This is a genomic window from Gemmatimonadales bacterium (genome assembly GCA_019637315.1).
Taxonomy (GTDB): Bacteria; Gemmatimonadota; Gemmatimonadetes; order Gemmatimonadales; family GWC2-71-9; genus SHZU01.
The window spans coordinates 1-115343 of sequence record JAHBVU010000010.1 but is presented as its reverse complement, the minus strand read 5'-3'; the positions used below and the strand labels follow the sequence as shown (position 1 = coordinate 115343).

97 protein-coding genes and 5 tRNA genes (1 of these 102 running past the window's edge) are annotated in these 115343 nt (G+C 65.7%); 38 read left to right on the top strand and 64 right to left on the bottom strand.

All coding sequences use genetic code 11. From position 1 onward, the window contains the following. The 6 genes from KF785_11365 to KF785_11340 all read left to right on the top strand — a co-directional run. Positions 1-1020, top strand: the 3' portion of a protein-coding gene (locus KF785_11365) for an alanyl-tRNA editing protein (protein ID MBX3147354.1). It extends 201 nt beyond the left edge of the window; 1020 of the gene's 1221 nt are visible here — the last part of the coding sequence; its start codon lies beyond the left edge, outside the window; its stop codon occupies positions 1018-1020. Continuing rightward, positions 1017-1667 (top strand): phosphatase PAP2 family protein, encoded by a 651-nt coding sequence (locus tag KF785_11360; GenBank protein MBX3147353.1) that lies wholly within the window; start codon positions 1017-1019, stop codon positions 1665-1667. Before KF785_11365 ends, KF785_11360 begins: the two co-directional genes overlap by 4 nt. Then, positions 1667-2266: an SCO family protein gene (locus KF785_11355; protein ID MBX3147352.1), complete on the top strand. Its 600-nt coding sequence runs from the start codon at positions 1667-1669 to the stop codon at positions 2264-2266. Before KF785_11360 ends, KF785_11355 begins: the two co-directional genes overlap by 1 nt. Further along, positions 2263-3084 (top strand): cytochrome c oxidase assembly protein, encoded by an 822-nt coding sequence (locus KF785_11350; protein ID MBX3147351.1) that lies wholly within the window; start codon positions 2263-2265, stop codon positions 3082-3084. Before KF785_11355 ends, KF785_11350 begins: the two co-directional genes overlap by 4 nt. A 38-nt stretch (positions 3085-3122) precedes the next feature. After that, positions 3123-4088 (top strand): CopD family protein, encoded by a 966-nt coding sequence (locus KF785_11345; GenBank protein MBX3147350.1) that lies wholly within the window; start codon positions 3123-3125, stop codon positions 4086-4088. Positions 4089-4293: 205 nt separating this feature from the next. After that, complete coding sequence (locus KF785_11340; GenBank protein MBX3147349.1) at positions 4294-4959, top strand: hypothetical protein; 666 nt, start codon at positions 4294-4296, stop codon at positions 4957-4959. Between the two features lie 24 nt (positions 4960-4983). Here the strand turns inward: KF785_11340 and KF785_11335 are convergent, their stop codons facing one another. The 4 genes from KF785_11335 to KF785_11320 all read right to left on the bottom strand — a co-directional run bounded on the left by KF785_11335 (position 4984) and on the right by KF785_11320 (position 11863). Then, entirely contained in the window at positions 4984-6405 is a 1422-nt protein-coding gene (locus KF785_11335; GenBank protein ID MBX3147348.1) for an APC family permease, read from the bottom strand. A 58-nt stretch (positions 6406-6463) separates the two neighbouring features. After that, entirely contained in the window at positions 6464-7426 is a 963-nt protein-coding gene (locus KF785_11330) for a 3-keto-5-aminohexanoate cleavage protein (GenBank protein ID MBX3147347.1), read from the bottom strand. A 33-nt stretch (positions 7427-7459) separates the two neighbouring features. Next, positions 7460-8425, bottom strand: a complete 966-nt coding sequence (locus tag KF785_11325; GenBank protein ID MBX3147346.1) for a hypothetical protein — start codon at positions 8423-8425, stop codon at positions 7460-7462. 102 nt (positions 8426-8527) lie between these two features. After that, positions 8528-11863 (bottom strand): PD40 domain-containing protein, encoded by a 3336-nt coding sequence (locus KF785_11320; protein MBX3147345.1) that lies wholly within the window; start codon positions 11861-11863, stop codon positions 8528-8530. A 108-nt stretch (positions 11864-11971) separates the two neighbouring features. Here KF785_11320 and KF785_11315 point away from each other — a divergent pair, with 108 nt between their 5' ends. Further along, entirely contained in the window at positions 11972-12649 is a 678-nt protein-coding gene (locus KF785_11315) for a GntR family transcriptional regulator (GenBank protein ID MBX3147344.1), read from the top strand. On the opposite strand, the gene KF785_11310 is transcribed toward KF785_11315, so the two are convergent. The 4 genes from KF785_11310 to KF785_11295 form a co-directional block, all read right to left on the bottom strand. After that, positions 12646-14772, bottom strand: coding sequence for a penicillin acylase family protein (locus KF785_11310; protein MBX3147343.1), 2127 nt, complete (start codon positions 14770-14772; stop codon positions 12646-12648). The two genes, KF785_11315 and KF785_11310, sit on opposite strands and share 4 nt — an antisense overlap. A gap of 148 nt (positions 14773-14920) precedes the next feature. Then, positions 14921-16738, bottom strand: a complete 1818-nt coding sequence (locus KF785_11305; protein MBX3147342.1) for a hypothetical protein — start codon at positions 16736-16738, stop codon at positions 14921-14923. Further along, the gene (locus KF785_11300; protein MBX3147341.1) at positions 16735-18228 is read right to left on the bottom strand and encodes an amidohydrolase family protein; all 1494 of its coding nucleotides are present in this window, start codon (positions 18226-18228) and stop codon (positions 16735-16737) included. Before KF785_11300 ends, KF785_11305 begins: the two co-directional genes overlap by 4 nt. A 106-nt stretch (positions 18229-18334) precedes the next feature. Further along, positions 18335-18946: a hypothetical protein gene (locus tag KF785_11295; protein ID MBX3147340.1), complete on the bottom strand. Its 612-nt coding sequence runs from the start codon at positions 18944-18946 to the stop codon at positions 18335-18337. A gap of 209 nt (positions 18947-19155) precedes the next feature. Between KF785_11295 and KF785_11290 the strand changes: the two genes are divergently transcribed. From KF785_11290 to KF785_11280, 3 genes are all read left to right on the top strand, one after another. Continuing rightward, positions 19156-19404 carry a hypothetical protein gene (locus tag KF785_11290; protein ID MBX3147339.1) on the top strand — a complete coding sequence of 83 codons (249 nt, stop codon included), beginning with the start codon at positions 19156-19158 and terminating at the stop codon, positions 19402-19404. Positions 19405-19492: 88 nt separating this feature from the next. Further along, positions 19493-20428, top strand: coding sequence for a hypothetical protein (locus KF785_11285; GenBank protein ID MBX3147338.1), 936 nt, complete (start codon positions 19493-19495; stop codon positions 20426-20428). Between the two features lie 38 nt (positions 20429-20466). Then, the gene (locus tag KF785_11280; protein ID MBX3147337.1) at positions 20467-21897 is read left to right on the top strand and encodes an amidohydrolase family protein; all 1431 of its coding nucleotides are present in this window, start codon (positions 20467-20469) and stop codon (positions 21895-21897) included. A gap of 25 nt (positions 21898-21922) precedes the next feature. Here KF785_11280 and KF785_11275 read toward each other — a convergent pair whose 3' ends face one another. Genes KF785_11275 through KF785_11265 form a run of 3 tightly spaced genes read right to left on the bottom strand, consistent with a single transcriptional unit; the run spans position 21923 to position 25352 of the window. Further along, a complete protein-coding gene (locus KF785_11275) occupies positions 21923-22768 on the bottom strand; it encodes a glycosyltransferase (protein ID MBX3147336.1) in 846 nt (281 codons plus the stop codon). An 8-nt stretch (positions 22769-22776) separates the two neighbouring features. Further along, on the bottom strand, positions 22777-24090 hold the full coding sequence (locus tag KF785_11270; GenBank protein ID MBX3147335.1) for an APC family permease: 1314 nt from the start codon (positions 24088-24090) through the stop codon (positions 22777-22779). Continuing rightward, positions 24087-25352: an amidohydrolase gene (locus tag KF785_11265; protein ID MBX3147334.1), complete on the bottom strand. Its 1266-nt coding sequence runs from the start codon at positions 25350-25352 to the stop codon at positions 24087-24089. Before KF785_11265 ends, KF785_11270 begins: the two co-directional genes overlap by 4 nt. A gap of 183 nt (positions 25353-25535) precedes the next feature. On the opposite strand from KF785_11265, the gene KF785_11260 reads away from it, so the two are divergent. Genes KF785_11260 through KF785_11245 form a run of 4 tightly spaced genes read left to right on the top strand, consistent with a single transcriptional unit; the run spans position 25536 to position 30477 of the window. Further along, on the top strand, positions 25536-26846 hold the full coding sequence (locus KF785_11260; protein MBX3147333.1) for an aminotransferase class I/II-fold pyridoxal phosphate-dependent enzyme: 1311 nt from the start codon (positions 25536-25538) through the stop codon (positions 26844-26846). Positions 26847-26858: 12 nt separating this feature from the next. After that, positions 26859-28232, top strand: a complete 1374-nt coding sequence (locus tag KF785_11255; protein MBX3147332.1) for a carboxypeptidase regulatory-like domain-containing protein — start codon at positions 26859-26861, stop codon at positions 28230-28232. Next, on the top strand, positions 28229-29506 hold the full coding sequence (locus KF785_11250) for a trypsin-like peptidase domain-containing protein (GenBank protein MBX3147331.1): 1278 nt from the start codon (positions 28229-28231) through the stop codon (positions 29504-29506). The genes KF785_11255 and KF785_11250 overlap by 4 nt, the downstream gene beginning before the upstream one ends. Continuing rightward, complete coding sequence (locus KF785_11245; GenBank protein MBX3147330.1) at positions 29494-30477, top strand: FHA domain-containing protein; 984 nt, start codon at positions 29494-29496, stop codon at positions 30475-30477. The genes KF785_11250 and KF785_11245 overlap by 13 nt, the downstream gene beginning before the upstream one ends. Before the next feature lie 4 nt (positions 30478-30481). Here the strand turns inward: KF785_11245 and galE are convergent, their stop codons facing one another. From galE to KF785_11215, 6 genes are all read right to left on the bottom strand, one after another. Then, on the bottom strand, positions 30482-31492 hold the full coding sequence (galE, locus tag KF785_11240) for a UDP-glucose 4-epimerase GalE (protein ID MBX3147329.1): 1011 nt from the start codon (positions 31490-31492) through the stop codon (positions 30482-30484). Between the two features lie 156 nt (positions 31493-31648). Continuing rightward, positions 31649-32068, bottom strand: a complete 420-nt coding sequence (locus KF785_11235; GenBank protein ID MBX3147328.1) for a hypothetical protein — start codon at positions 32066-32068, stop codon at positions 31649-31651. A 113-nt stretch (positions 32069-32181) separates the two neighbouring features. Next, positions 32182-32865 carry a response regulator transcription factor gene (locus tag KF785_11230; GenBank protein ID MBX3147327.1) on the bottom strand — a complete coding sequence of 228 codons (684 nt, stop codon included), beginning with the start codon at positions 32863-32865 and terminating at the stop codon, positions 32182-32184. Further along, complete coding sequence (locus KF785_11225; protein MBX3147326.1) at positions 32865-33641, bottom strand: hypothetical protein; 777 nt, start codon at positions 33639-33641, stop codon at positions 32865-32867. The genes KF785_11230 and KF785_11225 overlap by 1 nt, the downstream gene beginning before the upstream one ends. A gap of 14 nt (positions 33642-33655) precedes the next feature. Further along, entirely contained in the window at positions 33656-34351 is a 696-nt protein-coding gene (locus KF785_11220; protein MBX3147325.1) for a hypothetical protein, read from the bottom strand. Positions 34352-34359: 8 nt separating this feature from the next. Then, positions 34360-34767, bottom strand: coding sequence for a hypothetical protein (locus tag KF785_11215; GenBank protein MBX3147324.1), 408 nt, complete (start codon positions 34765-34767; stop codon positions 34360-34362). A 279-nt stretch (positions 34768-35046) separates the two neighbouring features. On the opposite strand from KF785_11215, the gene KF785_11210 reads away from it, so the two are divergent. From KF785_11210 to KF785_11195, 4 genes are read left to right on the top strand one after another with little or no spacing between them, the layout of a single operon-like run. Further along, a complete protein-coding gene (locus KF785_11210) occupies positions 35047-35715 on the top strand; it encodes a TetR/AcrR family transcriptional regulator (protein ID MBX3147323.1) in 669 nt (222 codons plus the stop codon). Positions 35716-35717: 2 nt separating this feature from the next. Beyond that, the gene (locus KF785_11205; GenBank protein MBX3147322.1) at positions 35718-36845 is read left to right on the top strand and encodes an efflux RND transporter periplasmic adaptor subunit; all 1128 of its coding nucleotides are present in this window, start codon (positions 35718-35720) and stop codon (positions 36843-36845) included. Continuing rightward, positions 36842-40009, top strand: a complete 3168-nt coding sequence (locus KF785_11200; protein MBX3147321.1) for a multidrug efflux RND transporter permease subunit — start codon at positions 36842-36844, stop codon at positions 40007-40009. Before KF785_11205 ends, KF785_11200 begins: the two co-directional genes overlap by 4 nt. Next, positions 40006-41448 carry an efflux transporter outer membrane subunit gene (locus tag KF785_11195; protein MBX3147320.1) on the top strand — a complete coding sequence of 481 codons (1443 nt, stop codon included), beginning with the start codon at positions 40006-40008 and terminating at the stop codon, positions 41446-41448. The genes KF785_11200 and KF785_11195 overlap by 4 nt, the downstream gene beginning before the upstream one ends. A 95-nt stretch (positions 41449-41543) precedes the next feature. Here KF785_11195 and KF785_11190 read toward each other — a convergent pair whose 3' ends face one another. From KF785_11190 to KF785_11160, 7 genes are all read right to left on the bottom strand, one after another. Continuing rightward, entirely contained in the window at positions 41544-41876 is a 333-nt protein-coding gene (locus KF785_11190) for an XRE family transcriptional regulator (GenBank protein MBX3147319.1), read from the bottom strand. A 137-nt stretch (positions 41877-42013) separates the two neighbouring features. Then, entirely contained in the window at positions 42014-42355 is a 342-nt protein-coding gene (locus KF785_11185) for a type II toxin-antitoxin system RelE/ParE family toxin (GenBank protein MBX3147318.1), read from the bottom strand. A 438-nt stretch (positions 42356-42793) separates the two neighbouring features. Next, a tRNA-Lys gene (locus tag KF785_11180) sits at positions 42794-42866 on the bottom strand. 19 nt (positions 42867-42885) lie between these two features. Next, positions 42886-42957: transfer RNA gene (locus KF785_11175), tRNA-Glu, on the bottom strand. Between the two features lie 17 nt (positions 42958-42974). Continuing rightward, positions 42975-43047, bottom strand: a tRNA-Glu gene (locus KF785_11170). A gap of 30 nt (positions 43048-43077) precedes the next feature. Next, positions 43078-43150, bottom strand: a tRNA-Trp gene (locus tag KF785_11165). Between the two features lie 38 nt (positions 43151-43188). Then, positions 43189-43262, bottom strand: a tRNA-His gene (locus KF785_11160). 328 nt (positions 43263-43590) lie between these two features. Between KF785_11160 and KF785_11155 the strand changes: the two genes are divergently transcribed. From KF785_11155 to KF785_11140, 4 genes are all read left to right on the top strand, one after another. Next, entirely contained in the window at positions 43591-45729 is a 2139-nt protein-coding gene (locus KF785_11155) for an Ig-like domain-containing protein (protein ID MBX3147317.1), read from the top strand. A gap of 59 nt (positions 45730-45788) precedes the next feature. Beyond that, positions 45789-48191: a response regulator gene (locus KF785_11150; protein ID MBX3147316.1), complete on the top strand. Its 2403-nt coding sequence runs from the start codon at positions 45789-45791 to the stop codon at positions 48189-48191. A 94-nt stretch (positions 48192-48285) separates the two neighbouring features. Beyond that, positions 48286-48786 (top strand): sigma-70 family RNA polymerase sigma factor, encoded by a 501-nt coding sequence (locus KF785_11145; protein ID MBX3147315.1) that lies wholly within the window; start codon positions 48286-48288, stop codon positions 48784-48786. Then, on the top strand, positions 48773-49864 hold the full coding sequence (locus KF785_11140; protein ID MBX3147314.1) for a zf-HC2 domain-containing protein: 1092 nt from the start codon (positions 48773-48775) through the stop codon (positions 49862-49864). Before KF785_11145 ends, KF785_11140 begins: the two co-directional genes overlap by 14 nt. 83 nt (positions 49865-49947) lie before the next feature. Here KF785_11140 and icd read toward each other — a convergent pair whose 3' ends face one another. The 4 genes from icd to KF785_11120 form a co-directional block, all read right to left on the bottom strand. Continuing rightward, positions 49948-51165: an NADP-dependent isocitrate dehydrogenase gene (gene icd, locus KF785_11135; GenBank protein ID MBX3147313.1), complete on the bottom strand. Its 1218-nt coding sequence runs from the start codon at positions 51163-51165 to the stop codon at positions 49948-49950. Further along, positions 51162-51755: a YceI family protein gene (locus tag KF785_11130; GenBank protein MBX3147312.1), complete on the bottom strand. Its 594-nt coding sequence runs from the start codon at positions 51753-51755 to the stop codon at positions 51162-51164. Before KF785_11130 ends, icd begins: the two co-directional genes overlap by 4 nt. Before the next feature lie 20 nt (positions 51756-51775). Further along, positions 51776-52651 carry a sulfurtransferase gene (locus KF785_11125; protein MBX3147311.1) on the bottom strand — a complete coding sequence of 292 codons (876 nt, stop codon included), beginning with the start codon at positions 52649-52651 and terminating at the stop codon, positions 51776-51778. Positions 52652-52724: 73 nt separating this feature from the next. Next, positions 52725-53279 (bottom strand): hypothetical protein, encoded by a 555-nt coding sequence (locus tag KF785_11120; GenBank protein MBX3147310.1) that lies wholly within the window; start codon positions 53277-53279, stop codon positions 52725-52727. A 66-nt stretch (positions 53280-53345) separates the two neighbouring features. Between KF785_11120 and KF785_11115 the strand changes: the two genes are divergently transcribed. Next, the gene (locus KF785_11115) at positions 53346-54956 is read left to right on the top strand and encodes an O-antigen ligase family protein (protein ID MBX3147309.1); all 1611 of its coding nucleotides are present in this window, start codon (positions 53346-53348) and stop codon (positions 54954-54956) included. 9 nt (positions 54957-54965) lie between these two features. Here KF785_11115 and KF785_11110 read toward each other — a convergent pair whose 3' ends face one another. Both KF785_11110 and sseA read right to left on the bottom strand, forming a co-directional pair. Further along, positions 54966-55202 carry a hypothetical protein gene (locus KF785_11110; GenBank protein ID MBX3147308.1) on the bottom strand — a complete coding sequence of 79 codons (237 nt, stop codon included), beginning with the start codon at positions 55200-55202 and terminating at the stop codon, positions 54966-54968. A gap of 196 nt (positions 55203-55398) precedes the next feature. After that, positions 55399-56250: a 3-mercaptopyruvate sulfurtransferase gene (gene sseA, locus KF785_11105; protein ID MBX3147307.1), complete on the bottom strand. Its 852-nt coding sequence runs from the start codon at positions 56248-56250 to the stop codon at positions 55399-55401. A gap of 58 nt (positions 56251-56308) precedes the next feature. Between sseA and KF785_11100 the strand changes: the two genes are divergently transcribed. Then, positions 56309-56722: a SufE family protein gene (locus KF785_11100; protein MBX3147306.1), complete on the top strand. Its 414-nt coding sequence runs from the start codon at positions 56309-56311 to the stop codon at positions 56720-56722. 17 nt (positions 56723-56739) lie between these two features. On the opposite strand, the gene serC is transcribed toward KF785_11100, so the two are convergent. The 4 genes from serC to KF785_11080 all read right to left on the bottom strand — a co-directional run bounded on the left by serC (position 56740) and on the right by KF785_11080 (position 61037). Further along, on the bottom strand, positions 56740-57831 hold the full coding sequence (gene serC, locus KF785_11095) for a 3-phosphoserine/phosphohydroxythreonine transaminase (protein MBX3147305.1): 1092 nt from the start codon (positions 57829-57831) through the stop codon (positions 56740-56742). Between the two features lie 11 nt (positions 57832-57842). Beyond that, positions 57843-59069 carry a DUF1015 domain-containing protein gene (locus KF785_11090; protein MBX3147304.1) on the bottom strand — a complete coding sequence of 409 codons (1227 nt, stop codon included), beginning with the start codon at positions 59067-59069 and terminating at the stop codon, positions 57843-57845. A gap of 85 nt (positions 59070-59154) precedes the next feature. After that, positions 59155-60615, bottom strand: a complete 1461-nt coding sequence (locus KF785_11085) for a beta-lactamase family protein (GenBank protein ID MBX3147303.1) — start codon at positions 60613-60615, stop codon at positions 59155-59157. Positions 60616-60824: 209 nt separating this feature from the next. Continuing rightward, positions 60825-61037, bottom strand: coding sequence for a hypothetical protein (locus tag KF785_11080; GenBank protein ID MBX3147302.1), 213 nt, complete (start codon positions 61035-61037; stop codon positions 60825-60827). Positions 61038-61112: 75 nt separating this feature from the next. On the opposite strand from KF785_11080, the gene KF785_11075 reads away from it, so the two are divergent. The 3 genes from KF785_11075 to KF785_11065 all read left to right on the top strand — a co-directional run bounded on the left by KF785_11075 (position 61113) and on the right by KF785_11065 (position 64696). Then, positions 61113-61388 carry a DUF485 domain-containing protein gene (locus KF785_11075; protein ID MBX3147301.1) on the top strand — a complete coding sequence of 92 codons (276 nt, stop codon included), beginning with the start codon at positions 61113-61115 and terminating at the stop codon, positions 61386-61388. Next, positions 61385-62941, top strand: coding sequence for a sodium/solute symporter (locus KF785_11070; protein ID MBX3147300.1), 1557 nt, complete (start codon positions 61385-61387; stop codon positions 62939-62941). Before KF785_11075 ends, KF785_11070 begins: the two co-directional genes overlap by 4 nt. A gap of 135 nt (positions 62942-63076) precedes the next feature. After that, positions 63077-64696 carry a beta-lactamase family protein gene (locus KF785_11065; GenBank protein ID MBX3147299.1) on the top strand — a complete coding sequence of 540 codons (1620 nt, stop codon included), beginning with the start codon at positions 63077-63079 and terminating at the stop codon, positions 64694-64696. Positions 64697-64804: 108 nt separating this feature from the next. Here KF785_11065 and KF785_11060 read toward each other — a convergent pair whose 3' ends face one another. The 8 genes from KF785_11060 to KF785_11025 all read right to left on the bottom strand — a co-directional run bounded on the left by KF785_11060 (position 64805) and on the right by KF785_11025 (position 75597). Next, on the bottom strand, positions 64805-66157 hold the full coding sequence (locus KF785_11060; GenBank protein ID MBX3147298.1) for a RagB/SusD family nutrient uptake outer membrane protein: 1353 nt from the start codon (positions 66155-66157) through the stop codon (positions 64805-64807). A gap of 31 nt (positions 66158-66188) precedes the next feature. Next, positions 66189-69155, bottom strand: a complete 2967-nt coding sequence (locus tag KF785_11055; protein ID MBX3147297.1) for a SusC/RagA family TonB-linked outer membrane protein — start codon at positions 69153-69155, stop codon at positions 66189-66191. 227 nt (positions 69156-69382) lie between these two features. After that, positions 69383-70093 (bottom strand): GntR family transcriptional regulator, encoded by a 711-nt coding sequence (locus tag KF785_11050; protein MBX3147296.1) that lies wholly within the window; start codon positions 70091-70093, stop codon positions 69383-69385. A gap of 107 nt (positions 70094-70200) precedes the next feature. Next, the gene (locus KF785_11045; protein MBX3147295.1) at positions 70201-71769 is read right to left on the bottom strand and encodes a serine hydrolase; all 1569 of its coding nucleotides are present in this window, start codon (positions 71767-71769) and stop codon (positions 70201-70203) included. Continuing rightward, positions 71766-72197 carry a cytochrome c gene (locus KF785_11040; GenBank protein MBX3147294.1) on the bottom strand — a complete coding sequence of 144 codons (432 nt, stop codon included), beginning with the start codon at positions 72195-72197 and terminating at the stop codon, positions 71766-71768. The genes KF785_11045 and KF785_11040 overlap by 4 nt, the downstream gene beginning before the upstream one ends. Next, the gene (locus tag KF785_11035; protein MBX3147293.1) at positions 72194-72535 is read right to left on the bottom strand and encodes a hypothetical protein; all 342 of its coding nucleotides are present in this window, start codon (positions 72533-72535) and stop codon (positions 72194-72196) included. The genes KF785_11040 and KF785_11035 overlap by 4 nt, the downstream gene beginning before the upstream one ends. A 27-nt stretch (positions 72536-72562) precedes the next feature. Then, on the bottom strand, positions 72563-74503 hold the full coding sequence (locus tag KF785_11030; protein ID MBX3147292.1) for an ABC-F family ATP-binding cassette domain-containing protein: 1941 nt from the start codon (positions 74501-74503) through the stop codon (positions 72563-72565). Continuing rightward, positions 74500-75597, bottom strand: a complete 1098-nt coding sequence (locus KF785_11025) for an alanine racemase (GenBank protein MBX3147291.1) — start codon at positions 75595-75597, stop codon at positions 74500-74502. The genes KF785_11030 and KF785_11025 overlap by 4 nt, the downstream gene beginning before the upstream one ends. A gap of 90 nt (positions 75598-75687) precedes the next feature. Between KF785_11025 and KF785_11020 the strand changes: the two genes are divergently transcribed. Then, positions 75688-77370: a CocE/NonD family hydrolase gene (locus KF785_11020; protein ID MBX3147290.1), complete on the top strand. Its 1683-nt coding sequence runs from the start codon at positions 75688-75690 to the stop codon at positions 77368-77370. Positions 77371-77730: 360 nt separating this feature from the next. Continuing rightward, positions 77731-78195: a hypothetical protein gene (locus tag KF785_11015; GenBank protein ID MBX3147289.1), complete on the top strand. Its 465-nt coding sequence runs from the start codon at positions 77731-77733 to the stop codon at positions 78193-78195. 15 nt (positions 78196-78210) lie between these two features. Here the strand turns inward: KF785_11015 and KF785_11010 are convergent, their stop codons facing one another. Next, positions 78211-80550, bottom strand: a complete 2340-nt coding sequence (locus tag KF785_11010; GenBank protein ID MBX3147288.1) for a DPP IV N-terminal domain-containing protein — start codon at positions 80548-80550, stop codon at positions 78211-78213. Between the two features lie 145 nt (positions 80551-80695). Between KF785_11010 and bla the strand changes: the two genes are divergently transcribed. Then, entirely contained in the window at positions 80696-81673 is a 978-nt protein-coding gene (bla, locus tag KF785_11005; protein MBX3147287.1) for a class A beta-lactamase, read from the top strand. 77 nt (positions 81674-81750) lie between these two features. Here the strand turns inward: bla and aceA are convergent, their stop codons facing one another. Both aceA and KF785_10995 read right to left on the bottom strand, forming a co-directional pair. Next, a complete protein-coding gene (gene aceA, locus KF785_11000; protein ID MBX3147286.1) occupies positions 81751-83037 on the bottom strand; it encodes an isocitrate lyase in 1287 nt (428 codons plus the stop codon). A gap of 17 nt (positions 83038-83054) precedes the next feature. Beyond that, complete coding sequence (locus KF785_10995; protein MBX3147285.1) at positions 83055-84611, bottom strand: hypothetical protein; 1557 nt, start codon at positions 84609-84611, stop codon at positions 83055-83057. A gap of 202 nt (positions 84612-84813) precedes the next feature. On the opposite strand from KF785_10995, the gene KF785_10990 reads away from it, so the two are divergent. Further along, the gene (locus KF785_10990) at positions 84814-86307 is read left to right on the top strand and encodes a helix-turn-helix domain-containing protein (protein ID MBX3147284.1); all 1494 of its coding nucleotides are present in this window, start codon (positions 84814-84816) and stop codon (positions 86305-86307) included. A gap of 68 nt (positions 86308-86375) precedes the next feature. Here KF785_10990 and KF785_10985 read toward each other — a convergent pair whose 3' ends face one another. From KF785_10985 to KF785_10960, 6 genes are all read right to left on the bottom strand, one after another. Next, positions 86376-87872 carry a serine hydrolase gene (locus KF785_10985; GenBank protein MBX3147283.1) on the bottom strand — a complete coding sequence of 499 codons (1497 nt, stop codon included), beginning with the start codon at positions 87870-87872 and terminating at the stop codon, positions 86376-86378. Positions 87873-87944: 72 nt separating this feature from the next. Then, positions 87945-89087 (bottom strand): membrane dipeptidase, encoded by a 1143-nt coding sequence (locus tag KF785_10980; protein ID MBX3147282.1) that lies wholly within the window; start codon positions 89085-89087, stop codon positions 87945-87947. A gap of 41 nt (positions 89088-89128) precedes the next feature. Beyond that, entirely contained in the window at positions 89129-90613 is a 1485-nt protein-coding gene (locus tag KF785_10975; protein ID MBX3147281.1) for a serine hydrolase, read from the bottom strand. Between the two features lie 85 nt (positions 90614-90698). Continuing rightward, positions 90699-92078, bottom strand: a complete 1380-nt coding sequence (locus tag KF785_10970; protein ID MBX3147280.1) for an amidohydrolase family protein — start codon at positions 92076-92078, stop codon at positions 90699-90701. Positions 92079-92238: 160 nt separating this feature from the next. Then, on the bottom strand, positions 92239-93471 hold the full coding sequence (locus KF785_10965) for a hypothetical protein (protein ID MBX3147279.1): 1233 nt from the start codon (positions 93469-93471) through the stop codon (positions 92239-92241). Between the two features lie 17 nt (positions 93472-93488). Next, entirely contained in the window at positions 93489-94133 is a 645-nt protein-coding gene (locus KF785_10960; protein ID MBX3147278.1) for an autotransporter domain-containing protein, read from the bottom strand. A gap of 416 nt (positions 94134-94549) precedes the next feature. Between KF785_10960 and KF785_10955 the strand changes: the two genes are divergently transcribed. Continuing rightward, positions 94550-95293, top strand: coding sequence for an aldolase (locus KF785_10955; GenBank protein MBX3147277.1), 744 nt, complete (start codon positions 94550-94552; stop codon positions 95291-95293). A gap of 3 nt (positions 95294-95296) precedes the next feature. Here the strand turns inward: KF785_10955 and KF785_10950 are convergent, their stop codons facing one another. The 3 genes from KF785_10950 to KF785_10940 form a co-directional block, all read right to left on the bottom strand. Next, positions 95297-96751 carry an amidohydrolase family protein gene (locus KF785_10950; GenBank protein ID MBX3147276.1) on the bottom strand — a complete coding sequence of 485 codons (1455 nt, stop codon included), beginning with the start codon at positions 96749-96751 and terminating at the stop codon, positions 95297-95299. Positions 96752-96851: 100 nt separating this feature from the next. Then, positions 96852-97271: a hypothetical protein gene (locus KF785_10945; protein ID MBX3147275.1), complete on the bottom strand. Its 420-nt coding sequence runs from the start codon at positions 97269-97271 to the stop codon at positions 96852-96854. After that, entirely contained in the window at positions 97264-97710 is a 447-nt protein-coding gene (locus KF785_10940) for a MaoC family dehydratase N-terminal domain-containing protein (GenBank protein MBX3147274.1), read from the bottom strand. Before KF785_10940 ends, KF785_10945 begins: the two co-directional genes overlap by 8 nt. Positions 97711-97926: 216 nt before the next feature. On the opposite strand from KF785_10940, the gene KF785_10935 reads away from it, so the two are divergent. Continuing rightward, entirely contained in the window at positions 97927-98262 is a 336-nt protein-coding gene (locus KF785_10935; protein MBX3147273.1) for a hypothetical protein, read from the top strand. 17 nt (positions 98263-98279) lie between these two features. Here the strand turns inward: KF785_10935 and KF785_10930 are convergent, their stop codons facing one another. Next, positions 98280-99329, bottom strand: a complete 1050-nt coding sequence (locus KF785_10930; GenBank protein ID MBX3147272.1) for a beta-lactamase family protein — start codon at positions 99327-99329, stop codon at positions 98280-98282. Positions 99330-99547: 218 nt separating this feature from the next. Between KF785_10930 and KF785_10925 the strand changes: the two genes are divergently transcribed. Further along, positions 99548-100330 carry a prephenate dehydrogenase gene (locus KF785_10925; GenBank protein ID MBX3147271.1) on the top strand — a complete coding sequence of 261 codons (783 nt, stop codon included), beginning with the start codon at positions 99548-99550 and terminating at the stop codon, positions 100328-100330. Between the two features lie 21 nt (positions 100331-100351). Here the strand turns inward: KF785_10925 and rocD are convergent, their stop codons facing one another. From rocD to KF785_10905, 4 genes are all read right to left on the bottom strand, one after another. After that, entirely contained in the window at positions 100352-101560 is a 1209-nt protein-coding gene (gene rocD / locus KF785_10920) for an ornithine--oxo-acid transaminase (GenBank protein ID MBX3147270.1), read from the bottom strand. Further along, positions 101557-102429 carry a pyrroline-5-carboxylate reductase gene (gene proC, locus KF785_10915; protein ID MBX3147269.1) on the bottom strand — a complete coding sequence of 291 codons (873 nt, stop codon included), beginning with the start codon at positions 102427-102429 and terminating at the stop codon, positions 101557-101559. Before proC ends, rocD begins: the two co-directional genes overlap by 4 nt. A gap of 193 nt (positions 102430-102622) precedes the next feature. Further along, positions 102623-104704 (bottom strand): cation:proton antiporter, encoded by a 2082-nt coding sequence (locus KF785_10910; GenBank protein MBX3147268.1) that lies wholly within the window; start codon positions 104702-104704, stop codon positions 102623-102625. 68 nt (positions 104705-104772) lie between these two features. Further along, entirely contained in the window at positions 104773-106467 is a 1695-nt protein-coding gene (locus KF785_10905) for a beta-lactamase family protein (protein ID MBX3147267.1), read from the bottom strand. A 191-nt stretch (positions 106468-106658) separates the two neighbouring features. On the opposite strand from KF785_10905, the gene KF785_10900 reads away from it, so the two are divergent. Genes KF785_10900 through sulP form a run of 3 tightly spaced genes read left to right on the top strand, consistent with a single transcriptional unit; the run spans position 106659 to position 111489 of the window. After that, a complete protein-coding gene (locus KF785_10900; GenBank protein MBX3147266.1) occupies positions 106659-107180 on the top strand; it encodes a sigma-70 family RNA polymerase sigma factor in 522 nt (173 codons plus the stop codon). Further along, on the top strand, positions 107180-109798 hold the full coding sequence (locus tag KF785_10895) for a serine/threonine protein kinase (GenBank protein ID MBX3147265.1): 2619 nt from the start codon (positions 107180-107182) through the stop codon (positions 109796-109798). Before KF785_10900 ends, KF785_10895 begins: the two co-directional genes overlap by 1 nt. Positions 109799-109800: 2 nt before the next feature. Further along, positions 109801-111489, top strand: coding sequence for a sulfate permease (sulP, locus tag KF785_10890; protein MBX3147264.1), 1689 nt, complete (start codon positions 109801-109803; stop codon positions 111487-111489). Positions 111490-111517: 28 nt separating this feature from the next. Here the strand turns inward: sulP and KF785_10885 are convergent, their stop codons facing one another. Further along, positions 111518-111757 (bottom strand): (4Fe-4S)-binding protein, encoded by a 240-nt coding sequence (locus KF785_10885; GenBank protein MBX3147263.1) that lies wholly within the window; start codon positions 111755-111757, stop codon positions 111518-111520. Between the two features lie 391 nt (positions 111758-112148). Between KF785_10885 and KF785_10880 the strand changes: the two genes are divergently transcribed. Beyond that, the gene (locus KF785_10880) at positions 112149-112472 is read left to right on the top strand and encodes a hypothetical protein (protein MBX3147262.1); all 324 of its coding nucleotides are present in this window, start codon (positions 112149-112151) and stop codon (positions 112470-112472) included. Between the two features lie 36 nt (positions 112473-112508). Here the strand turns inward: KF785_10880 and KF785_10875 are convergent, their stop codons facing one another. The 4 genes from KF785_10875 to KF785_10860 all read right to left on the bottom strand — a co-directional run. Then, positions 112509-113735 (bottom strand): FAD-binding oxidoreductase, encoded by a 1227-nt coding sequence (locus KF785_10875; protein MBX3147261.1) that lies wholly within the window; start codon positions 113733-113735, stop codon positions 112509-112511. Positions 113736-114122: 387 nt separating this feature from the next. Beyond that, on the bottom strand, positions 114123-114548 hold the full coding sequence (locus KF785_10870; protein MBX3147260.1) for a hypothetical protein: 426 nt from the start codon (positions 114546-114548) through the stop codon (positions 114123-114125). Positions 114549-114567: 19 nt separating this feature from the next. Beyond that, complete coding sequence (locus tag KF785_10865) at positions 114568-114885, bottom strand: hypothetical protein (GenBank protein ID MBX3147259.1); 318 nt, start codon at positions 114883-114885, stop codon at positions 114568-114570. A gap of 215 nt (positions 114886-115100) precedes the next feature. Next, a partial coding sequence (locus KF785_10860; GenBank protein MBX3147258.1) for a hypothetical protein occupies positions 115101-115343 on the bottom strand: 243 nt, incomplete at its 5' end.

Genomic DNA, 115343 nt, shown 5'->3' with positions numbered 1-115343 from the left:
GAGGATGGCGCCGTGCTGCACCTGCTCGAAGGGCCGATCGGGCCCGGGCCGGTCGCGGCAACGATCGACTGGGACCGCCGGCGCGACCACATGCAGCAGCATACCGCGCAGCATATCCTGTCGCAGGCGTTCATCCGGATTGCCGACGCACCGACGATCGGATTCCATCTGGGCCAGGATTACGTCTCGATCGACCTGGACACGGCCGATCTCGACGAAGCCAAACGGAGCGCGGCCTTTGAGCTCGCCCAGGAGGTCGTCGAACGCGCCACTCCCGTCCGGTCCTGGTTCCCGAACGATGCGGAGCTGGCGTCCATCCAGCTCCGGAAGGCGCCCGATGTCGACGGCCCGATCCGGCTCGTGGCCATCGGGGATTTCGACATCTCGGCATGCGGCGGCACCCACGTAGCCAATGCGGCCGAGATCGGCCTGATCCACTGGCTTCGCACCGAGCGACTGAAGCGCGGCGTGCGCATCGCGTTCCACGCCGGCACCCGCGCTCAACGTGACTACGAACTCAAGCAGCGTATCACGACCGGTCTCGGCGCGGCGCTCAGCTGCTCCCTGATCGAGCTGCCCGACGCGGTCGCTCGCCTGCAGGGAGAACTCCAGACGGCCCGCCGGGACATCGCGCGCTATCGTGACGAGGCCTTGGGCCGAGAAGCCGCAGCACTGGCCGCGTCTGCCGCGATCGGGCCGGCCGGGACTCGCCTGCTGCTGGCTGCCTGGGCCGGACGTCCGGTCGATGAGCTCCGTGCCCTGACCCTCAAGGCCACCGCCCTCCCCGGAGTCATTGCCTTGTTCGCCAGCGCCTCGACGGACCGGACCCAGCTGGCGTTCGGACGGTCCGACGACGTTGCGGTCGACCTCAAGCCGGCGCTCGATGCTGCGCTTGCTGTGCTGGGAGGTGGCAAGGGCGGTGGGTCGCGCTTGATCCAGGCGGGTGCGGCCGCGGCCCCGCTCGAGACAGTCCGGCAGGCGCTCGACGCCGCCGCCCGTCGGCTGGACGGTGCCGGATGAGCCGGCTCGATGCTACAGGCAGGCCCGGGTGGCTGTCTCGTCCCGCCCTGATGCTGATTGCCGCTCTGGGGCTCCTGCTCGCTGCGCACTTGCTCGACGCTGCCGCCCTCACCCACCTCCGATACCCTGCAGCCAACGACCGTGACTGGGGCCGCCTGCTCCGGATCATGGGGTTCGCTCCGACCTGGATCCTGGTGGCCGCCGCGTTCTGGATGCATGGGCACGGCGGCACCGACGACGCGAGCATTGCCGCGCGCGACACAGCCTTGGCCATCCTGGCCGCGATCGCGATCGGCGGCCTCGGCGCCGAGGCGCTCAAGCTCCTGATCCGGCGGGAGCGCCCGCTGCCGACCTTCGAAGGCTACTCCTTTCGGGCGTTTGCTGATCGTCCGTTCAACACCGGCCGCCTGGGGATGCCCAGCAGCCATACCATGGTGGCTTTCGCCGGCGCCGCCGCGCTGGCGTCCCGCTACCCGCGGACCGGCTGGGTCGTGCTCGGCATGGCGGCCGGCTGCGGCCTGACCCGGATCTTTGCCGGTGCCCACTTCCTGAGCGACGTGGTCGCGGCCGGCATCGGCGGCACCATCGCCGGCGTGGCCGCGACCCGCTGGGTCGCCACCCGCCGGCGGCGAGTCGGGCTCGCCTGATGCGGTACGCGCTGCTCGCCCTGGCCCTGCTCCTGGCCGGCTGCCGCGATCCGATCCCGGAAGTCGCGGGGGACATCTCGGGCCACCCGCTGCCCAGGCCGGTGCCCCGCCCGGATTTCGTGCTGACCGATATGAACGGCGGCAGCTACGATTTCGGCAGCCGAACGCGCGGCCGCCTGACCCTGCTGTTCTTCGGCTACACCCACTGCCCCGATGTCTGCCCGGCTACCATGGAGAATCTCGGCGCGGTCATCCGACGAATGCCAGCCGTTGAGCGCGCCCGGCTGGATGTCGTCTTCGTCACGACCGACCCGGAGCGAGATACGGCTGCGCGGCTGCAGCAGTGGCTCGGCCGGTTTGACGCCGAGGTGGTGGGCCTGACAGGCACGATTGCGGACGTCGAAGCTGCCCAGCGAGCTGCACGGGTCGGCGTCGCCATCCGCGATACGGCCAGCGGCAACTATGCGGTTGCCCACGCGGCGCAGGTCCTGGTCTTTTCCCCAGACGATTCGAGCCACGTCGCCTACCCGTTCGGAACCCGGCAGGCGAGCTGGGCCGCTGACATTCCCAAGCTTCTCCAACGCTGGACAGGATCATGACGTGGTGGTGCGCGGCAACCGGTTTGCCCTGGTCGTGGAGCTGGCAAGCGTACCCCGGCGTCTGGATCTTCATTGCCCTGCTCGGCTTCAGCTACTGGCGTTTTGGACGCACCCCGGCGGACACCCGCGCCACTCGCTACTTTCTGAGCGGGCTGCTGACCCTCTGGATTGCCCTCGACTGGCCGCTCGGAACCCTCGGCACCTACCTCGCCAGCGCGCACACGGGACAGTTCATCCTGATCACCCTCGGTGCGCCGGGGCTGCTGCTGCTTGGCCTGAGGCCGCGACTGGCCGCGCTGGCATCGGCCGATACCTTTGCGGCGCGAACGCTGCGGTTTCTAGCCCGACCGGCACCGGCCTTCGTCGGGTACACCACGCTCATGCTTGGTACGCATCTGCCCGACATTGTCGATCCGTTCATGGCCACCCAATGGGGCAGCTTTCTGATCGACATGCTGTGGCTCCTGGCCGGGCTGTTCCTCTGGTGGCCGGTGACTGCGCCCGATGGATTCCGTCGCCTCGCGCCGCCCGCGGCGATGGGCTACCTCTTCGTGCAGACCATTCCCGGTACCGCTCCGGCCGCGTTCCTGATCTTTTCGCAGTACCCCCTGTACCGCCTCTACGAACTGGCGCCCAGGGTCACGGAGGTGCTGACACCCCGCTATGACCACCAGGTTGCCGGACTCCTGATGAAGATCGTCGGCGACCCCGTCGTCTGGATCGGCATTACCATCATCTTCTTCCGCTGGGCCAACGCCGAACGTCGGGCAGACCGCTCCAGAACCCGAACCGAGGCGGCGGAACCGCGGCCTGGCTGACAGTTCAGCCAGGCGCTGCCCGCCGCCGAGAGATTGCCATGGATTGGGATTCCACCCTGCTGCCACCTGCCTTGGCCCGCTGGCTGGGCTACTCGGCCGCCTTCCTCATCATCGGCGCGGCCGCCTTCCGCGGAATCGTGTTGCCGCGGGCCGCACGCCAGGGAGGCGACCCGACGCCGGCCGCGCGGAGAGCCGTGACGATCGCGCGCCTGGCCAGCGTGCTGCTCGCGGTTGCGCTCCTGGGGCGGTTGTACTTTCAGGCGCGGTCGCTGATCGACCCGGAGGAGCCGGTTACCAGGGACATCCTTCAGGCAATCCTGCAAGGGCAATGGGGCAAGGGCTGGCTGGCGCAAGCAGGGGCTGCGCTTGCCGCGCTGATCGGCTGGCGCCTGGCGGGGCGAAATCCTGCGTCGCCGGCGGGAACTGTGGTCAGCAGTATCGCGGCGGTCCTGTTGGTGCTGACGATGCCTCTCACCGGCCATGCCGTCGGCCTGCCCGCCGCCGGACAGCTCGGCTACCCGATGACGACGCTGCACGTCGGCGCCGCAGCGGTCTGGCTCGGAACCCTGGCCGTGATGGTGCTAGCCGCGCTGGGCCGCCGATCGGACCCCGCGCCCATCGCAACTGGTGCGCTGATCAGCGCCTTCTCACCGCTCGCGCTCGCCACTGGGTTGGCCGCGATCGTCGCGGGCATCATCGTGACCTGGCGCTATGTTGGCGCGCTCGACCCCTTTCTCACCACCGACTACGGTCGAGTCCTGCTGCTCAAGATCGGCCTGCTGGCAATCGTTGCACTGCTCGGCGCCTACAACTGGCGGGTCGTGCTGCCCCGCCTCCGGCGCGATGACAACACCCCGATCCGACGTTCGGCCTCGATCGAGGTTGGCATTGGAGTGCTGCTGCTTGCTGTGACGGCCCTGCTCGTTTCGTTCGGCGCCCCTGCCGGCTTGAGCGATGATGAGGGCAGCAGCGAGGAGTACCAGGAGACCGCCGTCCTGCCGTAACCACCCCTCGATTGGCGTAGCTGACAGGCAAACCTTGCCGCCAGCACGCCATTCCTTCCTCTCCAAGCCCGGAGAATCCGGGTTAACGCCGCCTTTCCGGACACTTCCGCCCTGGCCCCGAGCTTGCTGAACATGACTGCGACTGCCCTGCCCGACCATACCGGTCGGAGTCCGAGGCACCGGTCAATACTACAAGGCTCCGTCGATGATCAATCGCGCAACTCTCGGCACGCTGGCGCTCGGTGCGCTACTGACTGCTGCTCCTCTTTCGGCCCAGAACGGCCTGGCCGTTCGCGCCAGCACGTTAGGCCTGGGTGGCGAGCTCTCCTTTCGCAGTACGCCATCGGTCAGCATCCGGATCGGCGCCAACGCATTGTCGCTCAGCCGCGATCTGACTGTCGACGAGATCGACTATCGTGCCAAGCCCGCGCTCAAGAGCGCCACGGCCATTCTCGACCTGCATCCCATGGGCGGCAGTTTCCGGATTTCCGGTGGTGTCATCTGGAGTGACAATCGGGCCGACATCGAAGCGAGGCTGAACGGCCCCGTCACCATCGGCAACCGGACCTATACCCCGAACGAGGTTGGATCGCTGACGGGTGGGATCGAGTACGAGAAGCGCTGGGCCCCGTACCTGGGCATCGGAGTCGGCGGCGGCGGGAAAGTATCGCTCCTGCTGGACGCCGGCGTCATCTTCAGCGGACACCCCACGGTTGCGCTGTCTGGCACGACCAACCTGACCGGACCGGAGCGCGACATCTTCAATGAGAACGTCGAGCGCGAAGTGGCCGAGTTCCAAGCCGAAATCGACCGGCGCTCCTACCTCAAGTTCTATCCGGTCGTATCCCTGGGGCTCCGAATCCGCCTCTGAGACGGGGACGCCCCGGCTGTTTCGTCAGGGCTGGCCCATCATGATCCGCGCGCGCTCCTCGGGCGAAAGCTCGGCACGGGCGCGCGCGGCCGCGCGCCATACGCCCACGCCGATCAACGCCCAGAGAATCACGATCGCCCACTCCAGCGGGAACGAACGACCGGCATCGATCCAGTGCTGCCGGAACGAGCTCACCAGCAGGGTCAGGCTCCCCGCCGCAGCCAGGATGGCCACCGCCGGACCGCCAGGCAGCCGATAGGGCCGCGGCCGATCAGGGTCGAGCTGCCGGAGCCGCGGCAGCGACAGGCACGCAAAGAAATAGGCCAGTGACACGGCGGCCGAGCCGACGCTGACGATCGGGACGACGCCGCCTCGGCCAAGGAAGTTGAGCCCGATGCCAAGTCCCATGATAAAGACGATCGCGACGACGGGCGCCCCGGTCCGGGGGTGGAGCCGCTCGAAAGCCGGGCTCACCATGCGGGCTCGGCTCATGGCAAAGAGCAAGCGGGACCCCGCGAGCGACGCGCCGTTGCCCACCGTGAGGATACCGAAAACCCCCGAGACGAGGACCACCCTGGTAAAGAACTCGTTACCGAAGCGAAGCTTGAACGCGGAAGCGGCCGGAAGCTCCTGGGTGAGAATCGACTGCCAGGGTGTCACCATCCCGATCGCGAAGGCAGCAATCGCGTAGTAGGCTGCCGCGGCCAGCACCACCGCGACTACGATCAAGCCGAGCACCCGGGGCGAAGCACTGGGCGACCGCTCCTCGAAGAGCTGCGGAATCTCGTTGAACCCACTCAGGAACCACGGCACCGTCACGGCCACGGCCAGCATGCCAGGCAGCATCGATCCGCTCGACGAGGCCACGAACGGCGGCTCGAGATTGCCCAGCGACCCACCGAAGAGACCGGCCCCGATGAAAAGCAGCGAGATGGCGACTTTGCCGTAGGTCATCCAGTCCTGGAACTTCGCAGCGCCGTGCACACCCCGGTAGTTGAGAAACGCGAGCCAGACCGTCCATCCCAGCGAGATGAGCAGGCTGACCAGGTGCACGTCGTGCCCGCGCCAGCTGTAGAGCAGCGGCCCGCGAAATCCGGGAAACAGCACATCGAGCATCCACGCCAGCGTGATCGAGATGTAGGGAATCACCGCCGTCATCGTCAGCATGAACGCCCAGCCGACGAGAAACGCCGTCCGGGGCCCGAAGGCACGTTCGACGTAGACCACCTCCCCGCCTGCCACCGGGTACGCCGCCCCCAACTCCGCATAGCAGAGGCCTACCAGCGTCATCAGCAGACCGCCGACCAGAAGCGCGATGACGGTACCGACTGGCCCGGCGCTCTGGAACCAGATGCCGAGATAGACGATCCAGCCGACCCCGACGATGCCGCCGAAGCCGATCGAGAAAAACTGGATGGGGCCAAGCGACTTCTTGAGGTCGGTCATAGGTGCGTGCGAACCGGTGAGCGGTGGAGGTGCGGAACGAGGCTGAACAGGCGTCCGATCAGTAGCTCGACGGCGTCGCCGAGAGACCGAGCATCCGACGTGCCTCGGCAGGCGTCGCGACACCGCGGTTGAGCTCTTCGGCCAGCCGCGCCGCGCGCTCCACCAGCTGCGCGTTGCCGGTCGCCTTCTGGCCACGACGGTAGTAGACGTTGTCCTCGAGCCCGACCCGTACGTGCCCACCAAGCAGCATGGCAAAAGTCGTCATCGGCAGCTGATGCGGACCGATGCCCGAGGTCAGCCAGAGCGTGTTCTCAGGAAACTCGCGCACCAGATGGACCACGTTCTCGAAGGTCGGCCAGCTCGAGGTCTGGTACCCCATCACCGTCTGGATCCAATAGGGCGCCTCGACCACCCCGGCCTGAATCAGATCCCGAATCACCCACGCCCCGCCGGTATGGTACGTCTCCATTTCCGGCTTGATGCCCCACTTCTTCATTTCCTGCGCAAACTGGTTGACCAGCTTGTAGCTGAACGGCAGGCACTCGTCGTAGAGCATTTCCTCTCGCGGGAACGGGAGCGGAGGCTTCCGCGCCGCAAGCTTGAACTTGCTCATGTCCGGCGTCAGGTTGAGCGAGGCCACTTCCGGGCGGGCGGGCAGGCACTGCAACCGCTCCTCCATGGTCATGGACGGGCCGCCACCGGTCGTGTTGTTGATGATGATGTCGGGGCACCGCTCCCGGATCTTTCGGTTGACCTCGAGCCAGACTTCGGTTGTCGTAGCCGGCCGGGTGTGGTTCTCGGGACTGCGCGCGTGGACATGGACCATCGACGCGCCAGCTCGGTACGCGCCATAGACCGAGTCCGCGATTTCATCGGCCGTCTCGGGCAGATGATCATTGGATTCCTTACCCTGCACCCCACCGTTGCAGGCACAGACAACGATGACCGGCGGCATCTTTCCGACGCGCTCGAGATACTCGTACGCATCTGCGTAGCGCCAGAGATAATCGTAGTTCGACATGCGAGTTGGCAATTCTGTGATTGAAGGTTTGGGTTACGACCGAGTCGGCCGGCGGGACCGGCGGCTCGCTGTCCGAGATTGTCGTGACACACCCGAGGACGGGCGCTGGGTCGACTTGAGCGATCGAATCGCCTCGACCATTCGATCACGGCGAGTTCGCTGCGTCGAGAGCGGCTCAGGTGCCAGTCGACCGGTCTGCCGGCCGATCCGCTTGAGCAACGGCCGCTCCAATCGTACTGCAACATTCAGATCGCGCCAGAGGGCGGCGTAAGACGGTCCGTACATCGTGAAGTACTCTTCGACGCCGCGATCGGCGTTGGTATTGGCAACGCCGAACGGCCCCATCAGCGCCCATCGGAGACCCAGGCCGTCCCGAATCGAATCCTCGACGGCCTCGACGTCGCAGACGCCGCTTGCCACGAGATCGATGGCCTCGCGAACCAGGGCCGCCTGCATCCGGTTGAGCACGAACCCCGGCGCGTACCGGTGCAGCAGCACCGGAGTCTGCCCGAGTTCGCGCATGAAGCCCACAACGTCCTTCGTCACACGCGGTGAGGTCTGCTTACCGCCCAGAATCTCAACGGCGGGAATGACGTGCGGAGGGTTGACCGGGTGGACCACGATGCAACGCCGAGCCCCAGCCAGCCCGCGGGCAATCTTCGTCATATCGATGGCTGAGGTGCTGCTGCCAATCACGGTTCGTGCGGGAGCGCAGCGGTCGATTGCCTGGTACAACGCTCGCTTGGCTTCGAGCGACTCCGGGCCGCTCTCCTGAACATAGTCGGCGCCAGCCAGCGCCTCTTCCAGCGAACCGGCCGGCCGCACCCGTGCCAGGACCGTCCTGGCCCTGGCCGCCGAGAGCGTTCCCTCGGCCACCCTCTCGGCCAGATCCTCCTGCAGCCACTCCAATGCCCTCCGGACTCGGTCGGGGTCGGCATCGTAGACCCGGACCTTGCAGCCGGCCCTGGCAAACACCTGAACCCAGCTGCGGCCAATCACACCCGCTCCAATTACCGCGACCGATTGGAATCGCGGCCCTGCTCGAACGCCTCGCTTCGCTCCTGACGCCTTCGGCGCTCGTTCAGCAGTCTTCATCACACGTTAGTTCCATGGTGGGAGGTATGACGCGCGGACCGGCCAGAGCGTGGCCAGCGTTGCGCCGTCGTAAAGCCAGCCGCCTTTCATCACATACGCGATGTCTGCGGTCCGGCGGATATCGGCAAGCGGATCGCCGTTGAGCACGATCAGATCGGCCAGCTTGCCGGGCACAATGGATCCGATCTCGGATTCGAGGCCGACGAAGCGCGCCCCGTGCATCGTGCCGACCGTCAGCACTTCGAGCGGTGTCATGGCCTCGGCCAACGCCCATGCCTCCCAGTGCGTCCCGATCCCGGGCTGCTCGCCGTGCTCACCAAGCCCGCTGTAGGCCCCGGCACGCATCATCTCGGCTGCCGTTTCGGCCATGAAGGGAAAGGAGAACTCCGACTTCGGCAAGACCCGCTCTCCAGCCGTCATTCGGGCCAAGGCGGCACGTGGAAAGACCCGGAGAAACTTGGCATCCCGGTCGAGCCCGGCCCGAGGCCGGTAGTACGTCTTGGCGCCGTTGACATGCCCGGCAACGATAACTGTCGGCGGATTCTGGATCCCGGCCTGACCAAAGAAGGTGACCACATCCCGGTAGACCGGAAACGGCGCGATCAGGTGCTCCCAGCCGGTCTGACCATCCAGCGCCAAGCCGACATCGAAATAGAGCGGCCCGCCCTCCCCCGTCTGGGTAATCCCCCGCGCCCGCGCGGCCTGAAGCAACAGCTGGTGCTGACGCCGGGAGGTCTGCCGAAAGTTCTTGATGCTCACCGCGCCCTGATCGGCACGGCGGTTGATCTCGAACGCCGCTTGCTCAGCATTCGCGATCTCGACCTGGTCGCCCCACGCCACGCCGCTGGAAATCAGGATATCGGCGGTCGTGTAGGTCCGCGGCCCGATCATCCGCCCGGCATCGACCAGCTCGGCCAGAGGAAACACGGAGCGGGGTGAGGCGGACGGATCCACAATGGTCGTGACACCGTAGGCCAGCGCGGACGCGGAGGCGGGACGATGAAAGGGAATGACGCCGCTCGCTTCCGTGGTATGGTGGGCATGCACGTCGACGAGACCGGGAATGATCGTCTTGCCACGCACGTCGACGACCCGGGACACCCCGGTCGTGTCGCAATCGCCGACGCAGGCAATCCTCGCCCCTCGCACCACCACGGTTCCAGATGGAATGACCCGGTCGCCGTCGATCGTGATGATCCGGGCGCCGACCAGCGCAATCGCGCCGGAGGGCAAAGGCCTCGGCACGTCGAGCGCGATCGGTACCACCGTCACGGTACCGCGCTCGACGTCATAGGTGACATACCGGCTGCCGCTGCTCAGCTCGAGCGTGGTGGCGTCGCGCCAACCGGGGTAACTGCCGCCCAGGTCGCCGACTCGAGTGCGACCCGGCACCGCGACGTTCGGGTCGGTCGTGATGGCCGAGTCGGGTGACGCGAGGGCGCGCAGGTCCTGGACCCAGACGCTGCCCGCCGTTTCGAATGCCAGCCACCGCCCGTCCGGCGACAGGGCCGGGTGACCGAACACGCCCGCTCGCCGCGCAGGAAGCGTTGCTACTGGTTGCGCAGATCCGCCGGCCAGCGGAATCCGACTCACCCGGACCACCTGCCGGAGCGTCTCCTCGGAGGGAAAGGGCTTGTACAAGCTGCCCAGGCCCGCCGCATTCTCGAGCTGATCCGCAACGCTCACGTCGGCGCCGAGATTGAAGAGCTGGCGCGGCTCACGGACGGAACCGAGCGGCGCGCCCGCCGCACCATCCGGGCCGATCCGGACGATCTGCCACCCGCCTCGCGCATCCCACCCGTTCCAGTCGGGAGCACGCGACCCGGGCCCGCGCACCACGATCGGTCCCTCCGCGGTGAGCACGGGAGAGTAATATTCGCCGGCATCGCGTGTGACTCGGACCGGCGCACCACCGGCCGGAGCGACGGTCCAGACCTGCCCCCGCGACCGATCGTCCCAGGTCGCATAGATCAAGCGATCCCCGCCCGGTGACCAGCGCGGGGTCAGCACGACGCCCGTCGTCGAGTCGCCCGCGAGCGCACGCGGCACGCCCGATGGCAGATCCATCACCCAGAGCCGCCCGACCGCGACAAACGCCAGCTGCTTGCCGTCCGGCGAACCGGCGGGCCACTGAATTGCCCGCGCGCGAAAGCCTGTGTCGGCAATGGTGACCCGGCTGCGCGGCTGCTCGGACATGACCCGGTGGACCCTGGCCGTGAACGGAATGGTGACGACGGTACCAGTTGCCACGTCGACCTTCCGCAGCTTGCCACCTTCCGAGAGAATGATCGCCGAGCCGTCCGGGGTCCACGCGTACGCCGGTACCGCACGATACCCGTACTGCGCATTGACCTGGGTCAGATCCTTGGTAATCGGGGCCAGCAACCGCCGTTCAGCGCCATCCCTCAAGTCACGCACCACCAGCACCGTGCGCGGGCGAAAGGTGTGGCCGCGATACTCCATCGTCTCGTCCGGCTCCTCGAGCGCAAATGCCAATCGGCTGCCGTCGGGAGAAAGCGCAGGTACCAGCGCCGCCGGAGGATCGATTCCCACATCCGCCGCATAACCGGTGTTCCGGAGCGCCTCGATCGCCTGGGGAGACAACTCGGCCGGTTCGTTGCTGCGGACGTTCTCGATCCGCCCCGAGGCCAGTTCGAGCCGCTGAATCCGGTGTCCGGCGGCCAGCAGGCCCAGGCCCTCACCGGTCGAGTACGAGACATGAAAGTAGAGATAGCGGCCGGTCGAATCGAACGCCGGCGCCTCGTAGTGGGTCAACTGCCCGCCAAGCAGTCGCGTCGGTGCGGTGCCGTCGAGCGGCAACCGCCATAACTCGGAGGTCTGCCGGTGCCAGCCGCGACCCGGCGTACGGAAGGTCCGGACCGCCACCAGGCTCTGACCATCCGGCGCCCATGCCGGGTCCGTAAAGCGGGTGGCCTCATCGGCAAACACAGAGCGGGGGGCGGTTCCATCGGCAGCCATCACCCAAACGTTGTTCTGCCCACCCCGGTCCGAAATGAAGGCAATCGACTTCCCATCGGGCGACACTGCAGGATCGAAGTTGAGGGCGTTGCCCCCTGACTCGGTCAGCACCGTCGCCTCTCCCCCCTGGATCGGAACCCGATAGATCTGCGCCAGCAAGTCGAACACGATCCACTGCCCCTCGGGCGTCACATCGACCGACATCCAGGTGCCCTCGTCGGTCGTAAAATCGATGACCCGGGTGGTCCCCTGCGGCGGCAGCAGCCCGCCGGGAACGGCCGGACCAGCATCCGAGCCAGCCGGTCGACATCCAAGGCTCACCGTTAACAGCGCGCCGATCACCCCGATGATCTTTGCCCTCATTCCCCGCTCCCCGGGCCCGTGAGGCCCAACACTATCCGTGTTGCCCATCCTTGTTGCCCCCAAGGGGTGACCTTACCTTCCGCGGCACATGCGCCTGCACCCCGAACCGTGACTGGAACCTGGAACCCGATTTCGACCTCGACCCTGAGCGACCGGGTCTACTCGGCGCTGCGCGACGGGATTCTGCGGGGCGTACCAGGCCCGGGAGAGTTCGTCCGGGAGGTAGATGTCAGCGAATCACTTGGCGTCAGTCGCACCCCGGTTCGCGAAGCCCTGGCACAGCTGGCCCGCGACGGATATGTCGAGCGGATTGCCCGGCGCGGCTATCGCGTACCGGCCGAATCGGTGGATCGTCTGCTCGAACTCTATCCGATCGTGGCTGCTCTCGAAGTCCTGGCCGGTGAGCTGGCCTTCCCCAGGATCGACGAGGCCACCATCGCTCTGCTGCGGGAGGCGAATCGTGAGTGCATCGACTCGCTCCAGGCCAATGACATTCGGGCTTCGATCCACCTGAACGACCGATTTCATCATCTGTTGTCCGAACCGTGCGGTAACCAGCATCTCTGCGACTTACTCGATCAGTTGCGGGCGCAGGTCGTGCGACTCGAACTCTGGTCTGCTTCCCACCTCGAGCATGCCATCGAGGCCACCCACCAGCACGACGATATCATCACGGCCATCGAGCGCGGCGACTTCGCGACCGCACTGGCGCTACTCAAAACCAATCGGCTCCAGACCTATACTGCGTTCCTCCAGGTCACCGGTCGCACGCCCGCCGACACCTAGTTCCCGGGACGGTACGCCCGCGAGAGATTCGCCTTGATGTCGTCCATGGTGAACCAGATCGGCTTGAACTTCCCCGCAGCAAACAACGGTGCCTGGTCGAAGAAATGGGGTGAGGCCGGATCGCCGCTCTGGCCGAACGGCGTGATCGACCAGGAACGGATCGTCGGTCCGAACTCGATCACAGCAACGTAGCCGGATCCGCTACCTGCGTATCGGCGCTTTGTCCCGGTGTTCGGAGCCATCGAAAGCGCGAAAATGGTCCCGACCCCGCTGCCGTCCGCCGACGGCAGCGGCAGACTCGGGCGATCGTCCCGATATCCGGTCTCGCCGGCGCGCTCGTGCGGGCGCTGGAGCCGATGATGCTCACCGAGCGTCACCCGCTCGCTGCCAAAGCTGGCCCGAAGCGAATCGCGCACCTGCTCGAGTGCGCTCATCCTGAACCAGGCTGTGGTATCCGCTCGCGCCGACCGCGCACCGGCCAGCCACTGATAGCGAGTGAACCAGAGCGCCGGCACTGAGGCCACCGCGCCCCGCCGATCCCAGGCCAGCAGTTCCTTCACCATCGGCGACAGCGCCGCCGCACGATCGGCATCGTAGGCCGCCAGCTGTCGCCACTCGTCTTCGATCAGTGGTAGCTCCCGATCGGCCGCATAGAAGCGGGTGTCGAACGCCATACTGGCCCAGCGCTCGAACGTGAACTTCCCGGGACCGGCAAGCAGCTGGCGGGAGGCCCGCGCCCGCCAGTTGTCCGGATGCAGCGCGATGTACCGCGGATAATCCTTGCGATCGGGATTGGCACCCGCAGCCGTGGTGAGAAACGGTGTCGAGTTGGTGTTCTGCATCCACCCCGCCGGCGGATTGAGCACCTGCGGCATCTCGTCCGGCGTGTGGTAGCCCTGCCAATCCGTGCGCGGATCACTGCCATCGACGGGCTTGGTCCAGTCGAACGACGGATCGCGCCGCGGCACGGCGCCCGAATGAATGAAGAAGATGTTCCCGTCCCGATCGGCGTACATCACGTTGTGATGGACCAGGCCGTTGATCGCGAGCGCGTCACGAAATTCGGCCAAGTTGCGGGCCTTACCCATCGCATACCACTGCTGCAACAAACCACCGCGATCGAGGCCCCCCAGCGCGACGGCCAGGCTCTTGCCGTTCCGTTCGCCCACGATCGGACCATGGTGGGTTTTGCGCAGCGCAACATGACGCGTCTCGACGCCGCTGGCCGTCTTGACCCGCAACGAATCACGCCACTCGACCGACATCCGATAACCGCTGCCGTATCGATACGCGAGCGGACGGGCCGGATCGTCGAAGGCGACTTCCCAGACGTCAGACATATCGGAGCTGTTGACCGTGAGCGCCCACCCCAGGTGCGCATTGTGGCCCTTGACCGGTACCGCCGTGTTGGCGTACGCCGTCAAGCCGGTCATGTTCCAGCCTTCGTCGCTGATCCAGTGACTCTCGTAGAGCGGCAGCAGCGGGGTGTGCGGATTGACGAAGAGCATCGGATAACCCGACGCGCTTTTGGCGGCGCTGACCGCCCACATGTTGGAACCTTCCTCCTTACCCCGGGGAGCCGGCTGCACGATCCCCGCAAGGGCACGAAGGTCGATGTCCTCGGTGATCAAGCTGAGGCCTCGATACATCGCCAGTGCCATCCAGCCTTCATAGCGAATCGGGAGGCGCGGCTTGACCGACGGGTTCTTGAAAAGAAAGTAGTTGGTCCCGTCTGCCCAGCCATCGACGAGCCCCTTGATCTGCGGGGTGCTCGCGGCGTACTCCTCACGACTCAGCCGCTCGACCTCGAAGGCCCGCACCATCAGATCCCAGCCAACCCCGTCCTCACCCTGCACTTCCGCCAGTCGGCCCAGCGCCTGGATGTACGCCGGTTCCGTCTCCTGAAACCGGTCCTCGGCACGAGCATAGGCCATCCCGAACATCGCATCGGCGTCGGTGCGGCCGTGGACATGGGGAACACCGTAGGTATCCCGATAGATCGTGACGTTACGGGCCTGGCGCTCCCACCGGCTCACCTCCGCCCGCGACGGACGACTCTGCGCCGCAGCGGTGGCGGTGAGCCCAAGCAGTATGGACAGAACAAGGCGAGCATGCAGATGCATCGATCCCCCTTCCAGCAATCCTGTCGAGTCTGGATGATGTCTCGGGTCAGCTGCCCGACACGCCGACGCGAACTCCGGCGGCGAACTGGTCAAGATTGTATACTGTCGACAATACTGCCGGCACCCGATCGCCGCAAGGGGCGACTGGTTAGGTCAGGTCGTTGGGCACAGAGAGCCCCACCGCCTTCATGAGGGCGAGCGCGTTGCTGCGTCTGACCACACCCGGTTTGAGGTGATAGTCGAACTCCAACTGTCCGTCGACCAGGACGTCTTCGAGGTGCCAGTTCTGCGCCCGAACGCCGAGGCGAACTGCGCTCTCGGTCAGAGCCAGGTCATGCGTCGTGACCACGCCTGCCGCCCCCAGATCCACCAGGCCATGCAGGATCCCGTGCGCACCAATGGCCCGATCGTGAGAATTGGTGCCGCTCAGCAACTCGTCGAGGAGAAACAGCACTCGCTGCCCTGCTTCGGCTGCGGCAACGATGTCCCGCAGCCGCAGGATCTCCGCATAAAACCGTGAACGGCCCTCCAGCAGCGACTCGCGGAGCACGAGCGAAGCGCCAAGCGCCCACTGGCCCGCGCCGAACCGGTGAGCCCGGACTGGTGCACCCGCATAGGCCAGCACCAGGTTGGTCCCGATCGCTTTGAGCAGGGTGCTCTTGCCCGACATGTTCGAACCGCTGACCATCAGCAGGCGGCATTCGCCCCCCAGAGTCAGGCTGTTGCGAATGGCGCGGTCGGCCGGAAGGAGCGGGTGCGCCAGGCCGGCTGCCTCGATCGGTTCGCCGACACCACGGATCTCGGGAAAGCTGGTATCGGGCTGCTCGAAGGCAAAGGTGGCCAGTGACACCAGGGCTTCGAGCTCACCGACCCCATCCCGCCAGTCGGCCGCGCCGGTGCCGATCCGCTGACGCCAACGTTCGACCGCGACGCCCAGCTGCGTACCAAGCATCAGCAGCGCAGCGAGCGGCGCGAACAGCTGGTTGCGTCGCGCATCTGCCAGATCGGTCAGTCGCTCGAGCCGGCGAATCTGCAGCACGGCAGACCCTGCTCCGCCGTACCATGACGCGGCCAGCGCCGCCAGCCGGCCGCTCGTGAAGGTCTCTGCCCGGGCGCGATCGACCAGCGTCGCCAGGACCCGAAGCTCGCGGACCGGGCGATCGACCGATTGCAGCACCCGACGCACCCGGTCACGAACGGCAAGGGCCAGCGCAACGCCGACCCCGTACGACACCGCCGGTACGATGCCGGGCACCTGTCCAGCCAGCGCCAGGACGGTCGTCACGACGTTGCTCGCAGCGACCACCATCGCCGCAGGTCCGATCCAACCGGCAAACGGAACCGGCGGGGACGCGAGCCAGGGTCGCAGCACCGAGGCATCGAGCACTTCCCGCACCTCCGGCGCCGCCACAGCGAGGTCGTGCCGCAGCTCGTGCTTACCGGCCAGCTCACCAACCGCCTCCTGGCGCTCGCGGATGACGTCCGCTGGTGCCGGTGTCAGCAACCAATCCGCCAGCGTGCTCGCGCCACCCTCCGTGCCGGCCGTTGACAGGTACTGAAAGAGCGAGCCGGGACCGAACAGCTCGAGGTCGTCGGCATAGAGGTGAGCCTCACTTCGGAACCTGACCCCATCGTCGCCGCCATCACGCCAGCGGTGCTCGAGCCGCGCCACCCCACGCTCGTAGTAAGCCACCGATCGGGCCAGACGCCCGCGTCGGCGCGCAATCCGCTCGTGCCAGACCACCAGCGCGATGAACCCGACCGCGAGGCCTGCCACGATCCACGTCGCGACCCCGCCCCGCGCAAGCACCGCCGCCACCGAGGCCACGACCCCAGCCACAAACACCCCGAGCCGCACCAGGCCAACCCGGGCAAACCGGGCGCTCTCGTCCGCAAGTTGCGCACGGGTCTGATCCAGTTGCGCCTGATACACCCGACGCGGCTCGTCCTGCCGCTCGACCGTCACGGGCTCGGCGGAGTCGTTCGCCGAACCTGTCGGCCCGGCAGCACGCCGTCGACCAGCTGCCCGTCTCGAACCACGAACACACCGTTCACCATGACGTGCGGTATCCCCTCCGACGCTTGCGCCGGGTCGTCGAAGGTTGCCCGGTCGATGACACGCTCGGCGTCGAAGACCGTCAGATCGGCATCGGCCCCGACTTGAACCCGGCCCTTGCGTGCCATCTCGGGCAGCGCGCCCCGGAGTCGTTCGGCGGGCAGATACGACATCTTACCGAGCGCGTCCATCAGCGAGAGAGCCTTTCGCTCGCGAACGTAGCGACCCAGCACGCGTGCGTAGGTACCAACCCCCCGCGGATGGCCACGGCCGTTGATGATGGGCACGCCATCGCTGGCGATCATGACCCCCGGGTGCGCCACCAGGGAGTCAACCGTGGTCTCGGGAATGAGATGGATGATGATGGGACCACCCTGCTTGCGATACCGGTCGAAGCTTTCGCGGGTCAACCGCTCACCGGTCGCGGCCCACTGAATGTCGCCGTAGCTGATGCCGAGCCGCTCCTGCCACCCGGGATCGAAGATGGCCGACTCGATGGCGGTCGATGCAGCTGTATAGGGATACACCTCAGTCGTTACATCCACCCCGCGCGCCCGCGCCGCGTCGATCATGGTCGCGAGCTTGGGTCCCTGAATCAGCCCGCTGCTGCCGAGGTGCACGATGTGAAGCGAGGCCCCGCTCGTCAGCGCGTTGGAGAGCATCTCCTGAATCGATCCGAAGCTGCCGTTGGGCTCACCCACGCCGGCGCCGCGCACATGGACGTAGATCGGCACGCCGTGGGCGGCGGCCAGTTCGAAGACCCGGTAGATCTCCTGCGGGCTCGCGGCCGGCGAGTAGTTGATCCCCATCCCGATACCCAGTCCTCCCACCCGGAGGCCTTCCTCGATCAGGGCAACGAGCCCGGGAAACTCGCTCGCCTCGAGGCGCTGGTGCGACCAGATCGGAAAGCCCTGGGCGTTGAGACGACCGATGGCCGGATCATTCTCAGAGGTCGCCCCGGTGATGTACTGGATCCGGGCTCCGATGTGACCCACCGTGCCGCCGTAGTTGAGCAGCCCCTCCTTCGCTCGCTCGGCATACCACGACTCGACCGGCCACACGCCCGCCTCCATTTCGAGCGCGGTGGTGACGCCATCGCGCGCCTGCCAGCGATTGTCGCTCAGGTTCTGCCCGTGCGCATGGAGGTCGATGAACCCCGGCGCCACGACCAGGCCCGACACGTCCACCTCCTGGACCCCGCGCAACGGCGACGTCGACACTGCGACGATCCGGTCGCCCCGGATACCGACGTGACGAACCGCATCGAGACCCGATTCGGGGTCCATCACGCGGCCTCCCGCCAGCACGATGTCGTACGACTCGCTCGAACCACCGCCGCACGCCACCACGCCAAGCCAGGCGCACACGCCGAGCGCCGCCAGTCGATTTCTCAAGGCCATGACACACTCCAAAGCGTTTGTGAGACTGCCGCCAACGAGACGCGACCGATCCGGGAGACGTCCCCGTCACGGTCGCGCCGATATCGAAGAGAGACGCCGAGGAACTTCAGGTCGTGTGGTCGATCGGTTCGCTGGTCTTGAACTCCGGCAACCCGGCCAGGAGGGACCCCAACGCCCGCTCCCAGAACCGCCCCAGGTCCCGCAGCATCTCGACCCACTGACTCTCGACCAGGGCCCGCGACCCCAGCTCCATGGCGCTGATCGGGCGGGCCGCGAGCAGCGGCTGGAAGATAAACGACGTTAGGCGACTCCGGATCTCGCGCGGATCGGTCGCCTCACCAATGATGGGCCGATCGGGATCGGCTGGCTGATCGCGCAGCCGCAGTTCGAGCTGCACCAGCACCCGGATCAGAGGCCAGGCAGCGATCGGAATCGTAATCCGCCGCGAGCCCGCTGTTCCCGGGTCATGGACGTATCCCGTCCAGCCGACCATCGGAACCGTGCCGTCATCTGCCGCGGTACCCTCGAAGAACCAGTCGATCGGCAGGTGATAGGTTCGCGCCAGCCGCGCCAGCGTCCGGGTGTCCGGCTGCTTGGCCCGACCAGCATGCAGTTCACGCAGCAGCTTGTACGGCACCCCGGCGTGCACCGAGGCGGCAAGGAGATCACCATCGTGGACATCGTCGACCAGCCGGCGGACCCGGGCAGTCACTTTCATCCACGCCGCGCGGTCCGATCGGGACGCGCGCGCGAAGCATCGCTCTTTCAGCATGGGGATGTCGTCGTTGGAGCTACCTAAGATTATGCCATGCGCGCGAGAGCGCCAGAGGGCGCCCGCAAGTCATTGTACGTTGCAGTGTTGCATTTCGTTGAACTCTGGTTGATCGGACCCGGGTAGCCTGAATGATCTTCTGACTGCGACGGCAGATGATCGACTATATCGCGTTCTCGATGTACTGTGCCACCTGTCACCATTGGACCGGACAGCGGCGCCCCGAGATGATGGGCGGGCGGATCTACACCCCTCGTCACGCCACAGTCGGCAGCTGCGACTGCCCCACCGGCCACTGGCGCGGCCGGCTCAAGCCCGGCGAATCGAATTGCCCGCACTGGGCCCAGTGGAACGTGATGCGGGAGTTCACCGGCCCGCCTCCGGTCCGACCACCGGCCACCTGACCTCGAAGCTTGGGCTCGACTCTCGTCCGCTCCCGGTCTACCCTTCTCCGATGCACGCATCTTCTCCACGGCTCGTCGGAGCGAAAACATGACCGAGCGGTTCGCCTCTCACGTCCTGATGGTGGCACCCTACGAGTACCGGTCGAATGCCGAAACCGCCGAGTCCAACGTCTTCCAGCACAGCGTCGACGCCCGCCGAGGTGCGGAGCTTGCCGAGTTGGCCCTGCAGCAGCACGCTGAGTTTCGGAATCGCCTGATCGACCACGGGGTGATGGTCACCTGCGTCCGAAGTCTCGACGCGACACCCGATGCGCCGTTCTGCAACAACTGGTTCTCGACCCATCCCCCGACCGACCTCGGCCGAGAGGGCACTTTGGTGCTGTACCCGATGCTGGCGCCGAGTCGGCGCCTGGAACGTCGCCCGGAACTGGTCTCGCTGCTCCGGCAGCGATACCCCCGCACCGTCGACCTCTCGCCGCACGAGCAGCAACACCTCTATCTCGAGAGCACCGGCAGCCTCTGCCTCGACCCACGGTCCGGCGTTGCCTACGCGGCCGTCTCTCCACGCACCGATCTCGGCCTGGCCCGGATCTGGGCCGCCGAGCTCGGCTATCGTCTCGTCGCGTTCGAATCGACCGACGCCACGGGCACGCCGTACTATCACACCAACGTGATGATGTTCCTCGGGCACGGGCTGGCCGGAGTCTGCCTCGAATCGATCAGCGAACACGCCTCCGACGGCCTGGTCAGTCGTGACGCGGTCGAAGCCAGCCTGCGAGAAGGGGGCTTCGAGATCCTGCCCATTTCCCGCGATCAGGTGCTCGCCTACTGCGGCAATTGTCTCGCGCTCATCAGCGACAACGACGAGCGCCTCTTCGCGATGTCGAGCACGGCCTACCGCGGCTTCTCCGAGATCGAGCGGCAGCGGATCAGCAAGCACGGTACCATCGTACACGCTGAACTCGACGCCTTCGAAACGCTCGGTGGCGGCTCGGCCCGGTGCCTCCTCGGCGAGCTCTACTAGTCTCGATCCGCAACTCCTCACTGCGACAGGCCACGTCCATGCTCATTCGCTCAGTTTCGGTGCTGACACTCGCACTGGCCGGGGCCCTTCCGGCACAGGCGCCCCGTCAGCTTCAGCCTGCGGTCGCGCGCTACGTTGATATCAATGAACCGGTCGTGGCCCTCACCAACGTCCGGCTGATCGATGGCACCGGCACCCCGGCGCGCACCCGACAAACGATCCTGATCAGCGGCGACCGGATTGCCGCCGTCGGGCCAACGGCGACCACGGCCGTACCGAGTGGGGCGCGCCGAATCGATCTGTCCGGTCACACCGTGATGCCCGGCATCATCGGGCTCCACGACCACATGTACTACAGCTCTGCAGCCGGCGGATCGATGAAGCTGATGCTGCAGAGCTATCCCCGCCTCTTTCTGAGCGCGGGTGTCACGACCATCCGGACCACCGGGAGCGTCGACTCGTACCAGGAGCTCAACCTCAAGCGTTCGCTCGGCCTTGGTGAGCAGCCGGGCCCCGACATTTTCGTGACCGGGCCGTACCTGCAGGGCCCCGGACCCGGGCCTGGAGCGATGTACCCGCTCTCGGGCCCCGAGGATGCCGCGCGCCTGGTGCGCTACTGGTCTGAGGAAGGGGTCTCCTGGTTCAAGGCGTATACCCAGATCTCACGGGCCTCGTTGGGTGCGGCCATCAAAGAGGCGCACAAGCACGGCGTCAAAGTCACCGGTCACCTCTGCTCGATCGGGTTCCGCGAGGCCGTGGCGCTCGGCATCGACAATCTGGAGCACGGTTTCCTCGACAACCTCGAGTATTTCCCCGGCAAGCAGCCGGACCAATGCCCGTCGGACTACGTCACCCAGCGAAAAGTCTACGGCAACCTCGACATCAACGGACCCGAGGTGCAGGAGACGATTCGGGAAATGGTCGCGCGCGGCGTCAGCATGACGTCCACACTCGCCGTCATCGAGCTTGGCTCGGGCCGCCCCGTCCCGCGCGATCCGCGAGTGCTCGCTGCGCTGTTCCCGGCGGCGGCCGCGTCGGTCGACTCCTTCTACACCCGCTCCGCCACGCAGAACGACCCGGTGCTGCTCAAGGCGTTCAAGAACGGGATGGCCTTCGAACGGGCCTTCGTGGCCGCGGGAGGCCTGCTCGGCGCCGGATCGGACCCCTGCTGCCTGTCGGCGATTGCGGGGTATGCCGACCAGCGGAACTACGAGCTCCTGGTCGAGGCCGGCTTTTCACCCGAAGGGGCCGTGCAGATCATGACCCAGAACGGCGCCAGGATTCTGGGCATTGCCGACCGCGTCGGGGCGGTACTGCCGGGCCAGGAAGCAGACCTCGTCGTCCTGCAGGGCGACCTGACGGGCGACCCCGGAGTCATCCGCAACGTGGTGACCGTCTACAAGAGAGGCCTGGGATTCAGTTCGGCAAAACTGACCGCGGCCGTCAGAGGAATGGTGGGAGTTCGCTGATCGCTTCGAGCAGGGCGCCGATCCGTTATCGGCGCCCTCCGCCTGACCGGGTCCAGTACCCCACCGCGCCAGCCAGTTCTCGCCCGGCCCGCCGCCAGCTGCCCTTCCAGGTCAGTCGGCACCAGGCCCGCAGGTAGGTCCAGCGCAACCGCGGATCAGCCAGACATTTGGCATAGTAGGCGCCCCGCCCGCGGTCATAGAGTCGACGCAGGCGGTCGACATCCTGGTCCGACCGGCGATCATGATGGTGATAGACCACCGGCCCCGGATCAAACGCCCCGGCAAAGCCATTCGCCGCCAGCCGCGCAACCAGCTCCACATCCTCGGCGGGAAACGGCGTACCGGCCCCAAACTCCGGATCGAATCCGCCAACCGCCTCGAGCGCTGAGCGACGCACCGTCAGATTGGCGCCGGGCAGGAGACCAGCCGGGACGAAGCTTCTCGGCGCCACGGCAACACGGTTGGTACGCATCACGACGGCAACGGCAGCATCGGCCCGCGTGTACGGCAGGAGACGCCCCCCGACGAAGTGAACCCCAGGTACTGCAAGGCACGTCCTGATTCCGTCGAGCAGCTCGGGATCCGGATAGCAGTCGTCGTCGGTAAACAGCACCAGCGGCCCGGTCGCTGCGCGCCACCCGGCGTTGCGGGCTGCGCCAAGGCCCACGCCATCGGTCGTCACTACGGTGAGCCGCTGGTCATGACGTTGCTGGCCGGCCAGCAGCTCGGCGGTTCCGTCGCGAGACCCGTCGTTGACCACGATCAGCTCCCAGTCCGGATCGTGCCCCAGCACCCCGTACCGCTCGAGCGTCGCCCTCAATGCCGCCCCACGATCGCGGGTGCAGATCACGATCGAGACCCGCTCGGGCATGGATCGACTCAGCCGGCCAGCGGTCGGGTCCGACGGGTCAACTGCCAGATCGCCGTCGCCAGGACCACGACGACCGAGAGAATCAGCCCCTCCCGCATGGTCATCCTGGTCGCCAGGAGCAGCGTCACGCCAACACCGAGCGCGGCAAACAGGCCGCCGGCCGGCAGGCGGAACGACGCTTCGCCAACCGCCGGATCCGACCCTTCGCGCCGCCGGAACACCGGCAGGGCGAGACAGATCAATCCGTAGGTCGCCAGTCGGGAGACGGCCGAGAGCGTCAAGTTCTGGAGGAAGCTCCCGCTCAGTGCGAGCATCAACGAGAAGGCCGCATACGCAACGATCGAGACACCCGGGGTGCGGTACTTCGGATCGATCTTGGCAAAGATCCGGGGAATGTCGCCCTGGTCGGCCATGGCGTAGCTCAGTCGCGGCACGTTGATCATGCTCGCTGCGAAATAGCCGTACAGCGAGAGCAGCGCGCCGACCGCCATGAAGCTCGCTCCGGCCGGACCCACCAGCGCGCCTGCAGCCGCGGACAGCGGTCGACTGTGCGCAGCTGGATCACTGAGCGCGAGACTGGTCACCAGCTGCACCGAAGTATAGAGAACCGCACAGGCACCGAGCGCCATCAGCAGCGCGAACGGTGCATCACGGCGAGGGTTCCTCGCCTCACCCAGCGGCACCAGCGAGGCTTCGAACCCGCCATACGCGAAGATCAGCAACAGCAGCACTTCGATCCAGGTGCCCGTTGTCGGGGTGGCGACAGCAACCGGTTCGACCGCGCCACGGCCCGCCACCAGGGCCAGGCCGATCACCCCGAACAGCACCAGGGGGATGATCTTCGCGAGGATCAGGACATTGCTCATCACGGCGCCCTGACGGACGCCAACATAGTTGACCGCAGCAAGCGTTCCGAACAGCAGCACCAGGACCGCCGTCCCGACCCCCGGCTGACTCACCGCCGGCACGAACTCCGCCAGGTAAATGACGAACAGGTTCGCGTTGGTCGCCGTGGCCGTCAAACGAACGAGGTAGGAGAGCCACCCCATCTGCACGCCGACGAACGGCCCGAAGGCAGTTCGGGCATAGAGGTAGGGTCCCCCGGCACCGGTAAAGCGGGAGGCGACCTCTGCCACACACAGCATGATCACACCGATAGCCACTGCGGCCATGACCCATGCCCACCAGGCAGCTCCGCCCACCCTGCCTGCGATCACGGACGGAAGGCCGTACACGCCGCTCCCCAGGATGCCGTTCAGCATCAGGCCAACGAGGGTCCATCGGCCCAGGCTGCGGACCAAGGTACGGTTCGAGTCGGTCATGGAACCGGCTTACTCCGCAGAAAGTCGAGGGCCAGATTGGCCATCGATCGAACCCCGGTGGGCAGCGCGGCCTCATCGGCAAAGAAGTAGGGTGAGTGGTTCCGCGGTACGGTGTTGAGGTCCTGACCCTCAGGCGAGACACCAAGGAAGTAGTAGAGCCCGGGAATCTCCTGCGTGAATGCCGGGAAGTCCTCGGCGCCGGTAACGGGCGGCATGGTGGGATTGACCCCGCCCTTGCCTGCGGTTCGGGCCAGCGTCGGTGCCATTCTCTCGGTCAGTGCGGGGTCATTGTACGTGAGGAGACCACCACTTGGAATGTCGATGGTCGCGGTCGCGCCGGATGCAGCCGCAATGGAGGTCACGGTCCGGCGCACGCGATCGTGAATGTCCTTCCGAACCTGTTCATCGAAGGTGCGGATGGTTCCCACCATCACGACACTGTCCGGAATGATGTTACCGCGGTTGCCGCCCTGAATGCTGCCAATCGTCACGACAGCAGGCAGCGCCGTGATATCGACCTGCCGCGACACGATCGTCTGCAAGCCGAGCACGATCTGCGCCGATACGACGATCGGGTCGACCCCGCCCCACGGCACCGCGCCATGCGTCTGCCTGCCCTTCACCACGATGGTGATCCCGTCGGGGGCGGCCATCGCGCCGCCCGAACGGTAGCTGAGCGACCCGAGCGGGCCGGGCCAGACGTGCAACCCGAAGATCGCGTCCGGACGCGGGTTCTGAAGCACGCCCTCCTTCACCATCAGCGGCGCTCCACCCTCCTCGCCCGCCGGCGGTCCCTCTTCGGCCGGCTGAAAGATGAACTTGATGGTGCCCGGAATCTGGGCCCGCATCCCGGCAAAGATCTCGGCCACCCCCATCAGAATGGCGACGTGGTTGTCGTGCCCGCAGGCGTGCATGACCCCGACTTCGGCACCGTTGTAGATCGTCCGGACCGTGCTCTTGAACGGCAGGTCGACGAGTTCGGTGACGGGAAGCGCATCCATATCCGCCCGCAGCGCCACGACCGGGCCTGCTCGCCCGCCGCGCAGGAGCCCGACCACGCCTGTCACACCCACCTCCGTCTGCACCTCGATACCAAGGCTGCGAAGGTGGTCTGCCACCAGCTTGGCTGTCCGCACTTCGCGATTGCCGAGTTCCGGGTGCTGATGGATGTCGCGACGCCAGGCGATGACCTTGGGCATTACGGCGGTCAGCCGCGTCTCGACCTCACGGGCCAGGGGGTCCGAACTGCCTGACTGCGCCATAACCGGCTGGCCGGCGGCCAACAGGGCCAAGCCGACAAAGGTTGACCGAACCACGGGACCTCCCTGCAAAGGGGGGAGACAACAGTACCAAGAAGGAAGACCCAGAAAGTACGGCCGGACCGGGCCGATCCCAAGCCCGGGCAGGCCGTCTCACGAGATCAGAGATCCGACTAGATTATCGAGATGACCACCACTGCTCCGACTCAGCTCAATTTCGGCACACCCGCCGAACTCGACCAATCCCTGTCCAGCATGGTTCACCGGCTGCGCGGATCGGTCATCCTCAAGATCGCGGCCGAGGTTCGCGCGATGATCGCGGCCGGTAAGCCACTCTGCAACCTGACCGTGGGCGATTTCGACCCGAAGCAGTTCCCGATCCCGGAGCGGCTGCTCGAAGGGGTGCGGAATGCCCTGGCTCGGGGCGAGACGAACTATCCCCCGTCCGACGGGATGCTCCCGCTCCGGCAGGCCGTGCTCGACTATGTCGCGCGCGAGCAGGGCGTTCGGTATCCGCTCGAGGCCGTGGCAATTACGAGCGGCGGCAGGCCGGTCCTCTACGCGGCGTTCCGGGCCATCGTCAACGAGGGCGATACCGTCGTCTTCCCGGTACCGTCGTGGAACAACGACTTCTATGTCGACATCCTGAACGGCAAGACCGCAGCCGTTCCGACCACCCGGGCCAGCGGCTTCCAGCCGACGCTAGAGCAGCTCGCACCTCACTTGGGCACCGCCGCGCTGCTCTGTCTCTGCTCGCCGGGCAATCCGACCGGCACCGTCATGAAAGCCGAGACGATCCGCGAAATTTTCGAGGCCGTGGTCAGCGAGAACGAACGGCGGAAGCGTGAGGGCCGTCGACTCCTCTTCGTAATCTGGGATCAGATGTACGGCACCCTGATCTATCAGCCGGCGGTGCACCACAATCCGCTGGCCCTGGTGCCCGAGGCTGCACCGTACGTGATTGCCCTCGACGGTATTTCCAAGTCGTTCGCAGCAACCGGGCTGCGGCTGGGCTGGGTCCTCGCGGCGCCCGGCATCACGGCCCGGATCAAGGATCTGCTCGGTCACGTCGGCGCCTGGGCGCCGCGGGCGGAGCAGATTGCCACGGCCGAGTTGCTCAACGATCCGGCGGCTATCGCCAGCTATCGGGAGGTCACTCTGGCTGCGCTGCAGGCCCGCCTCGATGCGCTCTACACCGGATTCGCGGCGCTCAAAGCTGCGGGACAACCGGTCGACTGCATCGAGCCGCAGGGCGCGATGTACCTCTCGCTCCAGCTCGACCTGGTCGGCCGCTCGTTCGGCGACAAGCCGATCCGCTCCAATGAAGACATTCGCCAGCTGTTGCTCGAGCATGCCGGCCTCGGCGTGGTGCCATTTCAAGCCTTCGGGTTGGCGGAAGAATCGGGCTGGTTCCGCCTCTCGGTCGGCGCGGTGTCCCTTCGGGACATCGAGGATGCCTTCCCACGAATCCGGACCATGCTGGCGCAGGTCCGATAGGCCCATCAAAGTATGCGGCTGCTCCGCATCATCATGACCGCCGCCGTGACCCTCTGGGTACCCGGCGGCGGCGTTGCACAGAGCCCTGCCGGGCTGGCGGTGGTCAGGGGCCGGGTTATCGACAGCCTGGTCACGGGCGGCCCGCTCGCAGGCGCGAAGGTCGAGCTGCTGGAGCTGGCCCGCAGCACTACGACCGATGCGCGCGGCGTCTTCCGCTTCGACAGCGTCCCAGCAGGGTCCTACCTGCTCGCGTTCAGCCATCCCGACCTGGCAGCGTTCGGCTTCACGCCGCCGGAGCAGGCGATTCGGGTCGAGGCCGGCGTCGGCCAGCCGATCCAACTCACCACCCCGGCAGCCGCCACCATCTACTCCCGCCTCTGCCCTGGCCCGCGAGAGCAGGAAACCGGTGTTCTGCTCGGCACCCTCCGGGAGGCCACCAGCGGTCGACCGCTCGCGGGCACGATACGAGGCGAGTGGATCGTCGGCATCCTCGGTGTCACGGGCGAGATGACTCGCCAGCCGCGGCAGGCAGCTGCGGAAGCTGACTCCTCCGGACGCTTCCAGCTGTGCGGCGTCCCGACCGACGTCGCGGTTGCGGTGTGGACCGCGAGTGAGGGTTACGAGGGCGGACCGATCGAGGTCCACCTGACTGGCAAGGAGGTCGGGGTCCGCCACCTGACGCTCCGGGTAGGCGCCGCAACGCCCGCCGGGCAGGGTCGAGTCTTCGGGACGATCACCGGCGACGGCCGACCGATCGCCAATGCACATATCCGCGTTCTGGGGCGTGACGCGTTCGTGGAGTCCGACGCCGCCGGTCGTTTCGTCCTGGACAGCCTTCCGGTCGGATCCCATACGCTCGATGCCCGCGCCCTGGGCTTCACCCCCTTTCGCCGCCAGGTCGACGTCGCCTCGGGTGGCGGTCTGTCGATCGACGTGGCCCTCGCTCCCCTCGCCCCCGAGCTCCCGGAACTCAACGTGACCGTTTCGGCTGCCGCTGCCGCCTGGAACGGATTCGAGGCACGCCGTCTGCGTGGCATGGCAGGACATTTCATCACACGGGAGCAAATCACCCGGCGAGGTTCGCTCCGGGTCGAGGACTTGCTGCGCACCGCGCCGGGCATTCGGGTCGAGCAGGTCGGGGGAAGCGATTACCGCATCGTCGCGCTGCGAAGCGGAAGCGGCCTGTCCCAATGCCAGCCGGCCATCTTCGTCGACAGCTTCAAGATCCCGCTCGATCCGGAATCCGGATTCTCGCTCCCGGTGTCCCCACACGAGGTCCTGGGCATCGAGGTACACAACAGCACCTCGAGCGCACCGCCCGAGTACCAGCTGGCGGGAGGCAGTTGCGGCGTGATCCTGATCTGGACCCTGCGAGGACGCTCGTGATCCGACGGTTGGTACTCCTGACCGCCACGGGGCTGTCTCTGACCGCCTCAGCGATCCTGGCCCAGCAGCAGGACGATGCGTCGGCTGCCGTATTTCAGCGCTACGCGGATCGAACCGCCAAGATCCAGGTCGTCGAGCGCGGATCAGGGGCCAAGGCATCGATGGGATCGGCATTCTTCGTGGCAAGCGACGGCCGCCTGATGACCAATTACCACGTCGTGGCCGAAGCCGTCGGCAATCCGCGCTACCGGGTCGAGTGGATCGATCAGACGGGCATACCCCACATCGGACGGATCCTGGCAATCGATGTGGTGCGCGACCTCGCCGTCGTCGGCACCGACCGCCCGCGAGATCGGTACTTCACACTCTCGGTGCCGTTCGTCGCGCGGGGCACCCGACTCTACTCGCTCGGCCACCCGGAGGACCTCGGGCTCAGCATCGTCGAAGGGGTCTACAACGGACACCTCCAGCATACGCTCTACCCCAAGATTCACTACACCGGCCCACTCAATTCCGGCATGAGCGGCGGGCCGGCGCTCACCGCGAACGGTCAGGTTGTCGGCGTCAATGTTGCCACCGCTGGCAATTCCCTCAGCTTCCTGGTCCCGATCGAAGCGGCCATCCCCTTGATGGCCCGCAGCGAGGAGGCAGCCGCCACGACCGAGTCGGGCGACTTCATCGCGGAGGTCGGTCGTCAGGTGCTGGCCAATCAGGGCGCGTACCTGGGCACCCTGTTCCAAGGCAACGATTCCACCATCGCGATCGGTCCGTTCATCCTGCCGACGCAACCGGCGTCGTTCTTTCGCTGCTGGGCAGACGCCGAACGCAATCCCGACGCGTTGTACGAGGTGGTCGACCACCAATGCTCGACCGACGACTACATCTATCTCTCGGGGCGACAATCCTCGGGAATCGTGTCGCTGTCGCATCGGGTGCTGCTGAGTCGCGGACTCAACCCGATCCGGTTTTATTCGCTGTACACTGCCGAGTTTCAGAGCTCGTACGCCGAGCTGGGCTTCGGCAGCTCCGCTGACCTGACGAGCTACCAATGCTCGGCGGGCAACATTCGGCAACCTGGCGGCGTGATCCGAACCCGGTTCTGTCTGCGCGGGTACACCAAGTATCCCGGACTCTACGACGCCGTCATCAAGGCGGCCATGCTCGGCGCCCGTGATGCCGGGGTGGTCAGCCAGCTCACTCTTTCCGGCGTGAGCTTCGACAATGCCCAGCGCCTCGGTCGGCAATACCTCGAGCAGATTCGATGGTCCCGCTGATTCTCGAAATTACCGACGGCAGGGGCCGGCTCCGTGAACGGATCCGACTCGGCGGCAACCGGGTCACCCTGGGACGGGCCTACGACGGAACCGTGGTGCTCGACGACCCGTACGTCGATCCGCTCCACCTCGAGCTGACGCCCGGCGAGGACGGCACCCTCGAGTTCAGAGACGCCGGCTCACTCAACGGCACCTGGGATACGCGGTCCGGGCAAAGAGTGGCCCACGGACAGGTTCACCCCGGAGCCGAACTGCGGATCGGACGATCCATCCTCCACTTCATCCCAGCCGATCAGCCGGTGCCGCCTGCCATTCCCGACGTCGCGGGCAGGAACAGCACACGGCACCTGCTGGTCGCCCGACGAAGCCTTGCGGTTCTGACTGTCGCCGGCCTGCTCGCCGTGACGGCGCAGTACTTCGCGAGCACGGAACCGATCGGGATAATCGACCTGATCACACCCGCTCTGGCCAGCCTCCTGATGGTGGCGATCTGGGCTGCCGGCTGGGCATTCACGAGCCGGCTGATTGCCCATCGGTTCCGCTTCCTTGCGCACCTGGCATGGGTTGCTCTGGTGGCGGCGCTGTTCTCGATCCTGGGCGCGGTGTTCGACTGGATCGGGTTCTTTCTGCCGATCCGCTCCATCGGCTATGCCGAGGCCGCCATTTGGTTTGGCCTCGGCAGCTGGCTCCTGGTGGGGCACCTCGAGCTCGTCTCAGACCGCCCCGTTCGCCACCGATGGGGAGTGGCAGCCGGCGTCACAGCCGTGGTCGTGCTGGTCGGAACGCTGCTCAGTCGAGCGGAGGGAATCGACGACACCAGCTGGTCCAGTCGGGATGGCATGCTCAAGCCGGTGTCAGCCCGGCTGATTCCGACCCAAAGCATCGATCGTTTCTTCGAGCGGACCGAACGGCTCAAGAAGGCAGTCGACGAGTTGTCGGGCGCACCAGGCCAACCGGCGTCCGACCCCTGACCTGTCAGGCAAATCCGTTGGGATTGCCCGACTGCCAGCGCCAGACATCCTGGCACATATCGTCGAGGGTGCGGACCGCTGCCCACTGCAACTCCCGCTCTGCCAGGCTCGGATCGGCCCAGCACTCCGCCGCGTCGCCAGGCCGACGAGCCACGATCCGATACGGAATCGGGCGGCCAGCAGCCCGGCCGAAAGCCTCGACCATTTCGAGAACGCTGTATCCCCGCCCGGTACCGAGGTTATAGGTCACGATCCCAGGACGGGCCGCAAGCTTCTCGAGCGCCTTCAGGTGCCCGAGGGCCAGATCGACGACGTGGATGTAGTCGCGAACGCCGGTGCCGTCGCGGGTCGGATAGTCGCCTCCGAAGACCGCGAGTTCCGCCAGCCGACCTACCGCTACCTGCGCAATGTAGGGCACCAGGTTGTTGGGAATGCCGTTCGGATCTTCACCGATTCGCCCGCTCGGGTCGGCTCCGCTCGGGTTGAAGTAGCGCAACAAGGCAATCTGCCACTCCGGTTCGGCCCGATGGAGATCGCGCAGCATCTCCTCGATGAACAACTTCGAGCGGCCATAGGGGTTCACGGCGGACAGCGGAAACTCTTCGGTGATCGGCACACTGACCGGATCGCCGTAGACGGTGGCCGACGAACTGAAGACGAGCGTCCTGACCGCCGCGGCGCGCATCGCCTCCAGCAGCACCAGCGTGCCGTTGATGTTGTTGTCGTAGTAGCGAAGCGGCTGAGCCACCGACTCGCCCACCGCCTTGAGCCCCGCGAAGTGGATGACCGATTCGATCGGCCCGGCCGCGAAGACCCGATCGAGCCCGGCCCGGTCGCGGATATCGACCCGGTGGAAGGGGATCGGCCGGCCAGCCAGCTCCTCGACCCGGCGGAGCGCCGTCTCGCTGCTGTTGCTGAGATTGTCGACCACGACGACGTCCTGCCCTGCCCGGATCAGCTCGAGGACGGTGTGACTGCCGATATACCCTGCTCCGCCCGTCACCAGGATCGCCATCTTTGCTTTCTCCTCGCTGGAAACTCCGCTCGGGCCCCGACGCCGCCCGGCGGCACCCAAAGGTGCAACGACTGTGCCTGAAAACAACACCGCACGGGCTGGTGGGCGACCCGTGCGGCTTGAAGTTTGGCCAGGTGTTGGTCCAACCGGAAGGAACTACCTGGAATGGGGACAGCCCAACGCCCGCCGCAAGACCTCGGGCGCCCGACCTTGAACACGGAACCCACCAACCAGCATTCCGCGGGAGGGACCTGCAACACGCGCCGCAGAATCCGCTGCCGGCAGCACGACGGGCGGAACGAGGGCCCAGACACCCTCCTCCTCGACCGTCGGCTCCCAGGCAGTATCATCCACGGGACCGACTTCAACCAATCGAACTTCACCTTCCGCACCAATCGGTACGGGAATGACGAACCAGGTCCGACGCGCGGTGACCGGGCATCGACCGAAGAAACCATGCATTGCACCGTCCGCTACGGCCACGTCACCGCTGACGGAAATCCGAAACTGGTGTGTGGCACCGCAGGCATTGCAGCGAATCGCGTCCACGTTCATCATCTCCAATGGTGCCAGCATGCCATCCTCGCTTGGTCTGTGCGCACCGTCATGATGCGCGCGGAGATACGTTAGGCATTCCCGATACAAACAACAAGTTGGGAAAAAACCTTGCCGTTCGTGCAAGGAAATTCCTAGGTTCGCATCAGCACATCGTCGAGACTTGGCGCACCCGGCTGGCGCATCCGTTCCAAGCACAACTGCTGTAGCGCACGGACATTGGTCACACCGAGCGCCTTCTCGACCTTGACGCGATGGAACTCAACCGTCTTGGTCTCGACACCGAGCAACTCGGCAATCTCCTGCGTTGTCTTTCCCAGGCCGAGGAGCGCAAACACCTGGCGCTGCCGTCGGGAGAGCACCTCCAGCGGGTCGGTGAGCCGACTCGCGGCCGACTGACGTTCGTCTTCGACGGCCGGACGAGTCCGCGCTTCGAACTTGGGATTGCGATAAGTTCGACCGGCCAGGACTGTCTCGACGGCGCGGAGCAGATCGGTGTCGGATGAAAGCTTGACCACGAAGCCTGCCGCTCCCGCGCGAAATGCCTCGTCGACATAGATCCGCTCCGTCTGCATCGACACCACCAGCACCTTGGTATTGGGAGCCTCTCGACGAATGTCTCGACAAACGTCGAGCCCGAGACGATTGGGCATCAGCAGATCGAGCAGCACCAGATCAGGCGCGAGGGCGTGCACCTGTTCGAGCACTGCCGCCCCGTCGTGGACCATCCCGATGACCTCGTAGGTCGGTTCGAGCATGGCCTTGAGCCCCTGACAGACCAGGGCATGATCGTCCGCCAGGAGAACCCGGGCCCGCATCACGCAGCCTCCCGTTCCGGCACCCACGCAATGATGCGCGTGCCGCGCCCGGGTCTGCTCACGATCGACAGCTCTCCCTGAACCGCACGCAGCCGCTCCGACATGCCCAACAGGCCGAGCCCCGCCCCAACCCCCTCCGTCACATTCATCCCGCGTCCCTTGTCCTCGATCTCGAGCACGATACCATCACCCTGTGACGTCAGGCGGACCACGGCGGCGCGAACCCCGGCGTGCCGCGTCACATTGCGAAGCCCCTCCTGGGCAATCCGGTACAACGCAAGCGATGCGGCGGCCCCGACTCGATCGAGCACCAGGTTCGAGTCCGCATACACCTCGACGCTCAGGTCGTCCGAGACCTTCATGTCGACGGCCAACCCCCGGAGCGCCTGGACCAGGCCGAGATGATCGAGGATGGCCGGGTGCGCCCGCCGGGCCATGCTGCGCACCTCATCGGCCAGGTCGTTCAGTTCTTCGCGCAGGCCGTCGATTCGCTGAGTCACGGCCGGCGTCGGCCCCGGGATGGCGCGGCCGAGCGCGCTCAGTTCACCGCCGATCAGCGCGACCCGCTGAATCACGTCGTCGTGCAGTTCCCGCGCGATGCGTGATCGCTCAGCCTCCTGCGCTTCAACCATGCCCTGACTGAAGCGCCGGCTCTGCTCCACCTGGCGCCGCTGCGCAACGACAATCACACCGATCACCGTCGCCGCAAAAATCACCGTCACGGCTGCGGTCAGGACATAGACCCAGAAGATCGTCTCCGGACGCAGCGCCGGCATCGGATCGGCTCTCCTCACCCGCCGGGTACGACCGATCGGCGTGCCCCTCGCCGCCCGGTCGCCACAGGACGGTCAACCTGCCAGACGCCCCAGGCAATCATCAGGTACCCGGCAATCGCCAGGACCAGGCGCGCGTGGTAGGCCAGATTGACCAGATCGTTCCGATCACCGAACAAGTTGGCCAGGAGCGGCTCGAACACCACGGTTGCTCCGTAGATCACCATCATCCCTGTGCAGAGCCAGAACCAGAACTCCGAGGTCCAGCGTTCGTAGGTCACCTGCACCCGGGTAACCAGCGTGAATCCGGACGCCGCCGTGACAAAGAGGATCTGCGCCGGCCCCGAAACCAGGCTGAAGTCCGCCGCAACACCCTGCAGGTACTGCGCAACGCCCCAGGTGACCACGTAGGCGCCGATCGCAACCAGGACGACCTGTCGCTGCCAGCGCTTCGGTTGCCAGGCAGCAAAGCCCAGCAGCGCCAGGATCGTGGCCACCAGTTGCGGCCCTTCCTGCAGCAGGCGGGTCCGCACCCCGCGGAGCGACAAGGGCGCGGCAACCATGGCATAGGCGAGATAGACGGCAATCGAAACGATATGGAACCGGCCACCCCGATCGAGGATCGACCAGCGCCGCACGCCCCAGAAGACCACCACGGCCATCATGACGGTTTCGGTCGTCGCCAGCCAGAAGTACGCCGTCGCCTCTTCCATCGCGCCGACTAGAAGTTGAAGACGCCGTTGATGTCCCCACAGTACGGCGGGCACTTCCACGGCGTGTCGCCGATGATGCCCTTGAGGATGTCATTGCCCTCGATGTCGACGCCGCAGAACATCAGCGTCACGGCACCCTTGGCATCGACACCCGGATAGAAGCGCAGGCCAGCGCAGCCCTTCTGCGCCAAGATGTCCTTGAAGATGTTGACGCCGTAGGCCGAGGGCACCAGTTCGCCAGCCCGCCCGGCGAACTTCTTGAGGTAGAGCAGCCGCATCCGCCGAGCCTGGGCATGCGTCAGCCGGTGCTTGCGGGTACCGAACGGCGGCACTCGGCGCTTGGGCTCTTTGGCCGGCGCCTTGACCACTGACAGCTTCGATGTCGCGGCGCGCTTCGAGGGTTTGCGAACCATCATTGATGCTCCTCACACGGGTCAATTCGAATATCGGGGCGTCCAAGTTCGTTCGACGTCGTTGAACCTGGCCCCAACAGCACAAAACTCCCAGGCTGCCAGGCAAAGAACAAGTTGGGAAAAAACCTTGCTTTTACCGAACAAAAGCCGAAATTGTCGAAAGTGCCGCGGGGACGGTGTCAGGGCTGGACCGCTGCAGTAATTGAGTGTATATTCAATTATTATTGGTTTGTAAATGATTACTTGGCAAGCGCTTGAAATACACGAATTGAGTAATCACAATTGCCGGAAGAATCCGCAACAAGCACGAGTGACGCCTCCGACCGCCAGCCCCGATGGCGCCGACGCCCCGCCGAACGACGCAGCGAAATCGTCGATGCTGCCGCCAGTGTCTTCGGCCAGCGAGGTTACGACCACGCCACGCTGACCGACATCGCCAAACGAGCCGGCGTCTGCGTCGGCACGGTGGCACATTACTTCGGCAGCAAGGAAGACCTCTTCCGCGCCGCCCTGTTCGACCGGCTGCATGAGGAGTTCGCCAAGGAAGAGGCGATTCTCGCCGGCCACCAGGGCTCCTACCGAAGCCTGATCGTAGGGTTGCTGCAGCGCATGGCCGACCGGGTTCGGCGTCTGGGCACCGGGGATCTGCTGTTCACCGGCCTGGCCCAGGCCAGCACCTTTCCCGAGGCCGGCCACCTGCTCTGCACCGAAGTCGGCGACCGCTGGCGTCGCCTCTTCTCCGGCGCGATCGAGGCCGGGATCCAGCACGGCGAGTTCCGCCGGCTCGACCCGGATCGAACCGCACGAGTCCTCGCAAGCGCCCTGATGGGCATGCTCGTCGCCCATGCCCGCCTGTCGCACTTCGATCCGCGCAGTCCGACCGCCGACCACATGGTCGAGACCTATCTCGACCTCGTCAGCCACGCTCTCATCGAGCCCGGAACACCCTGAGCATGTACTCGACTCACCGCTACCCGATTGCTGCGCTCCTGCTCGGCTTGCCGTTGCTGGCCTGCCAGGCTCCGCCGCCGCCCGTCATGCCGCCAACCGAAGTCACCGTGGTCGAAGCCATTCCCCAAACGCTCGGCGAGTCGATCGAGTTCATGGGCGCCGTGGAGGCGTACCGGAGTGTCGAAATCCGGGCCCAGGTGGCTGGGATCGTGCTCGAGCGTCCTTTCACGGAAGGCGCCGCGGTTCAGGCCGGTCAGGTGCTCTACCGAATCGACCCGCTCCAATACGATGCCGCCTGGCGCAGCGCCCAGAGCCGGCTGGCCGAAGCCCAGGCACGGCTGACCAACGCCGAGCGCAACCTGGCGCGCCTCACGCCGCTGCTGGCCGACAACGCCGTCGCCCGGCGCGATGTCGACGACGCCGATGCCGAGCTGGCGCGAGCCCGCGCCAGCGCCGACGACATGCGCGCCGCCGTCGACCGCGCCAGGAAGGACCTCGACGAAGCCACCGTCCGAGCACCGATTGCCGGGCGGGTCGGCCGAGCCCATCTCCAGATCGGATCGCGGGTCACCGGCCCCGGCGATCTACTGACGACCATCGACGTGATCGACCCCGTGTACGTCTCCTTCCGCCCCAGCTCGGCACAAACACTTGCCTGGCGGCGCGATCCGGCCACGGCCAAGGCGCTGCAGCCCGGCGGCACCGTGGAGATCGGCCTGACCCTGCCCGACGGCTCCGCCTATCCCCGCCAGGGCCGGATCGATTTCGTCGATCCCGTCGTCGACCCGGCCACCGGAACGCAGCAATACCGCGCCACCTTCACCAACGGCGAACGGCTCCTCGTCCCGGGACAGTTCGTCCGGGCCTCGCTGCGCGGCTTACAGCGAGCCAACACCCTCGCCGTGCCCCAGCGCGCGGTCCAGCAAGTCCTCAACCGCCAGTTCGTCTATACCGTCGGCGCCGGTGATACGGTCCACGCCCGCGATGTTCGCACCGGCCCCTTGCTCGACAGCCTCTGGATCATCGAAGAGGGTATCGCCGCCGGCGATCGCATCGTCGTCGACGGGATCCAGAAGATTGGTCCTGGTGCGGTGGTCAAGCCGGTTGCGGCAGCAAGGCCTGGCGCATGAGTACGCCGAGCCCACTCCCGCCAACCGAGCGGGAGTACCTGTTCATCCGGCGACCCGTCACGGCCGCCGTGATCTCGATCGTGATCGTCCTGCTGGGGCTGTTCGCGATACGTACCTTGCCGATTGCGCGGTTCCCGCAGATCACGCCGCCCTCGATTCAGGTCACGGCTGTGTTCCCGGGCGCAACCGCAGAAGACGTGGCCCAGGCGGTCGCGGCTCCGATCGAGCAGCAACTCTCAGGACTCAACGGGCTGCTCTACTTCAAGTCGGCCAACTCGTCCGATGGCGTCATGAACCTGGAGATCGTGTTCGACATCTCGCGCGACCAGGATCTGGCCGCCGTCGACGTCCAGAACGCGGTCAAACTCGCCGAGCCGCAGCTCCCGGAGGAGGTCCGCCGCAACGGCATCGTGATTCAGAAGTCGCAGAGCGACATTCTGATGGTCGGGTCGCTGACCTCCGACGACCCCAATCACAACATCGAGTTCATTACCAACTACGCCAAGCTGTACGTCGAAGACGAGCTGAAGCGAATTCCCGGCGTCGGCAACGCCCAGGCCTTTGGCGGGCGCGAGTTTGCCATGCAGATCAGCCTGGATCCTGATCGAATGGCGCGCCTGGGCGTCACGGTCCAGGAAGTGGCCGCCGCAATTCGGGATCAGAACGCCACCAACCCGGCGGGGCGCCTGGGCCGACAGCCTTCGCCCGAGTCGACCCAGCTGACCTTTGCCGTGACCACCCGGGGCCGGCTCGCGACTGCTGCGCAGTTCGACAGCGTGGTGGTGCGGGCCCGAACCGACGGCTCGCTGATTCGAGTAAGCGATGTCGGCAGCGCCACCCTGGGCGCCCGCAGCTACGACGCGACCGGTCGCCTGAACGGCAAACCGACCACCAACTTCCTGGTCAACCAGCGGCCGGGCGCCAACGCCCTCGACGTCAAACAGGCCATCGACGATCGGATGGCGGAGTTGAGTCGGACCTTCCCGCCCGGCTTCCGATGGCAGGCGGCGTTCGATACCACCCCGTTCATTCGGGAGTCGATCACCGAAGTCGTCAAGACCCTGCTCGAGGCGATGGTGCTGGTCACGCTGGTCGTCTTCATCTTCTTGCAGAGCTGGCGCGCCACCGTGATTCCGCTGCTGGCCGTTCCCGTCAGTATCATCGGCACCTTCCTTGGCCTCCAGGCCCTGGGCATGTCGATCAATACGCTGACCCTGTTCGGCCTGGTGCTCGCCATCGGTATCGTGGTCGACGACGCGATCGTGGTGATCGAGAATGTCGAACGCATCATGGCCGAAGAACACGTGCCTCCGCGCGAGGCCGCCAATCGAGCCATGCGGCAGGTGTCCGGCGCGCTGGTGGCCATCGTGCTGGTGCTCTGTGCGGTGTTCGTGCCTGTTGCCTTCATCGGCGGGGTAACCGGCGAGTTCTACAAGCAGTTTGCCGTGACCATCGTGATCTCGGTGGTGCTGTCGGGCATCGTGGCGTTGACGCTGACACCGGCCCTGTGCGCCGTGATGCTGACTCACTCCAACGAAGACAGCACCAACAAGTACGCTCGGAAGTTCAACGCCTGGTTCCACCGGGTTACCGATCGCTACCTGGGCGGCGTCGGTCGTCTGGTCGGCCGGCCCCGGCGCTGGCTGGCTGTCTTTGCCGTGATGACGGTCCTCACCGCCGTGCTCGCTCGTCGGGTCCCGACCGGGTTCCTGCCAACCGAGGACAAGGGCTTCTTCGTGATCTCGATCCAGCTGCCGGACGCGGCGTCCCTGCCCCGGACCGAGGCATTTGTGGAACAGGTCGAAGCGATGCTGGCCCGGGAACCTGCCGTCACCAACATTACGGCCATGGTCGGGCTCGACATCCTGACCCGAGCCACCCAGACCAACAGCGCCACCATGTTCGTGCGCCTGGCACCCTGGAAGGAGCGGAGTGCGGATCAGAGCGTCGACGCGATCCTGGCCCGTACCAACGGCGCCCTCTGGGGCATGAAGGAAGGGATTGCGTTCGGCTTCAACTTCCCCGAGGTCCCCGGCTTGGGCACGTCGGCGGGCCTGGAGCTCAACCTGCAGGCGCGGACCGGCAGCGACATCCGCCAGTTTGCGCAGCAGGCACGCGCCTTCGTCGCGGATGCCAACGCGCTGCCCGAGATCCAGGGCGCCAACACCAACATCCGCGCCGATGTTCCGCAGGTCTACGTCGAGATCGACCGGGACGCCGCCGCAGCGAAGGGCGTCAGTATCGGTGCGATTTCGTCGACGATGCAGGCTCTCCTGTCGACGCTCTATGTCAACGATTTCAACCTCTACGGCCGAACCTGGCGGGTTCAGGCCGACGCCGGAGCGCCGTTCCGCCAGCACCCGGAGGATATCTCCCGTCTCTACGTCCGGGGCCACGGCGGCGACATGGTGCCATTGGGCTCGCTGATTCGAACCGAGATGCGCACCGGGCCAAGCATGGTGACCCGATTCAACGGATTCCCCTCCGCCATGGTGACGGCCACCCCGAAACCAGGCAAGAGTTCAGGGGAGATGCTCGATGCAGTCGATCGGCTGGTGGCCGAGAAGTACGCAGCCGAGGGAATCGGATCGGCCTTGAGCGGGCAGTCGTTCCAGGAGCGGCGTACCAGCGGCGAAGCCGGGTTGGTCTTCGTCCTGGGCCTGATCCTGGTCTTCCTGGTGCTTGCTGCGCTGTACGAAAGCTGGGCGATTCCTTTCGCGGTCGTGCTCGGCGTGCCCTTCGGAGTGGCCGGCGCCTACCTGGGCGTCTGGCTGCGCGGCATACCCAGCGACATCTACTTCACGGTCGGCTTGATCACCGTGGTCGGGCTGGCGGCCAAGAACGCGATCCTGATCGTCGAGTTCGCGACCGCGCTCCGACGGAAGGGCCTCGCCGTTCGGGAGGCGGCCTTGCAGGCAGCGCGAGAGCGCTTCCGCCCCATTCTGATGACCTCGTTCGCGTTCATCCTGGGTGTCCTGCCGCTGGTGGTCTCGGGCGGCGCGGGCGCCGCAGGTCGACACTCACTCGGCACCGGTGTGTTCTTCGGGATGCTGGCGGCGACCATGATCGGCGTCTTCTTCATTCCCCTCTTCTTCTTCGTGATCCAGCGGCTGACCGAGCGAAAGCATTCTGTGCCGGCCAGTGCCGCGGAGGGACGGTCATGATCCGCTCGCTTCGCATTCTCCTGCCGCTTGCCCTGGCGGCCGGCTGTGCGGTTGGCCCCTCGCCGCAGGTCCACCCGGCTCCGATCGCGCCGCTCCGGCCGGCCGCGACGGACGGGGTTCGGCAGCCACTGCTCGATTCACTGGTCACCGCCAACCTGCCCGCGACCGGACCGCTCGTGCTCACCGACGACCCGGCAGCGATCGCGCTGCAGTGGCTCGACGTGGTCGACGATCCGGCGCTGGCCACTCTGGTGCGCACCGCGGTCGAGGGGAACCTCGATCTGCAGGCTGCCGCAGCCCGGGTCCGGGAGTACCGGGCGCTCTTCGGCGCCGCCCGGGGCGACCTGCTTCCGCGACTCGATGCCAACGGTTCCTATACCACCAACCAAACGGTCTTCGGCTCGCTCGGTGCCATGCAGTTCGACGCCGTCCGAATCTCGGCCGACCTGCAGTGGGAGCTCGACTTCTGGGGCAAGCTGCGGCGGCAAACCCAGGCCGCTCGCTTCGACTGGGGTGCCCGAGAGGACGACCGCCAGGCGATTCTGCTCAGCCTGGTGAGCGACGTGGTCACCGCGTATCTCGAGCTTCGCGAACTGGACGAGAACGTGCGCGTCACCGAGCAGACGCTGCTCAGCCGCGAAGCGACCTTGCGCCTGGCTCGACAGCGCTTTGCCCAGGGGGTGATTTCCGAGCTCGACGTCCGGCAGTTCGAAGCCGAGCTTGCCGGCCCCGCCGCGCGGGTGGCGGAGTTCATTCGGCTGCGGACCCACAAGGAAAACCAGCTCTCACTGCTGCTCGGTCAGGCGCCCCAGCCCATCGTGCGCGGGCTGCCCCTCGATTCGACCGTGCGCAAGCTTACGCCACCGGACTCCATCTCCTCGAGCCTTCTGGCCCGCCGGCCGGACGTGATGCGCGCCACCAAGTCGTGGTCCGCAGCGGCAGCTCGGGTCGGCGTGGCGGTCGGGAACCGGTTGCCGCGCATTGCCCTGACCGGTTCGTACGGCACCCAGCAGCCGGACTTCAGCGGGCTGTTTGCCACCAACGGCGAGGTCTACGCCGCCGGCGTCAACGTGTCACTCCCGCTCTTCACCGGTGGACGTCTGCTCAATCAGCAGCGGGCTGCCGCAGCCCGGGCCGATCAGGCCCGGATCGACTACGAGCGCACCGTCCTGACCGCGCTCCGTGAGGCCAATGACGCGCTCTCGGCCGTTCGGCTCTCCCGCCAGCAGCTGGCGGCGCAGCTGACCCAGACGCAGGCGCTGCGACGGGCCGTTGCGCTGGCTGAGCAGCGCTATGCAGCGGGAATTTCGAGCTACCTCGAGGTGCTCGATGCCCAGCGCGGCCTGTATGCGGCCGAACTCGGCCTGGTCGGAACGCAGCGCCAGGCGCTGATCACGACGGTGCAGTTGTACAAGGCGTTCGGCGGCAGCTGGCAGTAGCCGAACGTCGGCGCGGTACCCCGGTCGCCCATCGGCCGGGGTACCCGCCTCTGTTTTGCGAGTCGCCTTACGACCCACGACGAAGCAGGGCGTCGTTAGGCAGCTTCGAACTGATCAATCCGCACGTCCCCCTCCGGGAAGCGGGCGACGATTTCCAACTGCCCGCCCATCGCCTCGATGTAGCGACGGAGCGTCGAGACATACATATCGGCCTGGTGCTCCAAGCGTGATACCGCCGACTGCTGTTCGAGCCCCATCGCTTCCGCCAATGTTTCCTGCGTATACTGCTTGGCTTGGCGAAGGCCAGCCAGAGGCATGCTCGCCCGCGTCGCGGCAACCTTCGCCGCGATGTCGGCCTCCACCTCTGGCGAGAAGGTACGCCGGACTTCCTTCCAGGGCCGACCCGTCTTCTTCGTGTCCTTTGCCATCACCGATTCTCCTTGGTCCATGTATGTGTGTCGATTGTTTTTTCGGTATCTGGTGTCGTTTGCTAGCTGCTTCTTCCGATTCGGGTTCGGTCAGTCGGCTATCTGGGTCCATCTTCTTTCTTAGTCGGTCCAAACCTTCAGTCCAATGTGTCCAGATACTCTCGCATCAGCTGCTCCGCCTTGGGCACGTTTCGATCATACCACCGATCATCGCCGCCCTGGTCGCCACCTAGGATGACGACCGCCTGGCGCTTCGGATCGAAGCAGTACAGGATGCGAAACGGTCGCCCCTTAACTTGTCGACGCAACTCGCGAAGTGCGAACCGTGTCCCTTTGATTGCAGACGACTGGGGGAATCCCAGCCGCACCCCGTGCTCCTCCAGCTCCTCGATCGCCACCGTCACTTCCGCCGCTTCGTCGTCCGGGAGTTCCTCGTACCAATCCCGGAAGTGGTCCAGCACGATCACTTCGATCGCCATTGTTGACATCATCCCCTATAGGACACCTTGCTGTAAGTACAATACAAGCATAGTACATTATTGTAATAAGCGCAATGTGTTATGTTACATTAAGTCAAAGCGCATACGATGTTGGTGGCAGGACACCCCTTCGGCGACCACACCGCCGGCCGCTAGGCACGTCGTGGTTTCGGGCATCCCGGCGTGTGTCCGGTCCGTTGTACTCTCGGGTGACGACCTCGAGAGCGCGATGGGGGTTCACCCGGCACGCGAGCCTGAAGAACTACGAACGGTACCTGCGGGATCGGCGCCCCGAAGTGCTCGAATTGCAGAAACGGATGGATCAGCGTCGAATGACCAAACGACGACCAAATGAGGCAGAAAACGCAACCGACGCCCAAACAAGCGCGTCGGTGGAAAGTGTTGCTGTGACTGGGCTTACACCTACTGGTCCTACCATGCACCGCCCAGGACTTGAACCTGGAACCTACTGATTAAGAGTCAGCTGCTCTGCCAATTGAGCTAGCGGTGCGTCAGTTCCTCACGTCGAATGACCCCAACGGGAATCGAACCCGTATTACCACCTTGAAAGAGTGGTGTCCTAACCGTTAGACGATGGGGCCGGGGTCGCTCGGTCGAGTACCGCTAACGGGATTCGAACCCGTGTTCCAGCCTTGAGAGGGCTGTGTCCTAGGCCTCTAGACGATAGCGGCATATGTCGTACTTCCCTGCCTTACTCCCCACAGGCCCGGAGGGAATCGAACCCCCAACCCCCGGTTTTGGAGACCGGTGCTCTACCAGTTGAGCTACGGACCTAAGCCCACCTTACCTCGCCCCACCAGACTTCCCGCGAGGGTGGCTGACGGGGATCGAACCCGCAACCTCCGGAACCACAATCCGGCGCTCTAACCGATTGAGCTACAACCACCACGTTGTGGAGCCCGAAAAAATACGAGCGTAACCGCCTCATGGTCAACCCCTTAGCCGCCCACAGCGCGCCAGACGCCCGGCTGCGCCGACCATAGGCCTGGAACTTGCCAACCCACTGCCACGTGGAAAGTTATTAGACGGTCGAATTCCGATAGAAACAGGCGAGAAATCGGGCACGATGGCAGTCAGAAATCGACCGGATATGACGCTCTAAATATTTACAAAAACAAGAGATACGAAGTGATAGATCAGCCGGATTCTCGCAGGTAGTCCGGTGCAGTATGGCGAAAGTAACTCTCAAGAAGTCGTACACTTGGAGGACGCATATGCAGTGGCGTTCAGCCCGTGTTTGGGGTCGCGCGGTTCCTTTGCTTGCCGCAATTGCTGTGGCAGGCTGCAGCCAGGACGGGCCCACCGGGCCACGGATTGCGAGTCTGTCGATCGCGTCCCCCAACCCGCAAACCGGACCGATCGGTGGCCTGCTGCCCCAGCCCCTGACCGTACGGGTCGTAGACCAGCGCCAGGAACCGATCTCGGGCGCCGTGGTCACCTTCGCGGTCACCGCCGGCAACGGCATCCTTGGCGCCTCGAGCGATACCAGTGACGCCAACGGATATGCCCAGGTCACCTTCCGGGTCGGCTCCTCCGTCGGCGCCCAGGCCGTGGCAGCATCGCTCCCCGGCCAGACCCCGGTCTCGTTCCTGATCAATGCGACCTCGGCGCCGGCCAGTCTGGTCCAGATCGTCGACGGCGACGCGCAGAGCGCTCAGGTTGGCGCCCAGCTCGAAGAAGAGCTGGTGGCGCGAGTCACCGATGCCTTCGGCAATCCCAAGGTCGGCGTACCGTTGTCATTTACCGTGACGAGCGGCGGCGGAACGGTATCGGCCGCCACCGTACTGACGGATCAGGCCGGTCTTGGCAAAATTCGCTGGACCCTCGGCATCGTCGCCGGAACCCAGCTCGTCAGCGCCTCGACCGGAGCGATTCCACCGGTGACCTTCAGTGCGACAGGCATTCCCGATTCGCCCTCGCAGATCGTCGTCGTGAGCGGCGGCAATCAGGTCGGCGATCCCGGCACGGCTCTGCCGGACTCGATCATCGTTCGCGTCGTCGATCGCTTCGGTAACGGAGTCGGCGGCGTGTCCGTCACTTGGACTCCGGCGCAGGGCGCCGGCACGGTCAGCCCGGGCAGCTCAGTGACCAATGCCACCGGTCGCGCCGCTACCCGGTGGACGCTCGGCGGCAGCGGAGGTCCGAAGTCGGTTCAGGTAGCGGCCGGTGCCGGCGTGAGCGGCACTGTCACCGCGAGCGCGTTCATCGAGTTTGCCACCATCTCCGGCGGCGGCCGCAGCACCTGCGCCATCGACGAGGGCGGCGTGCTCTACTGTTGGGGCTTCAACGGCGATGGCCAGCTCGGCATCGGCACCGGACCGGCTGGCGCCGGGCCGACCTATGCGGTGCCGCAGTCCGTGGCCCCAGTCACCAACCAGACCTTCGTCTCGCTCAACGGCGGCCGCTTCCACAACTGCGCGGTGACCTTCTCGCACAATGCCTACTGCTGGGGCGGCAACGCCAACGGCCAGTCGGGGCAGCCCAATACGCGCTCGATCGAGTCGCCGACGCTGGTCAGTCTCGCCGTGCCCTTCCTGACCATCTCGGCCGGTCGCGTCCACACCTGCGGCGTCTCCATCGGCGGCCGGGCCTACTGCTGGGGCGACAACGAACGCGGCCAGCTGGGCGGTAACGTCGACACGGTGGCGAACACCTTCGTACCCTCCAGCACGCCGGTCGAAGTCGGCACGATCTCGGGCGGCGGGGGCGGCTACCACGAGAACTACCCCGGCCAGAACGTGCTGGACTTCAAGTCGATCGCAACCGGCGGCGTCCATGCCTGCGGTGTGAACCGCGGCGGCACCGCATACTGCTGGGGCCTCGGCCGCGAGGGCCAGCGCGGCGACGGCAGCAACTCGCTAAACCGAGTCATTCCCAACGTACCCGTCCTGAGCTCGGCGACGTTCGACGCCATCACCGCCGGCTATGCGCACACCTGCGCCCGGACCACGACAGGCACCGTCCACTGCTGGGGTGAGAACAACGCCGGGCAGCTGGGCAATGGGGGCAACGCCAACAGCAACATTCCTGTAGTTGCCGGGGGCGGGCTGCTGTTCAGCTCGATCACGGCCGGCTACAGTCACACCTGCGGCCTGGCTGCGGGTGGTACCGCATTCTGCTGGGGCAACAACAGCCGCGGCCAGCTGGGCAACGGGTCGACGGCAAGCCAGAATCTCCCGGTCGCGGTCGAGGGAGGGCTGTCGTTCGTCAACATCTCCGCGGGCGACTTCCACACCTGCGGCGTCACGGCCGGCGGCACCGCCTATTGCTGGGGCGACAATGAGTACGGCGCCCTGGGCGACGGAACTCTGGCGCACCGCTCGGTGCCGACACGGGTTCGCTTCCAGCGATAGGACTTAACGGAAACTGACGCGAGGCCGGGTCTTCCCGGCCTCGCGCAGTTACCGGCGCCATGTCGGACACGCCGCTGCCCCGGATTCACGCCGACGTCTCGCATCTGCTCGAGGCGCTCTCGTCGCAACTCGTCATCGTCGACCGCGACGGACATATCGTCGCAGCCAACCGCGCCTGGCGGAACAGCACCAGGATCACCGACTACCTGACCGCCTTTCAGCTCGTTGCCCACCCCGACCTGACGCTGCTCTGCGCGGTCCGCGACGGCGTTGCGGCGGTACGCCGGCGCAGCGTGCCGGAATTCGTCATCGAGTTCCCCATTGTGGTCGGCAACGAGCAGCGCTGGTACCTGCTCCGCGCCGCACCGCTTGGTCCGGATGAGGCTGAGCAGGTCCTGATCGCGCACGTCGACATCACCGACCGAACCAGGGCGGTCCGGCTCTCGGCGCTCCAGCACGAGATCCTGTCCCTGACCGTGGCAGACACCCCGCTGCGGACCACGCTCGATCGCCTGGCCGACGCCCTCGAGTCCGACGCGCTCGGCGCGCACTGTGCCATTGTAACCATCGGTCCGGACGGCGCCACCGGCACCCTGGGCGCCGCACCGTCGCTTGCCGCCGGGCTGGCCGACCAGCTCGAAGGGGTTCGGACAGAAACGCTGCTGCACTTCGTCGACAGCCCCGCCGTTGCGGAGCTGACCCAGCTGCCGGGTACGGACTGGATCGACGCTGCGGTGGCCCACGGATACGGCAACATCGCCACCACGCCGATCCGCTCACGGAGCGGCGTCAATCTCGGCGTACTGCTGCTCTTCTATCCTCCCGCAACGACGCCGGCGCCCAACGCGCGTGCGCTGCTCGCGGTGGGCGCGTCCCTGGCCGCGGCGGCGATCGAGCGCGCCCGGACCGCCCGCGCCCTGCGGGAGCGCGACTCCCGACTCAACTCGGTCTTCGTGCTCCAGCCGGACGCGGTCTTCACCCTCGACGGCTCCGGCACCATCGTGACCGGCAACCCAGCCGCCGAGGCCCTTCTCGGAGAAGCCACGAGCGACTTCGCCGGAACCCGCTTCGAGCACCTCGTGGCGGAAGCGGAGCGAGCCACGTTCCGACGGCATCTCGCCAAGGCGCTGACTGGGTATCCCCAGCGATTCACGCTCTCACTGGTTCGGCCATCCGGCCCGCGCATCGACGCCGATACGACCCTGGTGCCGCTCCGGACCGATGGCGGCACCGGAAGCGTCTACCTCGTCGCCAAGGACATCACGGAGCAATTGGCGGCAGCCGAGCGCCTCGCCAGCAACAACCGCCAGCTGCGCCAGTCCGCCAAGCTCGAAGCGGTCGGACGGCTCACCGGAGGCATTGCGCACGACTTCAACAACCTGCTCACGGCCATTCGCGGCTACGCGGACCTGCTGCTTGCCAACGCGTCGATTACCGGTGGCGCCCGTGAAGATGTCCTGGAAATCGCCCGCGCCACGACGCGTGCCACCAGCCTGACCCGCCAGGTCCTGAGCTTCAGTCGTCATCAGGGCACGCAGCGCCGAGTCATCGATGTCAACGGGGTGGTCGAAGAATGCCGCAGCATGCTGAGCCGCCTGGTGCGTGCCGACGTCGACCTGACCGTGGACCCCTGCCCGGTCCCGGCGTGGATCCAGGCCGACCCGGTTCAGATACACCAGACCATCATCAACCTCGCCGTCAATGCGCTCGATGCAATGCCGAGTGGTGGCCGCCTCCACCTGAGCGTGGGGCGTCAACGCGCCGGCGACATGGGGCGTCCCGCGCTGGTGCCGCTGGAGCAGCGAGACTATGTGACGCTGACCGTGCAGGACACCGGCGACGGGATGGATGTCGAAACCCAGGCCCACGTGTTCGAGCCGTTCTTCACCACCAAACCCGAAGGCCACGGCACCGGGCTCGGCCTCTCGACCGTGTACGAGATCGTCCAGCAATCGGGCGGACGGATCGGCTTTTCGAGTACACCGGGACAAGGCACCGTTTTCGAACTCTACTTTCCGGCGGCGGCCGCTCCGTGCGACCGATCCGGTCCAGCTGCCGGGCTGGCCCTTTCGCCCACGCCGACCGGCGCCGAGACCGTGCTGATCGTCGAAGACGACGAGTCGGTCCGGGTGATGCTCGCGCGACTCTTGAGCGCGAGCGGGTATACTGTGCTCGAGGCGCGCCACGGCGCCGATGCCCTGCTGATCAGCGAGGAGCATCCGGACCAGATTCACCTGCTCCTCTCCGACGTCGTAATGCCCGAGATGAACGGGGTCCGCCTGGTGGAACTGATTCGCGAACAGCGCCCCGACATCGGCGTGGTCCTCATCTCGGGCTATTCGCGCGAGGAGATCGACCGAAAAGGCCGCCCGATTCCCCACCTCACCTTTCTCCAGAAACCCTTCACCAGCAACGACTTGACACGGGCCGTCCGGCGCGTTCTGGATCGCGTCGCCTGCTGACCCCCGGGTGGTGTGCAAGCCCCGCCCCCTGACGCATCTCCCCTTCCGTCGATTGCGGCATTAGCCTCTCCCGATCAGGAGCCGACCCGGTCGCATGACGGAATACGTCGCTGAACTCTTCCTTCAGTACCATGCCTCCCTGGTGCGCATGCTTCATCGCCGCACGGGAGACCGGGAACGCGCCGAGGAACTGGCACAGGAGGTGTTCGCCCGCGCCGTGGCCGCCCCGCCGCGAAATCCGCGGCCGTGGCTCTTTGCCGTGGCGCTCAACCTGGTGCGGGAAGAGGGGCGGCGCGCCGTGCGTCAGGGTCGCCGCCTCGAGCTGTACCGCGATGAACAGCCAGCCACCGCGCCCGCGCCGGACGAGGAACTGCTCCGGGAGGAAAAGGTGGGTCGGATCCGTGAGGCGCTTGCTACGCTATCCGATCGGGACCGCGAGGCCCTCCTGCTGCAGGCTGAAGGATTCAGCTACGACGAAATCGCCGAGGCCACGGGTCTGGCCCGCGGTGCGGTTGGCACGACGCTCTCACGAGCCCGGCGCCGGCTGGTGGAGAGTTATCGGGAACGGGAGGGACAGCGCGATGTCGCATCTTGACGAGGGAATGCTCCACATGCTGCTCGACGGCGAGGTATCCTCAGCCGACCTGCCGGCGGTCGAGCGACACCTGGCTCAGTGCCGCGACTGTCAGGCGCGCCTGGAGGAAGCGCGGGCCTTTCGCGATGAGGCGTTCGGGCTGATCGAGTCGCTCGACGAAGCGGATGGGTTGGAACCGATCAGCGGCATCGCCGACCGATCCGCCATCGCGGCTTCGCCCGCCGCCAGCGCCACACCGCCCGCCGCCGCCAGGCAGGACACGCCCCCGCTCCAGTCTCTCGCCGCTGCCAAGCCGGCGGGCTCGACATCCGCGCCAGCCGATCGGGGACGGCATCGCGCCTGGTCCCGCTGGGGCCGGCCGCTGGCCTGGGCGGCGACCATTGTCGTTGCTGTCGGGCTCGGATACAGCTGGCGCGGCCAGCGCAGCGTGATCCAGACCAGCCCCGGCGCCCAGACGGCAATCGCGGAGGGCGTGGCGGCGGATCAACGGGTGCTTGCCGACTCGAGCCCCCGTGATGCAGCCGAACCGACTGCGGTGGCTCCACCGTTGGCCCAGCGCCGCGCAGCGGCTCCTGCCCAGCCGTCAGAGCCGGCATCGGCCGAGCTGCGCGCAGATACCCGGAAAGAATCCGCTCCGCTGGCTGCAGCCTCACCTCAGGCCGCCGATCGCGAATCGGCCAAGGTGGCTCCGGCCCCCGCCCCGCCAGCTCCGGAGTCGGCCCCGCTCAACCGGATGGCCGCGGCCCGCGCCCGGACCAGCGATACGACCCGAGTGCTCCCGATCGAGCGGCCCATCGCGCTGTCGGAGGTGGTCACGGCCGGCGTTGCCCCGCGGGCGCCTTCGATCTCGGCCGATTCCGCGATTCGCCTGCTGGGCGGCTCGCTGCTCCTGATCGAGGGCTGGAACCCCGATCGCTATGAACTGATGGATCGAACCGTTCGGGTCGTCTATCAGACGCCGTTCGGCGACGTTGCCCTCGAGCAGTGGCGCACCGATCGCACGGTTGGCCACCAGCTGATCACGCCGTCATCGGCCCCGACCGATTCCGTAGCGGCGTGGCGCAATCGCATCAGGTAGCTGCGGTGGGTATCCGAAAAAGACGAACGGCCCGAGACCCGGAGCAGGCTGTCCGGGTCTCGGGCCGTCGTTCTGGCGTGGGGTCAGAGGTTCTCGACCATGGCCTCTGCAAACTCGCTGGTCTTGAGCAGCGTGGCCCCATCCATCAGACGATGGAAATCGTAGGTCACCCGCTTCTGCGCAATGGTCTTGTCGAGCGACGCGATGATCCGATCCGCAGCCTCGGTCCAGCCCAGGTACCGAAGCATCATTTCGCCTGACAGGATGACCGAGCCGGGATTGACCTTGTCCTGATTGGCGTACTTGGGGGCGGTGCCGTGGGTCGCCTCGAAGATGGCATGACCGGTGACGTAATTGATGTTGGCCCCCGGCGCGATCCCGATGCCGCCCACCTGCGCGGCAAGCGCGTCCGAGACGTAGTCGCCGTTCAGGTTGAGGGTGGCAATCACGTCGTACTCCGCCGGCCGGGTCAGGATCTGCTGCAGGAATGCGTCCGCAATCACATCCTTGATCACCAGGCCACCGGGCAGCTCGAGCCAGGGGCCGCCGTCGAGCTCCTTGCCGCCATACTCCTGGCGCGCCAGCTCGTAGCCCCAGTCCCGGAAGCCACCCTCGGTGAACTTCATGATGTTGCCCTTGTGCACCAGGGTCACACTCTTCCGGCCGTTCGCGATGGCGTAGTCGATGGCCGCGCGCACCAGGCGCTTGCTGCCTTCTTCCGAGACCGGCTTGATGCCGAGCGAGCTCGTCGCGGGAAAGCGAATGCTCTTGACGCCCATCTCGTTGATCAGGAAATCGCGAAGCTTGGCAACTTCGGGCGTGCCGGCCCGGTACTCGATACCCGCATAGATGTCCTCCGTGTTCTCACGGAAGATCACCATATCGACATCCTGGGGTCGCTTGACCGGCGAGGGCACCCCCTCGAACCAGCGCACCGGGCGCAGGCAGGCATAGAGGTCGAGCTGCTGGCGGAGCGCGACGTTGAGCGAACGGATCCCGCCACCCACCGGCGTCGTCAGCGGACCCTTGATGGCAACCAGCCGCTCACGAATGACGGAGAGGGTCTCGTCCGGCAGCCAGCTGTCGACCTGGTTCTTGGCCTTTTCACCCGCGAGGACCTCGACCCAGGCGATCCGCCGCTTGGTACCGTACGCCTTGCTCACGGCCTGATCGAAGACATGCTGCGAGGCTTTCCAGATGTCAGGGCCGGTGCCGTCGCCCTCGATGAACGGAATGATCGGGTCGTTCGGCACAACCAGGCGCCCATCGGCGCCCATCGTAATCGGGCTTCCGGTGCTCATTGCCGCACCGCCGCCACGTTGATGGTGATCTCGACGTCATCGCCGAGCACGTTGCTGCCCTCGGCAACCCGATTCCACCGAACCCCGTAGTCGAGCCGGTTGACCGTGGTCGAGGCCGAGAAACCGATCCGCTGTTTCTGCGGTTCGGCCGGGCCGACGACCCCGTTGTAGCTGCCCCTGAGCACCACCGACCGGGTCACCCCGCGCATGGTCAGGTCACCGGTAACCGTCAGATCCGAACCCGAGACGTCGACCTTGGTGCTCTTGAAGGTGATGGCCGGGAAGCTGTCGGCTGCGAAGAAATCGGGCGACCGCAAATGCTTGTCCCGGTTCTCGTTCTTGGTATCGATGCTGGCCGTCTGAATGGTCACCTCGACCGACCCGCCTGAAAGGTCCGCAGGATCGACCGTCAGCACGCCGTTCCAGGACCCAAAGGTCCCCGAAACGCGGGAAAGGATATGACGAACGCGAAAAGAAAGTTCCGAATGGCTGACGTCGATCTTCCAGCTGACCGCCGTCATGCGCGGGGACGCCGAAACCGGGGCAGGACCGCTCGCCACGGCGGCGACCAACAGCGCTGACAACATCATACTTCGCTTCTCCAGGATGATTAAGGACGTTCGATCGGGACCCGAACCGAATTCCCCCACTCGGTCCAGGACCCGTCATAGTTTCGCACTACGGGGTAACCCAGTAAGTAAGTCAGGACGAACCAAGTATGCGAGGACCGCTCGCCGATCCGGCAATAGACGATGACATCGTCGTCCGGGGCAAAGCGATGTTCCCCTTCATAGATGGCCCGGAGCGCCTCGGCCGACTTGAACGTGAATGTCTCCGCATCGACCGCGCGAGCCCAGGGCACATTGGCCGCTCCCGGGATGTGGCCGCCGCGCAGGGCGCCTTCGTTGGGGTAGTCGGGCATGTGCAGCCGCTCGCCCCGGTACTCCTCCGGACTCCGGACGTCGATGAGGCGACGGCCCGCCTGCAAGTGCACCAGCACGTCGTCGCGAAAGGCGCGAATGACCGGGTCACGACGGTCGCCGACCTGGACATCACCGGCGGAACGGACCGGTACCTCCGTGTCGAGTTCCCTCCCCTCGGCCACCCAGAGCTGCCGGCCGCCATCCATGATCCGGATGTTCTCGAGCCCGAAGAGGCGAAATACCCAGAAGGTGTAGGTCGCCCACCAGTTGTTGCGATCGCCGTAGATCACGAGCGTGCTGTCGGCCCGAATCCCCTTGGCCCGCAGGAGCTGCTGCATCCGCGCCGAGTCGAGATAGTCCCGGACGACCCCGTCGTTGAGTTCGCTGACCCAGTCGATCTTCACCGCCCCGGGAATGTGGCCGGTGTCGTAGAGCAGCAGGTCCTCGTTCGACTCCAGCAGCACCACGCCGGGATCATTGAGATGCTCGGCCACCCATTCGGTACTGACGAGTACCTCGGGATGGGCGTAGCCCCGGCTCCGGATAGCAGTCTTGGTTGCCATTCCTTCTCCCCTCGTCGCAGCGGAAATACGACTTTTTTAGTCGGAGTGTCAAGGGAGCCGACAGGGCGATCCGTCAGCTCCCGCCCAGCAGGTCGTCGAGTACGCGATCGACAACTTCCTTGGCCTTACCCTCGACGACGGTCCGGAGCACATCCGCGGCTTCCAGTCCGAGGTTGTCGGGATGCTGTCGATCCCTGGCAAAACGGACGATCTGGCCCAGAAAAACCATGCCCTGCCCGCCGGACACGCCCTCCAGCCCCTCAAACGCACCGTTGGCCGGGTCCGGCTCGGATTCGGCCACCGCGTCCTCAAAACGGGGCACGGAGGCCGCCCACGGCTCGGCAGGCTCGGACGACTCAGTCTCAGGCACCGGCACCACGGCAAAGAGCCGGCACTGGAGCCCCGGCGCCTCTTCCTTGGCAGCCAGAACGAGGGGCACCGGACCGGCCAGCAAGCCCCGCTCCTCGATGAAATCCGCCGCCTCAGGGGGTACCGCACACCGGGCGACCAGTCGGTCGTTGAGAAAGGTGCCGAGCCCGATCATGCCGTCGGGGACGCGATCATCTTCGATGCGCCGCACCACGATGGGAATCGGTCGGTCGGTCGTCGCCAGTACCAAGTCGGTCATACTTGGCAATGTAAACAGGTCCCGGACAGGTTGACGCGGTTCCATCCTCGTCTACAATGGGGGGCCATGCCGCTCGGCTCAGACCCCCTATCCCCTCCTCGTCCCGCCGGGACAATCGAACATCGCGTTGCCGCCACGGCGGTGGCCCTGGTGCTGGGAATCGGCACCCTTGCCGCCACTCTTGCAGTGGTAGCGTCTCCCCTGTTCGACCTGGACCGCTTCACAGTGCCCAAGGAAACGGCGCTGCTCGGATCGGCACTGCTCGCCGGGCTGCTGATCCTGGCCCGGGTTACTACGCTCCGGTTGGGCGTGGTCGACCTCGGCCTGGCGGCGGTAGTTGCCACCAGCGCGCTCTCGGCGCTGCTGGCCGCCAACGGCTGGAACTCGGCCCGAAGCTTCGGAGTCATCGCGGGCGGTGCCACGGTCTTCTGGGCCAGTCGATTCGTCGCGGGACAGATCGGACGGCGCTTTCTGCTGGGCCTCGTCGTGCTCGCCATCGTTGCCGCGGCGTCGACCGGATTGGCCCAGGCATACGGATGGTCCTCGCCGCTCTGGGCCGGCACCCGCGCACCAGGCGGCACGCTGGGCAACCGCAACTTCCTTGCGCACCTTGCGGTCATCGGCGTACCACTGGCCGGCTGGCTGCTGGTCCGCGCCCGAAGCTGGCTTGGCAGCGGCGTGGCGGTGCTTGGCCTGGCGGCGCTTCCAGCGGTGATCGTGCTGTCGCGGTCGCGCGCCGCGTGGGTCGGACTGGCAGCGGTGGTGCTTGCGGCGGGACTGACCCGCCTGGTCGCCGGTCGTGCGGGGGCCGCCCCCCTCGGCGGGCGGCTCCGGTTGGGACTGTTCGCCATAGGGATCGGCGTCGTGGCCGCCTTGCTGCTGCCGAATCGGCTCGACTGGCGAAGTGACTCGCCCTATCGGGACTCGCTCCGCGGCGTGCTCAACTACCGAGATGGGTCGGGCCGCGGGCGCCTGATCCAGTACCAGAACTCCCTCAACCTGGTGCGCACCGACCCGCTGCTGGGCGTCGGCCCCGGCAACTGGATGGTCGCCTACCCGCTGGTGACGACCGCAGGTGACCCGTCGTTCGCGGGCAACGATCCGATCCCGACCAATCCCTGGCCGTCGAGCGACTGGATTGCCCTGCTGACCGAGCGGGGCACTCTGGGCGCCCTGACCTGGCTGGGGTTTCTCGGGGCCCTCATGACCGTGCTGCTGCGGAGGGTCAGGGACCCTGACCAGACCGCTGCGAGCGTTGCTGCAGTCGGCGTGGTGGCCGCCGCGGCCAGCCAGGGCGCTTTCGACGCCGTGCTGCTGTTGGCCGCACCAACCCTGGTCACCATGATCGGGCTTGGCGCGCTGACACCGGTTACCCGCGAGGTCACGGCCATCCCGCTCGCGGGACGCCGAGGGCGGATCCTGGCCGGCTTTGCCCTTGTGCTTGGTGCGCTGACAGCCAAGAGCGTCGGACAGCTTGCGGCCATCGAGGCGGCCGGCACGGGATACCCGGTTTCACAGATGCGCGAGGCCCTGCGCTACGACCCGGGCAACTACCGGTTGCATCTGTTCGTCGCCGGCCGGACCGGCTGTGACGTTGCGCTTCCCCACGCGCGCCGAGCGGCTGCGTTGCTCCCCAACCACAGCAGGCCCAAGCAGCTGCTCGCTCGCTGTCGATAGCCGGGCCCGCTACTCTCGCGGCTTGCTCGGCGTGTCGCCCTGACGCTCGGCCTCGGCCTGCTGCTCCCGCCAGGCACGACGTTCCGTCGGCCCCTTCTCCTTGCCTGAGGACGCGCGCCCCGTTTCGAGTGCGCTGCTGTCACCATCGGCCTGCGGGTCGGGACGAGGCCCTGCTGTCCGCTCGGCCTTCCCAGCCGGGGTGCGATGAACCTTCGCGGGCGTGCTGCGTGTCTGTCGACCTGGCATAGTCTCCTCCTCGTGGAAGGCCTCGGATTCGGGAGGCCGCCAATGCAAAGCGGGCGACACCGTCACGACTCAATCGTGACGCCATCGCCCGCATTCTCTGGCCGCGACTTCCGACCATCAACCGGACACTTTCAGCTTACCCCTCTCGACCAACCGATGCAAGCGCGAAAACCGGGCAGTCCGACGAAGGCAGACGCTAGGCCGGGCCCGTTTCGATCGGCGTGTCGTCGCGACCACCCCATTCTGCCCATGACCCGTCATACACGGCATAGTCCCGATGCCCGGCAACCTCGAGCCCCAACGCGAGCGCCGCCGCCGATACGCCGGACCCGCAGGTTGCGATGACCGGCTTGGCGAGGTCGATGCCGACCGACTCGAATCGGGCTTTGAGCTCCACCGGCGGAAGCAGGCGCCCCGAGCCATCCAGTACCTGCGCAAAGGGCAGATTCTTGGCGCCCGGGATATGGCCGCCAGCCAGGCCAGGGCGAGGCTCGGGTTCCCGCCCTTCGAACCTGCCAGCGGACCTGGCATCGACGAGACCGATCGCGGGGTTCCCGACGGCCGAGCGTACCTGAGCGATCGAACGCACCAGGCGGGGCTCGACGGCTGCGCGGAATGTGGCCGGCGGGCGGGTGGCATCACCGGACTCTTCTGCCCGCCCTTCAGCACGCCAGCGCGTCATCCCGCCATCGAGCACGGCGACCCGCTCATGGCCGAGCACCCGGAAGTGCCACCAGGCCCTGGGAGCGCTCAGGTTGACGCCGGAACCGTCATAGACGATCACGGCATCGGCATTGCTCACGCCGAGCGCCCCAATCCGCTGAGCGGCCTGGTCGGGTGGCGGCAGCATGTGTGGCAGCGACGACGACGCGTCGGACATCGCTTCCAGATCCCAGAACAGCGCTCCGGGAATGTGGCCGGCGCGGTACTCCCGCAGCGGATCGCGATTCATCTGCGGCAGGTACCAGGAGGCATCGAGGACCACCACACCCGGCTGTCCCAGGTGTTCTGCCAACCAGTCGGTACCCACCAGGGGTACGGGAAGCATGATGGCCATCGACTGCCTTCCGGATAGATTGCGGCATGACTGAACTTGCCGGGCTGCCATGCCGATCGACAAGCTGATTCGGCGTTTTCAGGCCGCCGACCGTGAGACCCGCCTCGAAGCGCTGCTCGACGCGTCGCGCAAACTGCCCCCCGTTCCGGACGCTCTGAACGCGGCGGCCGACCGTGAGAGCCATCGCGTAACCGAATGCCAGACGCCGGTATTCCTCTGGCTCGAACGGGAAGGCGACGCCCTGCGGCTTCACGCCGAGGTCCCGCGGGAATCACCCACGGTCCGGGGATTCGTGGCCCTGCTCCAGCGAGAACTCGACGGCGGACCCATCGCGGCCGCCCGCGAGCTGCCAGCCGACCTGCTGCACCTGCTCGGCCTGGACGACGCGTTGGGCATGCTGCGGAGTCAGGGCCTCGCAGCGGTGGTGCAGCGGATCCGCCGGGGCGCCGCCCGCCTCGAGTAGCCGCGGCTGCCGACTGCCTAACGATTCTCCTGCTCGAATCGCTTCATGAAGTCGACCAGCGCCACGACGCTTGCTCTCGGGCATGCGTTGTAGAGGCTGGCGCGCATCCCGCCCGCCAGGCGGTGGCCTTTGAGCCCGACCAGGCCCCGTCGCTCGGCCTCGGCACAGAAGGCAGCCTCTTCCGCCTCGGTTCGGGCCCGAAAGCAGACGTTCATTGCCGACCGGTCCGCAACCGCGGCCGTCCCCCGGAAGATGGCGCTGCCATCGAGGAAGTCGTAGAGCAGGCGCGCCTTCTCGAGGTTCCGTTCCTGCATTGCCGCCAGCCCGCCCGCATCACGGATCCAGGCGAGCACCTGCCCCACGAGGTAGATCGCCATCGTAGGGGGCGTGTTGTAGAGCGAGTTGGCGTTGACGTAGGTCCGGTACTGCAGCATCGTCGGCAGCGTACCTGGCGCCCATTCGGCCAGATCGTCCCGAATGATGACCATTACGATACCGGACGGACCGAGGTTCTTCTGCGCACCAGCGTAGACGAGGCCATAGCGGCTCAGGTCGATCGGGCGGCTGAAGAGGTCACTCGACGCATCCGCCACCAGGGTCGCACCACCCGGCACCGGCGGCTCGGACGCCCACTGGGTTCCGTAGATCGTGTTGTTGGTCGTCAGGTGAACATAGACCGGGTCTGTGGAGTAGCGGATTTCGCTCGTCGGAGGGATTGCGGAGTAGCCGCTCGCCTGCCCCGTCACGGCGGTGTGCACCGTCCCGAACTTGCGAGCCTCGTCCAGCGCCTTCTCGGACCAGACGCCGGTGACCAGGTAATCGGCCGTCCGCCCGGCGCCGAGCAGGTTCATCGGCACCATGGCGAACTGCTGCGATGCACCGCCCTGGATAAACAGGATCCGGTAATTGTCGGGAATGCCCGCCAAGCGGCGTGCCTCCGCGTCCGCATCCGCCAGGATCCGTTCGAACAGTTTGCCGCGGTGGCTGTGCTCCATGATGCCGACGCCGGAACCACCGATGTTCCAGATGTCCTGCTGGGCTTTGCGCAAGACGGGCTCGGGCAGCACGCCCGGCCCGGCATTGAAGTTGTGGATCCGATCCGACGGCATGCGGCTGGGTCTCAGTCGAGACTGTGAATGAAGAGACCGCTCTTGAGCTTGGGTTCGAACCAGGTCGTCTTGGGTGGCATGATGCCGCCCCCATCGGCGACGGTCATGACCTGGTCGATGCGTACCGGGTGGAGCAGAAAGGCTATCGCGGCCTGACCTCCGTCGACCAGACGCTCGAGCTCGCGAGCTCCGCGAATCCCCCCGACAAAATCGATTCGCGGATCGGTCCGGATCTCACCGATACCGAGAATCGGCGCGAGCACCCGATCGTAGAGCAACTCGGCATCCAGCGACTTGATCGGATCCTGCTCGTTGATGGTCGTCGGGTCTATCGCCAGGCGGTACCACTGCCCGGGCAGATACACTCCGAACACCCCGGGCCCGGTCTCGGGAGCGGCAGGGACCGGGTCGAACGACCCCAGCCCGGCCAGCTCCGCCCGCACGCCGTCGATCGGCTTACCGCCGAGATCCCGAACCACCCGATTGTAGGGCATGATCGAAAGCTGCGCAGCTGGAAAGAGGACCGCGAGAAACCAGTTGTACTCTTCGAGCCCGCTGTGCCGGGGGTTGGCGGCCCGTCGTTCCGTCCCGGCGCGCCACGCTCCGGCCGATCGGTGGTGCCCATCGGCAACGTAGGCGGCCGGAACGCGGCGGAAGGCGTCGAGATACGGGTCAGCGTCGCGAATCAGCCAGACCCGGTGACGCACTCCGTCGTCCGAGGTGAAGTCGTAGACGGGCAAGCCGCGCATCACGTCGGCGTTGAGCCGGTCGAGATACGGCTGCCCCTCATAGGTCAGAAAGACCGGCTCCGCATGCGTGTTCGTGACCAGGACGTGGCGGGTCCGGTCGTCTTCCTTGTCGGGCCGCGTCCGCTCGTGCTTCTTGATGACATCCTGCTCGTAATCATCGATATGGACGCAGCCGACCACGCCGGTCTGGGAGCGGCCATCCATGACCTGCTCGTAGAGATAGAGCGACGGATCCCGATCCTGCAGCAGGGTTCCGTCGCTCATGAAGGCTTTGAGATTGTCGCGCGCCTTGAGATAGACGCGCTCGTCGTACGCCGACAGATCCGCCGGCACATCGATATCCGACCGGCAGATGCGCAGAAAACTGAACGGATTGCCTTTGGCCAGCTCGGCTGCCTCCGCCCGGTCGACCACGTCGTAGGGCGGCGCGGCAACCCGGGCGGCAACGGCGGGGTCAGGCCGCCACGCTCGGAACGGTTTGAGACGAATCGGTCACTCCCGGACCCGCAGGGCCCCTGGAAGGTACGAACAGTGTCCTCGAACCGTGCATCCTAGCGGGCGGCCTTTTCCTCCGTCAAGGGCGAGTGCCGCGTGTAAAGACGACGTTCCTGACTCGGCCGCCCGAGACCCGGAACCCGGTCACCTTGCCGCCGGTTCGGACAAATCGAATCGTCCCCGGGCGCTGTGCCTGAAAAGCGTCCTGGTACAGGGGCCGCATCGGGAAGCTGCCGTGCTTGTAGGTCTTGACGACCAGCCCGCTGTCGCCCTGCTCGATCCGATAGCTGACCCGAAGCTCATCGCTCCAATAGTCGCCGACGTATTGGGCCAGTGCCGCACGATTGGGCTCGAAGGGAGCCATCCTCACCAGCGAATCCGCCAGCTTGCCGCCGTCAAGCACGCGAAGGGCGACCGGTGCGCCACCCGCAGGGCCCACGAACACGCCCTCATTGCCGCCCATCCGGATCCTGGAATCGTCGATTGCGTTGACTGGAAAGCCGGGCCCCATCGGCCCCAGCACGAGCTTGCCTTCGCGAACGCGAAAGACGGTGGCCAAGTCGGAGCGCGAGGAACGATAGGTGCCCGCGATGGCCTCGGCCCGCGCTCCCGTTACCTCCTTCGGCTCGACAACCGGAGCCGGCGCGAGCTTGTCGCCGATCACGATGTCCGCCACGCCCCGCGAGAGGACGTTGGGCGTCGCTGCCGCAAAGTTGCACGCCACCGCGACGTCCAGCCCGTGGGCCGGGAACCGCACCACGTCGGCCCGGTAGCCAGCGTCGGCGCCGCCATGCCCCAAGGCCGGAGTGCCCCGGTAGGTTCCCACCGACACGCCGTAGCCGTAGTTGATCGAGCGGCCATCGTTGAGCACCCCCGACGTCTCAGCCTCGCGCAGCAGCGCTTTGCCATAGACCTGGCCGGTCTCGAAGTTGTGCTGCCACTTGAGCAGGTCTTCGACCGTGGTAAAGAGGCTGGTGGCGCCGTGGGTGTCGAACTGGGGAATACTCGACTTCCAGACCCCGTTGACCTCCTGATACGCCGCCGTGCGCCCGGGAACCACGAAGGTGTGGTCGTCGTGCACATGAGTCCGCGTCATGCCGAGCGGCTTGAAGATGCGCTCGTCAGACAGCGCCCGCAGCGACTTGCCCGCAATCCGCTCCGCGATGACGGCCAGCAGCGTATAACCACCGTTGCTATAGATCCACTCGTCGCCGGGGTTGAAGTTGAGGGCCTTCTGCCGCACCAGGATGTCCATCACGTCGTCATTGGTGAACAGGTCGGACGGGTAGCGCCATCCGGCGTAGCCCAACAGTTCCCAGTGATCGCGCACCCCGGCGGTATGGTACATCAGCTGGCGTACCGTGTAGCGCGGATGCTCAGCTGGCAGCTCGGGAATATGCTTCCTGACGTCGTCATCGAGCGAGAGTTTGCCGTCCTGAGCCAGCCCGGCCACCGCAATCGCGGCAAACTGCTTCGAGACCGACGCGACGTGGAAGATCGACTGCGGGGTGATCGGGGTCCCCTGCTGGAGGTCGGCCATGCCGTACCCGCGAAGGTAGACCGGCTTCCCCCCCCAGCCCTACACCGACCGCGCAGCCGGGCCGGTTGGTGCCGTCGAATCGAGCAAAGACGCTGTCGATCCCGCGAATCTGCGCAGGGGTGAGCGATTGCGCCGCCAGCGGCGCCGCGCCGAGTGCGGCCGGGAGGAGAAACGACAGGAGTCGTCGGGTCATGGAGTACCTGAAGTTGTTAACGGGAATCGTTGCGCAGGATGGCGCCGTGCTTCATCACAAATAGGACACTTCGCAGGGCCGAGACGTTGGGTAGCGGATCGGCCCGCGGAGCGAGGACAACGAGCGAGTCCACCGGACGAGACGGCTCCGAACCGGCCGCCTGAGCCGCCAGCAGCACCGGCCACGCCGTATTGATCAGGCTGCTCAAGCCGACCGCCCGCATGCGCATCGTTGCTCAAGTGTCGGGGAAGCGGTAACGTTAGCCCGGTTTGCCCTGCCACCCAAGACCACCAAGCTCATCGATATGTCAGAACCGCTCCGGGCCCTGGCCCGAACCCGCTGGCGCGTTGCAATCGGGCTCACAGCCCTGATGATGCTGATCTACTTCGGCTTCATCCTGCTAGTAGCCTTCGACCCGGCCCTGATGGCCCGACTGCTCGTGCCTGGACTCAGCCTCGGCATTGCCGTTGGGGCCCTGGTCATCGTCGCGGCCTGGATCCTGACCCTGGGCTATGTGGTCTGGGCCAACCGCCGCTACGATCCGGAACTCGCCCGGCTCCGCAAGGAGGCCGAGCGATGACCCAGGAACCAGTGACCACCGCCATCGGCAGTACCAACCCGGTTGCGATCGGTTTCTTCCTCGCCTTTATCTCGCTGACTCTGGGCATCACCTACTGGGCTGCCCGGCGCACCAAGACAACCGAGGAGTTCTACGCCGCCGGCCGGTCGATCAGCGCGGGTCAGAATGGCTGGGCCCTCGCCGGCGACTACATGAGTGCCGCCTCGTTCCTCGGCATCGCCGGCCTGGTGGCGACGACAGGCTTTGACGGGCTGATCTACTCGACCGGGTGGCTGGTCGGGTGGCCGGTGGTGCTCTTCCTGATCGCCGAGCCGCTCAGGAATCTTGGCAAGTACACCTTCACCGATGTGGTCGCCCTCCACCGACGCTCCAAGCCGATCCGCGTGGCAGCCGCAATCGGTACCCTGGCGACCGTGACGCTCTATCTGATTGCCCAGATGGTCGGCGCCGGCGGCCTGATCCGGTTGATGTTCGGCATCAGCTACGAATCCGCCATCGTCCTGGTTGGCGCCGTGATGATCCTGTACGTCCTTGCCGGCGGCATGATTGCGACGACCTGGGTTCAGATCGTCAAAGCCGTCCTGCTGATCTCGGGTGCAACCATTCTTGCCGGCCTCGTCCTGCTCCGATTCGGGATGGGCCCGACCGCGTTGTTCTCGGCCGCGGCCGATCGATTCGGCCCGGGCGTCCTGGCTCCCGGCCGGCTCGTTACCAATCCCTGGGACGCGGTGTCGCTTGGTATGGCGCTGATGTTCGGCACGGCCGGGCTGCCGCACATCCTGATGCGCTTCTTCACGGTGCCCGATGCGCAGGCAGCGAGAAAGTCGGTCTTCTATGCCACCGGCCTGATCGGGGCGTTCTACCTGCTCACCTTCGTGATCGGCTTCGGCGCGATGGTGCTGGTGGGGCCCGACGCCATTCGCGGCGTCGATGCCGGCGGTAACATGGCGGCGCCACTCCTGGCCGAGGTCCTCGGCGGGACGGCATTCCTTGGCTTCATTGCGGCGGTGGCCTTTGCGACAATCCTGGCGGTGGTGGCCGGCCTGACGTTGTCGGGAGCGGCAGCGCTCTCACACGACCTCTGGGTCAACGTCGTGCGGGACGGCCATGCTACCAATCGGGAACAGCTCGGCGTGGCGCGCGCCGCCACCATCCTGCTGGGCGTCGTGGCGGTGCTGCTGGGTATCGTCTTCAAGGGACAGAACGTTGCCTTCATGGTGTCGCTGGCCTTTGCCATCGCAGCAAGCGGCAACTTTCCGGCGCTCTGCCTGGCCGTGTTCTGGCGGCGTGCCACCACGAGCGGGCTGCTCGCCAGCATGACTATCGGCACCGCCACAACCCTGGTGCTGATCTACCTTTCGCCTACCATTCAGGTCGATATCCTCGGCAATGCTTCCGCGCCGTTTCCGCTCAAGAACCCGGCTGTCATCACCATTCCGCTGTCGTTCCTCGTTGGCGTCGTCGCATCCTTGGCCACGCAGCGGAGGAGCCAGGACGAGATTGTCCGGTTCAACGAGCGCGAGCGCCAGATGCACTGGGGCGACGGCGCCTGACCCGGCCGTGGGGGTAATACGCACTACGCCTGACCGGTGCTGGGTCCGTTTGACCCAGCACCCGCCTGACCCGGCGCGCTGGCACAGCCTGATTCATTCGGACATCTTTGGAAGACTCTTCTTCCTGGATGCCCAATGTCTCACGTTACCAAGGCAGCCGTGCTTGCGGTGGTTGCTGCTGCGGCAGCAGTGCCACTCAGCGCCCAAACGGCCGCACTGCTCGACTCGACCTTTCGCGAATGGAACAGCACCTCCGGCCCAGGCTGTACGGTCGGGGTCGACTTCAACGGGCAACGCACTACCCGCTCCTACGGGATGGCCAACCTCGAGTATGGGATTGCGCTTCGGCCCAACTCGATCGTTGAGTCAGGATCGGTGGCCAAGCAGTTCACCACCGCGGCGGCGGCGTTACTGCACATCCGCGGTCGGTTGAGCCTCGACGACGACATCCGCAAGTACCTGCCAGAGCTCAAGGACTTCGGCACCAGAATTACCATCCGGCAGCTTTTCAACCATACCAGCGGGCTGCGTGACCAATGGGCCCTGCTCGGCCTTCAGGGGATGGGACCGGGTCAGGCGGTCCACACCCTGCCCTGGATCCTCGATCTCGCGTCACGTCAGGAGGACCTCAACTTCACCCCCGGGAGCCGTTTCCTCTACAGCAACATGGGGTACGTCCTCTCTGCCATCATCATGGAGCGGGTCCTCGGCGAACCGTTTGCCCGCTTTTCGGAGCGCGAGTTCTTCGCGCCGCTCGGTATGACGCAGACGCAGTGGCGCGACGACTACCGGCGGGTCGTGCCGGATCGAGCCACCGCGTACTCCCGCGAGGGCAACGTCTGGGTGCAGGACATGCCCTTCACGATGGTGCACGGCAATGGCGGCCTCCTCACGACCGTCGAAGACATGCTGCGCTGGAACGAGGCGCTCACCAAAGGCACCATTCCGGGCGGGACCGAGCTGGTTCGGCTGCTCGAAACGCCTCCGACCCTGACCGACGGCACCACGATTCGCTACGCCCTCGGCCTGAGCGTCGACGATTTCCGAGGCACCCGGATGGTCAGCCACGGCGGCGCCACAGCCGGCTATCGCACCCACCTTGCGCGCTGGCCGGATCGACAGCTGTCGATTGCCGTCTTCTGCAACGCAGCCCAGGCCAACCCGAACGACCTGAGTAACAGGATTGCAGGCAGCCTGTTGAATCTTCCTGCCGGTCGCCAGGCGCCCTCGGCGCCGGTTGCGATCAGCCGGGCAGACCTGGAACCGCTTGCGGGGGTTTATCGGGACTCTACCAACGATGGGATCGTCCGTATCACCGTCACCGGCGACGGACTCACCGCGGCCCCGGGCGGCCGGCTGATCCACCTCGGCGACCGGCGCTTCTGGAATGCCAACGCGGGGGAGCTGCGCTTCGTTGCCGCTGGATCCGCCTGGCGGCTGGAACGGCCGCAGGACGGCTGGGGACATTTCGCACGTGACGAAGAACCGGGGCCAGTTCGCGCCAGCGATTACGTCGGTCGCTACCACAGCCCGGAACTCGAGATTACGCACGAGGTCGCGTTGGACTCAACGGGGGCTTTGACCCTGACGATCCGACGCGCGGGCACCCTGCCGCTCCGCCCCGCCTATCGGGATGGGTTTACGGTAGGCGGCGGCCGGACGGTCCGCTTTGTTCGCGACCGCCGCGGCAATGTGACGGGCCTCAAAGTTTACGCCGGCCGAGCCCTTGGGGTTCGTTTCAACAAGGTGCCGTAGCGAACAGGGCGGCTTTCGAGGGAGCCAATAATGAGAGGGGCGGATCGTGAGATCCGCCCCTCCCTTGCATCATCTGCCTGAACCGCCTACGCTCGATGCGTATGCCGATCAGAAGTTCGTGTTGTTGTTCCGCTCGACGTCAGGCAACGGCATGCAGCGCACCGTGCCGTACACGCCACCCTTCGGACGGTTGGCAGGCGCGCCGCCGCCGATCCGCGGCTGCGGCTCCTGGAACGTGGCACCAGCCGGCGGATTGAACGGAAGGTTGAACCGGTTGACGTCGTAGCCGCGCTGACTCTCGAGGAACAACGCACGCGACCGCTCGTCGATCAACTGATTCAGAATCTCCGTCGCGTCTGTGCTGTTGAAAGGCGGCAGCCCGACCGCGGTATGCAGCGCGTTGATGTAGGCCACGGCCGCGCTCGGCCCAACCAGGTGATAGTCGGCCTCAGCCATGATCAGCTGAGCTTCCTGGTACTTCGCGAGCGCAATCGGGGCCGCCTGCGAGTTGTACTTCCGCGCGATGTACACACTCGGCGTGAGGTTGTCCTGTCCGATCGAACCTGGATCGACGACCACGCGCGGGTCAGGCTGCCCGGCGAACGTCATCGCCTGGTACCGGGGAGCCACACCATAGAGGCGTGATTCCTGGTTCCGGACGAAGATCATATTCCGGGAGTACGAGGTGTTGGTCGCATACGGAATGTTGTACACGAACCCGGCCGGTACGGCCGCCGCGTCGGCGCGCGCTTCGGTCAGCCTCGCGTTGACCACAGCCTGCCCCGGCAGCTTGGCCAGGTTGAGCCGGGTCCGGGCGCGCCCAACCCGGGCCGCGTTGAGCAGCGAGGCGTTGTTTGCCGCGGTCGCATGGGTAATCGCCTCGGTGAACTTCGCTTCCGCAGCGGTAAATACCTGCGCCGGCGTCAATTGCGGACCACCGTCCAGGGCCATGGAGCAGAAGCCCTCGCCCAGGAGCAGCGTGGCATAGCCACCGAGCAGTGCCGAGCGGGCCATCAGGGCGGTCCGACCGGCAACCTGCGCATCGGTGTACTGAGCCAGATTGGTTACGCCCAGGTTGGCCGTGAACCGCGCGGTCTGCATCGGCGCATAGACGCCGAACTGCTGACCGCCGTCGCAGGCTGCGGTGGCGTAGTTGCCGCCGGACTGCAGCATGGACCGCCGGTCCCAGTCCCAGCCCGCCGCGGCGAGCTGGGTGTCTTCGAGCTCGTCGGTGATCAGGCCCATGCCCGTGATGTAGGCCTGGAAGGCGCAACCGAAGGCGGCCTGCGCGCCGTCAACCACCAGCGACGCCGCGGCCGGACCCTCGAGAGTCGTCTCGAGGATTCGCGTCGGAGCGGCTTGGTCGAGCAGGTCACTACAACCCGCCGCACCGAAGAGGAGCACAACCGGAGCAACCGCCCGGGCCCCCCGATGCATCAATTTAGAAACCATAGTCTGCATGAGAATCTCAGTTCCTCGTCTCAGGCCCAGGTCAGAAAGTCAGGTTGATCGAGAAGTTCAGCGACGCAAGCTGAGGCGTCTGATCCTGCTCGAGGCGGACGAACTGCTGCGTCACAAAGTACGCTTCCGGATCGAGCCCGCTGTAACCGGTCCAGGTGTGGAGGTTCCGGGCCGTGAGGGCGAAGGTGCCATCCGTCGCCCGGAACCAGCGCGCGACCGACCGCGGCATCGAGTACGCCAGCGAGAGTTCGCGGAGCTTGATGAAGCTGGCATCGCTCGCGACGAACGACGTCGCGGTACCGCCGGTCTGGATCTCGGCAACGACCTTCGGATCGAAGTCGTGCGGCCGAACGTTCTCGACGCAGCGGAAGAAGACCTGGCAAAGCGCGCGGCGGTTGTTGTCGAGGTGCTTGTTACCCTGCTTGAAGTCGGCCAGGCCATAGACCCGGAGCCGGTTCCAGAGCGTGGCCGTGGCGCTGAAGGCGCCTTCGAGCTTCGGATCGTAGCGGCCCATCAGCACGAACGGCGCCGAACCGCACGGCAAGCCGCCACCGTTACCGTCGTCGCAGAGCACGTTGATGGCCTGACCAGCAGCATTGAGCTCGGCCTGGACCACGCGGCGCGCCCAGTAGGCATCGACCGGCTTGCCGACGGTCGGCTGACCATTACCCAGGGTCGTGATCGGGGTGCCATCGGGCCGGTTGCCGAGGGCCAGGATCTCGTTGTCGTTGGTCGCCAGCGAGAAGCGCAGGTCGAGGGCAAAGTTCTGCTTCTGAATCGGGGTGCCGTAGACCTCGACTTCGATGCCCTGGTTCTTGATGGCGCCGACGTTGATGAACTGCGCCCCCGTGTAGCCCAGCGACGGCGCCAGCGACTTCTGCAGAATCGCGTCGCGGGTCTTCTTGTAGAAGCCCGTGACCGAGAAGCCCAGCCGGTCGTTCAGGAGGCCGGCATCGGCGCCGACTTCGAACTCTTCGGCCCGTTCCGGCTTGAGGTCCGGGTTACCGACGAACTGCGGGATGGCTGCGGCCGAACCGTTACCACCGACCACGGCCTGCCAGCTACGCACCGCCGAGAATGCGGCCGGCTGCTGACCCGCCTGGCCGTAGGCGCCGCGGAGCTTCAGGGTGTTGACGAAGCCCTCACCATTTTCCTTGGCGATGTACGACAGGCTGACCTTCGGATACGCGATCAGCGTGAAATTGTCGCCGAAAGCGCTGTTGTTGTCGACGCGGACCGCGCCGGTAACGTACAGGCGGTCGTTGAAGCCGAACTGCTGCTGGAAGTAGCTGCCCAGCGTGGCGTTCTCGACGAAGGACTCGGAGGCCGAGAAGACGGAGGCCGCGGCAACCGCCTCGAGGCCCGGCGCCGGGAACTGCTCACCCTGGCCCCAGAGCACGTCATCCCGACGGCGGTAGTACTGCGCACCAGCCGACGTCGTCGACGCGATCTTGTCCGAGATCGACCAGCGGGCCGTGGCGCTGTAGTCGAAGGTCGTCAGGTTGGTGGTATTCCGCTGCTTGTACTTGAGGCCAAGCCGTCCAACGCCCGGGTTGAACTGAACCCACTCGGGACGGAGATACCGGTTCAGCTGCTCCGAGGCCTGGTCGGTCTGGTCGAGCCCGACGGTCAGCTTGTGGCTGAGCCACGACGTCGGCCGGTGGTTCAACGTCACGCTGCCCGTGAACCGGTTGATCGACAGCACCGCCTGACGGAAGCCCCACTGGTACTCCGGCGGAGCACCGTTGAAGCCACGCCGCGGGGTGTTAACCAGGTTCGGGTCGCCGAAGATGGTCGAGAACCAGATGCCGCCGGCGCCCGCCTCGAAGGCCTGATTGACCTTGTTCTTGACGAAGCCAAAGCTGGTCTGCACATCGAACTTCTCGCCGCCGCTGATCGACAGGTTGAGGTTCGTCGTGAGACGGCGCTGGTTGTTGGTCGGCTCGATGCCGTTGTCGGCGTCGAACGTGGTGCCCGCGAAATACCGGACGGCGTCGGTGCCACCGCTGATGTTGGCGCCGTAGCCCATCAGGTAGCCGTTCTTGAAGAGCGGCGCGGCCATGGAGTCCGGGTTGTTCTTGAGGCGGGCGTAGCGCTCGTCCTCCTGACGAACCGGGTTCCAGTAGGTCTCGACTCCGTTGATGAGCGACACCGGCTGCACGATCCGGCCTTCCGGATTCATGAACCAGTTGGTGCCCTGACGGGTCTGGAAGCCGATGACCGGCTTGGCACCCTGCTTGCCGCGCTTGGTGATGATCTGGATCACACCATTGGTGGCTTCGGTGCCGTACAGGGTCGCCGCTGCCGGGCCCTTGATGATTTCGATGCTTTCGATCTGATCGGGGTCGATGTCATTGAGCCGGCTCGAAATACCCGAGCCGAAGCCCTGCACCGAGATACCCTGGGCCACCGAGTTGTTGACCCGGGCGCCGTCGACGTAAATCAGCGGGTTGCCGTTCAAGCTGAAGCTGTTGACACCCCGGATCCGGATCTGCGGACCGGCGCCGACCTGGCCCGTGCCCGGAATGACCATGACGCCAGGCGCACGGCTGTTGATCAGGTTCGAGATGTCCGGCACCGGCGCAAAGGCCTGCTGGTCGGCGGCATGCACCGTCGCCGTGGCATTGCCGAGGGTCCGGCGCTCCACCGCTTCCGGCGTACCGGTCACGACGAGCTCGCCGAGGTTGATGGCCTGCTCGGTCAGCAGAATGCGGACGTCGTTGGCGCCGACGCGTGCGGTCTGCGTTCGCGGGCTGTAGCCGATCATGGTGACCCGGAGCGTCACTTCCGACCCGGAGAGACCAGTCAGGGTAAACCGACCGGCGTTGTTGCTGCGGACTTCCCTGCCTGCTGCACCCTCGACGGCCACGCGCGCGCCCTCGAGTGCTCGGCCGGAACGGCTATCGACGACGATGCCGCTCACGTCCTGTGCTGCCAACCCACCGGCCGTGAGCGCCATACACGCCACGACGGCTCCGAGGAGTTTCCTCAACCTCATACGCTTCTCCGGGTCTGGGGGCTAAGACACGATCTCACGCGACGCGAGCCCACGCGGCGCGGGACTAAAAGCTGGATTTCCTGCGACGAACGGTGACCAGTTCGGTACTCGGCTTTGTATACATTGTTGTCGGACGAGTTGTCATCATACGCAGCGCGAGCCCGAAATGCAAGATGGAACACTGGATTCGCGCCCTACGAAACCCCTCCCTCAGGAGTTTCCTGGAGCTACCAATTGCCCGCCTCGCCGCGCGCTCCGATCACGGCCTGCAAACGTACCGCTGCGTTCCGCCAATTGGTCCGAACTGCCGCTTGCGCTCGCTGCCCCTTGCCTGAGGAAATCTCGGAGACGATCAGGGCGTGCTCGACGATGGAAGTCTGTATCGCATCGTGCAGGGCCGTCTGATAGATCCGGATGTAGCGTTCGATCTGCGGCTTGATCGCGTCGTGGAGAGACCGCAACCGAGGACCCGCTGCCGCCTCGACATAGGCTCGATGAAACCGGGTGTCGAGCTCGAACAGCTCGTCACCGTCGCCATCAGCAGCGCTGGCGACCCGCTGATACTGACTGTTGAGTTCGTTCAGAGTGTAGACCAATGCGTTCCGTGGTCTAGTCGGAAGGCTCGCCGCCCGCTCGGCTGCCAGCCCCTCGATTTCCGCCACCATCGCGAAAAGCTCGCGTGCATCGTCCTGGGTGAGCGGGGCCACCATGAGGCGGCTACGCCGGCCCTCCCGGAGCGCCGTGATGTAGCCCTCTTGCTCGAGCCGCTGAAGCGCAGCCCGGACCGAGGTGCGACTGACTCCGAACCGCGAGGTGAGATCAGCCTCGGTGAGCCGGAACCCCGGCGCTACTTTGCCGCGAACGATCAGGTCCCTGACCTGCTGGTACACTTCCCAGACCCGGTCCTGGCGGACCGGAACCAACGTCGACACCGACATCAGCAGCACCTATAGTCATGGCGATAGATGTCCCCTGCGGGGATCGGGAACTCGCGCGCCAATCTATTGGTCGGGCGACCAACGCGATAGACCGGACCTGCTTTCGGTCAGTCCCGCCGGAAGGTCCCCATCCCATCGATGGCCACCGATGCCACCGCCCCATCGCGGCCAATCGCGAAGGTCGCGAACTGTCCGCCGGCCCAGGTTCCCGACAGGCGCAGTCGGAACACATCGTAGTGCCAAGGCTCCAGCGCACCGTACCCGCCCTCGGGAATCCGGAACTCGAGGCCACCCTGCCCCGCAACGATGTGAACCGCACCGAACAGATCGTTTCGATACCGCCCCGCGTACGCCGCCAGCGGCCGGCTCGGCGCCGCCCCGGCAACCCGCTGAGCCTGCAGCGCCCGCTCCGCGTCTCGGCTCCGAGCCCGGTCGACCGCGTGGAGCGCGAGGACCTCGCGACTCCAATCCCGCACCGGCGCGCCGAGATGCTGGTCGATGATCCGATACGCCAGCGCCTGAGGCAGCCAGGCATACCCCATGTCTCCGTTCGAAAGCACGGCAATCCCGAGGTTCTCTTCCGGTACCAGGCCGACATACGCCAGAAAGCCGACGATGCCGCCCGTATGCCAGACGATCTTCCGGCTTCGATAATCATTGAGGCGCCAGCCGAGCCCATAGGACCAGAAATGGGTACTGGGACTGATGGAATCGACCAGCTGAATCCAGCCCGATGGATAGAGCACCGACTGGGGCGTCAGCATGGCCTCGAAGGTTGCTGAGCGGAGCAACCGCCGACCATCGTAGACCCCGCCCGACGTCAGAAAACGGAGCCACTGAGCGAGATCCGTGGCATTCGAGATGACCGAGCCCGCAGACACCGCGTTGTCGTAGCTCTGCCAGGCAATCGGACGCACCGAGTCGCCGACCATCTGATGGGGCAGCGCCGCGTCATGACCGTTGCGAACATCAGCCAGCGTGACCGGACGCTCCGGCAGAGCACAGTAGAAACACTTCGCGAAACGAGTCGAGTCGAAGATTCGGCTGATGTCCGTCGTGGTCCGCCGCATCCCCAACGGCCCCAGGATGCGCTCGGCGAGCAGATCCTCCCAGGGCTTGCCGGCGGCCGCCGCGACTGCCTCACCGGCCGCCGAGTACATGATGTTGCTGTACTCGTAGCGACTGCGGAACGGCACTGCCGGCATCAGATAGCGCAGCTGGCGCAGGACCTTCTCCCGGGTCCAGGTCACCACGCCGTTGTAGGTGCCGAGCACGCCGGTCCGGTGGGAAAACGCATCCCGCAGCGTGACATGCTGGCTGAGGTACGGATCGGCCAGCTCGAACCAGGGCAGGTGATGACGGATCGGATCGTCCCAGCGGAGCACCCCGTCGTCGACCAGCATCGCGGCGAGCGCCGAGGAAAAGGCCTTGCTGGTCGACCCGATCTCGAAGAGGGTCTCTGCCGTGACCGGATCCGGGCGGCCCAGCTGCTTGACGCCATACCCTTTGGCAAGAATGACCGAGTCATTCCGGACGATCGCAATGGCCACACCTGGCACCCGCCACTCCGCCAGCGCCTTGGCCACATAGTCGTCGAACCCTGCCAGCGGGCGTGCCTGCCCGACCAGTGGCGAGCACACCCCGGCCAGCACCGCCGCCAACCACAAGGATCTCATCGTCTCCGTCCTTCCCGCGACGGCAGCACAACGGACCGGGAAAGGGTCCAGACGTACGCAGCCACCGCCCGCAGTTCGTTGTCGTCCAGCCCCGTCCCCTCTCGGGACGGCATCGGAATGCCGGTCTTGGCCTCGGCCTCGGGGATCCCGCGAATCAGCAACGCGGTGATCGAATCGACAGAACCGTCCGGATGGAGCAGCACCCCATCCGTCAGGTCAGGCCCGACGCCGCCTTTGCCATCCATGCCATGACACGCCATGCAGAGGCCAGTGCTCTCATACAGCACCTTGCCCTGGGCAACGACTGCCGGCGTGATGCCCTGAGGCAGCGGGACTGGCGCGGACTGTGCCTCGGCGCTTCCCCACCATGTTGAGCCCGTCAGGAGCACCAGCAGCGCGCCAACCAGTCGCTCGACGTGCCGCATCATTCCCAGGTCTTCCAGGTTGCGTCCGCCGGACCGATCGTGAGCTGCTGTCGGTAGCGAACCAGCGGCTGCCGAATCACCCCAGGCTCCATCGAGAGCTTGTCCAGCCATTGGTCATCACTGTACCGAGCCGCCGACCAACCGAGCTCGGCAAACCGCTTCGAGCTGCGATCGATCAACTGGGCCAGGCCGAACTTCTGGACAAAGCGAAGCAACTCACCCCGCGCCGGAGCCCGCACCGCGAAGTCGACGAAATGAGTCTTGACCCGTCGCTCGGCAAAGAAGCGGAGCGCCGCTCGGGTCTCCGAACTCTTCCTGGTTCCGAACACCTGAACTTCCATTCGAAGCGTCTCCTCGAACCGTGACGGTCAGCCGGCCAGTCGTTCGACTTCGATCGAGGCCCGCTCCCACTCGGTCATCGCCTGAGCCAACGCTTGTTTCGCCTCCTCGAGCGCCCGCGAAAGCTCGCCGGCGCGGCGGGCCCCATCGCCCGACTGATAGAGGGAGGCATCATCGAGCGCGATCCCCAGCGAGGCGACCTCCTGCTCGGCGCTCTGCACCGCCGCCTCGGCCGCTTCCAAGGCGCGGCGCGCGGCGGTCAGGGGCCGAGGTCCGCCTGGTGAGGCCTCCTTCGGCTTGCTCCGCGACTGTTTGGCCTCACGCTCGGCGGCGGCGCGTGCCGCATCGGCCTGCGCAACAGCCGAGCGATCGGCCTGCCAATCCTCCCATTCACCATATGAACCCGGATAGTCGTCGATCCGCCCGTCGGCCAGCGCCCAGGTTCGGGTGGTCAGGCTGCGCAGCAGCGCCCGATCGTGACTGACCAGCAGCACCGTACCCTCGAACGCCGAGATGGCATCTTCGAGCGATTCGATGGTCTCGACATCGAGGTGGTTGGTGGGCTCGTCGAAGATCAGGAAGTTTGCGCCCGACAGCATCAGTCGACCGAGCGACAGGCGCGCCGTCTCGCCACCGGACAAGCTTTCGGCGCGACGCCGACCAGTGTCGCCGGTAAAGCCGATCCGGCCGAGGTGATCGTGCACCTGGCCCCGGGTCCACTTCGGCCTCAAGTCGTGAACGATGTCGAAGAGGGTCTTGCCCGGGGTGACGTCGCCGAGATCCTGGCGATAGTACTCGAACTCGATCGACTCACCGATCCGCGAACTGCCTCGCGCCGGCTCACGCTCACCAAGCAGCGTCTTCAGCAGGGTGGTCTTACCCGCCCCATTGGGTCCGACGAGACCGACCACATCACCGCGCCGGATCGTACCGCTGAACTCCTCGAGCAAGGTCCGGCCGGCAAGATCGACACCGAGCCCGTCGACGACGAGAACCTGATCGCCGCCCCGGTTCCGGACATCGAACCGAATGGCCATCGTGGCGAGATCGGTCGGCGGAGCCGAGAGACGGGGCAAACGATCGAGCCGACGTCGACGCCCCACGGCCTGCGACGACTTCTGACCGGCGAGATTCCGCCGGATGAAGTCTTCCTCTTTGGCAATGGATTTGGCCTGCTTGTCGAACGCACGCTGCTGGCTCAAGCGCCGGAAGGCACGCTGTTCTCCGAACTCCGTGTAGCCACAGTTGTAGACGACGCCCGTGCGGTCTTCGAGATGCAGGATGTGATCGGTCACGGCCGCCAGAAAGGCGCGGTCGTGACTGATCACCAGCGCACTGGCCTCCGACTCGCGCAAATGGCCTTCGAGCCAGTTGATGCCGGCAATGTCGAGGTGGTTGGTCGGCTCGTCGAGCAACAGCAGATCGGCATCCGCCGCCAGCTGCGCAGCGAGACCGATCCGGCCGCGCTCCCCGCCGGAGAGGGTGGCCACCAGCTGCGTCCGCGCCCGAACGTGGTCGAAGCCGAGACCATCGAGAATGGCGTCGACCCGCGCAGTAACGGTGTAGCCACCCTCATGCTCGAACCGTTCGAGGTTCCGGGCGTACCGCGCCATCAGGCGCTCGGCCTCATCGCCGCTTGCCGTGGCCAGCGCCTCGGCGTCGTCGGCAATGGTCGTTTCGAGCCGCCGCAACTCGCGATAAGCTCCTGCGGCAGCTTCCCAGACCGTCTCGCCCTCTTCGAAGGTGCGGTGCTGATCGAGCACCGCCACCTTGAGACCCGAGGCCCGCGCAACCGAACCGGTCGCGGGTACGAGATCGCCGGTGATCACTTCGAAGAGCGACGTCTTTCCGATTCCGTTCCGGCCGATCACGCCCCAGCATTCGCCGCGACCGACCATGAACGTGACATTGTCGAGAATCGTGGTGTCGGCAAACCGAACCGCGATCCCGCCCAGCGACAGCAAGCTCACACGGCCGCCAGTCGTCCTCGGGCCGCAATCGGCCAGACCGTCTCGACCGTGTCACCCCGAACCCCGTGAACCACATCGTTCAAATGCGTCACGATGCAGACATGGTTCGGAATGATCCGGACCTGATCACCGACCTTGGGGCGCCAGGTCGAAGCGCTCAGGTCGAGAATGCCGTGCTCCTCCGACATGCCTTTGACCGTTACCTCCGGATGCCCGACGACTTCGCCGAAGCCGGTGGCCGTACCGATCCGGAGCGGCTCACGGCCTAACGCTTTGGTGCCCGCGTCGACCACGGCCTGTCCTGCCACCGCCGTGCTGACCACCGTCGCGAGGACCGTCAGCGCGCAATCCGCCGGGGTGGCGAGGCCGATTCCCATGATTTCACGATCGTTATAGACGTAGGTGCCGGGACGGATCTCGGTCAGGCCGGGAATCTCATGCCCTCGGAACGCCGTCGGCGTCGAGCCGCCGCTCACGATGCCGGGGACGATGCCGGCAGCCTTGAAGGCGTCGAGCCAGCTGGCGATGTCCGCCTTGAGCTGGTCGAGCAGCGCCTCTTGCGCATTGACTTCCTGGCGGATGTGTCCCGGATAGAAGTTGACCCCGGCAAACTCGAGCGGTGGCAGACTCTGCACCAGCTTGGCGAGTCGGACCGCCTCAGCGGCGGTCTGGACCCCGACCCGATGCATGCCGAGATCGCACTCGATCAAGACGCGCACCGGCCGACCGGCCGCCTTGGCCGCCGCGCCCAGCGCCTCGATCGCCTCGGCCGAGTCGAGCGCCACCATGAGACGGACCCGGGACGGCAAGGCCATCAGGCGCGCCAACCGGGCCGCCCCAACCGGCGGATAGGCCACCAGAATGTCGTCCGCCACCTCGGCCATGACCTCGGCCTCTTTGGTCGTCGCGCAGGTCAGCCCGAGCGCACCGCGCGAGACCTGCCCGCGCGCCACCGAGACAGACTTGTGCGTCTTCACATGGGGCCGGAGCCCGATGCCGTGCTGCGTGGCGTAATTGGCAACCCGGTCGAGGTTCCGCTCGAGCACATCGAGGTCGACGAGCGGGGCGGGTGTTTCGATATCGGTGATCTTCATGGTGTCTCAGATACTCTTTCGGACGGTCTGAACGGTTTCATATCTCGCGATCGGGCGGTAATCTACAGCGATTCCTCCGGCCAGGCATTCGTGACGCATTTCGGTATTGCTCTCCTCGCGGTCCTCCAGACAGCCGCCCCTGCACCCATCGTGATGCAGTACGACGTTCGCGTCCCGATGCGCGATGGCGTAACGCTCTCCGCCGATGTCTATCGGCCCAATACGACGGAGCGAGTGCCCATCATTCTCCTCCGCACGCCGTATGACAACGGGGTGGCCAGCCAGGTAACGGCGGGCAAGCTCTGGGCCTCGCGGGGCTATGCCTACGTGGTCCAGGACGTGCGCGGCCGAGGCGACTCCGACGGCACCTTCTATCCGATGGTGACCGAAGCCGAAGACGGTTACGACACGATCGAATGGCTGGCCCGGCAACCCTGGGCCAACGGCAAAGTCGGGATGATGGGTGGTTCGTACCTGGGATGGGTCCAGCTCTACGCGGCCGCCCTCAAGCCGCCGTCACTCAAAGCGCTGATTCCGAGCGTCACGCCACCGGACCCGGATCGCAACTTTCCCAATCAGCACGGCGCCCTGAGTCCGATGACCCTGTCGTGGCTGGCCGCGCTGTCGGGGCGGACCATGCAGGACATCTCACGCCACGATCTGCGCGGCGCCTACTCGCACCTGCCCCTCTACCAAGCGGACCAGGAACTGGGTCGCAACATCCCGGCGTGGCGCGACTGGTTCGACCACTCGGTGCGCAACAGCTACTGGCAGCAGCAGGCCTATCAGCAGGCGCTCATCGGCACGACCATCCCGATGTTGCACATCAGCGGCTGGTACGACGACGTCCTGGTGGGCACCACGGAGAACTTCGTCAATCTGCGGAGCAGTCCGCATCAGTTCATGATGATCGGCCCCTGGGGCCACCGAATCAACCAGGGTCGCAAGCTGGGCGAGATCGACTTCGGCCCCGACGCCGTCATCGATCTGGACAGCCTCAACCTGCGCTGGTTCGACTACTGGCTCAAGGACGCACCGAACCGCGCCGACCGCGACCCGACCGTCCAGATCTTCGTAATGGGCGAGAATCGCTGGCGCACCGAGCGGGAGTGGCCGCTGGCGCGAACCCGCTACCTCCGCTTCTACCTCCACAGCAACGGCAAGGCCAACTCGCGCTTCGGCGACGGCGTGCTCGACACCCTGCCACCCGGGGCCCAGCCACCCGACCGCTACCGGGCCGACCCGGCCGACGCGGTGCCGTTTCTGACCGACGACGCCTTCTCACAAGTTGGCGGGCCGGATGACTACCGCACGGTCCAGGAGCGCAACGACCTGCTGGTCTATACGTCGGCGCCACTGACCCGGCCGATGGAGGTCTGCGGCCCCCTTCAGGTCAAGCTCTTTGCCGCAAGCTCGGCACGTGACACAGACTGGATGACCAAAGTCGTTGCCGTCCGACCCGATGGATTTGCGCTGCGCCTCAACGACGGCGTGGTGCGCGCTCGCTATCGGTTCGGGTTTGATCGTTCGGTGCTGCTCGAGCCTGGCAAGGTCGAGGAGTATACGGTCGACAACTGGTCGACCTGCATCCTGCTGGAAACCGGTTGGCGCATTCGCCTCGAGGTGGCGTCGCACGCGTTCCCGAAGTTCGATCGGAACATGCAGACCGGCGGGCCCATCGGCAGGGACAGCAGCGGCGTCGTCGCGACCCAGACGGTCTACCATGACCGCCAGCGCATGTCATATCTCCTGCTGCCTGTCACGTCACCGTAGGCGCCGGCTACCGCAGCGATCCCGGATCCGTCCCGCCTTGCGGTTGGCGGGGTCGTCGCGCAACAATTCTCGGCATGATGGCAATGGATCCTACCGTCGAGCGTATCCGGCAGATGTCGGCGGACGAGCGAGTCCGGCTCGCCCACTCACTCTGGCTGCAGGCTTGGGCGGCTGCGGAAGCCGGGGTACGCGGGCGTCATCCAAGCTGGTCTGAAGGTGAGGTGACGGCAGCCGTCCGAAAGCTCTTCCGTGACGCACGGCCCTAGTCTCGTCTCCCTTTTCGTGCGCCCCCTCAACCGGGCGGGTCTCGAGTATATGGTCACGGGAGGATTGGCCGCCGTCGTCTACGGTCACCCCCGAATGACTGTGGATGTTGACCTCGTGATCCGGCTCCGTTCTAGTGATGCCGCTAGGTTCAGCGCGTTGTGGCCAGCCGAGGCATTCTATGTTCCGCCGATCGAGGTCATCCGGGAGGAAGCTGATCGCCCCGAACACGGCCATTTCAACGTCAGCCATCACGAGACAGCCATGCGGGCAGACGTCTACCTGCCAGGCGCTGATCCGCTCAATGCCTGGGCGTTCCAGCACCGTATCGTTCGCGACATCGAAGGCGAGCGGGTCCAGATTGCTCCTATCGAGGCTGTCATTCTCGGGAAGCTCAAATACTATAAGGCCGGCGGATCCGACCGTCACCTGCGCGATATCGTACGGATGCTGGCTGTGAGCGGTGACGGGATCGACCAGCCGGTCCTGGCTCGCTGGATATCCCGCCTGGAACTCGATGCCGCCTGGGATCAGGTGCAGCGCTACCAAGAGCCCGCCTAGCATCCGCAGCCTCGACTAGAACGGATACTCGGACTTCGTCGTAATCTCGTATCCCGCCGGCGGCGCCGCACCCATCAGGTGCTGAACGAAGTAGTCCCAGCGCCGCCGCCGGAAATACGGATTGGCCGACATCGCGTGGGATCCGTTCGGCACGATCAGCAGGTCGTAATCCTTGTTCGCCTTGGTGAGCGCGTCGATGACCTGAACCGTCAGCCACGGCGAGACGTTGTCGTCCATGTCTGCGTAGGCCAGCAGCAGCTTGCCCTTCAGATTCGCTGCAATCGACTGATTGGCCTGCGCAGCATAGTTGTCTCCCTGCGGCAAGCCCTGATAGGTCTCTCCCCAGAGCGAGAGATAGCCGCGCTGATCGTGATTCCCCGCCGACGACACCGCGACCTTGTAGAAATCGGGATAGAGAAACATGGCGCGCGCCGAGGCGAACCCGCCGCCTGAATGCCCGTAGATGCCAACCCGATCGAGGTCGAGGTACCGGCGCGTCTGCCCGATCTGCCGGAACGCGGCGATGTGATCTTCGAGCGAGCCGGCCGTCTCCAAGCGACCATAGGACACATCGTGGAACGCTTTGGACCGGAAGGGAGTGCCCCGCCCGTCGACTATGACACCGACGAAGCCGAGTGTCACCATCGCCCGAAGATCACCGCCCGCAGTGAACGCGCGGGGCACCAGCGTGATCTGTGGCCCAGGATAGTTCTCCTCCAACACCGGGTACCGGCGGGTCGAGTCGAAGTCGGGCGGGGTGATGATGATGCCGTACAGATCGGTGGTGCCATCGGCGGCTTTCACCGTGAAACGCTCCGGATAACGCCAACCGGTCGCAAGCAGCGCAGAGAGGTCCGCTGCCTCGAGCGGCAACACGGTTTTGCCATCCATCGACCGAAGTACGGTCCGCGGCGCGAGATCGACCCGGCTCACCCGATCCACCGCCCACCGCCCGTTGGGACTGACGCTGATCTCGTGCTCCGCATCCTCCGGCGTGAGCAGGGTCAGGCCGGTGCCGTCGAGCCCGACCGAGTAGAGGTGCCGGTAGTACGGATCGCGCCCCGCTTCCTTGCCGCCGGCGGTGAACCAGATTCGGCGCGCGCGCTCGTCGACGTGCACGATTTCCCGAACGACGTACTGCCCGTCGGTGATCCGATTCTTGACCTGACCGGTCGCACCATCGACGAGATAGAGCTGCGCCCATCCGTCGCGCTGCGAAAACCAGACCAGCTCCCGACCGCCACCCAGGACCCGGCTGTTCGGTCGCGTACCGAGCATCAGCGTCGCCTCGACCATGGTCGGGCCACGCTCCTCCGCCAGGGCCGAGACCCGCCCCGATCGCGCGTCCGCCTGCATCAATCGATACGACTTGCTGGCCCGCTCCCGGCTGATGAAGTAGGCGGTGACGGAGTCACCCCACCAGGCCTCGTGGAACGCAATCGGCGAGTTGTACGCCATGCCGAACCTCCCACCGAGCGGCGTCATCCCACCCGAGTTCACATCGATCACCAGCCATTGCGCCTGCGAAAGCGAGTCGCCTGGAAAGGGGAAGACGAAGGACCAGAGTTTGGGACGCAATCCTTCCGCAGGTACCGACTGAATCAGATGCGACTCGGCCAGGCCGCGCTCGTCGAGCCGGTGCGTCAGGATCCGGCGCGAGTCGGGCGACCAGAGCGCCATCGGGGGCTGCGGCAACCCGGCCCGCTGCACCGTGGCCCAGACTGTGTTCGATTCGGGGTGCAAGCCATACGCATGTCGGCGGACCCCGTCGTGTGTCAGCTGCCCTTCGGCTCCGCTGGCAACCTCACGCAGCCAAAGGTTGTGATCGCGATGCGAGAGGCCCCACTTGCCGTCCGGCGAGAGCAACTCGTTCGGCAAGCGCGGCGGGCCTGACTCCTCCTGACCGCACCGGTAGCGGTCCAGCTCACAGCGATAAGTCTTCTGCTCGATCACGACGAGGATCGAGGGCGCTTTGCCCTTCTCCTCCCACGTCAGCGTCTCGAACGGAAGCGAATCCGCGGCGACACCGCGAGCGAGTACGCGACCGAGTTCGGCCGCGAGCCGGCCGTGATCAAACGCCGGACGGCGGCTCCGGCGAGCCGGATCGACCAGGATGAACTCGGCCCCGGCGGGGGTCCGGACCCGGTACCAGAACCGATTGCCTCCGTCGATCCACTGCGGCACGATCTTGTCGCGAAAGACGAGCTTGTCGGCATTGGCGGGTAGCATCCGCTCCGCGGCGGCATACTGAGACCTCGAGATCTCTCGCCGGGCGGCCTGAGCGCCCGCCTCCCCTGCTTGGCCTGCCACCCCGAGTCCCGCCAGCGCCAGCCACGCCCAAACCCGCCTCGCCATAGCCGCCTCCTCGTCGAGAATCCCTGGTCGCAACCTTGCAACGCATACAATAACGGATACAATTTGAGCCTGCACCGGGCGCTTCTGCCAGCGACCGATCGTACCTCCACTCTCTCCCGGGGCCATATCCATGTTGAGTCGTTTCGTGACACCGACGCTTGCCGTCCTGACGCTCGCCGGCGCCGCTGGTGCCCAGACACCCAGCCAGAACCTCGCCAACGAGATCGCCCGGATCGAGCCGTCATCCGGTGGCACCCTCGGCGTCGCCGCGCTGCACATCGAGTCGGGCCGGACCTTCTTCCACAAGGCCGACGAGCAATACCCGTTAGCCAGCACTTACAAGCTGCCGATGGCCGTCCTCGGTATGAAGCTGGCCCAGGAGGGCAAGCTCGATCTCAACGCGATGATCCAGTGGGACACGACCGATCTCCACATCGGGAGCGAGGCCCATCTGCTCTTCCGGAAGCCTGGCTTCGCCATGTCACTTCGGAATATCGTCGAAACCACCATCATCCTGTCGGAGAATAACGCCACCGACATCCTGCTCACCAAGATCGGCGGCGGAACGGCCGTGACCCAGTATCTCCGCAGCCTGGGGATCAACGATATGCGGGTCGACCGCCCCACGGCGGAGGTCATCGCGCACCCGTACGGCATCACCGACATCTGGACCGCCGACGGCAAGTTTTCGCGCACCAAGTGGGAGCGGCAATCTGCCGCGCTGAGCCAGGCCCGGCGCGACTCGATTGCCTACTACTACGCCAAGGATCCCCGCGACCACGGCAGCCCGCGCGCGATGCTGACGCTGCTCACCAAGCTCTGGAAGGGCGAGCTGCTCGACAAAGCGCATACGGCCGAGCTGCTCGATATCATGTATCGAACCTCGACCGGCGCGGGCCGGCTCAAAGGCATGCTCCCCGCGGGAACCCCGGTCGCGCACAAGACGGGGACTTACTCGGGCACGGCCAATGACGTCGGCATCATCGACTTGCCCGACGGCACGCACCTCGCCATCGCCGTTTATGTGAAGGGCTCGCGCCGCCTTCAGGGCCCGCCGCTGGAGAACGCCATTGCCCAGTCGGCCCGCGCGGTATACGACTACTTCCTCTACAGCAGCAAGTAGTCCGCTCGTTGTACCAACGCGCCTCGGGGGGCGGCGGCCGATTGGCCGCCGCCCCCCGAGTCACCCGCAGTCTGATCTCAGTGGAACTGTTCGGATTCGGTCGACCCGGCCAGCGCCGTGGTCGAGGAGCCTCCCCCGCTGACAACCTGCGTCACATCGTCGAAGTACCCGGTGCCGACTTCGCGCTGGTGCCTGGTGGCCGTATAGCCGTTGACCTCCGCCGCAAACTCCGCCCGCTGCAACTCGGCGTACGCCGCCATACCGCGCTCGGCGTACCCGCGCGCCAGCTCGAACATCCCGTAGTTGAGCGCGTGGAAGCCGGCCAGGGTGACGAACTGGAACTTGTAACCCATGGCGCCGAGTTCCCGCTGGAACCTGGCAATGGTCGCCGCGTCGAGTTTCTTCTCCCAGTTGAACGACGGTGAGCAGTTGTAGGCCAGGCGCTTGCCGGGAAACTCGGCGTGGATCGCATCAGCAAAGCGGCGAGCCTCGTCGAGATCGGGCGTCGAAGTTTCGCACCAGATCAGATCCGCGAACGGCGCGTAGGCCAGACCGCGGGCAATCGCCTGGTCCAGGCCCGGGCGGACCCGATAGAATCCTTCCGCGGTCCGCTCGCCGGTCAGGAAGCGCTGATCCCGCTCGTCGACATCGCTCGTGATCAGCGCCGCCGCGTTGGCGTCGGTCCGGGCCACCAGCACCGACGGCACGCCCTCGATATCCGCTGCAAGCCGCGCAGCGAGGAGATTCCGCACCGCCGCCTGGGTCGGAATCAGCACCTTACCGCCCAGGTGGCCGCACTTCTTCTCGCTGGCCAGCTGATCTTCGAAATGCACCCCGGCCGCCCCCGCCTCGATCATGCCCTTCATCAGTTCGAAGCAGTTGAGCGGACCGCCAAAGCCGGCCTCTGCGTCGGCCACAATGGGCGCGAACCAATGGGTGTCGGTCTTGCCCTCGGCGTGATCGATCTGGTCGGCCCGCTGTAATGCCTGATTGATTCGCTTGACGACGCTCGGCACGCTGTTGGCCGGGTAGAGGCTCTGATCGGGGTACATCTGTCCCGCCAGGTTCGCATCGGCCGCCACCTGCCAGCCGGACAGGTAGATCGCCTTGAGACCGGCCCGAACCTGCTGCATGGCCTGGTTGCCCGTCAGCGCACCGAGCGCGTTGACGTACGGCTCGTCTCGCATCAGCGCCCAGAGCCGTTCGGCGCCCTGACGCGCCAGGGTATGCTCGACGCGCAGGCTGCCGCGCAGGCGCACCACATCGGCGCCACGGTAGGGTCGTTCGATCCCGGTCCATCGTTCGCTGGTCGCCCACTCCTGCTCGAGCGCCGCCGCGTCCTGATCCTGCCCTGGTCTCGTCATGGTTCCTTATCCTCGATTCAGATCGGATCGTGCCGGTCGGTCACGATCATGGCTTCACTCTGATTCCGCGCCTCACGGAGACGCTCTCGCTCGTTCGGATCCTCGACGCCATCGAGAAGCCGGGCGAGTTCGGTGTCGTATAAGGCGGTGAGATACTCGGGGGTGTGCAGCACGGCGCGCCCCGCCTCATCGAGGACCGGCACCTGCTCCCGATGGCGCACGCGCTGTGCCAGCATCAGCCGATAGATCCGATCGGTGGCCAGATCCTCCATGTACCCCTCGATGAGACTGGCCCCCCGGCCCGCCAGGACCCCCGCCCGGTACCGGATGGTGACGCGGGCAGCAGCCTGAGAGCCGGCCACGGTATGCGCACCTACCCCTTTTGGCGCGGGGCGAAGATCAGGATAGCGGTCGATTACCGCGGGTCGCCGGAATCCCTGGTTCGGCACAGGAAACTGCGCCACCGCGACGGTGTTCTGGTCGGGGTGCCCGGTCCAGGCGCCATCCATCAAGGCGCTGGCCTCGTTCTGCTTGTCGCGCTCAAGCGCAGCAAGCGCCCTTCCATTGAGCTCGGCGTCGGTCCGACTCGGGAAGAGCGCCGTCATGCCCCCGATGGCAAGGATGCCCCGCTTGTGGCAGATCTCCGGCAGGAGGATCCGAAGCCGTTGAAAGAACGGAACATCGTGGGGAATGGTGTTGCGGTCAGGCAACACCCAAGCCGGGTCGGCGAGGTTGAAGTGGATCAAACTCGCCATGTAGTCCCAGCGCCCGAGATTGAGCCCCAGGATATGGTCGCGCAGATGGAAGACGAACTCTTCCATCCCGTACGCCATCGGATGGGCCTCCACCAGGGCCATGCACTTGATATGGTCGCGGGGCAGCCCCTTGAGCTCCGCTACGCGAGCAAACAAGTCACGCCACCAGATCGCCTCCTCCGGCGACTCGCTCTTCGGGATGTAGATGGCAATCGGATGACGCAGCCGAGCCGGCTCGAGCCGATGCACCAGCAGCGCAACATCGAAGAGCGAAGCGGAGACGAGTTCATCCCGCACCACGCCAGCCTGGTGGAGGTGCAGACCGCGCACCCGGACCCAAGTGACCGTGGCCGACGGGGCAATCGCCACCCGGGCATCCCGCTTGCTGTCGTGATAGGTGAGCGTACCGTGCAGCGCCTCGACCGCATTGGCGTGCCCGCGAAGCAGCGTGGGCCAATCGTTGGCCATCGAGTCTTCGAGGTCGATCATCACACCCGGCGCACCGGAGTTGAGCATCTTGACGACCAGTTCGCCATCGTCAGCGGGCCCGGTCATCTGGTTGCGCTGATCAGCGCACCACGCGGGGAGGGCAATCCGCCAGTCACCGGTCGTCGCATCCGACGGCTCGCGATGGTCAGGCAGAACGCCCTTGTGCGCAGCTGCCAATGCTTCGGCACGTCGCTCGACCAAGCGGCGCTGCCGCGGCGAAAATTCCTGGTGCAATGCCAGCAACTGTGGGTAGAAGCCAGCCGGCAGGTCGCGCAGCGGATCAAAGCCGGCGGGGGCGGTGTTGGAGCGCTGCTCGAAATCGACCGTCATGCCGGAGACCTCGTTCCTGGAATCGAAGGCGCCCGGCTCGCGGCCGGATGCACGCCAACTGTCTGGGCTGCCTCCCCAAGCTAGGATCGAACCAGGGATCCGTCAAGCGAAATTTCGCCAATGGTTTGCTTTTCGCTGCACGCGAAGATAGGTTGACCGAGGACCTTCGCTATCAGCGGGCCACCGCTGGAACGGAACTGCCATGGCCAACACCGCACATCTCCGCACCATGTTCGGCATCAAGCTGTCGCGCCTGCGCGATGCCCGACGCCTGACCCTGAGCGCGCTCGCCGGACAGGCAGGCGTGTCGGTCTCCTACCTGGCCGAGATCGAAGCCGGGAAGAAGTTCCCCCGGGCGGAGAAGCTGCTCGGTCTGGCGGACGCTTTGGGCCTGAGCCTCGAGGACCTGATCTCCTCGAAGGTCGACGCCGAGTTTGCCCCGCTGCAGGGTTTCCTCGACTCACCCGGCCTGGCGAACTTTCCGTTCGAACGCTTCGGATTGCCCCGCGAGGAACTGGTCCACCTGCTGAGCCGCTCGCCGAACGAAGTGGCGGCGCTACTCCGCACCTTGAACGACATTGCCCGCCAGTACGACATCGGCGTCGAGCATTTTCTGCACGCTGCGCTCAGGTCCTATCAGGAACTCACCGGCAACTACTATCCGGACCTCGAGGCTGCCGCCGAGGCCTTTGCGGACGAACTGGCCGAAGCATTCCCCGACTGCACGCAGGGAGAACAACTCGAGCGGTGGGTCGCGGCCGAGCTTGGACTCTCCATCGACGACCGCGCGCTGGGCAATGCCGCGCCCCTCAAGACGGTTCGTGCCGTCCGCTTCGAGGGCGAGCGCCGCCTGCTGATCAGTCCGGCCCTCACCGCATCCCAACGCGCCTACATCCTTGCCCGCGAAGCGGCCTATCATCGGCTGCGGCTCAAGGCGCGCTCATGGGTGTCGCCACCGGACTCGGACGGGTCGTTCGATCAGGTAATCAATGACTTCCGCGCCTCCTACTTTGCCGGAGCCGTCCTGCTGCCGCGGCGCGTGATCAGCGCGGAACTGAAGAAGTGGTTCCGCCAGACGAAATGGCAGCCAAGCGTTCTCCTCGACCTGATGGATCGCTACCAGGTCACGGCAGAAACGCTGATGTACCGGATGAGTCAGATCACGCCCGGTGAGTTCGGGCTCAAGGTGCACTTTCTCAAGTTTCGGACGGAAGGCACCACCTATCGACTGGTCAAGCAGCTCAACCTGTCGAACCTGCCGGTCCCGGAGGGTCACGGGGGCAGCGAACATTACTGTCGTCGCTGGCTCACCACCCGGCTGCTGACCGAGCTCAACCAGCGGCAGCATCGCCATCCGCGGCGGCAGCCAGACCCGGCCATCGGAGTCCAGTCCTCCCGATTCCACGATCGGACCGACGAATACTTTTGCCTGGGCCTCGCTGCGCCAGCTGCGCTTGACCCGACCATCAATACCAGCCTGACCATTGGCTTCAAGATGGACGAAGCCTTTTTCCGGACGGTCCGGTTTGCCAAAGACCGCTCGATTCAGCGGGCCCTGATCAGCTCCACCTGCGAACGGTGCCCCTTCGATTCCACCACCTGCCGTGATCGGGTTGCCCCGCCCAGCCGGGTCCGGCGAGAGCGGGCTCACCAGGCGCAGCAGCGCGCGCTGACGGCACTCCGCTCGACCCCCTGACACCACCAAACACAAGCGCCGCGAGTCCCGAATCGGACTCGCGGCGCTGCTCGGTTCGCATGCCGAGGTTAGGAGCGACCCGGTCCGCCGGCCTTGGCATGGAAGGTTGCCAGGCCCGACACCTCGACCTCCGACACCTTCGCATCGGCGTCGAGCTGAAAGAGGAATGACCGCGCTCCGTCCCTGAAGGTGTTGAAGTGCCAGTGTTCCGCAGGCACGTCGATGCCCTGCCATCGGAACCGCAGCCGATTTCCGTCGACCGATACCGAGAGATCGCCGTAGAGCGGATCGGTATAGGTGCCGGCATAGCGTTCGAGCGGCAGGGACGGGCGCGTACCGGACACCCGCGCGTCGGCCATTCGCTTCGCCGCCTCGGCCTGCCGCGCCGCCGCGGCTCGATTCCGCTCGAGCCCCTCGGCGAGATAGTCCTTGGCCGGGGCTCCGAGGAGGAACCGATCCATGATGTTGGAGACGATGGCGGGCCCCGCCGAATGCGGTGATCCGTTGGTCAGCACGACGATCCCAACCTGTGCGTCTGGCAGCGTCCACATCTCCGAGAGCATGCCATCGATCCCGCCGTTGTGCCACGCGACCCGCGCGCCGCGATAGGTCGTAATCACCCAGCCCAGGCCATAGCTCGACGTGCCGCTCACGCTGTCGCCTGCCCCGCCGGAGTTGATATGCGGCGTCTTGGCGACTGCGAGGTTGGCTTCGCTGACGAGGCGCTTGCCGTTGTAGACACCATTGGCAAGGTGAAGCCGTACATAGCCCGCCATCTCGACGATGCTCGAGTTGATGGAGCCGGCCGGCGCGGCATTGTCGAGGTTCCGCCACGGAATCGGCTTGGCGCTCCCATTCGCTATCGCATGCGGGGTCGAGACGTCGGCCTGCTGCGCCAGGCCGTTGGTGCTGAGGCTGCTGTTGTCCATTCCAAGCGGCGCAAAGATCCGACGGCGCACCACGTCGTCAAAGCTCATCCCGGCGGCGCGACCCACCATTTCGCCGGCCGCGAGGAACATGACGTTCTGGTAGCCCATCTCGGTGCGGAACGACGCATTGGGCGTCAGGTGACGGATCCGATGCAGAATTTCATCGCGCGAGTACGACGTGCCGTACCAGAGCGGATCTCCCCGACGCCCAAGCCCCGACCGGTGCGACAGGACGTCGCGCAGGGTGAGCTCGCGGGTTACATAGGGATCGTAGAGCTGGAACCCGGGCAGCCATCTGGTGACCCGGTCATCCCACGTCATCACCTTGTCATCGACCAGCATTGCCGCCGCCGTCGAGACGAACGACTTGGTGTTCGATCCGATGGCAAAGATCGTGGTCGGCCGGACCGGATCTGGCTTGCCGATCTCCTTGACGCCGAACCCCTTGGCGTAGATGAGCGAATCACGGTGCACGATGCCGACCGCGACCCCCGGCAGATTCCACGCCTGACGCACCTGCTCGACGTACTGGTCGAGCCCCGCCAGCGGATCGGCCTTCCGCTGCGCGGCAAGAGTGCCGCTCCATCCGGCCAACAGCAACACCAATACGCCTAACGTCCGAACACTCCGTTCCATGACTTCCTCCTGGGGAGTACGCCTGCGATTGCGGCGCCCGACCGCGCAGACGCGAGCGAACGCCGCAACGAATCAGACCCAGATCTGGCCGAGCACTCGCTTGAAATTCCCCCCCAGGACGCCAAGAATGTCGGCATCGCTGTACTTCCGGCGGATCAGTCCGTCGGTGATGTCGTACATCCGCTTCGGATGAGCGATCTCATCGATGTCGATCTTGTCGCGGAACGCGTAGCTGTCTTTGTAACCAGCCTTGAGCCGCTTGTAGTCCTCCGGCGGCATGTCATCGTAGCCGTACAAGTCGATGTCACTGCCGATTCCGACATGCTCACGGCCACCGGTAACCTTGGCCACGTGATCCATGTGATTGAGATAGTCCTCAATCGTGGTGGGCTCCTCGTTCTTGACGAAGTTGCGCACCCCGGTAATACCCATCACACTGCCGGTCTCACCCACCTTCTTGATCACCTCGTCGGGCTTGCAGCGCGGGTGGCCGGGAGCCAGCGCCCGGGCGTTCGAATGGGTGATGAGCACCGGCTTCTTGGAGGCCTCGAACGCGTCGAGCGAGGTCTTGTCGCCGCAATGCGAGACGTCGATGGCCATGCCGACTTCGTTCATCCGCGTCACGATCCGAAGCCCGAAATCGCTGAGGCCTTCGTCTTGCCGCTCGGTGGATCCGTTACCGATCCAGTTCCGGCTGTTGTAGGTGAGCTGCGAAACCCGCTGCCCATACCCGTAGAATTCCGCAACATGGTTCGGGTTCTGGAAGTGATCGGCGTTCTGCACCCCGAGCATGATACCGAACTTGCCGGAGGTCCGCACTCGATCGAGGTCGCCGACAGAGTCGATCCGGATCAGGTACTCGTCCCGGCCGGCAATCAGACTGTTCAGGCTGTTGAAGTACCGCAGTGCCGCCTCGTAGGCGTTCGGCCCGCCAAACCCCGTCGCATGATGCCCGACATGGATGCCGGACGTCTTGTAGGGCTCGAAATCCGCCGCCGTGAAGGACTCCGGATTCGCGTTCCACCGCCGCTGCTTGGCGAAGTCGAGTGTGAACGGAAAGAGCATGTCGATGACCAGGGCCTGCTTCATCAGCGCAATACAGCGGGCCGAGTACTCGGTCGTGCTCCAGGGAAACAGCTGGTACCGCCCTCGGAGGAACGCGGGTGCCCCGATGGCCGCGACCGTGGTCGTAAGGAACTGCCGGCGAGAAGTCATGATTGCCTCAATCGAGTGCAGGAATGGGAGTCAGACCGCAATCATCGTTTGCGTCCAAAGGTCCCGAGGTTGGGATACACCAGCGAACGAACCCGGCCCGACGCATCGAGCTGGAAGGTGACACGGGTCGGTCCGAAAACCGGATTCCGCCAGACGATGGCATAGGTGTCGAAGTGCCAGTGCTGCAGGTCGCCCGTATAGTGGGGACCGAAGCGCGCGACCAGGCCACCGTTTTCCTCGGTCACGCTGATCTCGCCGTACATGCTGTCGGCATAGACGCCGGCGTACTGGGCCTGCGCCAGCGACGGAGAGGTTCCCGTCACCCGCGCAGCCTCGACCTTGCGCCGTTCGTCTTCCGATCGCTGCTGCGCTGCCTTGGCATCGGCCAGGTAGAGCGCACTCCAGTCTTTGTCGGCTCCGCCGGTATAGCGATCGAGCAGCCAGTACATCATGGCCGAGGGAAGGCTCGATTCGGAGACGTTGGTGAGCACCACGACGCCGAGTTTCTTCCCCGGCACCAGGGCAACCTGGGCCCGCATCCCGCGAATCGCACCGCCATGAGAAACCAGCTTCATGCCGCGATAGTCGCGCAGCGACCAGGCCAGCCCGTATGCGGTGAGGTTGGTCTCCGGGAAATTGCGCTCGTCCGTTGCGCTGCGGGATGTGTGCATGTGCGGTGAGTGCATTTCCTTGATCGTTTCCGCCTTGATCAGCCGCCGACCGCCGTACACGCCGTCGGCCAGATGCAGCCGGATCCACTGGGCCATGTCCGCGACGCTCGAGTTGATCGAACCGGCCGGCCCGATGTTATCGATGTTGGCCCACTCCACCGCCGTCGGCACCCCGCCAATCTTCTCGTGAGGCGAGGCGACATCCGTCTGCGCCGCCAGCGGCACCACGCTCGTAAAGCTCCGATGCATGCCGAGCGGCTCGAAGATCCGCTGCTTCACGAAATCGTCCCAGACTGTTCCCGTGACTTTATCCACCACGGTACCCGCTGCCAGGTACATGATGTTCTGGTAGCCGTACTGCGACCGGAAACTCCAGGTCGGCTCCAGGAAGCGAACTCGGCGCAGCACTTCGGCCCGGGACATCCCGGAGTTCGACCAGAGGCGATCGCCGCGAACCAGGCCGCTCCGGTGAGTCAGCAGGTCACGAATCGTCAGCTCGCGGGTGACATACGGATCGAAGAGCTCGAAATCCGGCAAGTAGGTTGTCACCCGGTCGTCCCAGTTGATCTTACCCTCATCGACCAGCAGCCCGAGCGTGGCCGAGGTAAACGCCTTGGTGGTCGAGCCGACCGCAAAAATGGTGTTCGGAGTCACGGCATCGGACTTGCCCAGCTGCCGTACGCCGTAACCGCGCATCAGCACCACGGAATCATTTCGCACCACCGCGAACGCAATGCCCGGAGCCTGCCAATCCGCGAGGGCTTTGGTGAAGTACCGGTCGATGGCCTGCACGTTCTGAGCAGTTGCGACGCCCGGAACGGCAATCGACACGACGAGCCAGAGCCAACGAATCATGAGCTCAATCCTCCGAGACCGAATGGATGCGTACAAGTTTGTATACAATAATCCGACCGAAGCCGGCCTTCGGCAAGGGTCGACCTCACCGCCTCGGATTCAGCGCCCGCGGCTGATGGCGAGGATAGACGACCTGCCCGCCCTGCACCTGCAAACGGCCGTCGCGAATCACCACCTCGACGTTGCCCAGATCCTCGATCCGTTCGTCGGGACGACCCGCCACGACCAGAACATCCGCCAGCTTGCCGGCCTCCAGAGTACCAAGCAACCTCCCCATATCGATCAGCTCGGCGTTGATCCTGGTGGCAATCTCCAGCACCTGCGGTACGGTGTAGCCGATCGAGACGAGCTGGCGCATCTCCTCGTGGTACGGCCAGGGCAGATACTGATACCAGTCGACTACCAGGTCGGTTCCGATTCCGATCCGGACCCCGGCCTCCTTCATCGCACGGACGACCGCGAGGTTGGCCTCCTGCGAGAAGGTGAACCGTCGGCTGGTCGAGCCGTAGTAGCCCCCCGACAGGGCAAAGATGATAGTGTACGGTACCAGGGTGGGGTTGGAGGCGACCCCCTTCTCTGCCATGAGGCGAATCGCCTCCGCCGACCGCGGCAACGGGTGCTCGATCATGTCGACACCCGCTCGCACCGCGCGATCGATGTAGAAGGTCTCCGCATCTGCGGTCACCATCAGGCCGAGCTCGTGGGCCTCCTCGACAGCCGCTTTGATCTCCTCCTCAGAGTAGTGGCTCGAGACCTTGATCAGGTCGGCGCCCTTCCGGAACTGTTCGCGCACCGCCTCACGCCAATCATCGGGACCGGAGGCCTCGCGAATGCTCGCGAGCGGCCGCGATCCCTCGAGGTCGACCTCTGCACCGTGCCCGCCTTTGCCCGTGATCAGGCTCCCGGCGGCAAGCACCCTCGGCCCGACAACCCGCCCCTCCGCAACCCATTGCTTGAGCAGAAAGGGCGTGTCGCCATTGGAGGCAACATCCCGAACCGTCGTGATGCCACTCTCGATATAGTATCGAAGCCGCTCCACCCCACGCAGCGCACCGTCGGCGATACTCCAGGCCCGCGCGTCGGAGTTGCCCGGCAAGCGGTAGTCGAGATGAGTATGCAGGTCGATCAGGCCAGGCAGGACCGTCTTGCCCGTGACATCGATCACCCGGGCATCGCGCGGCCAAGCCGTCGACTCAGGCGGTACGACGGCGACGATGCGATTGCCGGTGATCACCACGGTGCCCGGACGCGCAGCCGCGCCAGTGCCGTCCCAGACCCGGCCACCTCGCAATACGATCGAACCGGTCGGAACGTTGACGCCCGTCGGCATCGGGATGCGACGCGGATCATTGGTGACGGAGGTGCTGGAATCGATCCAGCGTTGTCGCTCCGTTCTCGGCACCTGACCCGACAACGGCAGGACCTGACAGAGGCTGAGACCGGCAAGCAGCAAAACGTGGCGCATTGGGATGCCCCGAGAGAAGCGCGTGGATCAGGATGGAGGGAACTCGGGGAATCTAGCCAACTCGGTCGACCGACCGAAAGGTTCCAGCGAGGAGGAACGCAGCGAGGCGATCCCTGCGGGGGCATCGGAACGACCGATGCCCCCGGCAGGCTAACCGTCCTCAGTTTGGCGCGTGAGCGTGCCCCACCCCGTAGTCGCGGCTGGAGCCGATGCTCGGCCCGGACAGATCCAAGCCCGTGTTGTTGATGCGCGCGATGTACTGCCGGATGGCGCCCGGGAACGGTTCTGTCCGCGCGCCGCGGCCAAACGGATCCGTATACCAGGTCGTCGGCCCATCGGCGTTGTTGACATCGAGTGAGTTGATATCGAGGAAGCGACGCACCCCGTTGAACGGCGAACGCGGGTCGGTATGCGCCATGCCGACGACTGCGGCAACCGCCGCACAGGGCGCCCCCCGCGCTCGCAGGCCGGCCGACGTCACAGTATAGCAGAGGTCGATCGGGCGCCCCGTGAAGTCCGGTTTGTCCGGGTCGAAGAAGCGACTCGGGGCAAAGACCTGGAAGTAGGGATCCATGTGCGCCAGGGTCCGCCCTTCGGGTGTCTTGATCACGAGCGATTGCTGCCAGCTCTCGTGCATGGCGTCTTTGAGCCGAGACTGGCTGCCTTCGCCGACCAGCAGGTGCCGCTCCGCACAGGTCCGGTCGGGCAGCACCCGCTGACCACCGCCGTTGGGCGAATTGGCTGGCGTCGCCGTCCCGACCTGGATCCGGGCGCCATCGCAGTTGCGGGTGAACTCACCGGGCCGCCCGATCGCGGCCATCATCGTGACCCGGACTTCGGTTCCGTCGTTGCATTTGGCGTGGTAGATCACCTCGTGCAGGTTATTGGTGAAGGCATCTCTCGAGTGGGTTCCCTGGTGCAGTTTGTAGAGGATGTCGCACCGCACGGACAGCACGCTGCCGCCCGCATTGGCCACCCGCATCTGCACGTCGTTTTCCCATTCGACCTTGTGGCCGACATGGTCCTCGTGCCGCCGGCCGCTGGGATCCCAGATATCCAGTTGCTCGTTGGCGTAGCCGAACGCCATCGCACCAACCGACTGCGCCAGACGAGACCCCGACGGGTCCCGGCCATGTTCGTGACCAAAGCTGCACCCCGTCGCCGGGTCGACCGGCGGATGCCAGGTCGGGTACGCCTTGCCATCCGGACCTACCGTCGAATACTGCTGGTGGACCGAGACCGGACACGTATCCGTCGGGCCCGGCCGCCAGGCGCCGTACGCAACGCTCGGCGACACTGAGGCAGGGTCAAGCCCGGCAAACGAGTCACCGCCACACCCGGCAACGGCGACGAAAACAGCGACCCCTGCGAACCGCCCAAGCAGATTCACCATCTGATTACCCCTCGCGATCAATGCCAGGTCAGGCCGATGCCGGCCTGGGCCAGAAGAACGTTGGCGCCGTTGGACAGCGTGTTCCGCTGATACTGAGTTCCGTTGTCGCGCGTGGTGGCCAGCGCCCCCTGCGATGACGCGAGCAGATTGAGAAACGGCACGATCGACATGTTGGGATTTACGCGGACCTCATAGCCGGCGCCCAGGTGGGCCGAGAGACCTCCGCCCAGGAGGCCGATCTGGACGGTCGAGTTGCTGTTCTCGAGGGCCCAGCGTCGGTACCGGGTAAACCCGAGACCGGCCTTGAGGAAGTAGCCGTGCTCAGGATTGGGATACCAGTAGCCGTTGGCAGCAAGCGACCAAACTCGCTGATTACCTCGCTCGTCGCTTCGGGTCCAGGCGTTCGCTTCCGCACCAACCAGCAGCTTCGGGTTCAAGGTGACGCCACCGCGCAGGTAACCGGAAATTCCGCGGCTCCCCTGTTCGCCCTCGCAGATCCGGCAGTTGAGTGTCGACGCACCCCCACCGATTCCAACACCCAGCCAGGTGCCCTGCCGAGACGCGACCGGGCCCCCGCCCGATCCGGCTGCGACCTGCGCGACCAGCGTCGGCGCCACCAGCCCGAGCCAGGCCGCCACGAGTACGACTCTTCCGACGTGCATACGCCTCCCCGATCAGTTGCGGCGGTTCCCCCGCCTGAGCCGGCCGAGTCGCCGGCCCCACCAGGCAGGTGGGCAGCTTGCGTGCCGCACGCGCCGGGCGCCACACTCGGGGCAGCGACGCAGTCTGATCCCTTCGGGTGCAATCGTTGGCACGAGAAACCGGATCCGATTGACGGTGAGATCCGATTAGATGGAAGAGGTGAAGGAGTTGGCATTGCGGTTCGCGGCAGGCGCCGGAGCCCGGCCGAGCGTACCGCAGGCCTCGGCCAGGCAGGCGCCCGACCAGGTTCTCACACGAATCCCGCCGGGGACCACCTGACGGAACCGACGAATACGTCTAGCTTGATCTGGGGGTTCACTGTCAACGCCGAACCAAAGACTACTCTCGACCGGCATTCGCTAAAGGCACACGCCCGATGACGACCACCCGCTCCTACCAGGCCGACCGCATCAATCTCGCCGCGGCATTCCGCTCAGCCGAGCGGCTGGGACTGCACGAAGGCATCGACAACCACTTCAGCTACGCAGTGGAGCCGGACGGCCACCGTTTCCTGGTCAACCCGATCGGGCTGCACTGGCGTGAGTTGCGGGCCAGTGACCTCGTACTAGCCACCTCCGACCGCACCATCCTCGAAGGCGACCTGCCAGTCGAGGACACCGCGTTTTTTATCCATTCCCGGCTGCATCTGAAGCACCCCCGCGCGCGCGCCGTCCTTCATACCCACATGCCGTACGCAACGGCCCTGACACTGCTGGACGGTGGCCGAGTCGAGATGGTGTCCCAGAACGCGCTGCAGTTTGCCCGGCGCATTGCCTATCTCGACGACTACGAGGGCCTCGCCCTCGACCACACCGAAGGTGACCGAATGGCGGCCGCCATGGGCGACAAGAGTGTGCTCTTCCTCGGCCACCACGGTGTTATCGTCACCGGCCCCAGCATTCACGCCGCCTGGAACGATCTCTACTTCCTGGAGCGGGCCTGCATGGTCCAGGTGCTGGCCATGTCGACGGGACGCGCCCTTCGCCCGATTCCAGACCGCGTGATCAACAGCCTGGTCGATGCCATGAACACCAACGCCGACGCTGCTGATCAACCGCGCAAACATTTCGAAGCGCTCAAGCGGCTGCTCGATCGCGAAGCCCCCGACTACCGCGGCTGAGCCTCAGAAGCGGCCGACCAGGCCCCGCGTCGCGGCGATCAGCTTGGCCGAGTCGTAGGCAATCCCGTCACGAAAGACCAGGACGGGATTGCCCATATCACCGATCCGGTCCGCCGGATTGCCCCGCACCACGACAGCGTCCGCCCGCTTGCCGATTTCGAGCGTGCCGACCTGACTGTCGATTCCCAGAATTCGGGCGCCGTTGCGCGTCCCGATGGTCAATGCCTCGATCGGCGTGAACCCGGCCTCGACGAGCAGCTCGAGTTGCCGAACATTGCCGTAACCGGCGATGGTCCCGCCATAGCCCGTCGGATCGCTGCCCGCACCAAGCGTCCCACCGGCTCGGACAAAGGCACGTTCCCAGGCTAGCGCGGTACGAAAGGCGTCCGCAAACCGAGCGCTGGTATCGCGGGCGAGGTGCTGCTGAATAAAGAGGTAGTCGTCGCGCAGCTCCGGACTCAACGCCTCCAGCACCCCGCTCGGCACCATTCGTCCCGGCACCATCGTTTCCCAGATGGGAAGTGTCGAGGTCATCGGAATGCCGCGGCGCACCAGGTTGTTGATCCCGTTCAGGACCGCCGGCTTACTGAGGTCGAGGGTCGCGGCGGTCTCGTAGACCCGGTTCTCACCAGGACACAGGTCGGGCTTCTTCTCAGGCACGAATTCGGTGTTGGTCAGGAGCCCATGCTCGAGGCCATCGATGCCCAGCGCCGCGGCTTCCGAGTGGGTCACGGAACAGAGATGCGCCGTTACCCGGTGGCCGAGCCGATGCGCCTCATCGATGATGGCGCCAAGGTCCTCGCGTGTCACGAACGTATACGCCTTGAACCAGGTGAAGCCCTCGTCGGCCCAGTAGCGCACCGCTCGGCGCGCAGCTTCGGGACTGTCGATGTGCTTGAAGTGCGGAATCGGGTACCCGGGACGGTCAAGAAACGGGCTGGTCAGGTAAATCAGCGGTCCCGCTTCCTGGCCCTGATCGATGGCGTGCTTGGCATTGAGATCCACGTATGGGGCGATCGTCCCAGCCGTACGCAAGGTGGTGACCCCGAAGGCCAGGTACAGCTTGGGAAAGCTGAAGTTCTGCGAGACGTAGCTGAAGAGCCCCGGCTGCCGCCGCCCCGTTGGATAGAAGAGATGCTCATGCAGCATCACCAGACCCGGCACCACCGTGTGCCCGGGCAGGTCCAGCACCTCCGCCCCGGGGGGGATGGCGACCTCGCCTCCCATGGCCGTGATCCGGCCGCCGCTGAAGACAACGGTCTGACCGTCTCGAGCGGCCGCCCCGGTGCCATCGACAACCCGCACATTCCGCAGCGCAATGACCGGCGCGTCATGCGCGACATACTGGCGCGCCAGCGGGCCCATGGCCGCCGCCTGTTGTGCGACACCGATCGTCGGCCAGCTGAGCAGCATGCCCAGCAGCATGACGGGCCACACTATCGTCGTCGATCGCCCCATGATCCTGATCCTCTTCGCGAGTCGTTACAGTCGTGCGATACGCAACGGTAGTCTCGCTGCCGACGGATTCCTGTCAACCGGCCTGGGCGGCTGCGCCAGATCAATCGCTCAGATCGACCACGGCACGCCCCCTGAGCTTGGGCGAGCCTTCCGCGTTGAGCAGACGAAGATCGAGGCTGACTCGCCCCGGAACGCCATCAACATCGACGGCGCTCACCCTCCCGGTGGCCGTCAGGACCTCTCCCGGGTACGTAATCGAGACGAACCGCACCCCGACCTCGCGAACCTGGGCCTGCGGAACCCAACCGGTCACCAGCCGTGCCAGGTAGGCCATGCCCAGCATTCCGTGCATGAAGACATCGGGATAGCCGGCCTGCCGGGCAAAGTCCTGATCGATATGCAGCGGCACGAAATCACCCGAGCCCGCGGCATAGAGCGCGATGGTCGTCCGCGAAAGCGGGGGAAGGCTCAACGGCGGCAAGGCAGTGCCGACCCCGGCAAACCCGCTCGGCTCAGTCATGGCGCACCACCAGGGTGCTCTCCGACTCTGCCACCAGCTCACCCGTGCTCGCGCGACGGACATCGAGTCCGAAGACCACGAAATCGAGCGTCCCGTTCTTCTTGCTGTACATGTCGCGAACTCGGCGCTGGACCCGCAGCCGGTCGCCGGCGCAGATCGGCTGATGAGGGATCACCTTTTCCTCCGCATGGAGCATCCGACCGACTGGAATGCCCAGATCGGCGAGGTACCCCAGGCCGGCGGGGTCGTCCATCAGCAGACAGAACGGCAGGGTGAGCGGAGCCAGAATCGATCGGAACCCGGCCGCCTGGGCCGCCTCCTCGTCGACATAGATCGGTCGCGTTTCTCCGATAGCGCGGGCCAATGTCCGCAGGCGGCCCTTCTCGATGTCAACTTCCCATGCGGGCCAGGTTCGGCCGATATGCGCGCGATCGATCATGCTATCTCCAATGATGACCTAAGGTCGAGTCCGCCCCAGGGCCTTCGCCAGATTCGAGGCGGAGCCAAGACTTTGACAGTGGCGCGCCAACGCAACACGTCATTAACTTGCGCTGAATCTGCAGCCGAGGCAGCAATGCGTGGCTCCGACAGACCGTCCAAAGAGCGCCCGTCGCTCATTATCGCTGAGTCGATATCTCCGGCGTTCCGGGCGGCGATGACCGCCCACCTGAACCGCTGGCAGTCGGATTACGGCAACCTGGTCGTGAAGGCGATCCGGGCCCGGCCGCGGAGCCGCGAGGACCTGACCCGAAAGCTCGACGACCTGCTCCGTCAGCGCGAGCGCGTCGGTCAAATCCTCGACACCCTGTCAGCGGCCTCGAATCATGTCGAGTGGGAAGCCACACGGGTGGCCGTTGAGCAGGCGTTCGAGGAACTCAAGACCAACACCATGAAGCTGCGCCGCCAGATTCGCGCGGCCTCGGTCCGCAAGGCAGGTACGCGGCGGGCTCAGCAGGACAAACGCATCGAGCGCCTGTTCCAGGAGGACTGACCCGCCGGCCCCCTGTATCAGCGAATCCCGAAGGCTCCCGCAATACCCTCCGCGATCCGATCAGGATTCGCACTCGCGACGTTGGTCAGCACGATTACCGCAAGCCGCTGCTCGGGAAACCGCATGTAGGTCGTCCGAAAGCCCGTCAAGGCGCCTCCATGGCTGATCCGCGGACGGCCCGCGAGCGAATCGAGACTCCAGCCATAGCCGTAGCCGTGCCGGGTTCCGTCGGTCAGCACCGTCGGCGCCCACATCTCTCTCTTCGACGCCGCCGTCAGCACACCGTTGCCTTCGAGCGCCAACTCCCATTTTGCCAGGTCCGCAACAGTCGAGACGAACGCTCCGCTCGGCCGCACCGCCGGGATGTCCTCGGCCCGCGACCAGACATTGTTGCGCCAGACATAGCCGTCCGCTCGGTGCGGAATCAGGCCGGTGGCCGTGGTAACACCAGTTGCCGTCATCCCGAGCGGTCGAAAAATGCGGGCCTGAAAGTACTCCTCCCAAGGCTGACCCGAGAGCCGGGAGATGATGTCTGCCAGGGCGAAGTAGCAAGTATTGCAATACGACCACTTGCTGCCGACCGGAAAGAGGAGGTCCCGGCCAAAGGCTCCCTTAACCACCACCGAGTCGGGTTGCTGTCGGTACGGATCGAAGGCCCCTTCACGCACGACACCCCCGGTGTGGTTCATGAAGTGCGCCAGCGTCAGCGGTGCCCAGCTTGCGGGGGCGTCGGGATAGTATCGGGATACGGGGTCGCTGGTCTTGAGTTTGCCCTCCTGAGCCAGCAGCATGACTCCGCTGGCAATCAGCTGCTTGCTGACCGACGCGATCTTGAAGACGGTCCGGTCCGTCACCGGTGTCTGCCATTCCAAGTTGGCAATCCCGTACCCCTTCGAGAGCACGACCCGCCCATTCTGGACCACCGCCACCGCCGCACCGGGGATATGCTGCTCGCGCATCTGGTGCGCCACGATCGAGTCCACCGCCCTGTTTGGCTGGCCTGCAACGTCGTTCCAGCCTGCCATGACCAGAACCGCAGCTACCCACCCGATCCACAGAGATCGCATAAACCCTCATCTGGAAGTGCATCGACCTGCCTGCCCGGACAAGTTTAATCACGACAACGTATCACCATGAACGGGGCCCAACCTTTCTCAGTCGGGCCTGCCGGCCTACCTTGCTGCCGATGTCACCCTCACTTCCCCACCCGTCAGCGGCGGCCTCCGGCGCATCCTCGCGGGGGACCTCGCCCCAGCGTGCGCTGGTTATCGGCGGCGCAGGGCGGATGGGCGCATGGCTGGCTGGATACCTTCGCCAGCGCGGGCTGACCGTCGAGATTGCCGATCCGGCCGGAGTTCCAGCCGGGTTCCAGCACTATGCCGACTGGCGGGAGACCGCGCTCGATCACGACCTGATTGCCGTGGCCGCTCCGCTCCGAACGAGCGCCGCGATCCTCGAGGAGATCCGCGAACGAAAGCCGCCCGGTATCGTCTTCGATGTTGGATCGCTCAAATCTCCGCTCCGAGCGGGACTGACCCGTCTTGCCGAGGCCGGGATTGCCACCACGTCGATTCACCCCATGTTCGGTCCCTCGGTCGAGGAGCTGACCGGCCGTCACATCATCGTGATCGATGTTGGTCACCCCGACGCGACCGCACGCGTCGCCAGATTGTTTGATGGCACCGGGGCCCGCCTCGTTCCCATGGCGCTCGATCAGCATGATCGGATGGTGGCGTACGTCCTCGGTCTTTCGCACGCGCTCAACATTGCCTTCGTAACGGCCCTGGCCGACTGCGGCGAATCGGCTGCCGAACTGATCCGTCTCTCGAGTACCACCTTCGACCGGCAGCTCGCGGTCGCGAGCCCCGTCGTCGACGAGAATCCTCACCTGTACTTCGAAATCCAGCGGCTCAACGACTTCGGACTGGATGCGCTCGATGCGCTGCGGGACGCGGTACAGCGGGTCCGGACGGCCGTGCAGGACGGTGATGAAGCCACCTTCGTACAGCTGATGGAGCGCGGGCGGGAGTACCTGCAGGAGCGGAAACCGGCCGATCGCTCGGATTGAGCAACCGGCCGGCGGAATGACTCAGGCGGAAAATACCGACTTCACCTGGGCAATCATCCAGTCGAGATCCTCTTCGGCAACGACCAGCGGTGGCGTCAGCCGCACCACCAAATCGTGGGTCTCTTTGCACAGCAGGCCCAGCTCAGCCAGCCGCTCGCAGTAGGGCCGGGCCGGCACGGTCAGTTCGATGCCAATCAGCAATCCGCGGCCCCGCACTTCACGAATGTGCGGATGTTTGATCGTTTTGAGGGCAGCAAGCACCTTGGCACCGAGACGAGCCGAGCGACCGGCAAGATCCTCGTCTTCCAGAATGGCCATCGCGGTTCGGGCCACGGCGCATCCCAACGGATTGCCTCCATAGGTGCTGCCGTGACTGCCCGGGTTGAACAGATCCATGACTTCGTCGCGACCGATCACGGCCGACACCGGATACGCCCCGCCCGACAACGCCTTGCCGACGATCAGCAGATCCGGCGTGACACCCTCGTGATCGCAGGCCCAGCGCTTGCCCGTGCGCCCGAGGCCGGTCTGGATCTCGTCCGCCATGAACAGCACGTTGCGCGTCCGACAGAGTTCGGCAGCCGCGCGCAGGTAGCCATCCGGTGGAATGTGGATCCCGGACTCGCACTGAATCGGCTCGACCAGGAAGCCACAGGTATCATCGTCGATCGCGGCGGCCAGCGCATCGAGATCGCCGAAGGGAATCCGGACGAAGCCCGGAGCAAACGGGCCGAAGTCGTCGCGATACGACTCCTCGGATGAGAACCCCACGATGGTGGTGGTCCGACCGTGGAAGTTCCCTTCGCAGACGATGATCTTGGCACGATCCTTGGCAATGCCCTTACGCCGATAGCCCCAGCGCCGCGCCGCCTTGATTGCCGTTTCGACGGCCTCGGCGCCGGTGTTCATCGGCAGGACCTTGTCGAGGCCTGCCAGCTCCGCAAGTTCCTTGACGAAGTAGGCGAGCTGATCGTTGCGGAACGCGCGTGACGTCAGCGTGACCCGGGCGGCCTGCTCCGTCAGCGTTTCGATCAGGCGCGGATGCCCGTGCCCCAGGTTGACGGCCGAGTAGGAACTGAGACAGTCGAGGAAGCGACGGCCTTCGACGTCGTAGACCCAGGCCCCTTCGCCTCGCTCGACCACAATCGGCAGCGGATGGTAGTTGTTGGTTCCGTAGCGCTCCTCGAGCGCAATGAACTCGCCGGTTTTTGAGGTACTGACTGCGGTCATGATGACCCCTTTCTGCCTGCCTCGACAGGCGCCGCCGGACCGAGCTGTCCGGCGATTCGTGTCGCTTCCTCGACGGCCCGGGCCAGCACCGAACGGATCTTCCCGTCCTCGAGCATCAGCAACCCACCGATGGTGCATCCGGCCGGCGTCGTGACGTCGTCACGCAGTGCGGCAGGATGGCGCCCGGTTTCCTGAACCATCTTGGCGGCGCCGAGCATTGCCTGCGCAACAAGCATCAGCGCCTTGTCGCGAGGCAAACCCACCCGGACGCCCGCGTCGGCCAGCGCCTCCATCATCAGGTACATGTACGCGGGCCCGCTGGCACTGAGCGCCGTGATCGCGTTGAAATGCGATTCGTCGAGCACCACACTCCGCCCGACGACCGCAAAGACCCGTTGCGCCAGCGCAAGGTGCTCCGGCCGTGCGGTCGGGCCACCGCACACTGCCGTCATCCCGTGACCGACAACGCAGGGCGTGTTGGGCATTGCGCGGACCCAGGCGTGCGCCGTGCCGAGGGCCGCAGCAAGCGTCGCGGTCGTCACGCCGGCGGCAATCGAGATCAGCAACGCATCGTCCCGAAGGCCGAGCATGCCAAGTCGACCGAGCACGGCCGGGATCTGCGCCGGTTTGACACAGACGATCACGATTGCCGCATCCCCCACACGAGGGCCAAAATCCTGCTCCACCGGGATGCCGAGTAGCTTGGCGACTCGGTCACAGGATTCGGGTGTTTTGCTGCTGGCCCAGAGCTGGTCCGGAGTGACGGCCCCCTGCTCCAGGAGTCCCTTGAGAATGGTTTGGCCCATGACCCCAGCGCCAATCACGCCGAGGGTGCGGCCGGAGGGTAGCAATGAAGTTTCAGTGGACACGAGAACGCTCCACGACGTCGCTGCCTGAAATGGTATCGGAATAACCTGCGGGGCGGTACATCCGGCTCCTTATGCCGCTAATCAGGCAAGAAATAACCGGCTCAATCGGAAGGCAAGCCCGAGCAAATCACGAGGTCACCGCTGTCCTGACAGCCAATCCATTCGCACCGGGTCGAACCGCCGATCCTCTCGCCTACAAGTGCGACGCTGGCCCCAGGTCGCCGGGAGGGTCGCCGATGGACAGAAGTCTCTCGGCAGCGCCGATCGATTCGTGCGACCCCGCCACCGCCAGCCGGTCGCCTGCCTGGAGGCGTTCCTCCGGCCCGGGCACGGGTATCGAGGCATCGGCGCGGGCAATCGCCAGGATCAGCGCGCCGGTCCGGCTCCGCAGCTCGAGGTCGGCCAGAGTTCGGCCCACCGCGTAACTCCCATCGCCGAGGGTTACCACCATCGGCGCGCCGAGGCCGGGCAGCAGTTCCTTGACCTGATCAGGCATCTCGAGCCGCTCCGGCCGCGCACCGGCATGCGCCTGACGCGCCAAGCCAGCCACGACGACTTCCGCACCCGCTTTGACGTGGCCGTCGAGGTCGGAGGCGCGCCGCCAGATCGCCACGGCGTAGCCCGCCAGAAACACGATCAGAATGAGCGGCCCCGTGAACGTCGACAGGAATGGCTGCGTCACCGCAACGACCGCCATGCCCGTCAGCAACACGATGACCAGTTGGAGCACCAGCGTCAGCAGCTGGCGCGGCGTGCGATTGAGATCCAACCCCTTGGCCACCGGGGGAAAGGCCCGCTGGGCCACCCGGTCGCCAAGCCGACGACCGAGACGTCCGATTCCGACCACGAGCGGTGAGGCCACCAACCCGGCGGCCACGATGATCGCGATTCGAGCCACACCTGGTGTAACACCGGTCGCGCCGACGGTCGCATCCACCAGGGTGGTGAAGAAGAGGCTGACCGCCACCAGGATGCCGCTCAGCACTGCGGCGTCGACCAGGAGCAGCCCGACGACGCGCCAGAAGCCGCGCCGTGTGGCAGCCGATTTTCGGGGCCGGTCGAGCCAGGAGCCGTACAGCGAGGTCAGGGTCTGCAGTCGCGGGGGCATCCGGCGATCGACGGCCGCCGCGACCCGACTGGAGTTCTGGACCAGCCACGGCGTCAACATCGTGGTAATGGCCGACACCGCGACTATCACCGGGAAGACGTACTCACCAGTCCTGCCGAGCGAGAGACCAAGCCCCGCGATGATGAACGAGAACTCGCCGATCTGCGCGAGACTCATCCCGGCCTGGATGGCCGTTCTCGTCGGGGTACCGGCCAGAAAAGCACCGAGAGCGACGCTGAAGATCTTGCCGACCACGACCACCAGCGTCAGCACGACGATCGGCTGCCAATGGGCGACCAGGAGCGCCGGATCGATCAGCATGCCGACCGACACGAAAAAGACGGCGGCGAAGAGGTCGCGCACCGGTTTGATGGCATGGTCGACGTGCTCACCAAGCCCGCCCTCCGCCATCAGCGACCCCGCCATGAACGCGCCCAGCGCAATCGAGTATCCAGCCTCCTGCGCAAGGTACGCCATCGCGAAGCAGATCCCGATTCCCATCACGACCACGATTTCCGGGGTGCTCCGCATCGTGGCCGCGCGCATGGCCCGGGGTATCACCAGAATCCCGATCCCGACCAGCAGCACCAGGAAGAGCCCCAGGCGACCGATAGTGATTGCCAGTGCAGACGCCGAGAGCCCTCCGCCCGTCGCAATCGCCGTGAGCGCCGCCATCCCGATGACCGCGATCAGATCCTCGAAGAGGAGGATGCCAACCACCAGATCACGCAGCCGGCCGGTGACCCGTTGCTCGTCGAAGACCTTGGCAATGATGGTCGTACTCGAGATGGCAATCGCGACGCCGAGAAAAATGCTTTCCAGGTGACCCCAGCCGAACAGCTGCCCGACCAGAAAGCCCAGCCACGCAACGATCCCGGCCTGAATCACCGCCGTCAGCCCCGCCGTCGACCCGAGCTTGACCAGCTTGCGAAGGCTGAACTCCAGCCCGAGCGAGAACATCAGGAGAATCACGCCCAGCTCAGACAGTGTCTGGACGATGGCCTTGTCGGCAACGAAACCAACCGGCACATACGGACCGACCAGCAACCCGGCAATCAAGTAGCCGAGCACGACGGGCTGCTTGATCCGCTGAAACAGGTACGCGACAAAGGCCCCGACGGCCAGGACGATCGTCAGCGACCGAAGAAACTCGTGCGCATCATGCATGGATAGCAACGTAAGGCCTGGCTCGGCCGCTCACTAGGGACGGCGCCCGGTCCGGGCCGCTTTCGACTTCAGCGCCGGCGGACGAACCGGATGCCGTGCGCCCGATCCGTGTCGATGACGAAACCAACCACACTCCAGGAATCGCCGTGACGTTGAAACTGATAGCGCCCTGACCCGGACCCCACCGGAACGAAGCCATCAGCGATACTTGGCCGAAGCGGCACCTCATCACCCCGATGATGCCGAATCACCAGGCGACCTTCCTTCACCGACACCGTCGCGGCCGCCCCGACGTCTTCGCTCCAGTACTCGCCAGCATAGGCCGCCAGCTGGTCGGCCGTGGGCGCCCCAGCCGGCGACGCGGCAAGTTCCATGATCCGGCCCGCGATGTAGGGATGGGGCCGCTCCACCACCCAGCGACCGTCCCGTTGCCGAAAAGTGAAGAGCCCCAGCGAATCGGCGCCCAGTTGATAGCGGTTGCCGCCGAGGGCCCGGAGCGGACGGCCCGGCGGCGTCAACCCGAATCGGAGCGCACCCTCGTGCACCGCGAACCGATAGAGATCGCGCTCGTTGCGGTAGTAACCGGCGTGCTCCGCCAGCTCGGCAGCGGTGCTCGCCGCCCCGGCGGGAACGATCGAGTCGGCCCGTGCCGGGAGCGCCGCGCCCAGCACGATGTCGACTACCTGCTCAGCAAGCAATGTCGGCGCCGCGTGATTCGCGTTACAGAGCACGGCAACCCCGAGATCATGCTCTGGCAACCGCACCAGGTAGGTCCGATAACCACCATCCGACCCCGAATGCGACCAGGTGACGGCTCCGCGATAGCTGCCGCGCGCGATGCCCAGAGCGTAGGCCAGGGTATCACCACTCGCCAGCACACCACGGGTTTCCATAGCCCGGATCCCCGCTGCGCCACCGACGGTGCCGTCGACAAAGTTGCGATGCCAGTGAACCAGGTCGTCGACCGAACTGTAGAGCCCGCCCGCGCCAACCGACTCGTAGAAGGGAATATCCAGGCGATACGTCGAGTCCGAGCCCCGCAGCGAATACGCATGCGTCCGCCCGGGCAGCAGGCTGGCCGGATCGCCGTGGAACCTGGTGCGGTGCATCCCGAGCGGTTTGAAGATCCGGTCCGTCGTAAACTCCGTGAGGCTGTGACCTGTGACCCGCTGGACGATGATCCCCATCAGCCAGTAGGTGGCATTGCTATAGCTGTAGTCCGTGCCCGGCTCGAACTCGAGTCGCTCCTGTCGGGTTACCGCGCTCAACGCATCCAGGAGCCGAATCGACTCGCCAGGGTACTGCAAGCCCCCGAGCACGAGGGGGGTCAGGCCGTCCCGGATGCCGCTCGTGTGGTTGATCATCTGCCGAATGGTGACACTACGACCGAACGTCGGCACCTCGGGCAGATACCGCTGGATGTCGTCATCGAGACGGAGGGCGCCATCCTGCTCGAGCAGCACCAGGGCCATGGCCGTGAACTGCTTGGATACCGAAGCGAGTTGAAAGGTCGACGCCGTACCGATCGGAACCCCGAGCTCGAGGTTGCCCATGCCATACCCCCGGGCGTAGGCAATCGAGCGACCTCGATATACGCCGACCGCACAGCCCGGTGTCGCGGTGCCGGCAAACCGGTCGAAGACGCGGTCGATGGCCCGAGCCTGGGCGCCGCCGATTCTTTGCGCTGCCACGGGCGCGGCCCCGCCCAGAATGAGCGCGCCAGCCAGCCCAACGACCACCTGATCGAACCTTGGGAAACGCATACTGGCTCTCTGGAGAGAAGGGATGCATCGCCCGGCACCACCTTGCCCGGCGGCGAACGACTCGATGCCCTCTGAACAGCGGGAAGGCGGTATTCTAACAGCAGGCCGCCCGGGTACGATGCGTCACAGTTGCGGCAGCGGTCCCGTGGATGATAGGCTTGTTACCGCAACCGCATCATATCGGGGCATCGATGGACCAGGACAGACAGGCGTTCGATGACCTCTTCAGTCTGGCGTATGAAGAGTTGCGTCGCCTGGCCTCCAGCGTCCATCGGGACGACCCCCACGCCTCGATGAACCCGACGGCGCTGGTCCACGAAGCGTGGCTCAAGATGGCCAATTCGCCCGGCCTGGCCGCCACATCGCAGGTGCACTTCAAGCGGATTGCCGCCCGCGCCATGCGACAGATCCTGGTCGATGCCGCCCGCCGGCGCAACGCTCGCAAACGCGGTGCTGGCGTCGCCGTGATTACCTACGACGACGCCGCGTCCGCCACGCCAACCTCGGCCGATGAACTGCTCGGCCTCGACGCGGCCCTGGACGAACTCGCCCGCCTGAGCCCGCGCCAGGCGACGATGGTCGAGAGCCGCTTCTTTGGCGGACTCGAGACCCGCGAGATTGCCGAAGAACTGGGCATCTCCGAAGCAACCGTACTGCGCGACTGGCGCGCGGCCAAGGCGTGGCTCGGTCGCGAGCTGCAGCGATCCCTCTGATGGATCCGAAGCGCTGGGAACGGGTCCAGGCGATCTTTCACGCCGTCGCCGACCTGCCACCCAACGAGCGAACGGCCGCCCTCGAGTCGGAGGCCGGTGGCGACAGGACTCTGATTCAGGACGTTCGCACCCTACTCGATGCCGACCGCGACCAGCACCCGTTGCTCGGACAGGACCTCGCGTCGGTTGCCTCCTCGATGCTGAACGACGCGGACGCCCGCCCCTTCGATCAGTCCTTCGGGCCTTACCGGTTGATCCGTTTGCTCGGCGAAGGAGGCATGGGTGTCGTCTATCTCGGCGAGCGTGCCGACCTGGCGAGCGTCGCCGCGATCAAGATTCTGCGCGACACCCTTTCGCCCTCGCGCCGCCACCGGTTCGCGGTCGAGCAGCGGACCTTGGCCGGGCTCAGCCACCCGGGCATTGCCCAGCTCTTCGACGCCGGCACCCTGCCCGACGGCACCCCGTGGTTTGCCATGGAGTACATCAAGGGGCTGGCCGTCACCGAGTACTGCGGGCGGCAACGGTCGACCCTGGCCGAGCGTCTGTCGATCTTCCGCGCGGCGGCGCTGGCGGTGCAGCATGCGCATCAGCACGCCGTCATTCATCGCGACATCAAGCCCTCGAACATCCTGGTTCGCTCGGATGGCGCCGTCAAACTGCTCGATTTCGGGATTGCCAAACACTTCGCCGACACGGACGGTGGTGCCCCCGATCAGACACGCACCGGCCTCCGCCTGCTGACGCCGGCGTATGCCGCACCCGAGCAGTTTACCGGCGGGCCGCTCGGTACACCGACCGATGTCTATGCGCTGGGGGCCGTTCTCTTCGAACTGCTGACCGGTCGGCGCGCCTCCGAAACAGGCAACGAAGGGGACCCTGCCAGCCGCGCATCAACGACGTCACGACCGTCGACGGTCCCCGATGCTCCGGTGTCCGCCTCCCGCAGCGAGTGGGCCGACCTCGACGTGATCTGCCGCACGGCCATGCACCCCGACCCGACCCGGCGCTACCAGACCGTCGACGCCCTGGTTCGCGACTTGGATCGGTACGAGGCCGGGGTACCCCTGGAGGCGCGAGCCGACTCGCTGAGCTACCGACTCGGCAAATTCGTGCGACGGAACGCCCGCCCGGTTGCCGCAGCCGGCACCGTCGCCGCCGCGGCGCTCGTGATGGCCGTCTTCTACACCGTGCGGCTCGCCGAAGCGCGCGACCTCGCCGTCGCGCAGGTCGAGCGAACCGGGCGGATTCAGGGCTTCATGATGAACCTGTTTGCCGGCGGAGAGGCAGCCGTCGGGCCAGCCGACAGCCTCCGGGTCGTGACGCTGGTCGAACGGGGTATTCAGGAGGCCCGTGGCCTCAGCACCGAGCCACAGGTCCAGGCAGAACTGTATCTCACGCTCGGCAGCATAGCCCAGAAGCTGGGCAGGATGGCCCAGGCCGACACGCTGATCCGTGCCGGACTCGACCTGCGACGCGAACGCCACGGACCTCGTCATCCCGATGTGGCGAAAGCAACAGTCGCGCTGGGTCTGCTTCGGCTGGAGCAGGCGGAACTCGAGGCCGCCGACAGCCTGATCCGCCAGGGCACGACCCTCAGCGAAGCACTGCTCCCCGCCAATCATCCTGACGTGCTCGCCGCGCGCACCGCACTCGGTCAGGTGCTCTCGGCTCGCGGTGACTACCCGGGCGCCATTGCCCTGCTGTCGGAAACCCGCGGTCGGTATCCAACTGGCATCGTAACGCCGGAACTCGCCAGCACGCTGTCTGTGCTCGCCAGCGCCCACTTCTACGCCGGCAATTACGACACGTCCGACTCGCTCAACCACCGGGTCCTGGCCATGACCCGGCAGCTCTACGGACCAAGCCACCCGCTGGTTGCCGAAGACCTCGCAAACCTGGGAGCGATCCAGCACGATCTGGGACGCTATGCCGAGGCGGAACGGTATCATCGGCAGGCGCTTGCCATCGTGGAGCCGTGGTACGGCGCGGACCATCACCGCACCGCCCTGGCGCTGACGCTGATCGGCCGATCTCTGCTTTTCCAGCAGCGTCGGAGCGAAGCCGTGCCGATTCTGGAACGTGCGCTTGCCATCCGCGAACGCGTCTTCGGGCCCAATCATCCTTCGGTGGCATCGACGCTCAGCGATCTGGGGTCGATCGCACTCGCCGAGGATCGCCTGGACGAAGCAGACTCACGTTTCGCGAGGATGGCAACCATCTATCGCACGGTCCACGGACCCAATCACTATCTGCTCGCCACCGCCTTGTCGAATCTCGCCAGCGTTGCCGTGGAGCGCCGTGACTATCGGCGCGCGGAGGCCCTCTATCGCGAAGCGATCGAGGGCTACCACCATAGTCTCGGCCCCGACAACCTGAACACGGGGATAGCCCGGATCAAGCTGGGGCGGGCCCTGCTGCGTCAGAATCGCCATCGCGAGGCTGCGACCGAAAGCCTGGCCGGCTACGAGATCCTGGCGAAGCAGACCGATCCGGCCGTCAGCTTTCTCAGAGCCGCCCGAACTGACCTGGCTGCTGCGTATACGGCCCTCGGCATGACCGCCGAGGCGGATCGCTTCCGCGCCGAACTGGCCGAAACGACCTCGCCTCCCACGCCGTAACCATGTCGCACTTCGTTCCCAAGCTGCTGACCACCCTGCAAGGCTACACGCGGCCGCAGTTCGCTGCGGATCTGACGGCCGGTGTCATTGTTGGTGTCGTGGCCCTTCCCCTCTGCATTGCCTTTGCCATTGCCAGCGGCCTCACGCCTGAACGGGGGCTCTACACGGGAATCGTTGCCGGCCTTCTGATTTCATTGCTGGGCGGATCACGGGTGCAGATCGGCGGCCCGACGGGGGCCTTTGTGGTCATCGTGGCCGGGATCGTCGCTCAGTACGGGGTGGATGGGCTGATCGTCGCGACGCTGATGGCCGGGTTTCTCCTCGTGGCGATGGGCCTGCTCAAGCTCGGCGCGGTCATCAAGTTCATCCCATTCCCCGTCATCACGGGGTTCACGGCCGGCATTGCGCTCATCATCTTTTCCCAGCAGATCAAAGATCTGCTGGGCCTCTCGATCGAAGCCGTGCCTGCGGAGTTCTTCGGCAAATGGGCCAGTTATCTGGCCCACGCAAGCACCGTGGATCTCACGACCGCGGTGCTCGGCTTCGGGACGCTGGCCATCCTCGTCCTCTGGCCCCGTGTGTCGACCAAAGTTCCGGCGCCCTTCGTTGCCCTGGTTGCCGGTACCGTCGTCGTCGCCTTCTTCGAGCTGCCGGTCGACACCATCGGGTCGCGCTTCGGTGTCATCGATGCGCGCCTGCCGAGCCCGCACTGGCCGACCGTCACAGAACGGATGCTGATCGATCTCGCAGCGCCTGCCCTGACCCTGGCCCTGCTCGGCGCGATCGAGTCGCTACTCTCGGCAGTCGTGGCGGACGGGATGATCGGCAGCCGCCATCGCAGCAACATGGAGCTGATCGCGCAGGGGGCGGCAAACATTGCTTCTCCGCTTTTCGGCGGCATGCCGGCAACCGGCGCCATTGCCCGCACGGCGACCAACGTCCGGAACGGCGGACGGACCCCGATCGCGGGCGTGGTGCACGCCCTCACCCTGCTGGTCATCACCCTGTTTGCCGGGCGCTACGCCGCGATGATTCCGATGGCCACGCTGGCCGCCATTCTCGTGATGGTGGCGTACCATATGAGCGAGTGGCGCACCTTCCGGTCCGAAATCCGCGGCGCGCCGCGTACCGACGTCGCGATCATGCTCGCCACCTTCGGGCTGACGGTGCTGGTCGACCTCAGCGTCGCCATTGCGGTCGGAATGGTTCTCGCCGCATTTCTGTTCATGAAACGGATGTCAGAGATCGCAACCATCGAGCCGATGGGTCTGGAGCAGGAATCGGGGAGCGATGAACTTCGTGAGGAGACCAAGCAGGCACAGCGGCAACGGGTACCTCGCGACGTCAAAGTCTACGACATCAACGGACCGTTCTTCTTCGGCGCGGCAGAGTCATTCAAGGATGCCCTGCGGCAGGTCCACTGGAAGCCACGGGCTCTGATTCTCGACATGGACGACGTGCCGGTGATCGACTCGACCGGGCTCAGGGCGCTGGCCGAAGTGGTTCGCCAATGCCGCAAAGAGGGCATTCAGGTCCTGCTCTGCAACCTCGACCCCCGGGTCCGCGCCACCGTCGCCGCGTCCCACCTGTCACAGCTCTTCGAACCTGGCGAGCTGTCGCTCAGCTTTGATGAGGCCCTGATGGCCCTGGGCGGAACAGGCGAGCATCCGTCAAGCGTCACGCCGAACTGACAGATCTACCCGCCACCGGTCCGAGGGCTCACGCCCCGGTGTCCGCACCTTCACCGCGAAGCCGGTACTGCAGCGCGCCAGAAGGACAGGTTCGAATCATCGCGGCCACCTCCGCAGCCGGCGCCGCCTCGGGAGCGATCCATCGCTTGCGACGAATATCGAAAACGGCAGGCAGGGTCCGGACACAGACGCCGGAATGAATGCACACGTTGGGATCGAAAGTGACCGTGATCTCGTCCGTCTCATAGCTCTGCACACGCTTGGTCATCTGACCTCCTCGTTCGTCCCGCCCGCCGACCGCCGATACCCGCCGCTCGCCAGGAAGGTAAGCGCCCTCTCGCCGGACGGTAGCCTGCCATTGTCGCTGCCCTGTAACGCAGCACCTCCGGCACAGCTGCCCCGTCTCGACGACCCCGATGGGGGCGAGCGATCCACGCCCGTCCGGACGCGATGCGAACGGGAACTGCGCATGGACGGACCATAACCCGCTTTCTGCGCATTTTGATGTGCCCGACCCGACGTGGCTCGGCGTCACCCCGATAGAGACCGCATCCGGAATCGGCGCCCGGCACGAGTAGATTTCGTTCGCACCTGCCGAACCCCGGGCCGACTCTCGAACACTGGCGGAATGCGACGATCACTCTGGAAGGAGGCAGCTCATGCAGCACGAACGCAACCATGACCGAGAGCGCTGGCCTGATCTCAAGGACCGGATCCTGAAGCGCTGGTCGAACCTGGCAGAAAAGGAGCTCGACGCCACCGAGGGCGACTGGGACCGGATTCGCACCCTGATCGCGGCCGAGTACGGTATCAGCGGGGAGAAGGCCGAGCAGGAGATGGATGCCCTGTTGACCGGGAATGCGGCCTACTCCGCCGCGCCGACCTCAACGCGATCGCCGGCCGATCGAGCGGGACGCGCCCCCCAGCTGGATGATGAGGCAGTACGGCGCAGAATGGGCGGACCGGTGCATCGCACCAACTGAGGAGCCGGCCCGATCCGCACCATGGGGCCTGGCTGGTCAGGTGCGCCGAGCGCGGTCGAAGTGAAAGAGGCTCTGGTCGGGATGCCGTCGACCCTCTACCTGCGCACTAATCAGCTCGGCGGCAATGGTGCTGAAGACGATTCCATTGCCGCCGTAGCCCAGGGCCGCAAACGCTCGACCCTCGCCCGGAAGCCGTCCGATGTACGGTAATCCGTCCGGCGTGGCGGCAAACGTGCCAGCCCAGGCGAAGGCTCGTTCGAGCGACTCAATCCCCAGCAAGCGCGCCGCTCGCGTTTCGAGCGCGCGGACCCTGACCGGCAACAGCGCATCGCGCCCGTCCGCATGCCGAAACGGCACGTCCATGCCGCCCACCAGGACACGGCCATCGACCGTGGTGCGCATGTAGGTGTACGGCCGCGCCGTTTCCCAGAAGACCGCACCCCGACCGAGCGGGCCCGGGTACGGCCCGGGCTGGGTCACGAATGCGTAGGTGCTGTGCAGCGCGACCGCTCCGTTCGGAACCTTGGGCGGAAGCTCGTACCCCGTCGCAAATACGACGAACCGCGCCATGCACTGGCCGCGCGTCGTCATGACTCGGCATCGGGCCCCCTCATCCTGCCATTCGAGCAGCGCCGTCCTCGGGCAGACGATGGCACCGGCGGCCACCGCCCGGTTCAGCAGACGCCGGGTCAGCGCGACCGGGTCGACCTGCGCAGCATGCGGCGTTTCCAGCGCGGCCGCACCCGGAACATCATAACGCGCCGCCAGCTCGCGCCGGGTCAGCGGACGGACATCGAAGCCATGAGCCTGGCGCAGTTCGGCCTCATGCCTGAGCCGTTTGGCATCTCGCCGGCGTGAGGCGAGGTACACACTGGTGACGCGCTGGAAATCGCAACCGTCACCCAGGGAGGCCGCCAGCGCAGCGAGATCGTCAATGGCTTCGGCACACCGGCGGTACGCGCGCACCGCCTGATCGATGCCAACACGATCCGCCAGCGACCCGAGTTCGACATCGAGTTCATACTGCAGCAGGGCGGTGCTGACACCGGTACTACCCTCAGCCGGGGCGTGGCGCTCCAGGACGACTACCTCCCGCCCCTCCCGGACAAGGGCATCGGCCAGCAGGGCGCCGGTAATGCCGGCCCCGACGATCAAGACGTCAGCGCGAGAGGGCAGCGGCCGCTCGGGCGGCTCGAACAGGCCATTTCGCATCAGCCAATAGGGCGCGCCGGAGGCGATGCGCATCTTCGACGGAACGGTCATCCGGGGTCTCGGTCTGCAGGTGCACAAGAGTGGCCGCCATCCGGGCTGTCGACGTAGCCCGACCGGCCAAGGGTATGACGCTTCCCGCCTGGAGCTGGCGCACCAGACGAGGCCCCGAGGGCAATGACAAAAGGCCGACGCGAGTTGCTCGCGCCGGCCCCAGATATGCCGGGACATGGGCCTGGATAGAGTTGAACTATCGACCTCACGCTTATCAGGCTAAGGCTGGGGCATCCATCCGCCGGCATCCTGCCGGCTAAACCCTTGACGGTCAACGCTCTTGCCGGGGCGGGCCGACATCGAGGCCGAATCCTGCCGGGTCTAATGGACACCAAAACGGACACCTAAGATGCTATGGTGTCCGTTGAGCCTGGCGTAGCCGACGCTCTACAGCGGCGGAAGGACCTTCATTCGGAACGCGATTAGCTCGCGGAACTCGAACTTCACCAAGCGGCCCGGTTGTCGCAGGTTGCCGTCGAACCTAGACCGGATCTCGCTGTGCGCATAGTTCATCACGCCATCGGTATCGGCTTCGGGGCAGTGGAATACAAAGAACTCGTAAAGGCCCTGCACCTTGCATTCGAGGCTGGCTGGGATATCTCGGACCTCGAACACACCGACGCTCCATCCGGGCTTGAGTCGGACCACGTCATACGGTTCAGAGTACTTCCCTCGATTGACTGAACATTTCGGGAAATGAACCTGCTCGGCAATGGCTTTTTTTATTGCGGACTGTGTAGGGCGTCGCTCGAGACTCAGGCGTAGGTAGAGCTCTTCGGTGGGGTCGAAGTCCTGATCCGGATCGATAACCATTCCTGCGGCGCCTGCGGGGCTACAGGGAGAGAAAGATGCCAGTGTCGTGAATCAGCCCCTCAATGGAATCCTTGTTCCGAGCGACCTCGCGGACGTTCGTGTCCCGCCCCGCAGACATGGCCACCAGAATCTCACCACTGTTGGCAATCTCGACCGTGACTCGCCGGATGTCCGAACCAAAGACCGCGGCAACACCCCCATCGGGCGAGGCTCCGACGTGCACGGGCACTTGGTCGCGGTGGGAATACTGGTTGAGCAATGAGGACATCGCAGCAAGGGCTTCCAACGTGGGGCGTTCCGCGCCGTACTCGTCCCAATCGACCGGGAGGGCACGCAACTCCGCGAGCTGCCTAGCCCAAAGTGGGCCCGCCTGGCTCGCATTTATTGCCCTTTCGTACACCTCGCCTGCTTTTGTACCGCTCGCCAGTGAGGGCTGGGCCTTTCGCGGCGTCTGTGTCGGCCCGGCGAAGCTAGCTGACAACGCCTCAATGTCCCAAAGACCCGTCGCGTGGTCCGTGAAAGAACCACCACTTGACTGCGCAACCGCTGGTGTCATGCTTCGTCGGCGCCCTTCTCTTTATGGGATTCCAGCTTGTCGAGCTGGATGCCGAGCCAAACGATGATTGCCCTGGCCGCGCGAGGTGACAAAACCGCACCAACCTCGACTTCCCGGATGATCCCGTCGCGCGAAACCCGCTTGCTTTGGTCTTCCTCCCCGAGCTTTTTCCCATCGACCGAGTACTCGATATACGTAGGAAGCGCGGGCCGTTCGGAATACAAATTGATGTTGATGTT

Bases quoted from the DNA above. Each gene is read 5' to 3' on its own strand.
- KF785_11360 (MBX3147353.1), top strand. From the start codon at position 1,017: ATGAGCCGGCTCGATGCTACAGGCAGGCCCGGGTGGCTGTCTCGTCCC.
- KF785_11355 (MBX3147352.1), top strand. From the start codon at position 1,667: ATGCGGTACGCGCTGCTCGCCCTGGCCCTGCTCCTGGCCGGCTGCCGC.
- KF785_11350 (MBX3147351.1), top strand. From the start codon at position 2,263: ATGACGTGGTGGTGCGCGGCAACCGGTTTGCCCTGGTCGTGGAGCTGG.
- KF785_11345 (MBX3147350.1), top strand. From the start codon at position 3,123: ATGGATTGGGATTCCACCCTGCTGCCACCTGCCTTGGCCCGCTGGCTG.
- KF785_11340 (MBX3147349.1), top strand. From the start codon at position 4,294: ATGATCAATCGCGCAACTCTCGGCACGCTGGCGCTCGGTGCGCTACTG.
- KF785_11335 (MBX3147348.1), bottom strand. From the start codon at position 6,405: ATGACCGACCTCAAGAAGTCGCTTGGCCCCATCCAGTTTTTCTCGATC.
- KF785_11330 (MBX3147347.1), bottom strand. From the start codon at position 7,426: ATGTCGAACTACGATTATCTCTGGCGCTACGCAGATGCGTACGAGTAT.
- KF785_11320 (MBX3147345.1), bottom strand. From the start codon at position 11,863: ATGAGGGCAAAGATCATCGGGGTGATCGGCGCGCTGTTAACGGTGAGC.
- KF785_11310 (MBX3147343.1), bottom strand. From the start codon at position 14,772: ATGCATCTGCATGCTCGCCTTGTTCTGTCCATACTGCTTGGGCTCACC.
- KF785_11300 (MBX3147341.1), bottom strand. From the start codon at position 18,228: ATGGCCTTGAGAAATCGACTGGCGGCGCTCGGCGTGTGCGCCTGGCTT.
- KF785_11295 (MBX3147340.1), bottom strand. From the start codon at position 18,946: ATGAAAGTGACTGCCCGGGTCCGCCGGCTGGTCGACGATGTCCACGAT.
- KF785_11290 (MBX3147339.1), top strand. From the start codon at position 19,156: ATGATCGACTATATCGCGTTCTCGATGTACTGTGCCACCTGTCACCAT.
- KF785_11285 (MBX3147338.1), top strand. From the start codon at position 19,493: ATGACCGAGCGGTTCGCCTCTCACGTCCTGATGGTGGCACCCTACGAG.
- KF785_11280 (MBX3147337.1), top strand. From the start codon at position 20,467: ATGCTCATTCGCTCAGTTTCGGTGCTGACACTCGCACTGGCCGGGGCC.
- KF785_11275 (MBX3147336.1), bottom strand. From the start codon at position 22,768: ATGCCCGAGCGGGTCTCGATCGTGATCTGCACCCGCGATCGTGGGGCG.
- KF785_11270 (MBX3147335.1), bottom strand. From the start codon at position 24,090: ATGACCGACTCGAACCGTACCTTGGTCCGCAGCCTGGGCCGATGGACC.
- KF785_11265 (MBX3147334.1), bottom strand. From the start codon at position 25,352: ATGGCGCAGTCAGGCAGTTCGGACCCCCTGGCCCGTGAGGTCGAGACG.
- KF785_11260 (MBX3147333.1), top strand. From the start codon at position 25,536: ATGACCACCACTGCTCCGACTCAGCTCAATTTCGGCACACCCGCCGAA.
- KF785_11255 (MBX3147332.1), top strand. From the start codon at position 26,859: ATGCGGCTGCTCCGCATCATCATGACCGCCGCCGTGACCCTCTGGGTA.
- KF785_11245 (MBX3147330.1), top strand. From the start codon at position 29,494: ATGGTCCCGCTGATTCTCGAAATTACCGACGGCAGGGGCCGGCTCCGT.
- galE (MBX3147329.1), bottom strand. From the start codon at position 31,492: ATGGCGATCCTGGTGACGGGCGGAGCAGGGTATATCGGCAGTCACACC.
- KF785_11235 (MBX3147328.1), bottom strand. From the start codon at position 32,068: ATGCTGGCACCATTGGAGATGATGAACGTGGACGCGATTCGCTGCAAT.
- KF785_11230 (MBX3147327.1), bottom strand. From the start codon at position 32,865: ATGCGGGCCCGGGTTCTCCTGGCGGACGATCATGCCCTGGTCTGTCAG.
- KF785_11225 (MBX3147326.1), bottom strand. From the start codon at position 33,641: ATGCCGGCGCTGCGTCCGGAGACGATCTTCTGGGTCTATGTCCTGACC.
- KF785_11220 (MBX3147325.1), bottom strand. From the start codon at position 34,351: ATGGAAGAGGCGACGGCGTACTTCTGGCTGGCGACGACCGAAACCGTC.
- KF785_11215 (MBX3147324.1), bottom strand. From the start codon at position 34,767: ATGATGGTTCGCAAACCCTCGAAGCGCGCCGCGACATCGAAGCTGTCA.
- KF785_11205 (MBX3147322.1), top strand. From the start codon at position 35,718: ATGTACTCGACTCACCGCTACCCGATTGCTGCGCTCCTGCTCGGCTTG.
- KF785_11200 (MBX3147321.1), top strand. From the start codon at position 36,842: ATGAGTACGCCGAGCCCACTCCCGCCAACCGAGCGGGAGTACCTGTTC.
- KF785_11195 (MBX3147320.1), top strand. From the start codon at position 40,006: ATGATCCGCTCGCTTCGCATTCTCCTGCCGCTTGCCCTGGCGGCCGGC.
- KF785_11190 (MBX3147319.1), bottom strand. From the start codon at position 41,876: ATGGCAAAGGACACGAAGAAGACGGGTCGGCCCTGGAAGGAAGTCCGG.
- KF785_11185 (MBX3147318.1), bottom strand. From the start codon at position 42,355: ATGGCGATCGAAGTGATCGTGCTGGACCACTTCCGGGATTGGTACGAG.
- KF785_11155 (MBX3147317.1), top strand. From the start codon at position 43,591: ATGCAGTGGCGTTCAGCCCGTGTTTGGGGTCGCGCGGTTCCTTTGCTT.
- KF785_11150 (MBX3147316.1), top strand. From the start codon at position 45,789: ATGTCGGACACGCCGCTGCCCCGGATTCACGCCGACGTCTCGCATCTG.
- KF785_11145 (MBX3147315.1), top strand. From the start codon at position 48,286: ATGACGGAATACGTCGCTGAACTCTTCCTTCAGTACCATGCCTCCCTG.
- KF785_11140 (MBX3147314.1), top strand. From the start codon at position 48,773: ATGTCGCATCTTGACGAGGGAATGCTCCACATGCTGCTCGACGGCGAG.
- icd (MBX3147313.1), bottom strand. From the start codon at position 51,165: ATGAGCACCGGAAGCCCGATTACGATGGGCGCCGATGGGCGCCTGGTT.
- KF785_11130 (MBX3147312.1), bottom strand. From the start codon at position 51,755: ATGATGTTGTCAGCGCTGTTGGTCGCCGCCGTGGCGAGCGGTCCTGCC.
- KF785_11125 (MBX3147311.1), bottom strand. From the start codon at position 52,651: ATGGCAACCAAGACTGCTATCCGGAGCCGGGGCTACGCCCATCCCGAG.
- KF785_11120 (MBX3147310.1), bottom strand. From the start codon at position 53,279: ATGACCGACTTGGTACTGGCGACGACCGACCGACCGATTCCCATCGTG.
- KF785_11115 (MBX3147309.1), top strand. From the start codon at position 53,346: ATGCCGCTCGGCTCAGACCCCCTATCCCCTCCTCGTCCCGCCGGGACA.
- KF785_11110 (MBX3147308.1), bottom strand. From the start codon at position 55,202: ATGCCAGGTCGACAGACACGCAGCACGCCCGCGAAGGTTCATCGCACC.
- sseA (MBX3147307.1), bottom strand. From the start codon at position 56,250: ATGCTTCCCGTACCCCTGGTGGGTACCGACTGGTTGGCAGAACACCTG.
- KF785_11100 (MBX3147306.1), top strand. From the start codon at position 56,309: ATGCCGATCGACAAGCTGATTCGGCGTTTTCAGGCCGCCGACCGTGAG.
- serC (MBX3147305.1), bottom strand. From the start codon at position 57,831: ATGCCGTCGGATCGGATCCACAACTTCAATGCCGGGCCGGGCGTGCTG.
- KF785_11085 (MBX3147303.1), bottom strand. From the start codon at position 60,615: ATGGCCGACCTCCAGCAGGGGACCCCGATCACCCCGCAGTCGATCTTC.
- KF785_11080 (MBX3147302.1), bottom strand. From the start codon at position 61,037: ATGCGCATGCGGGCGGTCGGCTTGAGCAGCCTGATCAATACGGCGTGG.
- KF785_11075 (MBX3147301.1), top strand. From the start codon at position 61,113: ATGTCAGAACCGCTCCGGGCCCTGGCCCGAACCCGCTGGCGCGTTGCA.
- KF785_11070 (MBX3147300.1), top strand. From the start codon at position 61,385: ATGACCCAGGAACCAGTGACCACCGCCATCGGCAGTACCAACCCGGTT.
- KF785_11065 (MBX3147299.1), top strand. From the start codon at position 63,077: ATGTCTCACGTTACCAAGGCAGCCGTGCTTGCGGTGGTTGCTGCTGCG.
- KF785_11060 (MBX3147298.1), bottom strand. From the start codon at position 66,157: ATGCAGACTATGGTTTCTAAATTGATGCATCGGGGGGCCCGGGCGGTT.
- KF785_11055 (MBX3147297.1), bottom strand. From the start codon at position 69,155: ATGAGGTTGAGGAAACTCCTCGGAGCCGTCGTGGCGTGTATGGCGCTC.
- KF785_11050 (MBX3147296.1), bottom strand. From the start codon at position 70,093: ATGTCGGTGTCGACGTTGGTTCCGGTCCGCCAGGACCGGGTCTGGGAA.
- KF785_11045 (MBX3147295.1), bottom strand. From the start codon at position 71,769: ATGAGATCCTTGTGGTTGGCGGCGGTGCTGGCCGGGGTGTGCTCGCCA.
- KF785_11040 (MBX3147294.1), bottom strand. From the start codon at position 72,197: ATGATGCGGCACGTCGAGCGACTGGTTGGCGCGCTGCTGGTGCTCCTG.
- KF785_11035 (MBX3147293.1), bottom strand. From the start codon at position 72,535: ATGGAAGTTCAGGTGTTCGGAACCAGGAAGAGTTCGGAGACCCGAGCG.
- KF785_11025 (MBX3147291.1), bottom strand. From the start codon at position 75,597: ATGAAGATCACCGATATCGAAACACCCGCCCCGCTCGTCGACCTCGAT.
- KF785_11015 (MBX3147289.1), top strand. From the start codon at position 77,731: ATGACTGTGGATGTTGACCTCGTGATCCGGCTCCGTTCTAGTGATGCC.
- KF785_11010 (MBX3147288.1), bottom strand. From the start codon at position 80,550: ATGGCGAGGCGGGTTTGGGCGTGGCTGGCGCTGGCGGGACTCGGGGTG.
- aceA (MBX3147286.1), bottom strand. From the start codon at position 83,037: ATGACGAGACCAGGGCAGGATCAGGACGCGGCGGCGCTCGAGCAGGAG.
- KF785_10995 (MBX3147285.1), bottom strand. From the start codon at position 84,611: ATGACGGTCGATTTCGAGCAGCGCTCCAACACCGCCCCCGCCGGCTTT.
- KF785_10990 (MBX3147284.1), top strand. From the start codon at position 84,814: ATGGCCAACACCGCACATCTCCGCACCATGTTCGGCATCAAGCTGTCG.
- KF785_10985 (MBX3147283.1), bottom strand. From the start codon at position 87,872: ATGGAACGGAGTGTTCGGACGTTAGGCGTATTGGTGTTGCTGTTGGCC.
- KF785_10980 (MBX3147282.1), bottom strand. From the start codon at position 89,087: ATGACTTCTCGCCGGCAGTTCCTTACGACCACGGTCGCGGCCATCGGG.
- KF785_10975 (MBX3147281.1), bottom strand. From the start codon at position 90,613: ATGATTCGTTGGCTCTGGCTCGTCGTGTCGATTGCCGTTCCGGGCGTC.
- KF785_10970 (MBX3147280.1), bottom strand. From the start codon at position 92,078: ATGCGCCACGTTTTGCTGCTTGCCGGTCTCAGCCTCTGTCAGGTCCTG.
- KF785_10965 (MBX3147279.1), bottom strand. From the start codon at position 93,471: ATGGTGAATCTGCTTGGGCGGTTCGCAGGGGTCGCTGTTTTCGTCGCC.
- KF785_10960 (MBX3147278.1), bottom strand. From the start codon at position 94,133: ATGCACGTCGGAAGAGTCGTACTCGTGGCGGCCTGGCTCGGGCTGGTG.
- KF785_10955 (MBX3147277.1), top strand. From the start codon at position 94,550: ATGACGACCACCCGCTCCTACCAGGCCGACCGCATCAATCTCGCCGCG.
- KF785_10950 (MBX3147276.1), bottom strand. From the start codon at position 96,751: ATGGGGCGATCGACGACGATAGTGTGGCCCGTCATGCTGCTGGGCATG.
- KF785_10945 (MBX3147275.1), bottom strand. From the start codon at position 97,271: ATGACTGAGCCGAGCGGGTTTGCCGGGGTCGGCACTGCCTTGCCGCCG.
- KF785_10940 (MBX3147274.1), bottom strand. From the start codon at position 97,710: ATGATCGATCGCGCGCATATCGGCCGAACCTGGCCCGCATGGGAAGTT.
- KF785_10935 (MBX3147273.1), top strand. From the start codon at position 97,927: ATGACCGCCCACCTGAACCGCTGGCAGTCGGATTACGGCAACCTGGTC.
- KF785_10930 (MBX3147272.1), bottom strand. From the start codon at position 99,329: ATGCGATCTCTGTGGATCGGGTGGGTAGCTGCGGTTCTGGTCATGGCA.
- KF785_10925 (MBX3147271.1), top strand. From the start codon at position 99,548: ATGGGCGCATGGCTGGCTGGATACCTTCGCCAGCGCGGGCTGACCGTC.
- rocD (MBX3147270.1), bottom strand. From the start codon at position 101,560: ATGACCGCAGTCAGTACCTCAAAAACCGGCGAGTTCATTGCGCTCGAG.
- KF785_10910 (MBX3147268.1), bottom strand. From the start codon at position 104,704: ATGCATGATGCGCACGAGTTTCTTCGGTCGCTGACGATCGTCCTGGCC.
- KF785_10905 (MBX3147267.1), bottom strand. From the start codon at position 106,467: ATGCGTTTCCCAAGGTTCGATCAGGTGGTCGTTGGGCTGGCTGGCGCG.
- KF785_10900 (MBX3147266.1), top strand. From the start codon at position 106,659: ATGGACCAGGACAGACAGGCGTTCGATGACCTCTTCAGTCTGGCGTAT.
- KF785_10895 (MBX3147265.1), top strand. From the start codon at position 107,180: ATGGATCCGAAGCGCTGGGAACGGGTCCAGGCGATCTTTCACGCCGTC.
- sulP (MBX3147264.1), top strand. From the start codon at position 109,801: ATGTCGCACTTCGTTCCCAAGCTGCTGACCACCCTGCAAGGCTACACG.
- KF785_10885 (MBX3147263.1), bottom strand. From the start codon at position 111,757: ATGACCAAGCGTGTGCAGAGCTATGAGACGGACGAGATCACGGTCACT.
- KF785_10880 (MBX3147262.1), top strand. From the start codon at position 112,149: ATGCAGCACGAACGCAACCATGACCGAGAGCGCTGGCCTGATCTCAAG.
- KF785_10875 (MBX3147261.1), bottom strand. From the start codon at position 113,735: ATGACCGTTCCGTCGAAGATGCGCATCGCCTCCGGCGCGCCCTATTGG.
- KF785_10870 (MBX3147260.1), bottom strand. From the start codon at position 114,548: ATGGTTATCGATCCGGATCAGGACTTCGACCCCACCGAAGAGCTCTAC.